The organism is Pseudactinotalea sp. Z1739, from assembly GCF_049725055.1.
Lineage (GTDB): Bacteria > Actinomycetota > Actinomycetes > Actinomycetales > Beutenbergiaceae > CALKWS01.
In genome coordinates this window covers 171750-285277 of sequence record NZ_JBMPQA010000002.1, presented here as the reverse complement: position 1 = coordinate 285277, position 113528 = coordinate 171750, and the positions used below count along the sequence as shown (strand labels likewise).

General features: G+C 69.4%; 107 protein-coding genes, 4 tRNA genes and 3 riboswitches (2 of these 114 cut by a window edge). Of the genes, 62 read left to right on the top strand and 49 right to left on the bottom strand.

Features of this window, described 5'->3' with window-relative positions:
* Positions 1-1088, top strand: the 3' portion of a protein-coding gene (locus tag ACO0LV_RS03770; protein WP_424786529.1) for a GNAT family N-acetyltransferase. Its footprint begins 79 nt before the window's first position; the window shows 1088 of its 1167 coding nt (coding positions 80-1167); the start codon falls outside the window, past its left edge; the stop codon is at positions 1086-1088.
* A 207-nt stretch (positions 1089-1295) separates the two neighbouring features.
* The gene (locus ACO0LV_RS03765) at positions 1296-4793 is read left to right on the top strand and encodes a glycoside hydrolase family 3 N-terminal domain-containing protein (protein WP_424786528.1); all 3498 of its coding nucleotides are present in this window, start codon (positions 1296-1298) and stop codon (positions 4791-4793) included.
* A 120-nt stretch (positions 4794-4913) separates the two neighbouring features.
* Here the strand turns inward: ACO0LV_RS03765 and ACO0LV_RS03760 are convergent, their stop codons facing one another.
* Positions 4914-5405 (bottom strand): universal stress protein, encoded by a 492-nt coding sequence (locus ACO0LV_RS03760; RefSeq protein WP_424786527.1) that lies wholly within the window; start codon positions 5403-5405, stop codon positions 4914-4916.
* 77 nt (positions 5406-5482) lie between these two features.
* Positions 5483-5570, bottom strand: a tRNA-Ser gene (locus tag ACO0LV_RS03755).
* Between the two features lie 76 nt (positions 5571-5646).
* On the opposite strand from ACO0LV_RS03755, the gene ACO0LV_RS03750 reads away from it, so the two are divergent.
* The 3 genes from ACO0LV_RS03750 to ACO0LV_RS03740 all read left to right on the top strand — a co-directional run bounded on the left by ACO0LV_RS03750 (position 5647) and on the right by ACO0LV_RS03740 (position 7337).
* Positions 5647-6636: an NAD(P)H-quinone oxidoreductase gene (locus ACO0LV_RS03750; protein ID WP_424786526.1), complete on the top strand. Its 990-nt coding sequence runs from the start codon at positions 5647-5649 to the stop codon at positions 6634-6636.
* Positions 6637-6731: 95 nt separating this feature from the next.
* Positions 6732-6820, top strand: a tRNA-Ser gene (locus ACO0LV_RS03745).
* Positions 6821-6872: 52 nt separating this feature from the next.
* Positions 6873-7337: an NUDIX domain-containing protein gene (locus ACO0LV_RS03740; protein WP_424786525.1), complete on the top strand. Its 465-nt coding sequence runs from the start codon at positions 6873-6875 to the stop codon at positions 7335-7337.
* On the opposite strand, the gene ACO0LV_RS03735 is transcribed toward ACO0LV_RS03740, so the two are convergent.
* Positions 7316-8593 (bottom strand): MFS transporter, encoded by a 1278-nt coding sequence (locus ACO0LV_RS03735; RefSeq protein WP_424786524.1) that lies wholly within the window; start codon positions 8591-8593, stop codon positions 7316-7318. The two genes, ACO0LV_RS03740 and ACO0LV_RS03735, sit on opposite strands and share 22 nt — an antisense overlap.
* Before the next feature lie 209 nt (positions 8594-8802).
* Here ACO0LV_RS03735 and ACO0LV_RS03730 point away from each other — a divergent pair, with 209 nt between their 5' ends.
* Together ACO0LV_RS03730 and ACO0LV_RS03725 are read left to right on the top strand one after the other, a co-directional pair.
* The gene (locus tag ACO0LV_RS03730) at positions 8803-9774 is read left to right on the top strand and encodes a bile acid:sodium symporter family protein (RefSeq protein ID WP_424786523.1); all 972 of its coding nucleotides are present in this window, start codon (positions 8803-8805) and stop codon (positions 9772-9774) included.
* A gap of 86 nt (positions 9775-9860) precedes the next feature.
* Positions 9861-9933, top strand: a tRNA-Arg gene (locus ACO0LV_RS03725).
* Positions 9934-10051: 118 nt separating this feature from the next.
* On the opposite strand, the gene ACO0LV_RS03720 is transcribed toward ACO0LV_RS03725, so the two are convergent.
* Both ACO0LV_RS03720 and ACO0LV_RS03715 read right to left on the bottom strand, forming a co-directional pair.
* Positions 10052-10216 carry a hypothetical protein gene (locus tag ACO0LV_RS03720; protein WP_424786522.1) on the bottom strand — a complete coding sequence of 55 codons (165 nt, stop codon included), beginning with the start codon at positions 10214-10216 and terminating at the stop codon, positions 10052-10054.
* Positions 10217-10744: 528 nt separating this feature from the next.
* Entirely contained in the window at positions 10745-11248 is a 504-nt protein-coding gene (locus ACO0LV_RS03715) for a MarR family winged helix-turn-helix transcriptional regulator (RefSeq protein WP_424786521.1), read from the bottom strand.
* Between the two features lie 115 nt (positions 11249-11363).
* Here ACO0LV_RS03715 and ACO0LV_RS03710 point away from each other — a divergent pair, with 115 nt between their 5' ends.
* From ACO0LV_RS03710 to ACO0LV_RS03695, 4 genes are all read left to right on the top strand, one after another.
* A complete protein-coding gene (locus ACO0LV_RS03710; RefSeq protein WP_424786520.1) occupies positions 11364-12566 on the top strand; it encodes an FAD-dependent monooxygenase in 1203 nt (400 codons plus the stop codon).
* Complete coding sequence (locus ACO0LV_RS03705) at positions 12559-14118, top strand: multicopper oxidase family protein (protein WP_424786519.1); 1560 nt, start codon at positions 12559-12561, stop codon at positions 14116-14118. The genes ACO0LV_RS03710 and ACO0LV_RS03705 overlap by 8 nt, the downstream gene beginning before the upstream one ends.
* A 179-nt stretch (positions 14119-14297) precedes the next feature.
* A complete protein-coding gene (locus ACO0LV_RS03700; RefSeq protein ID WP_424786518.1) occupies positions 14298-14678 on the top strand; it encodes a VOC family protein in 381 nt (126 codons plus the stop codon).
* A 596-nt stretch (positions 14679-15274) separates the two neighbouring features.
* A complete protein-coding gene (locus ACO0LV_RS03695; protein ID WP_424786517.1) occupies positions 15275-15721 on the top strand; it encodes a DUF3267 domain-containing protein in 447 nt (148 codons plus the stop codon).
* A 94-nt stretch (positions 15722-15815) separates the two neighbouring features.
* On the opposite strand, the gene ACO0LV_RS03690 is transcribed toward ACO0LV_RS03695, so the two are convergent.
* The 3 genes from ACO0LV_RS03690 to ACO0LV_RS03680 form a co-directional block, all read right to left on the bottom strand.
* A complete protein-coding gene (locus ACO0LV_RS03690; RefSeq protein WP_424786516.1) occupies positions 15816-16184 on the bottom strand; it encodes a hypothetical protein in 369 nt (122 codons plus the stop codon).
* Positions 16184-17368: a TFIIB-type zinc ribbon-containing protein gene (locus ACO0LV_RS03685; RefSeq protein ID WP_424786515.1), complete on the bottom strand. Its 1185-nt coding sequence runs from the start codon at positions 17366-17368 to the stop codon at positions 16184-16186. Before ACO0LV_RS03685 ends, ACO0LV_RS03690 begins: the two co-directional genes overlap by 1 nt.
* Positions 17369-17545: 177 nt before the next feature.
* Positions 17546-18814 (bottom strand): SPFH domain-containing protein, encoded by a 1269-nt coding sequence (locus ACO0LV_RS03680; RefSeq protein ID WP_424786514.1) that lies wholly within the window; start codon positions 18812-18814, stop codon positions 17546-17548.
* A 217-nt stretch (positions 18815-19031) separates the two neighbouring features.
* On the opposite strand from ACO0LV_RS03680, the gene ACO0LV_RS03675 reads away from it, so the two are divergent.
* Positions 19032-19970, top strand: a complete 939-nt coding sequence (locus tag ACO0LV_RS03675; protein ID WP_424786513.1) for an ornithine cyclodeaminase family protein — start codon at positions 19032-19034, stop codon at positions 19968-19970.
* Here ACO0LV_RS03675 and ACO0LV_RS03670 read toward each other — a convergent pair whose 3' ends face one another.
* The 3 genes from ACO0LV_RS03670 to ACO0LV_RS03660 all read right to left on the bottom strand — a co-directional run bounded on the left by ACO0LV_RS03670 (position 19971) and on the right by ACO0LV_RS03660 (position 23000).
* The gene (locus tag ACO0LV_RS03670) at positions 19971-20759 is read right to left on the bottom strand and encodes an MOSC domain-containing protein (protein ID WP_424786512.1); all 789 of its coding nucleotides are present in this window, start codon (positions 20757-20759) and stop codon (positions 19971-19973) included.
* A gap of 38 nt (positions 20760-20797) precedes the next feature.
* Positions 20798-21637 (bottom strand): urea carboxylase-associated family protein, encoded by an 840-nt coding sequence (locus ACO0LV_RS03665; protein WP_424786511.1) that lies wholly within the window; start codon positions 21635-21637, stop codon positions 20798-20800.
* A gap of 160 nt (positions 21638-21797) precedes the next feature.
* On the bottom strand, positions 21798-23000 hold the full coding sequence (locus ACO0LV_RS03660; RefSeq protein WP_424786510.1) for an MFS transporter: 1203 nt from the start codon (positions 22998-23000) through the stop codon (positions 21798-21800).
* 101 nt (positions 23001-23101) lie between these two features.
* On the opposite strand from ACO0LV_RS03660, the gene ACO0LV_RS03655 reads away from it, so the two are divergent.
* A complete protein-coding gene (locus ACO0LV_RS03655; RefSeq protein WP_424786509.1) occupies positions 23102-23341 on the top strand; it encodes a CopG family transcriptional regulator in 240 nt (79 codons plus the stop codon).
* A complete protein-coding gene (locus tag ACO0LV_RS03650) occupies positions 23338-23766 on the top strand; it encodes a TA system VapC family ribonuclease toxin (RefSeq protein WP_424786508.1) in 429 nt (142 codons plus the stop codon). Before ACO0LV_RS03655 ends, ACO0LV_RS03650 begins: the two co-directional genes overlap by 4 nt.
* An 80-nt stretch (positions 23767-23846) precedes the next feature.
* Here ACO0LV_RS03650 and ACO0LV_RS03645 read toward each other — a convergent pair whose 3' ends face one another.
* The 4 genes from ACO0LV_RS03645 to ACO0LV_RS03630 are packed head-to-tail and all read right to left on the bottom strand — an operon-like array spanning position 23847 to position 30472.
* Positions 23847-25022, bottom strand: coding sequence for a Wadjet anti-phage system protein JetD domain-containing protein (locus ACO0LV_RS03645; RefSeq protein WP_424786507.1), 1176 nt, complete (start codon positions 25020-25022; stop codon positions 23847-23849).
* Positions 25019-28414: an ATP-binding protein gene (locus tag ACO0LV_RS03640; RefSeq protein ID WP_424786506.1), complete on the bottom strand. Its 3396-nt coding sequence runs from the start codon at positions 28412-28414 to the stop codon at positions 25019-25021. Before ACO0LV_RS03640 ends, ACO0LV_RS03645 begins: the two co-directional genes overlap by 4 nt.
* Positions 28404-29048, bottom strand: a complete 645-nt coding sequence (locus ACO0LV_RS03635) for a DUF4194 domain-containing protein (RefSeq protein ID WP_424786505.1) — start codon at positions 29046-29048, stop codon at positions 28404-28406. The genes ACO0LV_RS03640 and ACO0LV_RS03635 overlap by 11 nt, the downstream gene beginning before the upstream one ends.
* Positions 29045-30472: a DUF3375 domain-containing protein gene (locus ACO0LV_RS03630; RefSeq protein WP_424786504.1), complete on the bottom strand. Its 1428-nt coding sequence runs from the start codon at positions 30470-30472 to the stop codon at positions 29045-29047. Before ACO0LV_RS03630 ends, ACO0LV_RS03635 begins: the two co-directional genes overlap by 4 nt.
* A gap of 220 nt (positions 30473-30692) precedes the next feature.
* On the opposite strand from ACO0LV_RS03630, the gene ACO0LV_RS03625 reads away from it, so the two are divergent.
* The 3 genes from ACO0LV_RS03625 to ACO0LV_RS03615 all read left to right on the top strand — a co-directional run bounded on the left by ACO0LV_RS03625 (position 30693) and on the right by ACO0LV_RS03615 (position 33196).
* A complete protein-coding gene (locus tag ACO0LV_RS03625) occupies positions 30693-31472 on the top strand; it encodes a ThuA domain-containing protein (RefSeq protein WP_424786503.1) in 780 nt (259 codons plus the stop codon).
* Positions 31469-32602, top strand: a complete 1134-nt coding sequence (locus tag ACO0LV_RS03620; RefSeq protein WP_424786502.1) for a Gfo/Idh/MocA family protein — start codon at positions 31469-31471, stop codon at positions 32600-32602. The genes ACO0LV_RS03625 and ACO0LV_RS03620 overlap by 4 nt, the downstream gene beginning before the upstream one ends.
* 69 nt (positions 32603-32671) lie before the next feature.
* A complete protein-coding gene (locus tag ACO0LV_RS03615; protein ID WP_424786501.1) occupies positions 32672-33196 on the top strand; it encodes a hypothetical protein in 525 nt (174 codons plus the stop codon).
* Between the two features lie 74 nt (positions 33197-33270).
* Here ACO0LV_RS03615 and ACO0LV_RS03610 read toward each other — a convergent pair whose 3' ends face one another.
* The gene (locus ACO0LV_RS03610) at positions 33271-34011 is read right to left on the bottom strand and encodes a glycerophosphodiester phosphodiesterase (RefSeq protein WP_424786500.1); all 741 of its coding nucleotides are present in this window, start codon (positions 34009-34011) and stop codon (positions 33271-33273) included.
* A 228-nt stretch (positions 34012-34239) separates the two neighbouring features.
* Here ACO0LV_RS03610 and ACO0LV_RS03605 point away from each other — a divergent pair, with 228 nt between their 5' ends.
* From ACO0LV_RS03605 to ACO0LV_RS03595, 3 genes are read left to right on the top strand one after another with little or no spacing between them, the layout of a single operon-like run.
* On the top strand, positions 34240-34560 hold the full coding sequence (locus ACO0LV_RS03605; protein ID WP_424786499.1) for a hypothetical protein: 321 nt from the start codon (positions 34240-34242) through the stop codon (positions 34558-34560).
* Positions 34557-36164, top strand: coding sequence for an alpha/beta hydrolase (locus tag ACO0LV_RS03600; protein WP_424786498.1), 1608 nt, complete (start codon positions 34557-34559; stop codon positions 36162-36164). Before ACO0LV_RS03605 ends, ACO0LV_RS03600 begins: the two co-directional genes overlap by 4 nt.
* Positions 36158-36655: an LppA family lipoprotein gene (locus ACO0LV_RS03595; RefSeq protein WP_424786497.1), complete on the top strand. Its 498-nt coding sequence runs from the start codon at positions 36158-36160 to the stop codon at positions 36653-36655. Before ACO0LV_RS03600 ends, ACO0LV_RS03595 begins: the two co-directional genes overlap by 7 nt.
* A gap of 17 nt (positions 36656-36672) precedes the next feature.
* Here ACO0LV_RS03595 and ACO0LV_RS03590 read toward each other — a convergent pair whose 3' ends face one another.
* A complete protein-coding gene (locus ACO0LV_RS03590) occupies positions 36673-36999 on the bottom strand; it encodes a histone-like nucleoid-structuring protein Lsr2 (protein WP_424786496.1) in 327 nt (108 codons plus the stop codon).
* A 79-nt stretch (positions 37000-37078) separates the two neighbouring features.
* On the opposite strand from ACO0LV_RS03590, the gene ACO0LV_RS03585 reads away from it, so the two are divergent.
* Genes ACO0LV_RS03585 through ACO0LV_RS03575 form a run of 3 tightly spaced genes read left to right on the top strand, consistent with a single transcriptional unit; the run spans position 37079 to position 38858 of the window.
* Positions 37079-37756, top strand: a complete 678-nt coding sequence (locus ACO0LV_RS03585) for a hypothetical protein (protein ID WP_424786495.1) — start codon at positions 37079-37081, stop codon at positions 37754-37756.
* A complete protein-coding gene (locus ACO0LV_RS03580; protein ID WP_424786494.1) occupies positions 37753-38316 on the top strand; it encodes a hypothetical protein in 564 nt (187 codons plus the stop codon). The genes ACO0LV_RS03585 and ACO0LV_RS03580 overlap by 4 nt, the downstream gene beginning before the upstream one ends.
* Before the next feature lie 38 nt (positions 38317-38354).
* On the top strand, positions 38355-38858 hold the full coding sequence (locus ACO0LV_RS03575) for a hypothetical protein (RefSeq protein ID WP_424786493.1): 504 nt from the start codon (positions 38355-38357) through the stop codon (positions 38856-38858).
* On the opposite strand, the gene ACO0LV_RS03570 is transcribed toward ACO0LV_RS03575, so the two are convergent.
* Positions 38855-40315 (bottom strand): hypothetical protein, encoded by a 1461-nt coding sequence (locus tag ACO0LV_RS03570; RefSeq protein WP_424786492.1) that lies wholly within the window; start codon positions 40313-40315, stop codon positions 38855-38857. The genes ACO0LV_RS03575 and ACO0LV_RS03570 overlap by 4 nt on opposite strands.
* A gap of 68 nt (positions 40316-40383) precedes the next feature.
* The gene (locus tag ACO0LV_RS03565) at positions 40384-41418 is read right to left on the bottom strand and encodes an alpha/beta hydrolase (RefSeq protein WP_424786491.1); all 1035 of its coding nucleotides are present in this window, start codon (positions 41416-41418) and stop codon (positions 40384-40386) included.
* Between the two features lie 118 nt (positions 41419-41536).
* Between ACO0LV_RS03565 and ACO0LV_RS03560 the strand changes: the two genes are divergently transcribed.
* Positions 41537-42598 carry an NAD(P)H-dependent glycerol-3-phosphate dehydrogenase gene (locus ACO0LV_RS03560; protein ID WP_424786490.1) on the top strand — a complete coding sequence of 354 codons (1062 nt, stop codon included), beginning with the start codon at positions 41537-41539 and terminating at the stop codon, positions 42596-42598.
* Positions 42599-42766: 168 nt separating this feature from the next.
* Positions 42767-42857: riboswitch (SAM riboswitch) on the top strand.
* Between the two features lie 5 nt (positions 42858-42862).
* Entirely contained in the window at positions 42863-44095 is a 1233-nt protein-coding gene (locus ACO0LV_RS03555) for an O-succinylhomoserine sulfhydrylase (RefSeq protein ID WP_424786489.1), read from the top strand.
* Positions 44096-44110: 15 nt separating this feature from the next.
* Here ACO0LV_RS03555 and ACO0LV_RS03550 read toward each other — a convergent pair whose 3' ends face one another.
* A complete protein-coding gene (locus tag ACO0LV_RS03550) occupies positions 44111-44749 on the bottom strand; it encodes a M23 family metallopeptidase (protein ID WP_424786488.1) in 639 nt (212 codons plus the stop codon).
* Between the two features lie 286 nt (positions 44750-45035).
* Complete coding sequence (upp, locus tag ACO0LV_RS03545) at positions 45036-45671, bottom strand: uracil phosphoribosyltransferase (RefSeq protein WP_424786487.1); 636 nt, start codon at positions 45669-45671, stop codon at positions 45036-45038.
* A gap of 35 nt (positions 45672-45706) precedes the next feature.
* Between upp and ACO0LV_RS03540 the strand changes: the two genes are divergently transcribed.
* Positions 45707-46312 (top strand): nucleoside deaminase, encoded by a 606-nt coding sequence (locus ACO0LV_RS03540; RefSeq protein ID WP_424786486.1) that lies wholly within the window; start codon positions 45707-45709, stop codon positions 46310-46312.
* A 44-nt stretch (positions 46313-46356) separates the two neighbouring features.
* Here ACO0LV_RS03540 and ACO0LV_RS03535 read toward each other — a convergent pair whose 3' ends face one another.
* The gene (locus ACO0LV_RS03535) at positions 46357-47115 is read right to left on the bottom strand and encodes a Sir2 family NAD-dependent protein deacetylase (RefSeq protein WP_424786657.1); all 759 of its coding nucleotides are present in this window, start codon (positions 47113-47115) and stop codon (positions 46357-46359) included.
* 170 nt (positions 47116-47285) lie between these two features.
* Here ACO0LV_RS03535 and ACO0LV_RS03530 point away from each other — a divergent pair, with 170 nt between their 5' ends.
* The 3 genes from ACO0LV_RS03530 (at position 47286) to ACO0LV_RS03520 (ending at position 50571) form a co-directional block, all read left to right on the top strand.
* A complete protein-coding gene (locus tag ACO0LV_RS03530; RefSeq protein ID WP_424786485.1) occupies positions 47286-48638 on the top strand; it encodes an ABC transporter substrate-binding protein in 1353 nt (450 codons plus the stop codon).
* 143 nt (positions 48639-48781) lie between these two features.
* Complete coding sequence (locus ACO0LV_RS03525; protein ID WP_424786656.1) at positions 48782-49657, top strand: carbohydrate ABC transporter permease; 876 nt, start codon at positions 48782-48784, stop codon at positions 49655-49657.
* Complete coding sequence (locus tag ACO0LV_RS03520) at positions 49657-50571, top strand: carbohydrate ABC transporter permease (RefSeq protein ID WP_424786484.1); 915 nt, start codon at positions 49657-49659, stop codon at positions 50569-50571. The genes ACO0LV_RS03525 and ACO0LV_RS03520 overlap by 1 nt, the downstream gene beginning before the upstream one ends.
* Positions 50572-50607: 36 nt before the next feature.
* Here ACO0LV_RS03520 and ACO0LV_RS03515 read toward each other — a convergent pair whose 3' ends face one another.
* The 12 genes from ACO0LV_RS03515 to ACO0LV_RS03460 form a co-directional block, all read right to left on the bottom strand.
* A complete protein-coding gene (locus ACO0LV_RS03515; protein WP_424786483.1) occupies positions 50608-51102 on the bottom strand; it encodes a hypothetical protein in 495 nt (164 codons plus the stop codon).
* A 137-nt stretch (positions 51103-51239) separates the two neighbouring features.
* Complete coding sequence (locus tag ACO0LV_RS03510; protein ID WP_424786482.1) at positions 51240-52589, bottom strand: YihY/virulence factor BrkB family protein; 1350 nt, start codon at positions 52587-52589, stop codon at positions 51240-51242.
* 113 nt (positions 52590-52702) lie between these two features.
* The gene (locus tag ACO0LV_RS03505; RefSeq protein WP_424786481.1) at positions 52703-53896 is read right to left on the bottom strand and encodes an amidohydrolase family protein; all 1194 of its coding nucleotides are present in this window, start codon (positions 53894-53896) and stop codon (positions 52703-52705) included.
* Complete coding sequence (locus tag ACO0LV_RS03500) at positions 53893-55596, bottom strand: DUF885 domain-containing protein (protein WP_424786480.1); 1704 nt, start codon at positions 55594-55596, stop codon at positions 53893-53895. The genes ACO0LV_RS03505 and ACO0LV_RS03500 overlap by 4 nt, the downstream gene beginning before the upstream one ends.
* Positions 55593-56513, bottom strand: coding sequence for an ATP-binding cassette domain-containing protein (locus tag ACO0LV_RS03495; protein ID WP_424786479.1), 921 nt, complete (start codon positions 56511-56513; stop codon positions 55593-55595). The genes ACO0LV_RS03500 and ACO0LV_RS03495 overlap by 4 nt, the downstream gene beginning before the upstream one ends.
* Positions 56513-57355: an ABC transporter ATP-binding protein gene (locus ACO0LV_RS03490; RefSeq protein WP_424786478.1), complete on the bottom strand. Its 843-nt coding sequence runs from the start codon at positions 57353-57355 to the stop codon at positions 56513-56515. The genes ACO0LV_RS03495 and ACO0LV_RS03490 overlap by 1 nt, the downstream gene beginning before the upstream one ends.
* Entirely contained in the window at positions 57352-58347 is a 996-nt protein-coding gene (locus ACO0LV_RS03485; protein WP_424786477.1) for an ABC transporter permease, read from the bottom strand. The genes ACO0LV_RS03490 and ACO0LV_RS03485 overlap by 4 nt, the downstream gene beginning before the upstream one ends.
* The gene (locus ACO0LV_RS03480; RefSeq protein ID WP_424786476.1) at positions 58347-59300 is read right to left on the bottom strand and encodes an ABC transporter permease; all 954 of its coding nucleotides are present in this window, start codon (positions 59298-59300) and stop codon (positions 58347-58349) included. Before ACO0LV_RS03480 ends, ACO0LV_RS03485 begins: the two co-directional genes overlap by 1 nt.
* A 7-nt stretch (positions 59301-59307) precedes the next feature.
* Complete coding sequence (locus tag ACO0LV_RS03475; protein ID WP_424786475.1) at positions 59308-61086, bottom strand: ABC transporter substrate-binding protein; 1779 nt, start codon at positions 61084-61086, stop codon at positions 59308-59310.
* 188 nt (positions 61087-61274) lie between these two features.
* Positions 61275-61655 (bottom strand): VOC family protein, encoded by a 381-nt coding sequence (locus ACO0LV_RS03470; protein WP_424786474.1) that lies wholly within the window; start codon positions 61653-61655, stop codon positions 61275-61277.
* Positions 61656-61724: 69 nt separating this feature from the next.
* Complete coding sequence (locus ACO0LV_RS03465; protein WP_424786473.1) at positions 61725-62801, bottom strand: NAD(P)/FAD-dependent oxidoreductase; 1077 nt, start codon at positions 62799-62801, stop codon at positions 61725-61727.
* A 75-nt stretch (positions 62802-62876) separates the two neighbouring features.
* Positions 62877-63323 (bottom strand): GNAT family N-acetyltransferase, encoded by a 447-nt coding sequence (locus ACO0LV_RS03460; RefSeq protein ID WP_424786472.1) that lies wholly within the window; start codon positions 63321-63323, stop codon positions 62877-62879.
* 83 nt (positions 63324-63406) lie between these two features.
* Between ACO0LV_RS03460 and ACO0LV_RS03455 the strand changes: the two genes are divergently transcribed.
* A complete protein-coding gene (locus ACO0LV_RS03455; RefSeq protein ID WP_424786471.1) occupies positions 63407-64114 on the top strand; it encodes a YczE/YyaS/YitT family protein in 708 nt (235 codons plus the stop codon).
* A gap of 69 nt (positions 64115-64183) precedes the next feature.
* Here the strand turns inward: ACO0LV_RS03455 and ACO0LV_RS03450 are convergent, their stop codons facing one another.
* Positions 64184-65578 carry an NAD-dependent succinate-semialdehyde dehydrogenase gene (locus ACO0LV_RS03450; RefSeq protein WP_424786470.1) on the bottom strand — a complete coding sequence of 465 codons (1395 nt, stop codon included), beginning with the start codon at positions 65576-65578 and terminating at the stop codon, positions 64184-64186.
* A 163-nt stretch (positions 65579-65741) separates the two neighbouring features.
* Here ACO0LV_RS03450 and ACO0LV_RS03445 point away from each other — a divergent pair, with 163 nt between their 5' ends.
* The gene (locus tag ACO0LV_RS03445; protein WP_424786469.1) at positions 65742-67184 is read left to right on the top strand and encodes an NAD(P)/FAD-dependent oxidoreductase; all 1443 of its coding nucleotides are present in this window, start codon (positions 65742-65744) and stop codon (positions 67182-67184) included.
* A 46-nt stretch (positions 67185-67230) separates the two neighbouring features.
* On the opposite strand, the gene ACO0LV_RS03440 is transcribed toward ACO0LV_RS03445, so the two are convergent.
* A complete protein-coding gene (locus ACO0LV_RS03440) occupies positions 67231-68214 on the bottom strand; it encodes an SIS domain-containing protein (RefSeq protein WP_424786468.1) in 984 nt (327 codons plus the stop codon).
* 7 nt (positions 68215-68221) lie between these two features.
* A complete protein-coding gene (locus ACO0LV_RS03435) occupies positions 68222-69499 on the bottom strand; it encodes a hypothetical protein (RefSeq protein ID WP_424786467.1) in 1278 nt (425 codons plus the stop codon).
* A 128-nt stretch (positions 69500-69627) separates the two neighbouring features.
* On the opposite strand from ACO0LV_RS03435, the gene ACO0LV_RS03430 reads away from it, so the two are divergent.
* Together ACO0LV_RS03430 and ACO0LV_RS03425 are read left to right on the top strand one after the other, a co-directional pair.
* Complete coding sequence (locus ACO0LV_RS03430) at positions 69628-70941, top strand: nucleotide disphospho-sugar-binding domain-containing protein (protein ID WP_424786466.1); 1314 nt, start codon at positions 69628-69630, stop codon at positions 70939-70941.
* Between the two features lie 45 nt (positions 70942-70986).
* On the top strand, positions 70987-72441 hold the full coding sequence (locus tag ACO0LV_RS03425) for an aminobutyraldehyde dehydrogenase (protein WP_424786465.1): 1455 nt from the start codon (positions 70987-70989) through the stop codon (positions 72439-72441).
* A 4-nt stretch (positions 72442-72445) separates the two neighbouring features.
* Here the strand turns inward: ACO0LV_RS03425 and thiD are convergent, their stop codons facing one another.
* From thiD to thiM, 3 genes are all read right to left on the bottom strand, one after another.
* Positions 72446-73276, bottom strand: coding sequence for a bifunctional hydroxymethylpyrimidine kinase/phosphomethylpyrimidine kinase (gene thiD, locus ACO0LV_RS03420; protein ID WP_424786464.1), 831 nt, complete (start codon positions 73274-73276; stop codon positions 72446-72448).
* Positions 73273-73941: a thiamine phosphate synthase gene (gene thiE / locus ACO0LV_RS03415; protein WP_424786463.1), complete on the bottom strand. Its 669-nt coding sequence runs from the start codon at positions 73939-73941 to the stop codon at positions 73273-73275. The genes thiD and thiE overlap by 4 nt, the downstream gene beginning before the upstream one ends.
* On the bottom strand, positions 73942-74826 hold the full coding sequence (gene thiM, locus ACO0LV_RS03410) for a hydroxyethylthiazole kinase (protein ID WP_424786462.1): 885 nt from the start codon (positions 74824-74826) through the stop codon (positions 73942-73944).
* A riboswitch (TPP riboswitch) is annotated at positions 74815-74912 on the bottom strand. It overlaps the preceding gene by 12 nt.
* A gap of 365 nt (positions 74913-75277) precedes the next feature.
* Between thiM and ACO0LV_RS03405 the strand changes: the two genes are divergently transcribed.
* The 8 genes from ACO0LV_RS03405 (at position 75278) to ACO0LV_RS03370 (ending at position 82451) form a co-directional block, all read left to right on the top strand.
* Positions 75278-76477: an LLM class flavin-dependent oxidoreductase gene (locus ACO0LV_RS03405; RefSeq protein ID WP_424786461.1), complete on the top strand. Its 1200-nt coding sequence runs from the start codon at positions 75278-75280 to the stop codon at positions 76475-76477.
* A gap of 18 nt (positions 76478-76495) precedes the next feature.
* Positions 76496-77113, top strand: coding sequence for an FMN reductase (locus ACO0LV_RS03400; protein WP_424786460.1), 618 nt, complete (start codon positions 76496-76498; stop codon positions 77111-77113).
* A 125-nt stretch (positions 77114-77238) separates the two neighbouring features.
* A complete protein-coding gene (locus ACO0LV_RS03395) occupies positions 77239-78432 on the top strand; it encodes a LolA family protein (protein WP_424786459.1) in 1194 nt (397 codons plus the stop codon).
* Positions 78429-79439: an ABC transporter ATP-binding protein gene (locus tag ACO0LV_RS03390; RefSeq protein WP_424786458.1), complete on the top strand. Its 1011-nt coding sequence runs from the start codon at positions 78429-78431 to the stop codon at positions 79437-79439. The genes ACO0LV_RS03395 and ACO0LV_RS03390 overlap by 4 nt, the downstream gene beginning before the upstream one ends.
* 4 nt (positions 79440-79443) lie before the next feature.
* Positions 79444-80337 (top strand): ABC transporter permease, encoded by an 894-nt coding sequence (locus ACO0LV_RS03385; RefSeq protein ID WP_424786457.1) that lies wholly within the window; start codon positions 79444-79446, stop codon positions 80335-80337.
* A 131-nt stretch (positions 80338-80468) separates the two neighbouring features.
* Positions 80469-80774, top strand: a complete 306-nt coding sequence (locus ACO0LV_RS03380; RefSeq protein ID WP_424786456.1) for a hypothetical protein — start codon at positions 80469-80471, stop codon at positions 80772-80774.
* A gap of 153 nt (positions 80775-80927) precedes the next feature.
* The gene (locus tag ACO0LV_RS03375; RefSeq protein ID WP_424786455.1) at positions 80928-81341 is read left to right on the top strand and encodes a substrate-binding domain-containing protein; all 414 of its coding nucleotides are present in this window, start codon (positions 80928-80930) and stop codon (positions 81339-81341) included.
* A gap of 99 nt (positions 81342-81440) precedes the next feature.
* Positions 81441-82451, top strand: coding sequence for a macrolide 2'-phosphotransferase (locus ACO0LV_RS03370; protein ID WP_424786454.1), 1011 nt, complete (start codon positions 81441-81443; stop codon positions 82449-82451).
* A gap of 78 nt (positions 82452-82529) precedes the next feature.
* Here the strand turns inward: ACO0LV_RS03370 and ACO0LV_RS03365 are convergent.
* Positions 82530-82602, bottom strand: a tRNA-Lys gene (locus ACO0LV_RS03365).
* Positions 82603-82750: 148 nt separating this feature from the next.
* Entirely contained in the window at positions 82751-83584 is an 834-nt protein-coding gene (locus ACO0LV_RS03360; protein ID WP_424786453.1) for a transglutaminase-like domain-containing protein, read from the bottom strand.
* Between the two features lie 146 nt (positions 83585-83730).
* Between ACO0LV_RS03360 and ACO0LV_RS03355 the strand changes: the two genes are divergently transcribed.
* The 8 genes from ACO0LV_RS03355 to pstB all read left to right on the top strand — a co-directional run bounded on the left by ACO0LV_RS03355 (position 83731) and on the right by pstB (position 92812).
* Positions 83731-84363, top strand: a complete 633-nt coding sequence (locus tag ACO0LV_RS03355) for a hypothetical protein (protein WP_424786452.1) — start codon at positions 83731-83733, stop codon at positions 84361-84363.
* Positions 84364-84371: 8 nt separating this feature from the next.
* On the top strand, positions 84372-85322 hold the full coding sequence (gene mshD, locus ACO0LV_RS03350; RefSeq protein WP_424786451.1) for a mycothiol synthase: 951 nt from the start codon (positions 84372-84374) through the stop codon (positions 85320-85322).
* On the top strand, positions 85319-87565 hold the full coding sequence (locus ACO0LV_RS03345) for an RNA degradosome polyphosphate kinase (RefSeq protein ID WP_424786450.1): 2247 nt from the start codon (positions 85319-85321) through the stop codon (positions 87563-87565). Before mshD ends, ACO0LV_RS03345 begins: the two co-directional genes overlap by 4 nt.
* A 4-nt stretch (positions 87566-87569) precedes the next feature.
* Positions 87570-88547: an NUDIX hydrolase gene (locus ACO0LV_RS03340; RefSeq protein WP_424786449.1), complete on the top strand. Its 978-nt coding sequence runs from the start codon at positions 87570-87572 to the stop codon at positions 88545-88547.
* A 217-nt stretch (positions 88548-88764) separates the two neighbouring features.
* On the top strand, positions 88765-89835 hold the full coding sequence (pstS, locus tag ACO0LV_RS03335) for a phosphate ABC transporter substrate-binding protein PstS (protein ID WP_424786448.1): 1071 nt from the start codon (positions 88765-88767) through the stop codon (positions 89833-89835).
* 102 nt (positions 89836-89937) lie between these two features.
* Positions 89938-90927, top strand: a complete 990-nt coding sequence (pstC, locus tag ACO0LV_RS03330; protein ID WP_424786447.1) for a phosphate ABC transporter permease subunit PstC — start codon at positions 89938-89940, stop codon at positions 90925-90927.
* A 2-nt stretch (positions 90928-90929) separates the two neighbouring features.
* Positions 90930-91982 carry a phosphate ABC transporter permease PstA gene (gene pstA / locus ACO0LV_RS03325; RefSeq protein WP_424786446.1) on the top strand — a complete coding sequence of 351 codons (1053 nt, stop codon included), beginning with the start codon at positions 90930-90932 and terminating at the stop codon, positions 91980-91982.
* Between the two features lie 50 nt (positions 91983-92032).
* Positions 92033-92812 (top strand): phosphate ABC transporter ATP-binding protein PstB, encoded by a 780-nt coding sequence (pstB, locus tag ACO0LV_RS03320; RefSeq protein WP_424786445.1) that lies wholly within the window; start codon positions 92033-92035, stop codon positions 92810-92812.
* Between the two features lie 44 nt (positions 92813-92856).
* Here the strand turns inward: pstB and ACO0LV_RS03315 are convergent, their stop codons facing one another.
* Together ACO0LV_RS03315 and ACO0LV_RS03310 are read right to left on the bottom strand one after the other, a co-directional pair.
* Entirely contained in the window at positions 92857-93291 is a 435-nt protein-coding gene (locus ACO0LV_RS03315) for a septum formation family protein (protein WP_424786444.1), read from the bottom strand.
* Positions 93291-93926 (bottom strand): DUF47 domain-containing protein, encoded by a 636-nt coding sequence (locus ACO0LV_RS03310; protein WP_424786443.1) that lies wholly within the window; start codon positions 93924-93926, stop codon positions 93291-93293. Before ACO0LV_RS03310 ends, ACO0LV_RS03315 begins: the two co-directional genes overlap by 1 nt.
* A gap of 319 nt (positions 93927-94245) precedes the next feature.
* Between ACO0LV_RS03310 and ACO0LV_RS03305 the strand changes: the two genes are divergently transcribed.
* From ACO0LV_RS03305 to ACO0LV_RS03255, 11 genes are all read left to right on the top strand, one after another.
* Positions 94246-95025, top strand: coding sequence for a hypothetical protein (locus ACO0LV_RS03305; RefSeq protein WP_424786442.1), 780 nt, complete (start codon positions 94246-94248; stop codon positions 95023-95025).
* Positions 95026-95046: 21 nt separating this feature from the next.
* A complete protein-coding gene (locus ACO0LV_RS03300) occupies positions 95047-95634 on the top strand; it encodes an FABP family protein (protein WP_424786441.1) in 588 nt (195 codons plus the stop codon).
* 11 nt (positions 95635-95645) lie between these two features.
* Entirely contained in the window at positions 95646-96746 is a 1101-nt protein-coding gene (locus tag ACO0LV_RS03295) for a YgfZ/GcvT domain-containing protein (protein WP_424786440.1), read from the top strand.
* 74 nt (positions 96747-96820) lie between these two features.
* Positions 96821-97933 (top strand): FUSC family protein, encoded by a 1113-nt coding sequence (locus tag ACO0LV_RS03290; protein ID WP_424786439.1) that lies wholly within the window; start codon positions 96821-96823, stop codon positions 97931-97933.
* Between the two features lie 57 nt (positions 97934-97990).
* Positions 97991-98245 (top strand): type II toxin-antitoxin system Phd/YefM family antitoxin, encoded by a 255-nt coding sequence (locus ACO0LV_RS03285; protein ID WP_424786438.1) that lies wholly within the window; start codon positions 97991-97993, stop codon positions 98243-98245.
* Positions 98242-98667: a type II toxin-antitoxin system VapC family toxin gene (locus ACO0LV_RS03280; protein WP_424786437.1), complete on the top strand. Its 426-nt coding sequence runs from the start codon at positions 98242-98244 to the stop codon at positions 98665-98667. Before ACO0LV_RS03285 ends, ACO0LV_RS03280 begins: the two co-directional genes overlap by 4 nt.
* Positions 98668-98737: 70 nt before the next feature.
* The gene (locus ACO0LV_RS03275) at positions 98738-99067 is read left to right on the top strand and encodes a DUF2516 family protein (RefSeq protein WP_424786436.1); all 330 of its coding nucleotides are present in this window, start codon (positions 98738-98740) and stop codon (positions 99065-99067) included.
* Positions 99064-100086 (top strand): asparaginase, encoded by a 1023-nt coding sequence (locus ACO0LV_RS03270; protein WP_424786435.1) that lies wholly within the window; start codon positions 99064-99066, stop codon positions 100084-100086. The genes ACO0LV_RS03275 and ACO0LV_RS03270 overlap by 4 nt, the downstream gene beginning before the upstream one ends.
* A gap of 3 nt (positions 100087-100089) precedes the next feature.
* Positions 100090-100515, top strand: coding sequence for a D-aminoacyl-tRNA deacylase (gene dtd, locus ACO0LV_RS03265; RefSeq protein WP_424786434.1), 426 nt, complete (start codon positions 100090-100092; stop codon positions 100513-100515).
* Positions 100516-100647: 132 nt separating this feature from the next.
* Positions 100648-103203 carry an ATP-dependent Clp protease ATP-binding subunit gene (locus ACO0LV_RS03260; RefSeq protein ID WP_424786433.1) on the top strand — a complete coding sequence of 852 codons (2556 nt, stop codon included), beginning with the start codon at positions 100648-100650 and terminating at the stop codon, positions 103201-103203.
* Positions 103204-103540: 337 nt separating this feature from the next.
* The gene (locus tag ACO0LV_RS03255; protein WP_424786432.1) at positions 103541-105709 is read left to right on the top strand and encodes an FAD/NAD(P)-binding protein; all 2169 of its coding nucleotides are present in this window, start codon (positions 103541-103543) and stop codon (positions 105707-105709) included.
* Positions 105710-105727: 18 nt separating this feature from the next.
* Here ACO0LV_RS03255 and ACO0LV_RS03250 read toward each other — a convergent pair whose 3' ends face one another.
* From ACO0LV_RS03250 to ACO0LV_RS03240, 3 genes are all read right to left on the bottom strand, one after another.
* Positions 105728-106720: a DMT family transporter gene (locus ACO0LV_RS03250; protein WP_424786431.1), complete on the bottom strand. Its 993-nt coding sequence runs from the start codon at positions 106718-106720 to the stop codon at positions 105728-105730.
* 135 nt (positions 106721-106855) lie between these two features.
* A riboswitch (glycine riboswitch) is annotated at positions 106856-106943 on the bottom strand.
* A gap of 219 nt (positions 106944-107162) precedes the next feature.
* Complete coding sequence (locus ACO0LV_RS03245) at positions 107163-108455, bottom strand: BNR-4 repeat-containing protein (protein ID WP_424786430.1); 1293 nt, start codon at positions 108453-108455, stop codon at positions 107163-107165.
* Between the two features lie 145 nt (positions 108456-108600).
* A complete protein-coding gene (locus tag ACO0LV_RS03240) occupies positions 108601-109251 on the bottom strand; it encodes a uridine kinase family protein (protein WP_424786429.1) in 651 nt (216 codons plus the stop codon).
* A 126-nt stretch (positions 109252-109377) separates the two neighbouring features.
* On the opposite strand from ACO0LV_RS03240, the gene ACO0LV_RS03235 reads away from it, so the two are divergent.
* On the top strand, positions 109378-110634 hold the full coding sequence (locus tag ACO0LV_RS03235; RefSeq protein WP_424786428.1) for an alpha-hydroxy acid oxidase: 1257 nt from the start codon (positions 109378-109380) through the stop codon (positions 110632-110634).
* 138 nt (positions 110635-110772) lie between these two features.
* On the opposite strand, the gene ACO0LV_RS03230 is transcribed toward ACO0LV_RS03235, so the two are convergent.
* Together ACO0LV_RS03230 and ACO0LV_RS03225 are read right to left on the bottom strand one after the other, a co-directional pair.
* Positions 110773-111429 carry a DUF1961 family protein gene (locus ACO0LV_RS03230; RefSeq protein ID WP_424786427.1) on the bottom strand — a complete coding sequence of 219 codons (657 nt, stop codon included), beginning with the start codon at positions 111427-111429 and terminating at the stop codon, positions 110773-110775.
* A 17-nt stretch (positions 111430-111446) separates the two neighbouring features.
* On the bottom strand, positions 111447-112631 hold the full coding sequence (locus tag ACO0LV_RS03225; protein WP_424786426.1) for a DUF993 family protein: 1185 nt from the start codon (positions 112629-112631) through the stop codon (positions 111447-111449).
* A 206-nt stretch (positions 112632-112837) separates the two neighbouring features.
* Between ACO0LV_RS03225 and ACO0LV_RS03220 the strand changes: the two genes are divergently transcribed.
* Positions 112838-113528, top strand: the 5' portion of a protein-coding gene (locus ACO0LV_RS03220; RefSeq protein ID WP_424786425.1) for a LacI family DNA-binding transcriptional regulator. Its footprint extends 323 nt past the window's final position; the window shows 691 of its 1014 coding nt (coding positions 1-691); the start codon lies at positions 112838-112840; its stop codon lies off the right edge, out of view.

Sequence of the window (113528 nt, the reverse complement as noted above, 5' to 3'; positions counted from 1 at the left end):
GGGCACAGGATCGCGAGCACCTGACCTTCGATGAGCCGGTCAAGGCGTTCGTGGGCCCGAGCCTGCCCGGCACGGATGCGGACGGATACGCCGCGTGGCTGGCGCTGCAGGACCAGGAGTGGGCGGATCGGCGTGCGCTGTCCTGGTGTATCGCCGAGGCAGGGACCGGCCTCCCGCTCGGTTGGATCTGCCTGCTCGGCATCAACCAGCCCTATCAGCACGGCTCGGCCGAGGTGGCCTACTGGGTGCTCCCGGAATCGCGCGGCAAGGGCGCACTCGGCCAGGCGCTGCGACTGGTGCGCGACTACGCCTTCGGGGCGGCGGAGTTGGGCCTGCACCGGTTGTGGGCGATGACCGACCATCGCAACCTCGCCTCCCAGGCGGTGCTGCGCAAGGCCGGGTACGTATGGTGCGGCACCGAGCGGCGCGCGATGGTGTACGAGCCCGGTGGCGGGCAGTACGACATGGTCCGTTTCGAGCTGCTCGCCGACGGCGCCGGCGTCCCGTTACAGGGCAGGCCCTACCGGCACGTGCCCACGCTGGCCGGGAGCGGGATCCGGCTGCGTCCCTGGCGTCACGCCGACGCCGGGCGAGTGGTGGAGGCGTGCACCGATCCCGAGACCCAGTTCTGGCTCCCGCTGCCCGACCCCTACACGGTGGTCGACGCCGAGACCTACATCAGCGACTGCCAGCAAGCCGAACCGGACACTCGCTGGGCCTTCTGCGTCGCCGATGCCGATGGTGATGAGTGCATCGGAGCACTGGATGTGCGGATGGAGACCCATGCCGACACGGTCCGCACCGGCGCGGTCGGGTACTGGATGCACCCGCGGGCGCGGGGGCGAGGTGCGATGACGGCGGCACTGCGGCTGGTGATCCGGTACGCCTTCACCCCCACCCGGGACGGTGGAGGGGGACTGGACCGGCTCAGCCTGCTGGCCGCCGATCCCAATGCCGCCTCACGCCGGGTGGCGACCAACGCCGGGATGCGGGAGGTGGGCCGGGACCGCTCCGTGGTGCGGCTGCGTGATGACCGGGTGGTGGACCACGTCCGGTACGACCTGCTCGCCCACGAAGTACGCAGGTAACCGAACCGATCCTGACCGGAGAACCGGGGTGCTCCACCTTGGTAACTCACTTACCTAGCCTGGGTCCACAGTTGGAAACCATTGACCAATCGGACAATCGGCGGCAGAGTGTAGGCCCACACGGACCGATGCGAGCGCACCGCTGCGCTCCCCGAACGAAGGGCAACGATGCCAGGGCGTCATGGACAGCGAAGAAGATTGACTGCGGTGGGGGCCGGTGCCGTTACCGCGTTGGTCCTGGGATCGGCGGTGGCGATGGCCCAGCCGAACCAGGACGAGACAGACATCGACGCGATCATCGAGGGCATGACCCTGGAGCAGAAGGTCGGTCAGATGTTCGTGCCCTTCGTCTACGGCGAGGAGATCGACCAGGCCCACTCCGGCAACGAGGGTATGGCCGGTGAGGGTGTGGACACCATCGAGAAGATCATCGAGGAGTTCCACCCCGGCGGCATCATCTACTTCGGCTGGTCGGGCAACCTCAACTCGCCCGGGCAGATCGCCCAGCTCTCCCACGACATCCAGCAGACCGCCCTGGATGCCGGCGCGCCCCCACTGAGCCTGTCCATCGATCAGGAGGAGGGCGTCGTCATCCGGCTGCCCGAGCCGTCGGCCCAGATGCCCGGCTCGATGGCCCTGGGGGCGACCGGCAGCGCCGAGTACGCCCGTGAGGCGGCGGGGATCACCGCGACCGAACTGAGCGCGCTGGGGATCAACCAGAACTACGCACCGATCGCGGACGTGAACTCCAACGCGTTGAACCCGGTGATCGGGGTGCGCGCCTTCGGAGGCGACACCGAACTGGTCTCCGCCCTGAGCACCGCCCAGGTGCACGGCTTCCAGGACGACGGCGGGATCTCGGCCTCGGTGAAACACTTCCCGGGGCATGGCGACACCGACGTGGACTCCCACTACGGGGTGCCCATCATCGAGAAGTCCGAGGCGGACTTCCGTGCCGAGGACCTGCCGCCGTTCCAGGCGGCGATCGAGGCGGGCGTGGACTCGATGATGACCGCCCACATCGTGATCCCGGCTCTGGACGACTCCGGCCGCCCGGCCACACTGTCCCAGCCGATCCTGACCGGTCTGCTGCGCGACGAGATGGGCTATGACGGAGTCATCGTCACCGACTCCCTGGCCATGGACGGCGTGCAGGAGGAGTTCGGCGACGACCGGGTCCCGGTGGAGGCCATTCTGGCCGGTGCCGACCAGATGCTGATGCCCCCGGATCTGCGAGTCGCCTATGACGGCGTCATGGACGCGGTGGCCGACGGCGAGATCACCGAGGAGCGCATCGATGAGTCGGTGCGGCGCATCCTGGAGCAGAAGGAGCGCCGCGGCGTCCTGGCTGACCCGCTGCCCGATCTGGATGCCGTCGATGAGGTGATGAACGACGTCGAGCATCGTGAGCGCGCCCAGGCGATTGCCGATGATTCCATCACCCTGCTGAGCAACGACGGCGTGCTGCCACTGGATGATGGGTCGAACGTGCTGGTCACCGGCTGGGGGGACAGCGGGCGGCTGAACGTCATCGCCGATCAACTGATCCGCGACGGACACACGGTCCGGATGCTGCGCGCGAATAATCCGACGCAGGCTGTGATCGACATCATCGTCGGCGACGCCACCGATCGTGATGCCGTCGTGGTGCTGACACAGTCCACCGCGTTCGAAACCCCGCAGAACCAGCAGAATCTGGTCGCGGCCCTGTCCGAACTGGAGACCGAGGTCATCGAGGTCGCCGTACGCAACCCCTATGACAGCACCTTCACCGCGCCGACCGAGGCCGCGATGGTCTCCTACGGATACGCCCCGGTCTCGCTGCAGGCCATCGCCGATGTGGTCTCGGGCAACATCAACCCCCGTGGTGAGTTGCCCGTAGTGGTGCCGCAGGACGATGGCACCGGTGAGGTCTACCCGCTGGGCCACGGCCTGGACTACGGGACCACCGTGGTACCGCAGGAGCCGGTCTTCGAGGCCGACTCGATGACGATCCCGGAGGTGGAGGGAGTCACCTACCTGGTGAACGGTGACGTGGTCGAGCCCGGGGAGCACGCCGGTTCCGGCACAGTGACCGTGGTGGCCCAGGCTGCGGACGGCTACTTCATCGAGGGCCGCACGCAGTCCTCCTGGCAGCACGCGTTCGACGATGCCGCGCCGGTGTTCCCCCCGCCCGGGCCGGCTCCCGGGCACGCAGCCACCGTGGAACTGGGTATCGAACGGTTGCTGAACTCACCCGAGGAGACCGCGCTGCTGGAAGGTAAGCGCGTGGGGTTGATCACGAACCCCACCGGTGTGGACTCGGACCTGACCCACTCGATGGACCTGCTGATCGCCGGGCAGGAGGCAGGTGGGTACGAACTCACGGCGCTGTACGCCCCCGAACACGGCATCCTCGGTGGCGCGCCGGCCGGCGCGGACGTGGAGAGTTACGTCGACCCCCGGACCGGGTTGACGGTGTGGTCGCTGTACGGCCAGACCCAGCGCCCCACCGCGGAGATGCTCGAGGACGTCGACGTGCTGTTGTTCGACATCCAGGACATCGGGGCCCGGTTCTACACCTACATCTGGACGATGTACTACGCGATGGACGCCGCCGCGGAGTTCGACAAGGAGTTCATCGTGCTGGACCGGCCCAACCCGCTGGGCGACCGGATCGATGGCCCGGTGCTGGATCCGGCGCTGTCCTCCTTCGTGGGGCTACGGGAGATCCCGATGCAGCACGGGCTGACCGTGGGCGAACTCGCCAGCCTGTTCAACGGTGAGTTCCTCGACGACCCGGTGCAGAACCTGCACGTGGTGGAGTTGGAGGGTTATGACCCGTCCGACTTCGTCGACGGGTACAACCTGCCCTGGGTGCTGCCCTCACCGAACATCCCCACCATCGAGACCGCGTGGGTCTACGCCGGTATGGGGCTGATCGAGTCGCTGAACGCCTCCGAGGGTCGCGGCACCACCAAGCCGTTCCTGTGGGCCGGCCATGGTGACATCGACGAGGTCGGCGCCTACGCCCTGGCCGAGGACCTGAACAGCCGGGAGCTGTCGGGCGTGCACTTCCGTCCGATGTTCGCCAACCCGACCGCCAGTAAGGAGCAGGGACGGCTCTCCGGCGGGGTGGAGGTCCACGTCACCGACCCCTCCACCTTCGTCCCGGTGCGCACCGGGTTGCACGTGCTGGAGGCGTTGTACAACACCGATGGCATCGACTGGCGCGAGGGCACCGTCTACCCCGACCAGCAGTGCAGCACCCCCAGTGACATCTGCTGGATCGATCGCCTGACCGGAACCCGGGACGTGCGGATGCAATTGGAGGACGGCGTCGACCCCGATGAGATCATCGCCGGTTGGTCCGGTGAGATCGCGGCCTTCGACGCGCTGGCCGGCGACTACCGCCTCTATGCCCAGGACGGGGGTGGCGAGGACCCGGGTGACGGTGACGCGAAGGAGGCTGCGGCCGCGCTGGGCGCTTCCCTGGCCGAGTACGTCGACGCCGGGGACGTGGACGGTCCGATCGTCAATCGCCTCACCAACGCGGTGGAGCAGGCGCAGGGGCACCTGGAATCCGGCCGCACCGCACCGGCGGTGGCCGCGCTCAACCGGTTCGTGCACCACCTGGAGAACCCGAACCGGCCGGACACCGTCTCCGACTCGGCCCGAGCCGACCTGGTCGGCCAAGCCGGGACGATCCTGGAGTTGCTGGAGTAACCGGGCAGGCGAGTCGGCCCTGCCGCCGGATTCGACGCAGCCCGCCACGAGCGGGCCGCGTGACCCCGATGGGGTGGTGATCCGGTGGCGGGGCCACTCGGCTGGGATGGGCGGGTGCCCTCAGCGGACGACGACGACGGGCACCGGTGCCTGGCGGATGCAGGCCGCCGCGGTCGAACCGATGAGGAAGTTCCCGATCCTGGAGAGCCCCCGGGAGCCGACCACGAGGACGTCGGCGCCGGCGGAGGCGCCGATGAGCGCCTGGTCACCGCGGCCGTAGACGGTGTGGGCGTGGATCTGCAGGTCGGGATGATCGGCACCGGCGTCAGTGGCTCGCCCGAGGGTCTGTGCTTTCGTGGCCTCCTGGAACTCGAGGATCGAGGGAGTCACGCCGAACGGGAGGTCGGGTGGGCGCACCGCCGTCGGGATGGTCCACGCCCGCAGCACGTGGAGGTCTGTTCCCCTGCGCGCAGCCTCCTCGACGGCGTATTCGACAGCGCGCACTGCCGCGTCCGAGCCATCATCACCGACGAGCACGCCGCCCTTGATCTCGGCCGACGTGTGGACCCCCCTCATCGTCCAGTTCGTGCCCGGTTCGCTTGAGTCCGTCATGGTCTGATCCTATGTCGCCGGCGGTCCTTTTCGCCGCCGGCCGGAGTCCGGTCGTTCCCGCAGGAACGCTGCCTCCTTGGCGGAGGGTGTGGGATTCGAACCCACGGTGAGTCTCCCCACAACGGTTTTCAAGACCGTCACATTCGGCCGCTCTGTCAACCCTCCAACGTGCGCCCACCATTGTGGCCCATCGGGGCCCGCCAGGTCGAAACCGGGCCCGGGCCGCCCTAGTGTGGGGCTTATGCGAGCAGTGGTGATCACCGAGCGCGGCGGACCGGAGGTACTGCGCGTACAGGAGGTGGCCGACCCGCAGCCGGACCCGGGCACCGTCGTCATCGACATCGCCGCCGCAGCACTGAACCGGGCCGACCTGCTGCAGACCCGGGGCATGCACCCCCCACCACCCGGGGCTCCACCATGGCCCGGCCTGGAAGCCTCCGGCATCATCACCGCCGTGGGCCAGGGTGTGGCCGACTGGCACGTCGGCCAGCGGGTCTGTGCCCTGCTCGACGGCGGGGGATACGCCGAGCAGGTCGTGGTGCCCGTGCGCGGGCTGCTCCCGGTGCCGGACGGCGTGGACTTGGTGCAGGCGGCCGCGCTGCCGGAGGGTCTGTGCACCGTGTGGTCCAACGTGACCGGTCCGGGCGGGATGAGCGCGGCGGACCTGCAGGGCCAATGGGTGCTGGTGCACGGGGGATCAGGAGGCATCGGTTCCCTGGCGATCCAGATCCTGGCCGGGTTCGGAGCGCGGGTGATCACCACCGCAGGCGGCCCGCAGCGGGCGGCCCGGTGCGGAGAACTCGGTGCGGAGGTGGTGGTGGACCACCATGCACAGGACTTCGCCGACGTGGTGCGCGAGCACACCGAGGACCGCGGGGTGCCGTTGGTCCTGGACGTCGTCGGGGCTGAGTACCTGGAGCGCAATGTGCAGGTGCTGGCCAGGCACGGTCAACTGGTGATCATCGGGTTGATGGCCGGTGGTGGCACCGCACAGATCGACCTGGCGGCACTCATGCGGTGGAAGAGCGTGCACGGAACGCTGTTGCGGGCCCGGCCACCGCAGGAGAAGGAGGCGATCGTGACGCAGGTGCGCCGCGAGGTGTGGCCTCTGGTGGAGCAGGGGCGGATCCGCCCCGTGGTGCACGCCAAGTACCCCCTCGATGAGGCGGTCCAAGCGCAGGACGCCATGGCAGCCGGTGGCGTGTTCGGCAAGATCCTGTTGGTGCCCTGACCTGGTTCCTTCCGATGCGCAGTAGGTGGACGGCGTGCCCTGAGCCACAGGTTTTGGCTCCTGTGCCGCAGGGCAGGTACGCTTGCCGTTGATCTGGAGACGTCGCATAGTCTGGCCTAGTGCGCGGCCCTGCTAAGGCCGTGAAGGAGCAATCCTTCCGTGGGTTCAAATCCCACCGTCTCCGCCCATTGGGAATCTCGGCGCATTCCGCCGCTCTGCCACTACGGTGGCGAGCGATGCCTGCTTCCTTCGCGCTGATTCCGGCCTCTTACCTCTACCTGAGCTGCGGTGAGGAGGTCCTGCTGCAGCGACGAGCCAACACCGGATACATGGACGGGCACTGGGTGGCCGGGGCTGCCGGGCACCTCGAACCCGGCGAGACCGCAGTGGCCGCAGCGGTGCGCGAGGCCGAGGAGGAGATCGGCGTCCGGATCCGTCCCGAGGATCTGCGGCTGATCACCGTCATGCACCGCACCGACGGAACCGACGTCCCGATCGAGCAGCGCATCGAATGGTTCTGGACGGCCGAGTCGTGGGACGGTGTGCCCGTCATCCGGGAGCCGGCCAAATGCGCCGATCTTGCCTGGTTCCCACTGACGGACCTGCCCGAACCGATACCCGGGTACGAGCGGATGGTGGTGGCCAGCCTCAGTGGCCCGCCGCTGCCGAGTGCGCTCAGTTACGGATTCCCGGAGTCCTGAAGGGGGTGCCCACGCCGCTGCCGCCCGGTGGTGAGCAAGGCGAGACCGGTCAGGCCGATGACGACGGAGGCCAGCGCCCCGAGGCCGAACCCGCCCTCCGAGCCCACACCGGCCGCCAGTGCGCCACCGGCGGCCGATCCGATCGCCACCCCGATCGTGACCCCGGACTGCATCGAGGTCATCGAGACGGCGATCCCGCCGGCAGGACTGCGCCGCTCGGCGATCGAGAACGCCGTGACCAGAGCGGGGCCGAGGAAGGCACCGGTGGCCAGCAGCGCGACGGCGGTGGCGCCCAGCGAGCCGGCGAATGCCGCGATCGTGATGAAAACCGCCATCCCTGCACCGCCGAACAACACCCGGGTGGGCAGTCGAACCGACGCCGGCACCATCACCACCAGGAGCGCTGTGGCCGCGGAGGTCAGCCCCATCAGCGCATAGACCAGCCCGGCCTGCCCGGGCACCTCCAGGACCACCGCCCGCTCGGTGGTCCCGGCCTGCACCGCACCGAAGAACACCCCGATGCACAGCATCACCAGCACAGCCGGCGCCACCGCCCACATGATCGCCGGGATCGAGGCCACCCGCTCGGGTGCGGTGCGCCCGCCCGCTGTACCGTCGTCGTCGGGCCTGCGCGGTGCGGGACTGGTGCCGGCCTTGCGCGGCGCGGTGAGCGCGAAGGGGATCCCGGCCAGGGCCACCAGCACAGCCGCCAGGGCGATCGGTGCGGCCGGGGTGGCCGCCGAAGCCGCGATCCCCACCAGCGCCGGGCCGAGCACGAAGGTCAACTCATCCACGGTGGACTCGTAGGAGAACGCCGCGGCCAGATCCCGTGGCCGAGTGGTCAACTGCACCCAGCGCGCCCGTGCGAAAGCGCCGACCGGGATCGCGGTGGCGCCCACCCCCACGCCCGCCGCCCACAGTGCCGGCCCGTCCCAGGCCCACAGCGCCGCCAGGAGCAAAGCGCCCAGTGCCAGCGCGTTGATCGGAGTGAGCAGGGTGAGCACGAATCGCTGCCCGGCCCGGTCGGCCCACCGCCCGATCAGTGGGCCCGCCACCGCGGTGGCGATCGCGACCAGGCCGGTCGCCAACCCGCCCGAGGCCACCGACCCGGTCGAGGCGGTGATCGCGGTCATGGTGCCCAGCGGGACCATCGCATAGGGGGCGCGGGCCGCTACCGCCAGAGCCATCGCGGGCCCGGAGGAGATGGCGGGCAGGATCTTGAAGTGGGCCAGGGCGCCGAAGGGGGAAGAGTGCACGAGGTGTGTTCCGGCTCGAAAGTCCCGCGCCGAACCCTGCCTCGATCGGCACCGGTGTCCCCGCGCGGGGGCGCGGGCGGTCATGTGCCCGAGCAGCACCACCATAGACCGTGTAGGCGCGGGCCGCGGCGGCGATAGTAGGTTGGTCCGGTGGCCGCCACCCGCTCTCTTCCCACCGCTCGTGTGGGCCGATTCGCTGGGGCAGCCGCGTGAAGGCACTGCGCCGCTGGATCGACCCGTTCGTGCTGCTGCTCCTGGTCGCGTTGCTGGCGGGCCTGCTCATCCCGGTACCGGAGGCCGCCCGCGCCCCGGTGAACACGATCGCGCGCACCGGGATCATGGTGTTGTTCTTCACCTACGGCCTGCGCCTGCCCACCAAGGAGGTGCTGGCCGGACTGCGCAACGTCAGGCTGCAGGGGTCGATCCTGGGGGTCACGTTCGTGCTGTGGCCGCTGATCGGGATCGCCCTGGCGTGGGCGATGGCGCCGCTGATCGGCCCGGCTCTGGCCACCGGCGTGCTGTTCCTGTCCGTGCTGCCCTCCACGGTGCAGGGGTCGGTGGCGCTGACATCGATCGCTCGCGGCAACATCCCTGCGGCTATCTGCGCGGCCACGATCTCCAACGTGGTGGGCATGGTGGCCACGCCGCTGCTGGTGCTTGCCCTGATGGGGTCGGTGGCCACCACCGGCCTGAGCGGGATGCGCTCGGTGCTGCTGCAGTTGCTGTTGCCGTTCGTGCTGGGTCAGGTGTGCTCGCGCTGGCTGGGGGCCTGGATCCGCCGGCGCACATTGCTGACGATGCTGGTGGACCGGATCGCGATCACCGTGATGCTGTTCAACGCTGTCTCAGCCGCCACCGCTCAGGGCGTGTGGAGCCAGGTGCACTGGTCGATGCTGATCACGCTGGGGGCGTTCAGCCTGGCGCTGCTGGCCGGGATCTCGGGGCTGTTGTGGTTCGTGGGTCCGCGGATTGGCCTGGCGCTGCCTGAACGCATCGTGTTCCTGTTGGGCGGTTCGCAGAAGTCGCTGGCCACCGGGTTGCCGATGGGTGCGGTGTTGTTCCCGGCGGCCACCCTGGCCACGCTCGTGGTGCCGCTGATCATGTACCACCAGTTGCAGTTGATCCTCGGGGCGGTGTTGGCACGTCACCTGTCACGCCGGGCCGACGACGAGGCCTCCTAGGTCGAGGTGTGCAACCTCACCGCAGGGCGGATTTCCCCACCCGGGTGCTTGCAGGTATTGTGGGGCGTCGGCGGCACGCCGGCCCAGCGCCCGTAGCTTAATGGATAGAGCATCTGACTACGGATCAGAAGGTTGGGGGTTCGAGTCCCTCCGGGCGCGCATCGTTTGAGACAGCGGTCCAGAGCCCCCGTCAGGCCCAGCCTGGCGGGGGTTTTGCGTGCCTGACCGTGTGCAAACTTGCTCCGCCCATCAACGCCCTAGCGGCCAAGGGAGCGCTCTAGGAGCGGTCGTAGGTGAGGACGAGGTTGCCGTCGGCGAAGGTCTGCACGTCCGCGAGCGTGAGTTCGGCGGGGGCGAAGGGCGCGTCAGTGAGCATCGAGTAGCCTGCGCCTGCCACCACCAGGTAGAGCTTGACGATGAAGCGGTCAATCTCGGGGAGCACCATCCCGGCTAACCGCGCACCACCCGCGAGCTAGATGTCGATGGGAGAGTCCTCGCCCTTGAGCCGGCGGACGAGCGATGGGGTCGTCGCGGACGATGGTGACGCTCGGGTCGAGTTCCTCCTGCGTCGTCGAGACGACGTATTGACGCAGGTCCGCTGACCCATGACGACGGTGTCGAAGTGCTGGTTCGCGCGCCCCGCGAGACCCACGTGTTCGCGCACGTGTGTGGGGATCGTGTCCGGGTACTCCTCCAGCACCCGAACGCATGGGGGCTCCTCCTCGGGTACGGCGGCTGAGTGACATCGTGGCGCGTCGCGCGCGCACCCGGCAATTGGATATCACTGCAGACGACGGCACATGTCGCCCGCGGATGGCGTGCTGCAGCGGCGGTACTGGCGCCGACGGGTCAAGTATTAGCCGGTGGGTCAGGGTGTGCTTCCACTGACCGGCTGATCCGGGTAGCCCGCACCGGCCGAGGCCAGCCACCGGGCCGTGTCGGCAGTCAGAGGGGTGTCCTTCGTTCGGCGTCACGCCCCACCACGGAGGGAGGCGGCGTCGGTGGCCAGGGCTCGTGCCTCGGCCCCTTGGATCTCAGCGGCGCGACGTTGATAGTCCGCGACGACCGCTAGTTCTTCGGTGGAGTAGTTGCCGTTGAGTTCGGCGAGTCGGGACATCAGACCGTCGAAGAGCGCACCGATGCGTCGGGCGCCGGCGTCGGTACCGACGATGGAGACCTTGCGCCCATCGCTGGGGTGCGGCTCCCGTTGGATGAATGCCTTTTCTTCTAGCCGGTCGAGGATGTCGCTGAGGGAGTTCTTAGGCATGGCGGCGTGCTTGGCCAACTCGCCGACGGTTGCGTGCTGGTGTCTGTGGACGAGTTCGAGAACCTTCTCCTCCGTGGGTCCGAGACCGACGCGCCGAGACAGGTTCGTGTGGAACTGGATCATCGCTGTGCTGAGTTCACGGCCGGAAGCCGCCAGCACGGTGAGCACCTCATCACGGCTGGCTTCCTTCGATCTTGCCCGGTTCACGAAACCCATGCTACCTTCACGCTCGTTCGTTCGCACGAACGAACGAGGCGGAGTATGCGGACCTTACGCCCGTCCCCACTCTTCACTGACGCAAGAACCCAAACGAGGAGGGCCTATGAAGACCCTGATCATCGGTGGCGGCATCGCGGGATCGTCACTTGCCTTCGCTCTGCGTCGCGCGGGGCGTGAGGTCGTGGTCGCGGAAGCCCGTGGGAGTCAGCGCGACACCGGCGGGGCCTTCCTCTACCTCGCGCCGAACGGTGTGAACGCTTTGGCCGCGATCGGACTGGGGGACGTCCCTGCTGCGGCCGGGGGGTTCGAGGCGTACGGTCTGGACTTCCACAACGCCCGCGGACGCAAGATCGCCGAACTTGCCGGTGAACAGGACCTGGCCCGGTACGGAGCGCGTGGTGTGGTGCTGCGGCGGGCGCGGTTGCACGCCGAAGTCGCCGAACGAGCACAGGCCGCCGGGGCGACGTTCCTGTTCAACGCCCGGCTGGTTGAGTTGCGCACGGTGCCGCAAGGAGTCGAGGCAGTCTTCGCAGATGGACGCACGCTGATCGCCGACGCGGTGATCGGGGCGGACGGGATCTGGTCGACAGTGCGACGGCTCACCTGGCCCGAAGCCCCTCGACCCTCCTACACCGGAATCGTGGACTGCGGCAGTTGGACTGAGGTCGACTTGCCTGACACGGCCCGCCAGCAGATGTATTTCGGACATCGGGCGTTCTTCGGCTACACAGTCAACGACAAGGTCGCCTTCTGGTTCACCAATGTGCCTCGGCACTACGAACCGGGCCGGTACGAACTCACCGACCTCGACCAGGACGACTGGATGGCGAGCATCCGCCGACTTCACGAACTCGACCCCGCTCCGGTCCAAGCGATCCTCAATGCTGCGCGACACACGCTGGGTGCCTGGCCGCTCTACGACATGCCCAGCCTGGACAACTGGCACAACGAGCGGGTGTGCCTGATCGGTGACGCCGCCCACGCGGTCAGCCCGTCCACTGGACAGGGCGCCGGCCTCGCCATCGAAGACGCCGCGGTCCTCGCCCGCTGGATGCAGCACGAGACCCGCCCCGGCGCCGCGTTCGCCGGGTTCACCGAAGAACGGAAGGCGCGAACGGAGAAGATCGCGCGTTTCGGCCGTCAGATTGGCGACCGCAAGGTCTCCTCGGCGGCCGGCAACGTTTTCCGCGACCTCACCTTGCCGATGTTCCTGCGCATGGGCGCCAAGGCCACCGCAGAACAGTACGGCTATCGCGTTCCCAACCCGCCCGCTCACCGGGCCCCACGAGAGAAAGCTCATGAATAACTCTGCTGTTGCCAGCAAGAACGCTCGATCACCGACGAGGAGGGCACTGACGTGGATCGCCGGGATCGGGGTGGCCGGCCTCGTGGCCGCCGCTGCGGTTTTCGCTTGGTTTGCGATGTCCTACTTCAACATGGCCCTCGACACGGTCGGTGAGGTCGATTTCGATCGCGCTCTCCACGTTCCCCCGTTAGCGGAGTCTCGCGTCGAGGGCGGGGTGCGCACCTTCGATCTGACGATGCAGGCTGGGGAGACGGACTTGGGGCAGGGTTCGATGACGCCGACGTGGGGTATCAATGGCACCCATCTGGCCCCTACCCTGCGGGCCGAGCGGGGCGAGGATGTCCAGGTCCGGGTGAGTAATGGGCTGGATGAGGCCAGCACCTTGCATTGGCACGGGATGCACCTGCCCGCGCAGATGGATGGGGGGCCGCACCAGATGATCGACCCGGGGCAGACCTGGGCCCCGAACTGGCGGATCGATCAACCGGCGGCGAGCCTGTGGTACCACCCGCACCCGCACGGGCAGACCGCCAGGCATGTCTATCAGGGCCTCGCGGGGATGTTCATCATCGACGACCAGGACGAGGCGGGCCTCGACCTGCCTCGCGATTACGGTGTCGATGACCTCCCGCTGATCGTCCAGGACAAGAAGTTCCACGACGACGCCACCCTGGATTCCTCCACCTCGTTCATGCAGTCGGCCGGGATCACCGGGGACACGGTGCTGGTCAACGGCACCCCCGGGCCCTACTTCGACGTCACCACGCACACGGTCCGGTTACGGATCCTGAACGGTTCCAACACCCGCCCCTACAACTTCGCCTTCGAGGACGACCGGGCCTTCGCCCTGATCAGCACCGACGGCGGGCTACTGGATGCGCCAGTGGACCTGCACGAGGTTCAACTCTCTGCCGGTGAACGCGCCGAGATCGTCGTGGCGTTCGAACCCGGCGAACAGGTCCGCCTCCAATCCGGGCCCAGCGACACCGGGGATCGCCTCGCCGGGGGCGCCGACCACCTCGACATCCTCCAGTTCCGCGCCGGGGACCACCTCGGCGGAGTCCAGGATGTCCCCAGGGAGTTGGTCGAGATGCCCCGCATCGATGAATCCACTGCAGCCAGGACACGAGACTTCGAATTGTCGGGGGTTTCCATCAACGGCCAGGAGATGGATATGGCACGCATCGATGAGATCATCACCCTGGGAGACACCGAAATCTGGAACGTGACCAACCTCGATGGCCAGACGCACAACTTCCACATTCACGACGTCCAGTTCCAGATCCTCGACATCGACGGCAGGGAGCCGCAGCCGCATCTGCGCGGCTGGAAAGACACCGTGTGGCTACCCGAAGGCCAACACATCCGGCTCATCATGACCTTCACCGACTACCCCAGCACCCAGTGGCCCTACATGTACCACTGCCACACCCTCAGACACGAGGACCAGGGAATGATGGGCCAATTCCTCATCGTCGAACCCGGACACAGCACCCAGCCCAACGACTACCACCTCCAACCAGACCGCGAACACGGGGAACATGATCATTGACGGCTCTCCGCGATTCGTGAAGAAGACAACCCAGATCAGAGAGGTGGCTGAGGCATGCCTCTCCCTGAGGGAGCTGCAAGTGTGAATGATCGGCGACGAGTTCCGTCCGTGCGAGATCCTGGCCCCTTGGGCTTCTGTGGGGTCGTATGCCGCGGGTCGATGAGGAGGAGGGTGGATTCGTGACTAGTCGGATCGGGGAGATGGTGATCAAGGCCCGGAATCCGGAGCGTCTGGGCCGATTCTGGTGCGCGGTACTCGGTTACAGGATCACGGGGAGGGACGAGACAGGGGTCGCAATCTCCGGGGCTCCGAACGCCCCGACGATCCTGTTTGTGCGTACCGGCGACGACGTGCCCGGAGCGGGAACGCTGCACTTCGATCTTTGTCCGACAGACAGCGGCCAGAGGGAAGAGTTGGAACGTCTCCTGGCGTTGGGGGCGACGCCGACTGACGTGGTCCCGTCGGGAAGTTGGCACGTGCTCGCGGACCCGGAGGGCAACAAGTTCTGTCTCATGGCCAAACGCATTGCTCCGGAGCCGGAGGACTTCCACGACGCATAACTCAGCGAGACCTCCTCTCGTGCTTTCTGTGCTGGTGGGGTCGTGGGTAGTGGTGGTGGCCATGTTGCTCCCCGCCGGCCGGGACAGGATCCGGATCACCAACGATGAGGTGCACATCCGGCGATCGAGGGGCGCCGCCGTCACCCCCGCGCTGGGATCGCCACGGTGCTGCACGCACGCAAACGCACCGGTGGGCTGCGGCGCACCGGCTACGTGGCATTGCTCGACTATGCGGATCAACCGTTGTGGGGATTCGCCGTCCCACATCTGGCCACCGGACACCATCCGTGCCCTGAAGCGCACCGGTCGGGAACTGACCATCGGGACGCTCTCCCGGAAGCAACCTGACCCGTGAGGCGCGGCGTGGCGCCGGGCCCACGCGTGCCACCTACGCAGGCCCTGGGGGCGTTCATGCCGATGCTGCTGACCGCCGTCGTCAAGCAGAACGTCAATGGGGTGACGGTGGTGGGCATAGGGCCGGCACCCGAGGGACCGACCTTCCCGACAACTATCGTCTGCACTCGACCCTCGACCTCAAGAAGGATGCACGGGCCGCCACCACCATCAAGGTCTCGTTCGCCCTGATTGTCGCCGCCATGATCGTTCTGGCCCTCGTCCTGGACCTGCCGTTCGAGAGTGCCTTCAACGCCGGCGTGCTCACAGCGATCACCGTGGCCGCGTGCCTGGCCTACATGGTCGCGCACGAACTGACCCACGCCGTCCTGCTCTGGTGGCTGACGCGGGAACCCCCGACCGTCGCCGTCCGTTTTCCCTACCTCGTCACCGGGAGCCAGGCGGTCCTCACCCGGAGCACGGCCGTCGTCGTCGCCCTGACGCCCCTTGTGCTCTACACCATGGTCCTGCTTGACCTACTCAGGACCCTGCCGACCAGTTTCTTCCTCACGGTCTACGTTGTCCTGGTGCTCAATGTCGCCGGTTCCGTCGGGGACGTGCTGCAGGCTCATGCCTTCGTTAAACTCCCGCCCGCGGCGCTCATCCGTGACGACGGAGAGGAGACCTCGGTGTTCCTGCCGATGGCCTGACCCGGCGTCCCCCCGGACCTCGCGACCAACCAGCGTGCGTCGTCGATGCGATGCCTGGTCCGGTCGGGGCTCAGTTGTCAGTGGGGCACAGGGGTCAGCGTCTGTCGAAGGCGTTCAGGATGTTGCGAACTGAGTGCCCGGAGGTGCTGTTGAGGAGCCCGGCGGCCAAACCGCCGTTCTGGGCGCCCTCGACGTGTCGTTCGTTCGCACCGGCGATGCGCCGGTTGCGCTGCCGGGTGCGCCGGCCGACGAAGTCGTCGGCGGCGCGGACGTTGTCGATCTCGGCCTCGGTCTCGCGGGCGTGCATGTGACGCTTGTCGACGTTGCGATACCGCAGGTACATCAACCCGTAGAAGAGGAACCCGGAGAGGAAGAACAGCAGCCCGATCGAACTGCCGTCTCCGTTGGACCCGATCGCCAGGAAGGGCCCGCCGCTCGCAGCGGCCATCATGGAGGTGGACATCAGAGCACCACCATGAGGATGGTGCCGATGATCATCCCGACCACCTGCACGGCCGCCGCCACCGCAAGGAGTTTCGGCTGGTTGACCGGGACACTGCCCATCGTCTTGCCGGTCCGGGCGTTGACCGCGACGTAGTGCAGGAACGACCTCCCGTTCGAGCGCTGCTGGTGGTAGCTGTAGAGCCAGACGGGTAGGTACGCTGCCGCCCAGCGCTGCCCACGGATGTCGACCTGCTGGTCCTCCCAGCGCACGCCACGGTCGTAGAAGCCCAAGGTCTCCTCCGCCACTTTGTGGCGGGCGATGTCCCCAGCCTGACGCTGCACGAGCGGGGCGACCTGATCGATGTTGGTGTCGCGCCGCTCGGAGGTGAAACCGGCGATGTAGTTGGAGTCGTACCCGACCGAGTTCTCGACGTCGAACGGCATGACCGCGTTGATGATGTTGTTGGTGTTGCGACTCGCGTCCTGATCCCGGCGTTCGGACGAGGACTCGACCGTGAGGTCGTTGATGTAGACATCGAGTTCGCGTCGCACCGAGTAGACGTCGGCGTCATGGACCTGACGTTTGTTGTCACCGCTGCCGATCGTGTAGGTCCGGGTGCGGTGCTCGCCTTCACCGGCGAACCGGGCGTGAGCGTTGATGTCGACCACCATGTAGGGCAGGTAGACCCCCATGACGTTCTCCGGAGCGAACTCCTTGAGGAAGCGGGGATGTGCGAAACCCCGCCGCTTCTTCACGAACGCCCGGATCTTCTCGACCGCCTCCTCCTTCTTCATGGTGAACGGAAGGACGATGTCCGGAACGGCGCCGTTGGGAATCTGCTGGTTCATCGACAGCTTGTTCCGGCACCAGTGGCAGCGCGCCTGCGTGCTCTCGGCGGTGTTGATGACCACCTCGGCTCCGCACGCGCTGCACTTGAAGGTCAGCACATCCTCGGTGGAGGCGACGATGTCCTGCGATCCGGAGCCCAGGACCATGCCGGTCAGGGACCGGATGTCCTGGTTGATGAACAGGTCGTCCGCGGCGGCCTGGCCGGTCCACTCATGCCGGCAGAATCCGCACCGGAGCAGGCCGCTGGAGGTGTTGAGGGCGATCTCGGTGGCACCGCAGCGCGGGCACTTGACCAGGCCGTCCTTCGCGGAGGAGTCCGTGGCGATGATCTGAGGGCCATCGGGAGGCGCCACCGGCGGCGGGGCCGCTGCCTGAGGTGCCCCCTGCGCAGGGCCGGGTGGTGGCGGTGGTGCGGCCGGGGAGGCCCCGGCTTGTTCGCCGATGACGCCGTATCCTCCCGGGGCGGGCGGTGGCGGCACACCCGGCCCCGGGCCGCCCGGCCCGGGGTTCGGGTTCTGCGGCACAGTCATTTAGAGCCCGAGCACTTTCGCCTTGGCGGCGTCGTAGTCGGCCTGGGTGATCAGGTCCTGGTCCAGCATCGCCTTGAGTTGGCCGAGCTTGGCCACCGGGTCCTCCTGGGCCGGGGCGGGCGGCTCGGGTGCGGACGGAGCCTGGGGCGGCTGCCCGTACCCCTGTTGGGGCGGCTGCCCGTACCCCTGTTGGGGCGGCACCTGCTGGTAGGCCTGCTGATGGCCCGGGGCGACCGGCTGCTGCAAGCCGGAGGCAGCGCCGCCGGCCGCGTTCATGCCCATCCCGAGGAAGGCCATCCCCGCGCCGCCACCGCCGCCGCTCTCACCTGCGGCCTGGAACCCGCGGGCAGCGGCCTGCTGCATGAAGGCGTTGCCGCGGGCGCCCCCGAGCGCGTCCGCCTTCTTGACGTCACTGAGCAGTTTGCGGGTGTCCTCGTCGTACTCGATCGACTGGATCGCGACCTTGACGATCGCCAGACCGCGGTCGGAGGTCCACTGGTAACCCTGCTCGACCGCAACGCTCAGCGACTGGGCGAAGCCCACCGAGTCCGACTGGATCCGGCTGATCCGGTTCCCCTGGCTGGGATCGTTGGTATAGATCGAGAAGGCTTGCGCGAGCGAGCCGACCACTTCGTTGAAGAGTTGACTGGCTGCGTCGTTGTCGAGGTCGGAGAAGTCGAACACACGCGGGGAGGCGCCCAGGTAGGTCTGCGGCACGAACTGCTTGATCAGCAGGATCGGGTCCACGATCCGCATCGTGTAGGAGCCACGGGTGATCGCCCCCACCTGCGCGCCCAGATAGGCGTCGTCCCAGTAGATCTCCGACTGGGTGCCGAACCTGTTGTTCGGGATCTCCTTGAGGTTGACGTAGAACGCGAGTTGCTGTGCGCCGGGCTGACCGCCGAACTTGAACCGCTCCCAGGAGGTGGTCACGGTGGGGCTGACGATCCCGTCCCCGGCGAAGACCGACTTCGAGTTCTGATCATCGGAGGAGTAGATGAACCCACCGGGCTCGGCCACGAAACCGGTGATCTGACCGTCCTGGAGCGTGACCAGCCCGAAACCCTCCGGCACCACGATCTTGCTGCCGTTGCTGATGATGTGTTCAGACGCCTTGGTGTTCGAACCGCGCCCGGCGTTCTGCCCTTGGGCGACCGCGGGGAAGATTGCGGCCGTGGGGGCCAGGCTGCGCGGCGGAACGAGGAAGTCCTTCCACTGGTCAGCCATGGTGCCACCGAGCGCACCAGTGAAAGCCTTGATGAAGCCCATCCGATTCCTCCATGAATTGCCGCGATTGTCCCCGCCTTTGGGGCTCTTGAGATTACCAGCGCAGGGTCGGCGCCGGGGGGCGTTCCGGGCACGGGACGGGGGCAATCCGGCTGCCACGAGTGCCACCGGGACGGGGTGGTGGCGCCGCGAGCGGGCCTGTGCCCGATCTGTGCGCGGTGATATGGTACAGAGTCCTCGTGACGAAAGGCTCATTACTGTGTCTCTCCCTTACTTCGACAAGGCGCAGGTCCGGGCGGCACTGCCCTTCGACGCCGCGATCGCCGGCATGGAGCGTGCCCTGCGCAGCGGCGTGGATCCCGAGAACGACAGCCCGCGGCTGTTCAGCCCGGCACCCGGTGGTGAGTTCCTGCTGATGCCCACCAGCGCCACCCCGCGCTCGGGCCTGAAGGTGGTCACGATCGCCCCGGACAACCCGGCCAAGGGGCTGGAAAAGATCCAGGGCCTGTACATGCTCTTCGACTCCGACTCGCTCTCCCCGATCGCGCTGATGGATGGCACCGAGCTCACGGCCGTGCGCACCCCGGCGGCCACCCTCACGGCCGTGAAGCACCTGACCGCAGCCGACCCGGACTTCCCGGCTGCGCCGAAGGTGCTGGTCTTCGGGGCCGGTATCCAGGCGGTCAACCACATCCTGGCGGCCCGCAGCGTCTATCCCGACGCCACCTTCTCGGTGGTGGGCCGCACCCCCGCACGCGTGGATGACCTGATCGAGTCACTCGCCGTGCAGGACGGCGAGGTGTCCCGCGCGAGGGCCGAAGATGCGGACCGGCACGACATCATCCTGTGCGTCACGTCCTCGCCCACGCCGGTCTTCGACGGTTCCCTGCCTCCCGACCACGCCGTGATCGCCTCGGTGGGCCAGCACGGCCTCGAGGCCCGCGAGGTCGATGCCACGCTGGTGCTGCGTGCCGACGTGTTCGTGGAGGGCCGGGAGTCCTCCTGGCGCGAATCGGGCAACCTGGCCCAGGTGCGCAGTGAGAGCGAATGGCGCGAGATCGCTCCGGCCAACATCCGCGAACTGGTGACCGGGGAGTTCACGCGCGAACTCGGCCGCCCGGCCCTGTACACCGGTGTGGGTATGTCCTGGGAGGATCTGGCCCTTGCCACGCTCGTGTATGACAGCGCGAGCGCGTGATCAGCCGGTCGTCACCGGATCGCCCACATTGATCGTGCCGCCGCCGGCCACCGGAAGCAGGAGCACCCCGAGCGTCGGTTCGCTCTGACCGACGTCGGTGACCAGCGTGGTCAGGACCTCGGCATCGCGCTGCCCGGTGTCGGGGTTGGCGTGGGTAGCCAGACAGCGCCCGATCGGCCCGGACACCTCGAACCGCACGGCGCCGATCCGGACCCGGCCGGTCCACTGCAGTTCCTCCCAGGCCCGTGTCCCGGAGATCACGATGTTGGAGCGGAACCGGCGATCATCCCCGCCACTGGGCAGCACCTGCCCCAGGGCCCGGGTGCTGGCGGCGCCGTGTGCGGTGACGTAGCCGCGTGGACGGTCCTGGAACCGTGACGTGCCGCCGTCTCCGACCAGGACTAGCGGAAGCGCGCCCCGCCGGCGCAGCCGCCGTGCGTCCGGAAACTGCTGCAGCCAATCGGTGATCCGCTCGCTGATCAGGGCCCGGCCCGACCGGTCCAGGCCGGCGCTCACGAGTGACTCGCCGCCGTCGTGGATGCGCAGCGTCTGCCCGTCGAAGGCCAGCCGCAGCCGTGCCAGGCTCGGGAAGTTGACCAGAGCCAGACCCTGCTGCTTGGGCCAGTACTCCAGCCCGTCGGCGTCCTCGGGTTCGGCGGCATCGGCGAACCGGAAGGCGAGCACCCGGTCTCCGGTGACCCGCCCGTCCGGCTGGATCGTGAGTTGCTCCCGGGCCTCGGGAGTGAATCCCTTGACCGGGTAGCGGTACAGCGCGGCAACGTGTGGCACCGGCACAGTCTGCCACGGGCCGGTTGCCGGGTTGGAGGTTACGACCACGGCCGGGCGGTCAGCCCGTGACCGCCCCCGTAGCCGGCCCGCTGCGGCGGCTCCCACCCCTGCAGGGCCCCGTCGGGAACCTTGTGCACCTCGATCCCCAACGGTCGGCACACCGATTCGGCGTCGCCGGCGCCGGGCCCGAACATCGGGACGGACAGATCGCCACCGGGGCAGGTGGACACGGCCGCGAGCAGATCGATCTCGGCGAAGAACTCGAAGTAGTCCCCCCTCCGGGCGGGGGATGTCTTCATGAAGTACTCGTCGTCGTCGTTCAGTCCGGTGCACTGGAAGACGTTGAGCACGTCGTGCACATCGAACTCGGTCAGGTGCCAGGGCCTGATCGCTCGGGTGAGGTTGGAGTGGCAGTGGTAGTCGAACCCGACGTCGTTCAGCATCTGGTTCACATAGGGGTCGCACCTGGTGCCGAGCAGGTCGTGCACCCGCCCGCCCTCGGCGTCGACGCCATACCCGGCCAGGGAGTCGCCGGTGATGGTGACCATCGGTCGAAGGAACGGCAGGGTGGACCACAACCGGTCGAACAGGGACACGTGTGCGGCCTGGAGTTGGCGGGTGCGCGAGGCCCACAGCCGCTCCCTCGGGTCGTGGACGTTCCACAGGTTCAGGTCCGCTACCTGGGGGCCCTCGATGGTCACGATGCGGCACACGTGACCGGCGGGCACCCGCCAGGCTCGGCCGGAGCGGATCGGGATGACGAAGGAGTCCACGAGTTCGCGCCCGTCCCGCTCCTCGCCGATGCGCCGGTACAGGTCCCGGTCCACAGCCAACGGGCCTCCGGGATCGGACTGGTAGGCCGCCTGCGTCAACCTCATCTAGGCTCCCTGCGTCGGGGTCGGGTGCTCCCAACCTAGGCCCAGCGAAGTCGCCATGGCCCCCGGGCTCGCGGATTCGCGCCCCGCGGCCGCCAACGCCCGGGTGCGGGCACAAGCAGATCGACCCCCACGGGGCGGACCGAAGGGAAGCCGCGCCCTCTCACGTCCCGCTGCGCATCCCCCGGTCCTTGCCGGCCACGATCGCGACCAGTGTCTGGGCGGTGGCCAACGCCGCCAGGAGGAGCAGCGGGGCCTGCCACCCGCCGGTGCGCTCGGCCAGCAGACCCGCCGTCACCGGGCCCACCGAGGCCACCAGGTAACCCACCGACTGCGCCATCCCGGACAGTTGCGTGGTCTCGGCCTGGGTGCGCCCGCGCAGGCTGATCAGACTCAGCGCCACCACCAGTGAGGCGCCGGTGCCCGCCCCCACCACCAGAGCCCACAGCCCGCTCAGGCCCGGCGCGATCAGCAGCCCGAGCGTGCCGAAGATCACCGGTGCGCTCGCGGTGACGGCGGCCGCGACCTGGCTGTCCGGTCGGCGCATCAGACGCGGGATGAGGACTCCGGCCACGATCCCGGTCATCTGCAGGCCGAACACGTGCAAGCCGCTGCGTTCGGCGGTGTAACCGGCGGCGGTGGTGATCGTCGGTAGCCAGGTGATCAGGATGTAGAAGCACGTGGACTGCAGGCCCATGAACGCCGTGACCAACCACGCTCCCGGCTGCGTCCAGACGCTCACCTGCGGCGTGGCCGCGGTGGGAACCGGGTCGACGGCGTGGGCCGGACGTCGTAGCCGGAGTATCCACAGCAGTGCGACCAGGGCGGCCGGGACCGCCCAGATCGCCAGGGAGGTGGGCCAGTCCGAGGCGTTGGCCACCGGAACCGCCATCGCCGCAGCCACGGCGGCGACCGTGCCCATGCAGGCCGAGAAGATCCCGGTCGCCACCGAGATCCGCCCCGGGTAGTCGCGCTTGATCAATACCGGCACGAGCACGTTGCCCACCGCGATCGCGCAGCCCAGCGCCATAGTGCCCAGCCACAGCCCCGGGGTGGCGCCGTAGGAACGCACCAGGATCCCGGCGGCCAGCAGCACCAGCGCGATCCCGAGCAGCCGGTCCGCGCCGAGTCGGCCGGAGGCGTGGTGCACCAGCGGGGAGATCAGGGCGAAGGCCACCAGGGGCATCGCGCCCAGGAGGCCTGCCATCGGCTCGCTCAGACCGTGGTCGGCGCTGATCTGGGGGAGCAAGGGGCCCACCGAGGTGATCGGCGCCCGCAGGTTCATCGCGACCAGGAAGATCAACGCCACCAACAACGGCGCCCACCGGCCGGCGTCGCCCGCCTGCGCACCCCACTGCCTGCCCACGTACCACCTCAGTTCAACTTGCCCGGTCCCTGACGCTAGCAGCGAGACCGTGCTGAATCACTGATTCAGATACTCTACATCTCTGATGTTAGGATCGTGGCATGAGGACGACAGTACGACTTGACCCGGAGGTCGCGGCTGCCGCCGAACGCCTACGTCAGGAACGTCACATCGGTCTCGGCGAGGCCGTCAACGAACTCGCCCGCCTGGGACTTGCGCGCACGGAGAAAACCGCGCCCTTTCAGCAACGAACCGCGAGCGTCGGGCTGAAGATCGACGTCACCGACGTCGCTGGCGCACTCGAATTGCTCGATCAGGCAGACGACGAGGACCCTGGGTGATCGTTGACGCCAATATCCTGCTCTACGCCGTCGACAACCAGTCGCACTTCCACACGACGGCACGGACCTGGCTGGATTCGGCTATGAACGGCGTCGAACGCGTTGGGTTGCCGTGGGTGTCGCTGATGGCGTTCCAGCGCATCATCACCCACCCTCGCGTCACGGCGCACCCCCTGGCCCCGGCGGACGCGTGGAGCCACATCACCGATTGGCTCGACGCCGACCAGGCATGGGTGCCGACACCCGGTGCCCGCCACCGAGAGGTTCTCGGCCAACTTCTCATTGAGGGCAACCTTCAGGGGAACCTCGTCACAGACGCCCATCTCGCAGCGCTCGCCATCGAGCACGGAACCGGCATCTGCTCGTTCGACAGCGACTTCGCTCGGTTCAAAGGCGTCCACTGGGTGAACCCCGACCGCGTGTGACACTGCCGGAAACTGGGCGAGAGCACACCATTTCGCGCCCGCGACCCTTCATTCCTGACACACCGGGTAGCGTTCAGCCTCTATATGGCCCTGGATTGCGGGGTACCCGGCCCGTAGGGCAACCGCTCGCGCGCCCAGTCCCAGTCGATTCGTTCCTGCTCCAGCCGGACACGCTCACCGTGGTGATCCTGCAGCAAGGCGGTGTAGACGGCGGACTCGGTAGCGGTGAGTTGTCCCAGGCTGGCGCTGGCGGGGCTGGGCTCGGGAACCCAACGATCCCGGTGTGCAAGTAGCGTCTGCTCATCCATCAGAAACGAACGGGTCTGCGGCAAGAAGGAGCGCACCTGGTGCAGGATCGCGAATCCGCTGGTGTCCAGGTCGCCCCAGTAGAGGACCTCGGCATCGGCGAGGAAAGGCAGAGTAGCCAGCCGGTTGTCAACGAACCCCTTACCCCACAGCACGATCCCCTGCGGGGGTACCGGGAGGGTCAGGTAGGTGATCTCGTTCTCGACCACGACGACGGTGCGCACGTCCAGATCCAGAGCCGCGATCTCCTCCACCTTCCCGGTGACCTCAGTCAACCCGGCGGGCAGCCCCTGGAGTGCGTCGAACCGGAAACGAACCATCGCTGGTTTGGTGCGCAGCCCCAGATCGGTGAGGAACTGTTGGGCATTCGCTGAGACACCCAGCATCGGGGCCAGTACCGAGCGATGGGACTCGACGAACTTGGTGTCCACCCCCGGAGCACTGATCTGGCGCAGGAACGCCCCCGACCCGCGTGCGGAGTCCAACCAGTCCAACGCAGCGAGGACAGCCGGCCACCGCTCGCCCAGCTCGATCGCCTTCAGCGGATACCTGATCACCCAGGTGCGTGCCTGCTCCACCTGCCCGGTCAGGGCCAGGATGTGGTCGAACCGGCGCACCTGGGCACCGGCGCCCAGCAGTGACCAGGCCTGGTCATAGGTGGAAACGATCGCCCGGGACGGGATCTCGTTGCGGCCGATCAGACGCCCACCCACAGCGACGTAGGAAAGCGCGTAGCGCTGCTGGTCCCGGTGCCCCTGCTCCAGGGCGGCGATCCAGTCCTGAACCGCGGCAAGGTCATCACCGATCTGGGAGGCTTTGGGCCCCCGCAACGGCACCTCGATCGTGGGAAATGGTTCCCCGGCGGCGTAGGCGCGTAAGAGCGTGCCGTCCTGCCAGCGTCGCTGGACCCTGCCGCGGATCTGCTCCGGCGTTGTCCAGGGCGTGCTCACAACTGGGTTCCTGACTTCAATTCGTGGTACTCCTCGATCGTCAGCGTCTGCAACCGGGAGGAGTTGCCCTCGGGATTGTCGACGAAGCCGATCGCGTTGACGTACGGGGCGATCACGTGCACCTTCTGCAACGGGGTGACGATAAGCAGTTGCAGGCCCAACTTCGCGAATAGGTCCAGCGCGTACCGGGTGGAGGCATCCGAGCCGCGTCCGAAGGCCTCGTCGATGACGGCGAAGCGGAAGTCGCGCGACCGCTGCGCACCCCACTCCAGGCCGAACTGATACGCCAGCGACGCCGCCAGGATGGTGTAGGCGAGTTTCTCCTTCTGTCCCCCGGACTTGCCGTCGGAGTCACGGTAGTGCTCCCACTCGGCGTCGCTGTCCCGGTCGCGCTCGGAGGCGGTGAAGGTGAACCAGTTGCGCACGTCCGTGACCCGCCGGGTCCAGGCCCGGTCCGCCTCGGCGTGCCCCTCGCGGCCCTGGAACCGCTCGATGATGCGTTTGACGTCACCGAAGCGTTGCTCGGAGTAATGGTCGTCGGGGCTGAGGGTGTCATCGGTGACTGTTCGAAGGTCGGAGCGGAACTGACGCACCTCCTGGTTCACGGTGCGCTCGGGCACCAGAGCGATGTAGCGGCCCGGGTTGTAATCGATCGCGCCCAGCGCCTCGTTGATCACACCCACCCGGGAGTGGATCTCATCGGCCTGGCGCCGCAGCCACCCGTTGAACCCGGCGAGTTCGCGGATGGTGTTGGTGTTGAGTTGGCGCTTGAACTCCTCCTCGAACCGGGGCAGGTCGTCCTGCGCCACCCGCTCGTGGAAGGCGGCGAAATCCGCACGAGCGGCGATATTGGCGTCGAACTCGGTGGTCTCCTCGGGCCAGCGTGTGCTGACCTCGTGCATGTACTGCAGCAGGCTGCGGTGGTAACCGCCCACCTCGTTGTTGATCCGTTGGATGGCGCTCTCGAGTTCGTCGGTGAGTGCGTCGGCCCTGCTCTGGCACTGCGAAGAGACGGTGGGGCGGTCCGCGCCGAGCCGGGCGGACAGTTGCTCATACGCGCCCCGGGCCGCCTCAAGGGTCTGGGCAGGGACCTGCGCGACGTACCGGTCGTCGTCGTCGGCGGTGGTACTTTCCCGCCGGATCTGCTCGGTGAGCGTGGCCACCTGGCCGTCCACCTGGCTGATCTGGGCCTCGAGGTGGGTGGCGGCCTCATCGTTGGCGGACAGCCGTTCGGTGATCTCGGACAGCGCCGAAGATCCCTCAAGCAGGCGCCGGCGTTCGTCCTCGGCTGCCTCGCTGCGCCGACGGGCCTCAGCCCAGTCCAACTCTGCCCACGAGGTGTAGGCGTCCAGGCCTTTCAGCGCGGTCAGGGTCTCGCCCGCTTTCCGGCTGGTCTCCTTGAGTCTCTCAATCCTGGCGTCCAGTTCCAGCAGCGTCTGCTGCTGGGTGCGCATCTGCTCGGTGAGGGCGCCGATCTTGGCTTCGTTCGCCCAGCCCAGCACCCACCCGCGGGCATCATCGACCCGCCGGCGATCGTCCTTCTCGTGACGGTCACCCGAGCGCACCTGCCCCTGCCGGGTAACGGCGCGACGCTGGCTACGGAACTCCTCGATGGTGTCCACGCACCGGTAGTCGGCCCGGTGCAGGATCTGGGAGTGCAGGTAGTCGTGGAAGCCGCCTGCGGCCACGGCGATGGTCTCGGACAGCATCAACGCACCCGCGCCGGTGGGCTGCAGTGGGATACGCCGATCGGGGACGCGCTCATACACCAGCCGGGTGCCCGCGGTGCTGCCGTCGCTGCGCCGGTAGGTGAGCCGGTTCTGGTTGACCCACGCGGCTACGGCGTCGTAGTGATGTTGCGGCACCAGCAGTGACAGCGCGAACCCGCGCAGCACCCGCTCGGCCGCACCCCGCCAGTCGGAGTGCTCGTCGTGGACGTCCAGGAGTTCCCCGGCGAAAGGCAACTCGGCCTGGTCCAGGTCCAGTTCGGCGCACAATTGCTCGCGCACCGTCAACTGAGCGCTGGGGAGGTTGGATCGCCGTGAGGCCAGGCTGGTCAGTTCCGCGCGGGTCTCATCACCCTGTCGGCGAAGTGCACCACGTTCAACCAGCAGGCCCTCGCGCTGATTCTCGGTGGTCTCGTGCTCGGACCGGAGCCGGCTCTGCACGCGCTGGACGTGGGCGCTGAGCGCGGCGAAGCCCCCCGCGTCGATGACCGGTTCCAACCCTGCCACCGCGAGCAGATCATCGAAATGGCGCCGACGGTCCTGGCGCCGATCGGCCTGCTCCGCGGCCGCGTGGGCCTCCCGCTCCAACTCCGCCACCCGGTCTCCACCGGCGCGGGCCCGGGCATCGATCAGTTCGTCGCGTTCGGCGCTGAGTTCGGTGCGTCGTCGCCGGAACTCTTCGAGTTCGGCGGTGCGATGCGCCAAGGCTGACTCTGCCTGGGCGATCTCTCCGCGCAGCAACTCCGAGCGCAACTCGGCGAAGAACAACCGCACCGCCTCGCGCTGACGGGTGTGTTCGGCGAGCCGGGCTTCGGCGTCGTCCAGCCGCCCGCTGGTCTCCACCAAGGGCCCCAGCACCTCCAGTTGCTCACGAGCCCGCCGCACCGCGTCGTGCGCCTTGGTGAGGTCCTCGAAATGGGCCACGATGCCTTTGACCCGCTCGCCGGCGTCGGCAGGTTCGAGCATGTGGTTGCGTACGAACTCGTTGAGGTTTCCCACCGACTTCATCGAGACCGTCTGGTGCAGCAACTCCATCGCCTGCTCGGACTTGATGCCGAGCAGGCGGCGGGTGTGGCGGGCATAGTCCGGAAATCCCTTATGGATCTCAGCGCCGGTGCGGCGTAACCGTCGCCTGAGGTCGTTCAGGTCGGAGCCGAAGTCGGTGAAGTCCTCGGCGATGCTCAGCGGCGCGGTGGAGGTGACGAAGAAGCGGTCGGGCTGGCCGGACTTGTCCTTCTGGTGGAACACCTGGGCGAGGGTAACGACTTCGTCGAACCCCTCGTTGACGAATGTGCCCAGCAGCACCGAGAACGAGCGGTGATCTCGCAGCGCCACCGGCCGGGAGGCACCGGTCGCCTCGATTCGCTCGGACTTGTAGTGCCCTTCGACGTACGAGCGTAGGGTCCGCTCGCGCGACTCGGCCCCGGCGGCCTTGTTGTAGGCGATCCGGTGCGAGGGCAGCAACAACGTGGTCATCGCATCCACCAGGGTGGACTTGCCGCTGCCGATGTCTCCGGTGAGCAATGTGGTGTTGCCCTCCAGATTCACCCGCCAGATTCGTTTGTCGAAGGTGCCCCAGTTGTAGACCTCCAGGTGGCGCAACCGGTACCCGGAGCGTGTATCGGTGGTGAGTTCCACCGAGGAGAACAGGCCCTCAGCCGCCATGGTGACCCTCGTCGTCGGATGCGCTGCCAGCGCTGGCACCGCCGCCTTCGCCGTTGCCGCCCCCGGCGGCGGTGGCGTACTCGGCGAGTTTGCCGGCGAAGTCCGCCAGCGTCTGGGCGTCCACGTAGGCCTTCAGGATGCGGCGCACCTCCCAGTGGTCAGGCTGGCCGCGCAACTGCCGCAAGAAATCCAACTCCGCGGCGCGCCGGATGGTGGTGTCGACCTGGTCGACCACCTTCGCCTCATTCGTGGAATCTGCCAGGAACAACTGGAGCATCTCGACCATCTGCTCGCGGGTCAGCACCAGTTTGCCCTCTGCGCCGGTTGCCTCGAACTCCACCATCCGTTTGCGCAGCAGCACCAGGAGCAGGCTGACGTTGTAAGTCAGGCTGCGCCGCCGCACCAGACGTGGCAGCGGCTGCTCGTCCTCGGGTTCCTCGCGGGTGGCCAGGTAGGCGTACCCCTCGGTATCACTGACGATCACGTTCACCCCGATGGTGGTGAAGTGGTCCCGGACGGCAGCCCCTCGCCGCTCCAGGGTGGTCCACGCCTCCTCATCGGTTTCGCGATAGACCACCCCGCGCATCAGGCGGATGATCGTGGCGGCGACGGCGTGTTCTTCGGGCGTTCTCATGTACGCCTCACCGTGACCTGTGGCAGCCGGGCTCGCCGCGGCTGGCCGTCCTCGTCGAAGTGGATCACGGTCTCGCCGTCCTCATCGATGCCGATGTCCAGATCTTCCTCGGTCAGGGACAGGTAGCCGACGATCTCCGCTGCGCCCTGCTCGATCGGATACATGCCCACGATGTCCTCCAGCAATGCCGAGCCCCGGGGCGGCACCACGCTGCGGATGTGCTCGGCCAGCCGGGCCTGATCGATGAAAGCCTGGCTGAGCAGGGCGGTGGTGTCGATGTCCGCATCAGTGACCGGCTCCAGCAGACTCTCCACGCGCGTGTCCGGTCGGGCATCGTGCAGCGGCCGCTCCAGTGGCAGGGTGATCGCCACCCCGGGCTGGTCCACGTCCAGCCCCTGGGGAGGGGGATCCTTGCGCAGTGTCAGGGCACTGGCTTCGATGGACCGCAACAGGTCCAGCACCCGCCGGTTCTCCAGCCAGATCTGATCGTCCAGGAACCGGCGCAGTTGCTCGGAGATCTGCCGAACCGTCTGTTGGGTACGTTCGGCGGCCTCACCCCAGTCGTGGTGGATCGTGCTCAGGCGGCGGTCAGCCTGGAGTTGGTGCACGGCGGAGACGCGCCGCAGCAGCCCGGACAGTTCCTCCTGGCGGGCCTCGGAGAGCAGCAGGTCATAGAAGGACTGGAAACTGCGGCCCTGGTCGGAGCCGTCGATGTCTGAGCGAGACCCGACCAGGTCCGCCAGCAGATCGCCCTTACTCTCCTCCCACCCCGCGATCTTCTCCCGGGCGGCGCGGTCCAAGGACCGGAAGTTTTCCTCCACCTCGCGAAAGTCCGAGAGCAACTCCCGGGCGGTGCTGGCGAACTGCTGGTAGCGATCACGCAGGGCGGTGGTGTCGATGACGTCGAACTGATCAGCCTCCACCTGGGCGATGTCACGGTCGATCTCATCGCGCCGGCGGTGCAGTTCGGCCAGGCGCACCTCCGGATCGGTCTCGATTCCGAAGACCATCTGACGGAGCAGTTCGATGATTGTCTGTAGTCGTGATTCGGTGCCCACGAACGGGCGCACTCGCAGACCCTCCACCCACGCATAGGCCTTCTCCAATGCCGGCGTTGCGTCGTAATGGATCTCATCGGAACCGGTCGGGTAGAACCGTCGCAGCCAGCCTGTCTCGACGCCGGCCCAGTCCTCCAGGTAGTCCTCGGCCGGCCGGGGGAAGCGAGATTCGTCAGGGGTGGCGGCGTTGAGGGTGAACAACTCATCTTCCAGCGCGCCGGCCAGCACGCTGGCGGAGGTGGCCCCGTTGTTGTCCTCCACGAAGTGGCCCCCGAGGAAGGCCAGCACCAGCGGCGCGTGATCCCGGCGCAGCAGTCGCCACGCCGGATGCCGCTCGCGCAGGCTGGAGATCTCGTCGTAGTCCACCCGGTTGTCCTCTGATTGGTCCTGCGGGCCACCGTAGACGCTGATGCTGACATCGCACGACAACCCCAGGAGGACGATACGACGTAGAACGCAGGGCGTGACTCCCGAGGCGCGGTCGGGGATTGTAGATCGCGGCGCGCTTTGACCGCCGGGTCGACCAAGTAGTCACACCGCGGCTGTTTGAATGGCGAATGAACCCATGAGTGATGAAGGACGTGGCATGACAGAGAAGAACGAACCGATCCGAGCCATCGTGTGGGGGGAGAACAGGCACGAGCAGGTCGAGGAGAAAGTCCGCGCGATCTACCCCGACGGCATGCACAACACCATCAAGGACGGCCTGACCGAACTGCTCGGCGACGCGGTGAGCGTCTCGACAGCCACCCTGGACGAACCCGAGCACGGTCTCACCGATGAGCGCCTGCAGGACACCGATGTGCTGCTCTGGTGGGGGCACGCCGCCCACGGCGAGGTCAGCGACGAGGTGGTGCAACGGGTGCACCAGCACGTGCTGGCCGGGATGGGTCTGATCGTGCTGCACTCGGGCCACTGGTCGAAGATCTTCACCACGCTGATGGGCACCACCTGCACCTTGCGCTGGCGCAGCGCCGCGGACCGTGAACTCGTGTGGACACTCGCTCCGGACCACCCGATCGCCCAGGGTGTGCCGCACCCGTTCATCATTCCGGAGCAGGAGATGTACGGGGAGTTCTTCGACGTCCCCACCCCGGACGAACTGATCTTCCTCTCCACCTTCACCGGCGGGGAGGTGTTCCGCAGCGGGATGACCTACCGGCGCGGGCGCGGCAAGATCTTCTTCTTCAGCCCCGGTGACCAGGACTACCCGGTCTACTTCAACGAGCACGTGCGGCGGGTGCTCGCCAACGGTGTGCAGTGGGCCGCCGCCGACCTACCCCAGCGGGAACTGCCCGTGCTGCTGCGTTACGACGCCGAGGACTTCTACACCGGCCACGGCTACCGGGGACCGATGCAGCGATGAACGCCACCGATCCGGCGCGGATCGTGCTGGTCGGTGCCGGTGGGATGGGCGGTGCCTGGCTGCGGGTGCTGTCCGCCCACCCGCAGGTGCAGGTGGTCGGCGTGGTGGACCTGGACCTGGATCGAGCACGCGACCTGGCGCGCTCGGCCGGCACCGGCGCGCCCGTGGCACGGACGATCCCGGAGTTCGACGGCGGAGCGGACGCGATCGTCAATGCCACCGTTCCGCAGGCGCACTTGGAGGTCTCGGTGGCCGCGCTGGAGCGCGGCATGGCGGTGCTCTGCGAGAAGCCCGCGGCACCGACCATCGCCGAGGCGATCCGGATGGCGGCCGCCGCCCAGGTCCACGGCCGGCTGCTCATGGTCTCCCAGTCCCGGCGCTACGGCCCGGGCGTGGCAGCCTTCGCCGAGGCGATCCGCGCCCACCAGGGCGGCAGCCCCGGGCTGTTGGTGAGTGAGTTCTTCCGCGCGCCGCGCTTCGGTGGGTTCCGGGAGCGGATGCGGCACGTGTTGCTGGTGGACATGGCCATCCACGCCTTCGACACCGCGCGCCTGCTCACCGGCGCGGACCCGGTGGCGGTGTACTGCGATGAGTCGAACCAGGACTGGAGCTGGTTCGACCACGATGCCAGTGCCAGCGCCATCTTCGAGTTCCCCGGCTCAGCGCGCTACCTGTACACAGGGAGCTGGATCGCCGAGGGCGCCGAGACCTCCTGGAACGCCCGGTGGCGCTCCGTCGGTGCAGGCTCCACGATCCGTTGGGACGGGGAGGCTCAGGTCACCGTGCACACCGGGGCAGGGGAGGGCACCGACGAGGGCGAGGCCGTCCCGGTTCCCCCTGCCGCCGAGGGGATCGAGGGGGCCCTGGAAGTCTTCCTCAGCGCGCTGGCGTCCGGGCAGACGCCGCTGGGTGAGGTCAGGGAGAACATCGCCTCCCTGGCCATGGTCGAAGCGGCCGTGCGCTCGGCCAGGACCCGGCAACGGGTCGAGATCGCCGACGTCCTCACCGACGGACTGGCCGTGGCCCTGCGCACCGAGGACGACGAGGCGCGGGCCGCGGTGCTGGCGGCCTGGTCCACCGATGATGGCGCCCCCGTGTTCGGTACCCGCACCATTGCCGGCCAGCGGTAGGGCAGGCTGTATTGGGCGGTCCTTGCCCCACACCCGGTCCAGATTCACGGGAACATCAAGAAGGTGTGCATGGTTGACCAAGACATGAGCAACTCTGCGCAGCAGCGCACCGCCCATGTCCCACCGCATCGCACCGATGACGACGTGCTTGGTCTGGCCGAGGACCTGAGCCAACTCGGCAAGGTTGGTGACCTCGTCGTGGAGTACCTGGAGCGCCACCTCGGGCTCAGCCACCGTGACCTGCATGTGCTGGCCCGGCTCGCGGAGGCCCCTGCCGCCGATCACGGGCCCTGCCCGGCCGAGGCTGCAGCCGACAATGACCCCCTAGATGCCGGTAGGGGCACGCCAGGTGACCTGGAACAGGGGGTGCCGGCGAATCTGCAGCAGCGTGGGCTGGTGACCCGCGGGGACGACGGGCAGGGCTTCGTGGTCACCGAGCACGGGTTGGTGATCCTCGACCAGGTCTATGCCATGCGGATCCGGATCGCCGACCATCTGGTGAGCAAACTCGGCCCGGACCGCACCCAGTCGCTGCGCTCGCTCCTGCAGCAGATGGTGGACGCAATCCCGAGCCCGGTGCGCTCGGTCGTCTGAGCCGCCTGCGCACGCGGGGAGCGGACCACCTGCGTGCGCGGTCTCGCCTGGTGTGGTGCAGGTGCGTCGAACTTTCAGCCGCGTCCGGCGAGAAACCCGCGCAAGCGATCCGGCCGGTCGGTGATGATGCCATCGGCACCCAGTTGCACCAGCCCGTCCCAGTGCTGGGGTTCGTTCGCGGTCCAGACCATGGCCTGCATCCCGCGTTCGCGGATCTGGGCGAGAGCCTGTGGTGTCTCGAACAGGATCTGGCCCGAAGGGTTGCACTGGGCGACCTTCAACTGTGCGCAGGTGGTGAAGGTGGAGTCCTGCAGCGCATCGATCAGCAGTCCACGCGGCAGGTCCGGTGCCACATCCGCGAGTGCTCTCACGGTGTCCACCGCGAAACTCTGCGCCACGACGCGTCCGGTGATCCGCTCCTGCTCGATCTGATCGACCACCGTGCTGACCGGCGCGGGATCCCACTCACCCTTGAACTCCAGCAGCAGCCCGATCTGCGGACGCTCGGCCAGCCAGGCCAGCACATCGGCCAGCAGCGGCAGGCGCTGCCCCGCGAAGGCCGGGGAGAACCAGGATCCGGCATCGATCCGGCCCAATTCGTCGGCGGTGCGGACCGAGACCGGACCGGTGGCGTCGGTGGTCTCATCGAGGGTGTCGTTGTGGATCACCACCGCCTGCCCGTCCGAGGACAGGTGGATGTCGAGTTCGACCATGTCGGCACCGGCACGCCAGGCCGCCTCGAAAGCGGCCAGGGTGTTCTCCGGCGCCACCGAACTATTGCCGCGGTGGGCGATGACCAGGGGTGCGGTACTCACACCAACACGTTATCGGCTCCCTCGGCCGCGCGCAGTACTGCTGCCGAGTGACGTGGTGCCACGGCGCCCGAGCCCGCGGCCGTCCGGGACCGAAAAGTCACCCATGGGTAGTTCTACCCATTCCCTCTCCGGGACGTGTTCCATAGTCTCAGGGCAAGTTGATCCTGGGCGTCCCCCCGACCGCCCAGGATCACTTTTTTCCCCAGGCGGCTATCAGGGAGGCTGGTCGTGACCGAGGTGCAGGTGGACGCCGGCGAGGTCCGCAGCACCGCCGGCGAGGTGGACGACGTCGCCCAGTTGGTGACGACCACCCGCGTGCACGACGATCTCTGCGCCATCCCGCCGGCCCTGCCCGGCAGCCGCTCCGCCGACGCTGCCGTGGCCCTGGCCACCACGTGGGAGGATGCGACCTCCCGGTGGGTCGAGGCCGCTACCACCCACAACCAGGCCCTGACCGATGCCGCCGGTGACTACGACGACGTGGACCAGGCCAGCGCGCAGGCCCAGCAGCACCTGACCGCCCGACCCGTTGGTCCGATGGCGCAGTGAGCCTGACCCTGGCCCAGGTACGCAACTGGCAGGCTGATGCCCTCGCCGGCGTTGCTGATGGGGTGACCGCTCGCCGTCGGACGTTGCTCGGCGGCCTGGATGACCTTGCCGCCGCAGCACCGCCGTCGTCCTGGACCGGGCAGGCCGCGGCCGCGGCCACCACCGCCCACCGGGAACTGGAGAACGCGCTGGAGCAGATGGTCCAGGAACTCTCCGGCCTCATCGCCGCCCTGGATGCCGCCGCCGATGAGGTCGGTGCGGTGCTGGGCGAGTTGTCCGACACGCTCGACTACGCCACCGGGCACGGGTGCCGGGTGGACCTGGTCACGGGGATGGTGCACCCGCACACCGATGAGGCACCGGTGCAGCAGGTCGCGGACAGGTTGACCCAGGTGCTCACCAGCGCCGCGGAGGCCGATGCGGCTTTGGCCCGGGCGCTGCACGCCGCGGCCGCCACGCTCGGGACCTCCGGCCCGGACGCGGACGAGCCGCAGGTCGCACCGCCACCGGCAGGGGCCGGTGAGCAGGAGGTGGCCCGGTGGTGGAACGAAATGGACCCGGCTGCCCAGCAGCACGTCCTGGCCGAACACCCGGAGTGGGTCGGCAACCTCGACGGGATCCCGGGCTGGGCCCGCGACGAGGCCAACCGGACGCTGCTGCCGCGCTACCGCACCGAACTCGCCGCCTCCTACGACCGGCTCCTGGACCTGGCCCTGGACAACCCTTCCAGCCCCACCTTCTTCATCGAGGCGGCCCGGGTGCAGAAGATGCTCGACGGACTGGACTCGATCGAATCCGTCCTGGCCCGGGACGGACGCCAATTGCTCACCCTGGACATCACCGGTGACCATGAACTGCGCGCGGCGGTGGCCGTGGGCGATGTGGACACCGCCGACTCCGTGGGGGTCTTCACCCCCGGGTTCACCTCCAGCGTGCGCGACTCCCTGGCCGGCTACGACTCCTCGATGGCCTCCCTGGCCGAGGTCGCGGCCACCGAGTCGCTGCGCCAGGGCAACGTGAACTCCATCGCCACCGTCACCTGGCTGGGTTATGAGGCACCCCAGGCGGACCTGGGGTTGCTGTTGCCCTCCCGCAGCGTTGTCTCCGCCGGCCCGGCGCAGTCCGGTGCGGAGGACCTGGCCTCCTTCATGCGAGGTGTGCAGGCTTCCCGGGAGGTTCCGGCGCACCTGGTGCCGATGGGCTACTCCTACGGGTCGGTGGTCACCGGGTACGCGCTGCAGGAGGTGACCGGCGCCGACGCTGCCGTGATGTTCGGCTCCCCGGGTGTCGGCACCTCCGATGTGGGGGACCTGAACGTGCCGGAGGGCTCCACCTACATGATCGAGGCCCGCCGCGACGTGGTCGCCGACACCGGCTGGTTCGGTCGAGACCCCTCCCACATGGACGGGGTGACCGGGCTGTCCGCACTGGAGGAGGAGATCGGTGGAACCACCTATTCGGAGTCGGTGGGCCACAACGCCTACCTCGCCGAGGGCTCCACCAGCCAGTACAACCTCGCCCAGATCCTGGCCGGGCAACCCGAGCACGCCGTGCAGCATCACGGCCGCGGCATCGGTGACTGGTTCAGTAGGCCGTTGTGGTGAGGGCGACGGATCACGAGCAGACGGACGCAGGGAGGACACCGGCGGTGAATGCGCATTCGATGGAGCAGGTCCTCACCCACCTGAGCCGGTTCCGGGCCGCGACCCTGCGGGAGCTGGCGCGGTGGTACGGCCCGAGGGACTGGCAGGTGGCACCGAACGTGCCCGCCTTCGGCCGGGCAGCGGTCGACGACGACGACCGCCCCGATGCCGAGACGGTCTCCCTGGGCACGGTCTACTTCGACGGCGCCTACCCGGCCTCGCTACGGCGCTCGGCCGCAGACACGGTGGCCCGGACCGGGGAGAGTTTCGGTTTCACCGAACTGGTGATCCAGCAGGACTCCACCGACGGGATCGCCTTCGCCGGACGCCATCCGGACGGGCACACCTACCGGTTCGGCATCGGGGCGACCACCGTGCTGTCGGTGCGCAGCGGCCCGGCCGAGTGGGCCGGTGAGCCCTACACCGACCCTCCGGAGGAGCCCCGGCGCTGAGCGTGCGTGCGTGCCTCTCAGTACCCGGCGGCGCGGAACTGCTCGATGATCTCCTGGGGGATACGGGCCCTGGAGGGGATCTCGATCCCGCGCGAGCGTGCCCATTGGCGCACCGCCTGCGGATCCACCTGCGTCTCGATGCGCACCAGGTCGGGTTCGGCGACGCCGTCGCGGACCTTGCGCGCCGAGGCGATGTAGGGGTCCAGGAAGGACCTCAGCGCAGCCAGGTTCTTCTCGGACAGGTCGATCTCATAGACCTGATCCTGCAGCCCGAACCTCACGGTCGCGTGGGCATGGCTGCCATCGAGATCGTCGATGAACTCGACGACGGTTTTTCGGCTCAACGTTCCTCGTCCCAGATCGTGCTGCGTGTGCCCATCATAGAACTCTGCGCACCGCCGACGATCCTCTACCCTGCATTGTGTGTCGGGTCAGGATCTGGCCGCCATCGATGGGGACATCTCGGTGCGCCAACTCATCGGGTGGCTGGTGGCCACGTGGCCCCGGCGTGTGCTGATCGGGATGCTCGTGGTGGTTCCCCTGGTGGTTGGTCTGGTGGGCGGGTTCGCCCCCGCCCCGGTGCGCGACCTTCCCGACCTCCCGGCCGGCGAGCCGATCGCGGTGGGGCCCTATGACCTGGCGCTGGAGACCTACTTCGTCTCCGACCAGGTGCACACCCGATACCTACCGGAGGGTGCCGAGGCGTGGTTGGGACTGGTGCTCACCGCGCGCGGCACCCACACCGAGGCGGTGTCGATGAACCGCCAGGTCACCACCTTCCCCGAGGGCCTGGGCATCATCACCCTCGATGAGGACGTGGCCCACCCCAACCACAGCGAGGTGGTGCGCATCGACGACGGCCGCCTGGCCGCCAGGTTCGCACCCGGGCTGGAGGTGCAGGTGGTGAGCCTGATCGCGGTGTCCGATGCAGAGGCGATCCCGGATGAGATCACGGTGCAGATCACCGACCTGGAACCAGCCTGGAGTTTCCTGCTGGAGTCCGAGACCTGGTACGAGCGCGAACGGATCGGTCAGGTGCACCTGAATCGCACCGGCACGGTACCCCCGGCGCTGGTGGAGGAGGAAGAGCAGGAGTGGTGAAACGCGTACTGCTCACCGCCCTGCTCGCGATCGCGGTGGTGGCCGCCGGGATGGGCGTGAACGAGTGGCAGGAGGGCCGGGCGGCCACCGCCCAGATCCCGACGACGGTGGAGTTCGGCGAGGACTCCCGGGTGCACCCGGTCACGGTGCACCTGCACGGGGCCCGCCCGGTGGGCGCCCTGGCCGGCTCCGGGGGAGAGACGCTCGATACCGCAGGGCTGTGGGTGGTGCTGGACCTGTCCTACGCCACCGATGAGCGGGAGACCTTCGTCAGCTCGATGCTGCTGGTGGATGACCAGGGCCGCCAGTTCGAGGTGTCCGGACGAACCCCCACCGGCTTGTGGCTGGCCGAACCTGGCCTGTGGCAGCGCGGTGAGATCGCCTTCGAGGTGCCCACCGACGCCCTGGGGGAGATGACATTGGAGATCTACATCGAGTCGCGCTGGCTGCAGGCACCGGTCCGGTTCGGCCGCGCGCAGGTGTACCTGGACCCCGGCGACGTCGAGCCCGGTCCGGTGGAGCTGGCGCGCGCCGAACTGCTGCCGGGGGGCCGGCGATGAGGGCCGGCCGGGTGTGGTCGCGCCGGGCGGTGGGCATCATGGGCGCTCTGCTGGTGATCGTCGCCCTGGTCGCCGCGTGGCAGACCAGCACGCACTTCCGGGCCGCCTGGGACTCCCGGCCGCGCGTCGCGGTGGTGCCCGACGAGCACGGTGTCGCCGAAGCCAACGGGCTGCGCGCCTCGGTGGCCGAGGTGGCACTGCTGGAGTCGGTGCAGACCTGGTCCGAACAGGTCAGCCCGATGGACGGGCACCACTACTGGCACATCGCGCTGCGACTGGACATCGAGCACAGCGAGGTGGCCAACTGCCGGGTATACGTGGAGGACACGCGGGGCCGGCTCTACGAGATCGGCCGGCACGTGCCGACCGGGGTGGAGGGCTACACCTCCGTGCCGACCTGTCAGGACGAGGACGGCACGAGTGAAGTCGGGGACGTGCAGCGGTTCATGGTCCTGATCCCCGATGACGCCCAGCCCCGGTACATCCGGGTGCAGAGCCAGTTCCACCTCAACCCCGACTACTTGGAGTTACCAGCGGGCTAGCCCGGGGACGGCGCCGATGTGTCCGGTGGTGGGATTTCCGGGCGCGCCGGCTCCGAGGGTGGGGGTGGTGGCACCGGCCGCGGTGGACCGCCGGAAAGGAGTTCGGCCGGTTCGGGCCGCGGAAGCCGGGCCAGGTCGGTGGCCCCTGCGGGGGACCGCGGCGGCAACCGCAGCCAGGAGGGCGCCCCGAATTTGGTCAGCAACGCATCGGCGCTCGCGGCCAGCAGCGCGGTGGACAGGATCAGTACCAGCGTGTCGTTGAGCATGGCGATCGGTGCGGACAGCGAGCGCCACTGGGCACCGTCGAGGGTGGGAGCAACTCGTCCGGCCACACCCCACACCAGGTAGTGCAGTTGAGAGATACTCACGTAGGCCAGGCAGAACGTCAGCACCGGCGTCCATCCGGCCTTGAGGATCATTGCGGCGGCACCGATCAGGGCGGTGAACCGTCCATCCGCGGCCCCGAGAAGTCTCCAGGCCCGCACGATCGGCGCCATCCCCACCCGGGCAGCCACCCTCGCGAAGGCGGCGCTGGTCCGGCGCAGCCGGATGAGGTCCTGGACGCCGACCACATCGGTGGCCTGGACCCCGTAGACGATCACCCCGATCGCCAGCCACGACACCGGCACCAGGATGGCGGTGACGGCCCCGGCGAGGGCCAGCTGGGTCCACTCCAGGGCCGCGGGAGCCACCAGACCGAACGCCGGCCAGAAGCCCTCGATCCAGCCCCCGATGTCGCGCAGCCACTGCGCCGCCTGCCGCCCGCTCCACCAAGCCCGGAACTCCGAGGCCAGGTACGTCACCACGTAGGCACCCAGCACGATCCAGACGATCTCGGCGTAGCCCACCACCACCTGCAGGCCCATCCGGCGCCGGTCCTTGTTGCTGCGCCACAGGGTGCGGGTCCGCACCAGGCGGATCCCCGCCACCCGCACCAGCACGGCGGTGAAGACCACCAGCAGCACCGTCACCGACTCCGCCACCGGGAGACGGCTGACGGTGTCCAGATCGGCGAAGTCCTCGGTGCGGCCCACATCGTCGTCGAAGCCCCTGCTTACGTAGGCGCGCATGTCGTCCTCCAGGCCGCCACCGCTCTGGTAGACCACCAGGAACGGCACCAGCACAGCGGCCACCGCTGCCATCAGATCCGCCAGGGGGGAGGCGTGCCCGGCCCGGCGGCGCAGCACCAGCAACATGCCCACCACCGCCAGCATCGGCAGGAACGGCACCAGCGAGAGCGCCAGCAGTCCCGGCACCGCACCGGTGCGGGCGATCAGGATGACCAGGTCCATCAGGTAGTGCTGGCCCAGGTGCGCCGCGAGGGCGATCAGCGTCAGCGGCAGCCAGTGGTAGCGCAGCAGGGCGCCGGTATTGCGCAGCAGGCCGAGCCCGAGCAGCACCGTGGCGCGGGTGTCCGGCGCCGCGGCGTCCGTGCCGGGGTCGGCGTGCTGTGCCATGGAGATGACTCTAGCGACGCTCGGGGCCCGCCACCGTCACGCACCGGCTGGTGCGGCGGTGAGCGGGCTCAGCGTGGGAGGTCGAACTGGGCGTCGGCCCAGTCCAGGACGGCCTGGGTGTACTCGGTCCGCACGGGTTCGACGGACAACGCCAGATCGTGCCGGCCTCCCCCGAACTGGTGCACCCGCACGTGCGTGCCCAGGCGTGCGGCGCAGTGGGTCATGTCCTCCACCGCCAGCACCGCATCGGTACCGGCCAGGTCTTCCACGCTCGGACGCGTGGGATGACCGGAGGCACCGCTGGTGCACACCAGCACCGGAGCGGTGATGTCCAGACCGTGCCGGACCCGGCGCTGGGCCCGGACCACCGAGGCAAGCCAACCGGCACGCACCGGAAAGGCCGCCAGCGGTTTCCAGTCGAGGTTGTAGTCGAACTCGCCATCCGCCTCGGCGTGCACGCTACGCCCGTAGGACTCGCCCAGGGTGCTGACCACCAGATCCGGGGCGACCTGGCCCAGCGTGGCCACCAGCGGCCGCAGCAGACGGCGCACCGGCGCCGGACGGTTGAGGTCGAACCACGGGCTGTTCAGCACCACCGCATCGATCAGGGCAGGATTGCGGTCGGCGTACAGCGCGGCCATCAGTCCGCCGGTGGAATGGCCCATCAGCACCACCTGACGCACCCCGGTGGCGCGGATGATGCGCATGGCGGCGGTGATCTCTTCGGCGTGCACCCCGATCCCGCTGGACCAGCCGGGCCGGCGCCCGTCTCGGATGGAGCGGCCGTGGTCCCGCAGGTCCAGGGCGTAGAAGTGATAACCACGCCCCGCCCACGCCGCGCCGTGCCCGGCCTGGAAGAAGTAGTCGGCGAACCCGTGCAGATACAGCACCGCCGTCGTGGGTTGACGGCGGCCCGTTTGCCTCGCTCGGTGGCGCACCAGGGTGGCAACCGGCGTTCCGTGGCGGTCGGGGCGCAGGCGCAGCGTGCGCGCCCGCCAGGGTTCCCCGAGGACGTCGGGCCGCCAGGTGCCTTCGTTACGGGAGGCGCCGTCGTCGTCGTCGTCGGCCCCAATCGGGTGGGTGTGGGCGGGAGAGGTACTCACCCTCCCATCCTCACACCGGAGCCGCCGGCGAGTGGTGAGTACGCTGGTTCCAGTCGGGGTCACATCGGCACGCGGGCCGGTGCCGAGCGCCGCAGCAAACCCGAGGAGGACACAACGCATGAGTGCTGTCGCGATCCTGGGGGCCGGCATCATGGCCTCCGCCCTGACCGTGCCGCTGACCCGCAACGGACATCGGGTCCACCTGGTGGGCACCCACCTGGACACCGAGATCATCGACGCCATCCAGCGCACCGGAGTGCACCCGCACCTGGGGATCGCGTTGCCGGAGGGGGTCACCGCCTTCCAGCTCGAGCAGGCCCGGGAGGCGTTCGCGGGGGCTGAGGTGGCCATCAGCGGGGTGAACTCCTTCGGGGTGACCTGGGCCGGGCAGCAACTGAGCGCACTGCTGCGGCCCGGGATGCGGGTGCTCTCGATCACCAAGGGCATGGACGCCGATGGGGCCGGGGACCTGCGCATCCTTCCCGAGGTGCTGATGGAACAGGTGGGCGCCGGACTGGCCGGGCAGGTGACGTGGTCGGCGATCGTGGGGCCCTCCATCGCCGGGGAGGTCGCGGTGGAGCACGACACCGCCGTGGTGTTCACCGGCACCGACCAGGAATCCCTGGACGCCCTGGCGCACATGTTCCGCACCGATGCTTACCACGTGTGGACGTCCACCGACTTCCTCGGGCACGAGATCGGGGCCGCCACCAAGAACGTCTACGCCTTCGCGGCCGGGTTCATGGAGGGGCTGCTCGACGCTGCCGGCGAGGGCACCGGGCAATACCGCCGGTACAACTACGGAGCCGCGGTGTTCGCCCAGGGCACCCGGGAGATGCTGCGGTTCATCGAACTGCTCGGTGGGGACCGGGAGACCACCACCGGTCTGGCCGGTGTGGGGGACTTGTTCGTCACCTCCATGGGTGGGCGCAACGTGCGGGCCGGCCGTTACGTGGGGTCGGGGGTGCCGTTCTCGGAGGTGCGCGACCAGCACATGAAAGGCGTCACCTTGGAGGGGGTTGCGGCGATCGAGGTGATCGGGGCGGCGATCGAGAAACTCACTGAGCGAGAGGTGATCGAGGCCGAGGAGTTCCCGCTGCTGCGGCACCTGTACGGGATCATCGCCCACGATGAGCCCCTGGAGATGCCGTTCAGGGACTTCTTCGGCGGGATGCGCTGATGCGGGGCTGACGTGCCGGGGCTGGCGCCCGGCCGTCGTCGTGCACTGCCGTCGTCGTGCACTGCCGTCGTCGTGCACTGCCGTCGTCGTGCACTGTGGGCGTCTTGCAGTGTGGGACGGCCCGGAGTCCATGTTGGCCCGCCCGGTGCTGGGACGTAACGTGGCGCCCGACCATCCAGAGCAGCCGAGAGATCTGGCTCGACGACGCTGCAGCAACCACCGCGGGCGCGGAAGGTGCTACCGCCAGGAGCGATGGAGGCAGCCATGAGCGATCCACAACCTCGATGTTCCCTGCCCGAGGGTGTGGGAGCGGCCACCGTGGGCGTGCGCGGGGGCCAGCAGCGCACCGAGTTCGGCGAGATCGCCGAGCCGATGTTCCTCACCCAGGGCTACGCCTACGAACGGGCCGCCGACGCCGAGGCGGCCTTCGCCGGCGAACTCGACATCTTCACCTACTCCCGCTACTCCAACCCCACCGTTGCCGCGTTCGAGGAACGGATGCGCCTGCTGGAGGGTGCGCAGGCGTGCTACGCCACCGCCAGCGGTATGTCCGCGCTGTTCGCCGCGATCGCCCCCCTGGTGAAACAGGGCGGGCGGATCGTGGCCGGCAAGGCGCTGTTCGGATCCACCTTCGTGGTGCTGGACCAGATCATGGGCCAGTGGGGGGTCCGCACCGACTACGTCGATGCCCATGACCTCGAGGACTGGGAGCGGGCCCTGGCCACCCCGGCGGATCTGGTGCTGTTCGAGACCCCCTCGAACCCGATGATGGACCTGGTCGACATCGCTGCGGTCTCGCGGCTGGCCCACCGCGCCGGTGCGCTGGTGATCGTGGACAACGTGTTCGCCACCCCGGTGCTGCAGCGACCCTTGGAGTTCGGCGCCGATATCATCGTGTACTCGGCCACCAAGCACATCGACGGGCAGGGCCGGGTGATGGGCGGGGCGGTGCTTGGCCCGCGCGAGATCATCTGTGGCCCGGTGCAGGACTTCATCCGCAACACCGGTCCAACCCTGAGCCCGTTCAACGCCTGGGTACTCCTGAAGGGGCTGGAAACGCTCGCGCTGCGGGTGCGGGCCCAGAGCGCGGCAGCGTGGGAACTGGCCACCTGGCTGGAGGGGCATCCCGGGGTGGCATCGGTGCGGTACCCACTACTGGATTCTCACCCTCAGCAGGTGCTCGCCAAGGAACAGATGAGCGGTGGGGGAACCGTGGTCACTTTCGATGTGGCCGCTGATGGCGCCGGTGGGGCCGGGCAGGTCAAGGAGCGCACGTTCGCGGTTCTGGACGCCCTGCGGATCGTGGACCTGTCCAACAACCTGGGCGATGTGAAGTCGATGGTCACCCACCCGGCCACGACGACGCACCGCAAGTTGGGTGCGGCCGGTCAGGCCGCGATCGGGGTCACCCCCGCCACCGTGCGCCTGTCGGTGGGCCTGGAGGACGTGCCGGACCTGCGCGCCGATCTCGACCAGGCTCTGGGCCGGCTTCGCTGACGCGTGCTGGGTCGGTCAGGGCGCGTCCACGATGCTGCCGTTGCGGGGCAGCCCCTGGGGGAAGGTGATCGACACCGCCTCGGTGCTGGCCGCTTCGAGGGACGTCATGGCTTGCAGGTGCAGGTGGGGCTCGGTGCTGTTGCCGGAGTTACCGCACTCACCCACCTGTTCCCCGGCGAGGACCGGATCGCCTGCGTGTAGTGCGATGCTGCCCAGCCGCAGATGGCACAGCGCCACGAACGGGCCACCGGCTGCCGGCTGGATGATCAGGTGGTTACCGGCCAGGCCGGGGAAGCCCCGCGCGGCCCGCCGGGGCTGGGTCAACGCGTAACCGATCGAGGGCAGCCCACGAACGCTCATGTGGTCCGGCTCCCCGTCATGCACTGCGGCGATCCTGCCGGACAACGGGGCCAGCACGGCCCGGCCGAACCCGTGGAACCGCTCCGGTTGCTCCGGGCGCAGCAGGGAGGTGAGGGTGAACGGCGCCGAGCGCCCGCGTTCGTCGACGGGCACGAAGTCGATCGAGTAGGCGGTGCCGAACCGTGTGGTGCCATGGCTGGGCACCCGGTTGGCAGGGCTGTTCCGGACCGACCATCGGCCCCGGAACGGGTAGCGCAGTTCGAGGACGTCACCCCCGTCAGTGCTGGTGTGCATCGATCCGAGCATAGGCCGCAGGAGCCCGGGCCGGTGTTGGTGCCGGGGCCAGCCCCCCGCAGGGTGTTCCTCGGTGGTATCGGCTGCCCTACCTGCGTTGCTGCCCCTACCTGCGTTGACTTCGCGGCAAACGTCCTGACGTCGCGCCTGGGGCATCGCGCTCTCACGATAGATGCCGCGAAGTCGACACCTGGCCCGATTGGTTGGGGGGTTGGCTGGGCTAGGTGGGGGTTGGCTGGTCCGGTGGCGGCGGGTTGGTCAGGTGGCGAGGTGGCGGCCGGCCGGGTCAGACGACGCCGTAGAGGCGGTCGCCGGCGTCGCCCAGGCCGGGCACGATGTAGGCCTTCTCGTTCAGGCCCTCGTCCACCGCGGCGGTCACGATCGTCACGTCCGCGCGGTCTCCCACAGCCTCCTCCACCGCGCCGAGCCCTTCGGGTGCGGCGAGCAGACAGATTGCGGTCACGTCGCGGGCACCGCGTTCGAACAGGTACTCGATCGAGGCCACCAGGGTGCCGCCGGTCGCCAGCATCGGGTCCAGTACGAAGCACTGCCGGCCGGTCAGATCATCGGGCAGCCGGTTGGCGTAGGTGATCGCCTCCAACGTGTCTTCATCACGCTGTAATCCCAGGAACCCGACCTCCGCCGTGGGCAGCAGCCGGGTCATCCCCTCCAGCATGCCCAGGCCGGCGCGCAGGATCGGCACCACGATCGGCTGTGGATCGGCGATCCTGGTGCCGATCGTGGAGGTGACCGGGGTGGAGATGCGCACCGGCTCGGTGCCCACCTCCCGGGTGGCCTCATAGGCCAGGAGGGTGACCAGTTCCTCGGTGAGTTGACGGAACGTGGGAGATGGCGTGCGCTCATCCCGCAGGACCGTGAGTTTGTGGGCGATCAGTGGGTGCTCGACTACGTGCAGGCGCATGACGCCCAACCTACCGACCAGGCACACTGGCCACCATGACAACCGGTGCACAGGAATCAGATTCGGATCACACCGGCACCGCTCCGACCGCGGGTGCAGGCGCCGACCGCAGTCGTGGGGGTGCGGGCGTCAGCCGAAGCCCGCGCGCCGATCCCACTGCCGACCCCGCCGCCGATCCATCCATTCCCCGGCCCGGCGATGCGGCCGCGATGCGCCTGGCCCTGCGCGAGGCAGCCACGGCCGGCGCCGCCGGTGACGTGCCGATCGGGGCGGTGGTGCTCGACCCCGAGGGTGAGGTGATCGCCGTCGGGCACAACGCCAGGGAGGCCAGTGCCGACCCGACGGCACACGCCGAGATCCTCGCCCTGCGCGCGGCCGGGAGGGCGATGGGCAGCTGGCGCCTGACCGGGTGCACGCTGGTGGTGACGCTCGAGCCGTGCGCGATGTGCGCCGGGGCGGCGGTGCTGGCCCGGGTGGCCCGGGTGGTGCTGGGGGCCTGGGACCCCAAGGCGGGCGCGTGCGGATCCACCCGTGACATCGTTCGCGACTCCAGATTGCCGCACCGAACGGAGGTGACCGGTGACGTGCTCGGCCCCGAGTGCGCCCAACTGCTGCGGGACTTCTTCGCCGAGCGACGCTGAGCGGCCCGCTTTCCAGAGGCGCCCAGGGGAGCCGGTCCGGTCCGCTACAAGGGTGCTGGTAACGCCGCCACCAGCGCCGTGAGTGTCTCGGAGGTGCCGGCGTGCACCAGCACGTCGGCGAGCGCGTCGCCCCGGGTGCTGCCGCGGTTCACGATCGCCACCGGTTGGTCGTTCTTGGCGGCGTGCCGCACGAACCGCAGACCGGACATCACGGCCAGGGAGGAGCCGAGCACCACCAATGCCTCGCCCTCCTCAACCATGGCGTAGGCGCGGGCGACCCGGTCCTTGGGGACGTTCTCACCGAAGTAGACGATGTCGGGCTTGAGGATCCCCCCGCACACCGGGCAGGGCAGGATGCGGAAGCCCTCGGTGGCTTCGATCACCGCGTCGGCGTCCGGGGCGATCTCCACGTCGGCGACGCTGACCTCATCGGCGAAACCGGGGTTGAGTTCCTCCAGTTCGCGGTGCAGTTCGGTGCGCGCCATCCGATGGCCGCAGGTGAGGCAGATGACGGCGTCGTAGTGACCGTGCAGGTCGATCACCCGCCTCGAGCCGGCCGCCTGATGCAGCAGGTCCACGTTCTGGGTGATCACGCCGTTGACCAGGCCGGTGCCCTCCATGGCTGCCAGCGCCCGGTGGCCCCGGTTCGGTTCGGTGGTGCGCATGTGCCGCCAGCCCACGTGGTTCCGGGCCCAGTAGTGGCGGCGGAAGCCGTGGTTGGACACGAACTGCTGGTAGGTCATCGGGGTACGCGGCGGGGAGTCCGGCCCCCGGTAGTCGGGGATTCCGGAGTCGGTTGACATCCCCGCGCCGGTCAGTGCGGTCCACTGCCTGCCGCGCAGCAGGTCCACCAGTTCGTCCAACGCGTCACTCACGCCATGAGCCTACGGCCGCGGGGCGGTGAGTGAGGTGCCGGGTGCTCGTCGTGCGCAGCGAAGGGGTCGGCGATATCGTGCAGCCAGGCGGCCATGGCATGAAGGCGACGGAGGCGGTCATGATCTCCCGGGACATCTCTCGACGAAACCTTCTCGGACTGGGTCTGGGGCTGGGGGCCGGTGCGGCCCTGGCCGGGTGTGCGCCCGCCACGTCCAACCCGAACGCGGGCCCGACACTGCCCCCGGCGGACGGTCCGGTGCGGCTCACGTACTGGTCCTGGCTGAAGGACCTGCAGGTGGTCTGCGACATCTGGAACGAGGCCAACCCGGACGTACAGGTGGAGGCGGTGTGGATCCAGGGCGGCAACGCCGGCGGATACCAGAAACTCTTCTCCGCCCTCGCCTCCGGCGGCGGGCCGGACATCGGCCAGGTGGAGTTCCGCCAGATCCCTGCCTTCCTCCTCGTCAACGGCCTGGTGGAGATCGGCCGGTACGGCATGGGCGAGGTCACCGACCGGTACGACGAGGCCCTGATCAACCAGATCACCTTCAACGACGGAATGTTCGGGGTGCCCCAGGACTCGGGCCCGGTGGGCTTCTACTACCGCCACGACCTGTTCGACTCCATCGGCGCGCAACCACCGGGCACCTGGGAGGAGTGGTTGGAACTGGCCCGCGAGGTCCGCACCACCGGGGCGTACCTGGAGGCCTTCGACGTCGGGGACACCTCTCCGTTCGCCGCCTACGCCACCCAGGCGGGAGCGAATTGGTGGCAGATCGACGGCGATTCCTGGGTGGTGAACATGACCGATGAGGCCACCCTGGAGGTCGCGGACTTCTTCGACCGTGCCGTGGACGAGGACCTGCTGCACACCGGCTTCGGCCCCTACTCCCCGGGATGGTTCGCCGCCGCCGGCAACGATCAGATCTTCGCGGCCACCGGCGCCTCGTGGGCCGATGCCCTGATCCAGGGGGTGGCCGCCACCGAGGGGCTGTGGCACGTGGCCCCGATGCCGGCCTGGGCGCAGGGCTTCGGGTCGACCTACCTCGGTGGGTCCACCGCGGCGGTGATGGCCAATACGCGCTACCCGGCCGAGGCGCTGGACTTCTGCATCTGGATGACCACATCCGAGGAGGGGATCGACGCGATGATCGAGCACTGCGGCATCGGCTGGTCGCCGTCTCCGGACTTCATCGGTTCCTCCCGGAGGGAGCCGTCGGAGTTCTTCGGCGGGCAGAACTACAACGAGGAGGTCTTCGTGCCGGCCGCCGATCAGCAGAACCTGGAGTGGACCTGGGCACCGACGACGCAGCGCGTCTTCGACATCCTCGGTGACGGGTTCCGGCGCAAACTGACCGCGGGGCAGAGTTTCGTGACGTCGATGCACGAGGCCGAGGAAGCCACCGTGAAGGTCCTCGCCGATACCGGCCTGAATGTGAGGTCGGCATGAAGCGCGCCGAACCGGGGCGTACCGGGCCGGGCGGATCGGGCACGGCGACCGGGGACCGCCCGAGCAGGCGCGAGGACGCGGCCGGCGAGCGGAGCGCAGGAGCGCGCCCGGCCCGTGGTGGCAGAACCCACCGCAACGCCCAGATGCGGCGCGCGCCGTGGTTGTTGCTGACCCCGTTCGTGGTGGTGTTCTTCTTCGCGTTCCTGCTCCCGATCGCCTACGCGGTCGTGCAGAGCTTCGTTCGGGTGGAGCGCCAGGGCCTGTTCGGGGAGGAGGGCATCACCTCCACCTTCGCCGGGGTGGGCAACTACGCGGCGGCCCTGGAGAACGCCGAGTTCGTCGCCTCGATCGGGCGGGTGCTGCTGTTCGGCGCGGTGCAGGTGCCGGTGATGATCGTGTTCGCCACGGTGCTGGCGCTACTGCTGGAGACCGCCTCGGCGAGATGGCCGGCCTTCTTCCGGGCCACGTACTTCATGCCCTACGGGGTGCCGGGGGTGATCGCCACCATCCTGTGGTCCTTCCTGTACCTGCCGGGTCTGAGCCCGGTCGTGGACGTGGCCGAGGCGGTGGGGATCTCCATCGACTTCCTGGGCCCCGGAGTGGTGTTGTGGTCGATCGCGAACATCGTGACCTGGACCTACACCGGCTACAACATGCTCATCATCGTCGCCCAGCTCAAATCCATCCCGGGCGATATCTACGAGGCGGCGCGCATGGACGGCGCCGGTACCTTGCGGATCGCCGGGTCCATCCAGCTGCCGCTGATCCGGCCGGCGCTGATGCTCGCCACCGTCTTCTCCATCATCGGCACCCTGCAACTCTTCGCCGAACCTCAGGTGTTGCAGAGCGTCTCCCCGGCGATCAACAACGACTACACCCCGAACCTGTCGGCGTACAACTCCGCGTTCAACTACAACGACTACGGGGTGGCGGCGGCCCAGTCAGTCCTCATCGCGCTGGCGGCATTCGTGCTGTCCTTCACCTTCCTACGTCTGGTGAACCGGAAGGAGAAGCTCTGATGACCGCGCTCGCCCCGACCTCCGCGCGCACCGCCCGGCGCCAGGACCGCGCCAAGAACAAGGCCAAGCCCGGCGGCACCCCGCAGTCGCGCATCATCGTTACCGGCCTGCTCGTGGTGGCGGCACTGTACTTCCTGGTCCCGGTCTACTGGGTGGTCGTGGCGGCCACGAAGAGCACCGAGGACCTGTTCGCTACCAACGGGTTCTGGTTCGCCGAGAACTTCAACCTGCTGTCCAACATCACCCAGGTGCTCACCTATGACGGCGGCATCTTCGTGCGCTGGTTCGCGAACTCGGTCTTCTACTCCGGTGTCGGTGGTCTGATCGCCACCTACTTCGCCGCCGCCGGCGGGTATGCCCTGGGCAAGTACGTCTTCCCGGGCCGGGAGTTGGTGTTCGGGATCGTGCTCGGTGGGGTGCTGGTGCCGGCGACGGCCACCGCGCTTCCACTGTTCCTGCTGTTCAGCCAACTGGGGATGGCCAACACCTACGCGAGTGTGCTCATCCCCTCCCTGGTCTCTCCGTTCGGGCTGTTCCTGTGCCGGATCTACTCCACGGCCACGGTGCCGGACTCCCTGATGGAGGCCGCCCGGATGGACGGTGCGGGGGAACTGCGGATCTTCCACGTGATCGGGCTGCGGGCGATGGTGCCGGCACTGGTCACCGTGTTCCTGTTCCAACTCGTGGGGATCTGGAACAACTACTTCCTGCCGCTGGTGATGCTGGCGGATCAGAACCTCTACCCGATCACGCTGGGCCTGAACAACTGGCTCTCCCAGGTGGACCGGCTGCCGGAGTTCTACGAACTCACCACCGGCGGGGTGCTGGTCTCGGTGGTCCCGCTGGCGATCGCGATGATCGTGCTGCAACGGTTCTGGCGCGGCGGGCTGACAGCGGGTGCGGTGAAGGAGTAGCCACCCGCGGTCACCTCCGGCTGGACGACGGCGGCGTCACCCCGGCAGGGAACCCCACCCGGTGAGGAATCCCACCCCGGCCAGGCCGCCGGCAACCAGACCGCCCCAGACGATGGCGGCGATGATCTGCCAGACCAACACGCGGGTGCGGGCGTAGCCCACGCTCACCATGATGAAGGTGGTCACGGAGATCGCCATGACGGTCGGCGCCAGCAGGGAGGCCAGCGGTACCCCGTACCTGTCGGTGCGGGCCACGACCCGGGCCCGGCGGGAGTCGGAGGCGGCAGGCTTGTCGTGCCGCCGGTTCGCTACGGCGCCGCCGGCGAGGCTCGCGATGAGCACCGCGCCGGCGTTCCCCACCACCGCCGCACCGTAGGCCAGCAGCAGCGGTACGCCGGCCACACTGCCGATCGCCGTGCCCAGGTAGGACTCCACGAACGGCACCACGCCCAGCAGCGCGACGGCCAGCACCGAGACCACCGGTGGCAGGTCGGCGACGAAGACTTGAATGTCATTGACGATCTGGTCCATGTCTGGCTCCTAGGGGCTCGGACCACCGGTGGCGGTATCTGCTGGGATATCTCCAGCATTCCCGCCGAACCTCTCCGTCAGTAGTGCACCGGTTCAGGGATCGCCGTGCATCTGACCCGGGCCGGCCGTGACAGCCGTCATGTGCGGGCCACGTCCGGGGCGGGGTTGTCCCGCTCTCCGGCGTCTTCGGGGGCCTCCCGCTCGCCGGGGTCCTCGGTGGCGTCCCGCTCGGTGGCGTCCCGCTCGGCGGCGTCCCGGCCGGTCTTGTGCTGCAGTTCGGCGTTCAGCACCCCTCCGGTGAGCAGGGCGATGGAACTCAGCCACATCCACAGCACCCCGGCGAGCACCAAGCCGACGGTCTGCGCAGCGGCCTGGACCGCTGAGTCCTGTACCGGCTCCCCTTCCAGTACCGAGGTGCCCGTGTAGGCCAGGTACTGGCCGAAACCGAGGGAGATCCCGATCAGCAGGATGGTGCCCAGCACTGCCCCGGGCAGGCACCGGGTCCATACGGTGTCCACGTTCGGGCCGTACCGGTACAGCATGGTCAGGTAGAGCGCGACCACGGCCGCGACCGCCGGCCAGCGCAGCACGCCCCACGCGATCTCGAAGAAGGCACCGAGCCCGAACTGGTCGGCGATCTCCCGGCCACCGCCCAGCAACGGTCCCACCACCACCATCGCCACCAGTGCCAGCAGTGTGATGACCGCACCGAAAGCCAGCACCAGCCCGAGCGCCTGCAGGCTCAGGAATGCGCGGCGCTCCTGCACCGCGTAGGCATCGTCGAGTGCGCGGATCGCCGCGCGGAACATTCTGCTGGCCAGCCACAACGCCGCCAGGACCGATCCGATCGCCACCCCGGCCCGCTCCTGCGCGAGCAGCCCCTCGATCAGCGGCACCAGCACCTCATCGGTGACGTCGGAGGCGAAGACCGTTGCCACGGCCTCGATGAGGCTCTGTTCGATCTGCCCAACCTGCTCCGGGCCGAGGATCCGTTCCAGAAAGCCCAGGCTCGAGCCCAACGCCAGGCCCAGCGGCACCAGGGAGATCAGCCCGTAGTAGGTCATCTCCGCGGCCAGACCGGTGACTCGCACCTCTTGGACCCGGCGTACCGAGCGGAATGTCAAGGAGACCAGGTTGATCCGGCGCTCCCGGTCCTCCCGGCCCTCCACCCGGTGCTGGATGCGCGTCATCAGGTCCTGGTCGGGGGCGCGTGCGGCCCGGTACCGGCGCAGTGGGTCGAGCCCGAAGTGATTGATCGCCGCGCCCAGATGGGAGAGCAGCAGACCCGCGGCAGCGGCCCCGCCCAGGCTGATCACCGGGCGCCACGGCGCGTGCGTCACTTCCATCAGGCTCAGCCCGGAGGTGAAGGAGCCGAAGACCGACAGGATGGTGGTGGCGGCCGGACTGAGCCAGGTGCGCATCGGGGAGTACCGGCGAAAGGTGGCCGCCACGACGAAGCCCGTCAGCACTACGGCCACGAACAACACGACGACTCCCCGCTTCAACGCGCACTGGTGTGCTCAGGATGGCACGATCATCGGGCCGCGAGGAGCGGACATACCCGCCGGCGCCAAACTGAACGGCGAAGAGGTCCGGGGACTCAGCCCACCACGGTGCCCGCTCGGATCACGGTGCGGGTGCGGGACTCGTCCCACAGCGCCGCAGCATCGGTGCGTGGATCGGCATCGAGAACGATCATGTCCGCCACGGCGCCAGGTGCGATCCGGCCCAGGTCCTCACGTCCCAGGATGTCCGCATTCACCCGGGTGGCCGACCGGAGCACGTTGTCCACGCCGTCGGCCTCGATCTGCAGGCGCAACCCGAGGAGTTGGTCGTCCTCCAGGTCACCCATCAGGTCGGTGCCGAACCCGATCGCGACCCCGGCGGCGCGAGCGGTCGTGATCGCCTCCTGGCCGGCGTGGAAGACCTGCCGGTTCTTCTCCTGACCGTCCTCGGAGAGCCCCACCGCGGCGCCCCGGCGGTTCATCGCGTCGTACGCGACCAGCGTCGGAACCAGGAAGGCACCGTGCGTGGCCATCTCCTGTGCGGCTGCAGCATCGAGCAGGTTGCCGTGCTCGATCGTGCGAACACCGGCTCGCACGGCGTGCACGATCGACTCGGGTGAGTAGGCGTGTGCGGCCACGTAACTGTGCCGTCGGGCGGCCTCGGTGCAGATCGCCTCCAGTTCCTGCTCAGAGTACTGCGGCAGCCGGATCGGGTCGGTGGGGGAGACGACACCGCCGGATGCCATCACCTTGATGCAGTGTGCCCCGGTGCGGAGCCGGTCCCGGACGGCAGTGCGCACCGCGTCCACGCCGTCGACCACCTCGGTGATGTGCCCGGACAACGCGCACGAACCCACATCCGCCGGACGAGGATCGCCATGCCCCCCGGTCTGGCTCAGGGCCGCGCCGGAGTAGAAGTACCGCGGCGCGGCGATCAACCCGGCCTCGATCGCCCGAGCCAGACCGATGTCCCCACCGGCCACGTCACGCACGGTGGTGAATCCCCGGCCCAGAGCCCGGCGCAGGCGCTGACCTGCGGCCAGCGCGACATAGCTCATCGGTGTCTGGTCGATCCCGAAGGCGTCCAGACCGATGCCGTAGGCGTGGAAGTGGGCGTCGATCAGCCCGGGGATCACTGTGCGACCGTGTGCGTCCACCACTGTGTCGCCGTCCTGGGGGTCCACCGCGCCGACTGCCTCGATGCGTCCATCGACCACTCTGATCGAAGCGGCCGAGACCCGTCCGTCGTCAAGGATGGCGGCATCGGTGATCGTCAGTGCCCCGCTCACCGTGCACCGCCGTTGTGCACGCGGGTGGCCCGTGCGGCCACAGCCCGCTGCACCTCGGTCCGCAACACCTCCAGTGGCACGCTGCCCAGGGCGAGGATCACGTCGTGGAAGTGCCGTAGGTCGAAGTGCTCACCGAGGGTGCGTTCGGCGTGCCTGCGCAGTTCCAGGATCGCCAGTTGCCCCAAATAGTAGGAGGCGGCCTGGCCGGGCCAGGTGATATAGCGGTCCACCTCGGTGCTGATCTCGTGCTCGGACAACGCGGTGTTCCGCCGCAGGAAGTCCTGGGCCCGCTCCCGGCTCCAGCCCAGGGCGTGGATCCCGGGGTCGATCACCAGCCGGGCGGCCCGCCACATCTGGTAACTGAGCATCCCCATCATCTCGAACGGGGTGCGGTAGATGCCCATCTCCACTCCCAGGCGCTCGCAGTACAGCGCCCAGCCCTCACCGTAGGCGGAGATGTAGACCTCCCGCCGGTAGTCGGGGTTCTGCTCGGCCTCGGCGGCGAAGGCGCTCTGGAACGCGTGCCCCGGGGCCGCCTCGTGCAGAGTCAGCGCCGGCAGCGCGTACAGCGGCCGGGCGGGCAGGTTGTAGGTGTTCAGCGTGTACCGGTCCCGACCGCCGCGGCCGGCGGTGTAGTAGGGCGCCAGGTCCGGTGGCGGTTCGATGATGCCGAACCGGCCGCGCGGGACCAACCCGAAGAACTGATGGACGACGGCGTCGAACAGTTTGCACTGCCAGGCCGCCTCCTTGAGGAGCTGGGCGGGGGTGTCCACGTAGAACTGGGGGTCGGTGCGCATGAACTCCCGCATCGCCGCGGCGTCGTCGAAGCCGGCTTCCTCGGCCACCTGGGCCATCTCGGCCTGGATCGAAGCGACCTCGGCCAGCCCGATACGGTGGATCTCCTGCGGGTCCAGGTCCGTGGTGGTGTACTCGCGCAACTGGGCGCGGTAGAACTCGGTGCCGCCGGGGGTGGCGGCCACCGAGACGTCCTCGGGTAGGCCGGGCAGATACTCGGTGACGAGGAAGTCCAGCAGGGCGGCGTAGGCGGGGATCACCGTCTGCTCGATCACGGCGGTAGCAGCCGAGATCAGGTCCCGGCGCCGTTCGGCGCCGACCGTGGCGGGCAGGTCGGTGAACGGACGCAGGTAGGCGACCTGGTCGGCGCTGGTGGCCTCGGCCACACTGCGGGCGGTGCCCTCCCGCCCGGCCATGGCCACCCTCGGTGGGGCGAACCCGCGGCGCAGGCCGGTGCGCATGTTCTCGATGTGCTGGTCGAACCAACGCGGCAACTGGCGCAACTGCTCCAGGAACGCCTGGGCCTGCGCATAGGTCATCGAGACCCGGGCCAGGCCCTGATGGTCGGTCCAGAACGCGGTGTCGGAGTTCATCGGGCGCTCAAACACCCGGTGGTCCACGTGGGCGATCAAGGCCTCGATCTGGGTGAGGTAGACCGCCAGGTCCACCCGGGCCCGCGCCGAAAGCGCCGCGGTATCCAGGCCGGCCAGTTCCTCCTTGACCGAGCGCCAGTGCTCGCCGCGGGCCTGCCAGGCCGGCGCGGAGGCGTCCGGCAGGCGCGCATCGACCTCCTGTCCCCAGTAGAACTGGCTGCCGAGTTCCTGGAGTCGCCAGGTCCACTCGGCCTCGGAGATACGCCGGAACTCGGTTTCGGCGGGGCTGCTGGCTCCGGCGGAGGTGCTCATCGGTGCTGGTCGTCCTTTCGTCGCTGACTGGTGGCCGCGTCGTCTGCCTCGTCTGCCGCGGCTGCCTCGTCTGTCTCGTCTGTCTGGTCTGCCGAGGCTGCCTCGGCGCGGATCCTGGCGGCATCCCATTCGGTGGGGATGCGCGGTACGGCAGCGAGCAGTTCCTGGGTGTAGGCCTGGCCGGGTGCGTCGAAGATCTGCGCGCACGGGCCCTCCTCGACCACCTTGCCCTTGTGCATCACGGCCACCCGGTCGGCGATCTCGCGCACCACGGCCAGGTCATGGGCGATGAAGAGGTAACTCAGGCCCAGCTCGCGTTTGAGGTCCTGGAGCAGATCGATCACCTGGGCCTGCACCGACACGTCCAGGGCGGAGACCGCCTCGTCGCAGATCACGACCTTGGGGTTGACCGCCAGCGCCCGAGCGATCCCGATTCGCTGGGCCTGCCCGCCGGAGAACTGGTGCGGGTAGCGGGTGGAGTGATCGGGGTCCAGGCCCACCCGGGCCATCAGGTCCTTCACCCGGGTGCGGTAGGAGACCTTGGTGCGGATGCCTTGGTAGCGCAGGGGTGCCGACACGATCCGCTCCACGTCGTGGCGGGGATTGAGCGAGGAGTAGGGATCCTGGAACACCAGTTGCACGTTGCGGCGGAAGGTGCGCAGATGGCTGTCGGTGGCCTGGGTGACGTCGGTGCCCTCGAGGTAGACCGACCCAGCCGTGGCGGGGATGAGCAGGGAGAGCAGCCGGGCGCTGGTGGACTTGCCCGATCCCGACTCCCCCACCACCGCCAACGTCTGGGCCTGGTGCACCCGCAGGCTCACGTCATCGACCGCCAGTAACGTCTCGGGCCGGCGGCCCTTGGCCCTGGTGGTGTAACTCTTGACCAGGTTGCGGCCCTCGAGCAGTACCTCACCCATCAGTGCACCTGCCCATCGATGCGTGGCGTGGCATGCAGCAACTGGGTGGTGTAGGCGTGCTGCGGGGCGGAGAAGATGCGCTCGGCGGGGCCCGCCTCGACCTGCTTGCCGTGGCGCATCACGAGAATGTCATCGGCCATCTGGGAGACCACCGCCAGGTCGTGGGTGATGAAGATCATCGCGATACCGGTCTGCTCCTGCAGTCCGCTGAGCAGTTCCAGGATCCGTGCCTGCACCGTCACGTCCAGTGCGGTGGTGGGCTCATCGGCAATGAGCAGGTCCGGCTCGCACACCAGCGCCATGGCGATCATGATGCGCTGGCGCATGCCGCCGGAGAACTGGTGCGGGTAGTGGTCGTACCGGTCCGCCGGGGAGGGGATGCGCACCTGCTCCATCGCCTCCACCGCCACCGCGCGTGCCTGTTTGCGGGAGGCGTTGCGGTGCGCCCGGTAGGCCTCGGCGATCTGGAAGCCCACGGAGTAGTACGGGTTCAGGGAGGACAGCGGGTCCTGGAACACCATCGAGATCCGGTTCCCGCGCAGCCGGCGCATCTGCGCATCGGTGCGGCCCAGCAGCGCCTCACCGTCGAAGACGACGCTGCCGCTAGCCTGCGCCCCCACCGGGAGCAGGCCCATCAGGGCCAAGGAGGTCATCGACTTGCCGGACCCGGATTCACCCACCACACCCAGGGTGCGGCCACGCTGCACATGTAACGAGACCCCGTCCACCACGGCGGTGGCCCGGCGCGTTTCGCCGAACTCCACGGTCAGGTCCCGCACTTCCAGCAGCGGCGCGGTGGTGGGGGCAGTACCAGCCTCGGCGGTCGTACGGCGCGGGCTCATGAGACGGCCGTCCGCACGCGCGGGTCCAGCACCGGGTAGAGCAGGTCCACCACGATGTTCATCAACACCACGGCCACACCCGCCACGATCGTCACACCCATGATCACCGGTTGGTCGTTGGTGCTGATCGCGTCGTAGGCGAGCTTGCCCACCCCGTTCAGGCCGAACACGGTCTCGGTGATCAGGGCCCCACCGAGCAGGGCCGCGAAGTCCATCCCGAACAGCGTGGACACCGGGGTCAGTGAGGGCCGCAGGGCGTGCCTGGTCAGCAACGGGCCGCGGGACAGACCCTTCGCCCGGGCGGTGCGCATGAAATTCTCCGAGAGGGTCTCCAGCACGTTGGCCCGGGTCAGCCGGGTGTACATCGCGGCATACATGAGCGAGAGCACCACCCAGGGCATCAGGTAGGCCTGGAACCATCGCACCGGGTCATCGCTGAAGGGCACGGCAGAGGGGAAGGGCAGGATGCCCAGTTGTACCACCAGCAGGTACTGCAGGATCAGGGCCACGAAGTAGTTCGGCAGCGCGATCCCGGCCAGGGCGGTGCCCATCGCCGCACGGTCCCACCAGCTGCCGGCCTTGACCGCGCTGACCAGGCCGGCGCTCACCCCGGCGAACAGCCACAGCACCGCCGCGCCGATCGCCACGGTCGCGGTGACCGGGAACCGGTCGGCGATCATGGTCAGCACCGACTGGCGGGTCTGGAAGCTGTACCCCAGGCATGGGGCGTCGCAGAACACCGCGGAGGCACCGGTGCCGTAGGAGCGGCCCACGAAGATTCCGGACAGGAAGGTCCAGAACTGGGTCAGGAAGGGGTCCTGCAGTCCCAGCCGGGTGCGGATGTCGTGGATACGTTCGGCCGAACAGGTCTGCCCGCAGATGCTCGCTGCCGGGTCCGGGGTGAGCCAGAAGAAGATGATGAAGGTGAACAGCACCACCGCGAACAACACCACGGCGGCCGCGAACAGCCGCCGGATCAGGTAGGTCAGCATCAGCCTTGCGCCCCCCTCGCCAGACCCTTCTGCAGGGCGTCTCCGAGCACCATGAACGACAGCACCGTCAAGGTCAGGAAGATGCCGGGGAAGATGAAGAACAGTGGGTGGGAGGCGTACCAGGGCACGGCCGCCGCCACCATCTGCCCCCAGGACGCCGTGGGCGGCTGCACCCCCACACCGAGGAAGGACAGGCCCGCCTCGGTGGCGATGAAGTTCGGGATCGACAGGGTCGCCAGCACGATGATCGAGGCCACCAGGTTCGGCAGCACCTCCTGGAAGACGATCCGGAGCCTGCTGGCCCCAGCCGCTCGGGCCGCTTCGACGAACTCCCGTTCTGTCACCGACATCGCCTGGCCGCGCACGACTCGGGCGATCGCCGGCCAACCGAAGATGGCCAGCACGAGCACCAGCATCAGGGGCCGGTTCCCGCCCGGGATCGCCGAGAGGATCGCGATCATGAAGATCAGCGCGGGGAAGGCCATCAAGAAGTCCATGACCCGGGAAATCACCTGATCGACCACCCCGCGCAGAAACCCGGCGAGCACCCCCAGGGTGACGCCCAGGGCGGTGGTCAGGGCGGCCGCGGCCACCGCGATCGTCAGGGAGATCCGCGCGCCGTAGACGATCCGGGCGAAGATGTCGCGCCCGTTCAGCGGCTCCACACCGAACCAGTGGTCGGCGGAGATGCCGCCGTAGCGCCCCTCCGGGAGGCCCCCGCGGGCCGGGTCCAACTGGTCCTGGTGGAACTCCAGTGGACCCGAGCCGCTGATCGAGGTGAGCACCGGCGCGAGGATCGCCATCAGGGCCACGATCCCCAGGAAACTCAGCGCCAGCACCGCGGAGGGGCGGAGCAGGGCCCGGCGCATCGCGCTGCTGCGCTTGCCGGGTTGCTCCGCGTCCTCCTCGGGGCCGAGATGTTCCTCCGCCGTGAGCTGGGTGCTCAGGGTCATCGAAGACTCAGCCCTCTGGGTCGATCAGACCAACAGAGGCGTAGTCGATGTACCCGGTGCGGGCGGCGTGGGCGTAGGCGTCGCCGACGTTCTCCCCCACCATCTGCAAGGGGGTCTCCCGTACCAGCGGCACCACCGGGGCGTGTTCCATGATCTCCCGGTTCAACTCGGCGTAGGCAGCGTTCTGCTCGTCGATGTCGGTGATCATCTCGATCTCGCGGAACCGGTCGTTGATCTCGGGTTCGTCGAACTGGGACATGTTGGTGTTGCCCGATTCGGAGATCCGGGTGCCGTCGAACAGCGGCGTCAGCAGCGGGGTACCGGAGAGCCAACTACCGCACCAGCCGTAGATGGCCATGTCGTTCTGCTGGGCCGGGGTGCCGATCGCCTCGTAGTAGGTTGCGCCGTCGATGACGTTCAGTTCCACGCTGATCCCGGCAGCCTGCAGGGACTGCTGGACGGCCTCGGCCTGTGCCTGCCATTTCGGAATGCCGCGCACGTCCATGACGAAGGACAACTCGTCCACGTCGTAGCCGGCCTCCTCGATCATGCTGCGGGCGAGTTCGGGGTCACCCTCGGAGTTGTCGGTCGGGTACAGGTCGAACTCTTCCCGGCCCGGCACGGTTGGCAGCAGCATCTCGGTAGCGACCTCGGCGACTGCCGGGCCGCCGGTGGCGGTGATCACGCTCTGCCGGTCGATCGCGTAGTTGAGGGCCTGCCGCACGGTCAGGTCCGACATCACGTCCTTGGTGGTGTTCAGGGTCAGGAACGTGGTGCAGGTGGGCAGGATCTGGATGGTGCGCTCCCGTAGCGTCTCATCATCGAGCACCCGGCCCAGGCTGGCCGGTAGCAGCGGGTTGGTGCTCGAGATGACCGCGTTGCGGTCATCTCCCTGTCCGGTCAGCGCGCGCTGGTCGATGGTGTTGGGATCCAGGCCGAAGACGAACTCGAACGCATCGGGCTGCGCCGCGCGGATCGGGTCGGTCTCCGGGTCCCACTCCTCGTTGCGCACCAGGGAGACGTGCGAGCCGCGCTCGTAGGACTCCACCCGGTAGGGACCGGAGGCGATGGGTTGGACGTCGATCTGCTCCACGTCCACCTCGCCGTCGGGGAAGGGGGTGAACGGTGGGTTGGCCGCCACGGCGTTGAAGTCGGCCAACGGCCGCTCCAGGGTGAACTCGATCGTGCGGTCATCGGGCGTGCTGATCGAGTCCAGGCCCTCCGGGGCGTCGTAGATGCCCGCGTACTCGCGGGCACCGTCGATCACCATGTGCAGGTCCGAACCGATCGCCAGGCCGGGGTCCATGGACCGTTCCAGCGCGTACTTCAGATCGTGGGAGGTGATCGGGGTGCCGTCCTCGTACCGCAGGCCCTCCCGCAGGGTGAAGGTCCACACCGTAGCGTCCTCGTTCGAGGTGCCCAGGTCCTCGGCGAGGTCCCCGACCAGCGTCATCTCCTCGGTCTCGGGGTCGTAGACGTAGTTGGTCAGGTGGCGGTAGATCAGGTGGTAGAAGTTGTTGACGTTGCCGTCGTTACCCATCGTCGGGTCCAGGTGGGAGAAGTCCACCGCGCCGAGGACGGTGACGGTCCCGCCGGGGCTGGCCGCGGGGGTGCGCAGGGCGAAACCGGCTTCGGTCAGCGTCACCTCCGACTCGCCGCCGGAGTCGTCCCCCGATCCGGTCGAACCGTTGCCGTTGCCGTCGCCGGCTCCGTTCGAACAGGCCCCGAGCGCCAGTGCGCCGGCGATGAGCAGCGCCCCCAGGGCCTTGCTGCGAGTTGACTTCATAGTCCTGAACTCCGTCTTTGGATGAGTGGTATGTCACATAGTGGGGCAGCCTCCGGGCATGGTCAAGGGCGTCGTGCAAGCGTTACCTGTCCGTGATCGTGGTTTACCGGTGGGCGGGAAGCTGTGGGCCTCGGTGCGCCCGGGCGCACCCAGCCGCGCCCGGCCGGCACGCGCGTCATCGTGTCGGCTCAGGTGAACAGGCAGAAGGGGTGGCCGGCGGGGTCGATCAGGACGCGCACCTGCGGCTGGGGTTGGACCTCGGCCTCGACGGCCCCGCACCGGAGCGCCCATCGCACCGCCGCGTCCAGGTCCTGCACCCAGATGTCCAGGTGCTGGGTGGCCACCTGTGCACCGGGGCGGGCGGGCCAGACCGGGCGGGTGTGGTGACGTTCGAACTCGAAGTTCAGCGTAGGCCCGGACCCCTCGGGGGCGCGGATCTGGGCCCAGCCGCCGTCGGGCTCCTCACTGGTGACCTGCAGTCCGAGCAGGTCGGCGTAGAAGGCGGCCAGCGCCGCCGGCTCCGGGGCACCGATCGTGATCGAGGTGAGTCTCATCGACGGTCGTTCCATGATGCTCCTCCGTTCTCATGAGCGGTGACCACGCAGCGACCACCCGGTGGCGGTACGGCCCGCCGGTGGCTAGTGGGGTGGCCCCCCGAACCGGGCCGCCGGCGCCAGGTCGGCGGGCAGATCCTCGCCCAGGGCAGCCTGGGCCAACGCCTGCCCGAGGGCGGGAGCCTGCTTGAACAGGTTGTGCCCGACGACGGCGCTCACCCCGGGTCCCTGCCACACGCCGACGCCGTCGGAGCCCCAGGGCAGTTCGGTGACCCAGCAGTGCACGTGCCCCACCGGGTCCGGGTCCAGTCCGGGCAGGGCCGTGGCGACGTAGGCCCGGGCCTGCTCGGCCAGGTCGGCCAGGCGCTGCGCGCCTCCGGGGGCGGTGAGGTCGGTGGTGCTGCTCAGGCCCAGGGAGTAGCGGGTGTTGCCGGTGTGGGCTGCGGCGTAGACCCCGGTTGCGCCGAACGCCCCGCTGGAGTCCTGCAGCGTCGCCAGTCGCTCCCGAGCTCCCCCGGTCACCGCGAACGTCAGACGGACATGGGCGCTGAGACGCACCGGGATAGCCATGTCGGGCACCAGTTCGGCCGTGCGGGCGCCGGCGCAGACCAGCACATGATCATGCCGGCGCCGACCGGTCAGGGTGCGCACCTCCACCCGGGAACCAGCCGGACCGATGGTGATGACCTGCTCTCCGACGAGGCCTTGGTGCAGCGCCCCGGTCAGTGCCGCGATGGCGGCCTCGGTGCGGATCGAGCCGCCGCCGGTATCGAGAACGGCCGGGCCGTCGTAGGGCGCCAGGATCGGGAGGGCTCGAGCGACCTGATCCGGATCAACCCGGGCAGCTTCGACGCCCTCGATGCCGGCCAGGATGCGGAGTTTGTCGAGGGCACCATCACCTAGCGACAGTGCGCCGTCAGCGGAGAGCAGTTCGGTGCCGAAGTCGCGTTCCCACTGGCACCAGATGTGGCGGCTGCGCACCGCCCAGGTCACCATGCGCGGATCGTCGTGGGCGTGGCGGAAGATCCGCGAGCACCCAGCGGACTGCCCGCTGCCCGGCGCGGCCGGTTCGTACACAGTGACATCGGCCCCGCGCTGCCGCGCGGCGTAGGCGGCGGCCAGGCCCACGATGCCGGCACCGACGACGGCGACATCGGCCATAGTGCCTCCTGGGGTACGCGGATACCGGCCTAGGCGTTCATCGTCGGGGCGACCGGGGGAGTCGTCAACCGCTGGCTACCTCAGGTCCTTGCACAGTTCCTCGTTGGTCTCGGTGGCGCGGCGGCGCGTGCCGTCGTCAGCGACGTCGGCGTAACTGACGGTTTCGGTGCGTCCGGTGGCGACGTAACCCAGGCGCAAGTACAGGGCGCGGGCCCGGTGGTTGCCCAGTTCCACCCCCAAGGTGGCGTGGTCGTGACCTTGTTCGCGAAGCAGGTCCTCGGCGGCTGCGATCAAGGCGGTGCCCACCCCGCGCCCCCGGGCGCGGGAGTCAACCTGCAGGTGCCGTAACTCGCCGCGGGCCACCAGTACACCACCGATCACCTCATCGGCCTCGCGGGCCACCAGGTAGGTCGCCTCCCCGGCGCGCCGGCGCGCGTCGTCCCCGACGGCGGCCGCGGCGCCGGGAGGTTCGCGGCGGGGCGCGGCGGTGACATCGGCCGGCACCGCCACACGCACGATCATGATCGGCCAGGGTACTGGCTGTGCTGCTGCCCCTCACCGCGCCGCCGGCCCGGTGAGACGCCCCGGCAACAGGGAGGCGGGGTGTGGCAGCATGTCCGATCGTGCGTCGTTCCTTGGAGGATCTGGGTCTGCGGCGGATGACCCCGGCCCAGCAGTTGCGGGCCGGACGGTTGCCGCTGCGTTTGGGGACGCTCTTTCTGGGGCTGACCCTGTTCGGTGTCTCCCTCGCGGTGATGATCCAGGCGGGCCTGGGCATGATGCCCTGGGACGTGCTCCACTACGGCCTGTCCCGGCACCTGCCGCTGAGTATCGGCACGATCCTCATCGGCCTGTCGTTGCTGTTGCTGTTGCTGTGGATCCCGCTCCGGGAGATGCCGGGCGTGGGCACGATCGCCAACGCGATCTGGGTCGGGATCGTGCTGGACCTGGCGCTGATGGTGGTGCCGGCGGTAGAGCCCCTGGGCGCACGGATCCCGATGATGGTCGGAGGCATCGTCCTGAACGGCATTGCCACCGCGATGTACATCGGCGCCCAGCTGGGGCCGGGACCGCGCGATGGCCTGAGCACGGCGCTGGCCCGGCTGCTACCGGTGAGCCTGCGCGTGGTGCGCACCGGGATCGAGGTGATCGTGGTGCTCACCGGGTGGATGCTCGGGGGCGTGGTCGGGGTCGGCACGGTGCTGTTCGCCCTGGCGATCGGCCCGCTGACCCAGACCTTCCTGCCCTTCCTGGCGGTGCGTTTGCCCCCGGTGCACCCGGGCCAGGGTTCGCGCGCACCCACCGGCGCCTGACACCCGCGCCTGATCACGCGCCGCGCACCCACCCGCGCCTGCGGCCCGAACCGCAACCTCTCGCAGTGGTCAGGATTGGGCGGACTCGACGTAGAACAGGCGCTTGTTCACGAACTCATCCATGCCCAGCGGCCCCAGCTCGCGTCCGTAGCCGGAGCGTTTGACCCCACCGAAGGGCATGTCCGCGGTCTCGGGTGCCGGGGCGTTCGCCCCGGCCATCCCCACCTGCATCTGCTCGGCGAAGGCCTCTGCCCGGCCCGGCTCGGTGGCGAACACGGTGCCGCTGAGGCCGTAGGGGGAGTCATTGGCCAACCGCAGCGCCTCCTCTTCCGAGGCCACTTTGTACACCGCGGCGACCGGTCCGAACAGTTCCTCACGGTAGGCGCGGGCGCCGGCGGGAATGTCGGTCAGCACCGCCGGGGCCACGTAGTTGCCCGGCCGGTCCAGGTGGGTCCCGCCCACGTGCAGCGTGGCGCCGTGGTCGACCGCGTCGCGCACCTGCTCCAGCAACAACGCAGCGGCCGACGGCGAGGACAGCGGCCCGTAGGTGCCCTCGGCGCCCGTAGCCGGATCGGCCGGGGTCAACGCCGCTACCTGGGTGCGCAGTTCGTCCACGAACTCCTCGTACACATCGGCCAGGACGATCATGCGTTTGTTGGAGTTGCACGCCTGCCCGGTGTTCTCCATCCGCACCGCCAGCGCCTCGCGTGCCGCCGCCCGCGGGTCCGAGCTGGACAGCACCACATAGGGGTCGGACCCACCGAGTTCGAGCACCACCTTCTTCAGGTGCCGCCCGGCCTGCTCGGCCACGGCCGCTCCGGCCCGCTCAGAGCCGGTCAGGGAGATCCCCTGGATCCGCGGGTCGGCGATGATGGTGGAGACCTGCTCGTGGGTGGCGAACAGGTTCTGGTACACCCCCGCCGGCACCCCGGCGTCATGGAACAGGCGCTGTACCGCCAGGGCCGAGGCCGGGCAGATCTCGGCATGCTTGAGGATGATCGTGTTTCCCAGCATCAGGTTCGGCGCCACGAACCGGGCCACCTGGTAGTAGGGGTAGTTCCACGGCATGATCCCCAGCAACGGGCCCAGTGCGCGGCGCTGGATCACGGCGCGCGCACCGTCGGCCTCGGTGAGCACCCGGTCGGCGGCCAGGCCCGGCCCCTGGGCGGCGTAATAGGCGAAGATGTCCCGGCAGAACTCCACCTCCTCGTGGGACTCGGCGATCGGCTTGCCCATCTCGGTGGTGATGGTGGTCGCCAACTCATCCGCGCGCTCGGTGAACAACTCACCGATCCGGGCCACGATCGCGGCCCGTTCCTCGATCGGTCTCGCGGCGAACTCGCCGAATGCCTGCGCCGAGGCCGCCAGCGCCTCCGCGATCTGGTCATCGGTGGCGAAATCGTAGGTAGCCAGCACCTCCCCGGTGGCCGGGTTCTGGGTGCGGTAGGCAGGGGACGTCGTCATGGGATGCTCCTGGGATCAGACCGATGATGCCGGCGGAACGCCGGCCCGGCGGGGTCGGTATGCACCGACCGCACCGTCGGTGCCATCCTGACCAGGGCGGTAGGTAAAGTAAAGATGACGCGGCTGCCTCAGTGAGCACCGCACGGTCGGCGGAGGTGGCGCAGTGAGTACGTCAACGCCGCGTGGTTATGGCCACGATCTGCAACACGACGCCGCGTGGCTGCAGAGCAAGATCACCGGCGCCAGCCCCACCCCGTTCTGGCTGGACTCCCCGGCGCGGCCGGCTCCGCGCCCGGCCCTGAGCGGTGACGCCCGCGCGGACCTGGTGGTGGTCGGTGCCGGATACTGCGGCTTGTGGGCGGCCTTGATCGCCAAGGAACGTGACCCCGGCCGGTCGGTGATCGTGCTGGAGGCGCGCCAGGCGGGCTGGGCGGCCAGCGGCCGCAACGGGGGCTTCTGTGAGATGAGCCTGACCCATGGCGAGGTCAACGGCGCCCGCCACTTCGCCGAGGAGCTGCCCGCGATCGAGCAGGTGGCCCGGGCGAACTTCCGCGGCCTGGAGCGGTCCATCGAGCGGTACGGCATCGATGCCGAGTACGAGAACACCGGCATCCTGGTGGTGGCCACCGAGGAACATCAGGTGGACCCGCTGCGCGCCGCAGCTCAGGCCTCGCCGGACCCGGACTCGCGATTCTTCGACCGCGACCAGGTGCGCGAGCAGGTCGACTCACCGCTGTACCTGGCCGGCCGGTTCAAGAAGGATGGGTACTCCTTCGTCCATCCGGCCAAACTGGCCTGGGGGTTGCGCCGGGCCTGTCTGGACCTGGGCGTGCAGATCTATGAGCACACCCCCGTGCGGGGCCTGGTCCGGTCCAGCCGCGACGTTCAGGTGCGTACCGACGGCGGGACCATCCGGGCGCGGAAGGTGGCGCTGGCCACCAACGGCTTCCCAGCGCTGTTGGCCCGGAACGAGTGGTTCTCGGTGCCGATCTACGACTACGCGTTGATGACCCAGCCGCTCACCGACGCCCAACTGGAGGCGATCGGCTGGACCGGCCGGCACGGGATCACCGACTCCTCCCGCGAGTTCCACTACTACCGCAAGAGCGCCGACAACCGGATCCTCTTCGGCGGCTACGACGCGATCTACCACCGCGGCGGCAAGGTGCGCGGCGCGCAGGAGCAACGACCCGAGACCTTCCTGCGCCTGGCCGATCACTTCCTCAGCACCTTCCCGCAACTGCAGGACATCACCTTCACCCACGCCTGGGGCGGGATGATCGACATGTCCACGAACCTGGTGGCATTCCACGGCACCGCCATGGGCGGGGATGTGGCCTACAGCGCCGGCTTCACCGGGCTGGGCGTGGGGGCCACCCGGTTCGGTGCCGAGACCATGCTCGACCTGCTCGAGGGCGATGAGACCCCGCGGACCCGGCTGGCCATGGTGGGCTCCAAACCGATGCCGGTGCCACCGGAGCCGCTGGCCTATCCGCTGATCCAGCTGATGCGCCGGGCGGTGGCCAAGTCCGACGCCCGCCACGACGGCCGGGACACCTTCCTGCTGCGCCTGGCCGACCGCTTCGGCGTGGGATTCGATTCCTGACCCACCTCGCCGGCAGGGCCAACCCGTAGCGGTCAGCGCTCTTCAGCTACCGGCCGCTCCACGTGAAGTCCGGGTCCGCCTCGTGCCACCGTGCCGCCACGAGTTCGGCCACCAGCACCTCGCTGAGCACCGCCACCAGCGGGTCCTCATCCCCGGCGTAGCGCACCACGTGCGCGGCGCCGGGCAGGTCCGCTCCCACGGAGACGAACGTGGCACCGCGGTGCTCCAACCAGTCCAGGGCCTGGCCATCCCAGCGGGAACCGGCGAACAGCAGCACCCGGTAGTCCAGGGTGCGGGCCAGGTACAGGTCCACGTGTGCCCAGTCGCCGGTCTCACTGGCCCACGCCGGCCGACGTGGTACCTCCCGCATCATCAACGCGCCCTGCTGGGCACTGGCCAGCCGCTCCAGCGGGGCCAGCAGGAACGTGCCGTGGGGTCCCAGCAGCGTGCTGCTCACCTGCGGCAGCCAGGCCGGGGCCCCCTCGAGCAACTCGGCGTTGGCGCCGGCTGCCCGGCGAGCGCTCACCGCCGGCGCCACGGTCGGGGTGAACCCGTAGGTTCGCAACACCTCCGACAGCACCACGACCGTGTGCCGGAAGGTGCGGCAGGCCACGCCGGAGGCCTCCACCCCCGCGGTCAGGGGGACGAGGACGTCCGCCACCTCGGCGAGAGGGGAGTCGGTCTTGTTGGTCACCGCCACGAGCCGGCCGGTCCCGGCGTAACGGGTGACGGCGTGCAGTACCTCGGCGCTGCCGCCGGTGGCCGAGACTGCGATCACCACCAGGTCCGGCGCCGGGGGTGGGAGCAGCTCGGCGCTGGCCAGCGATACCTCCACCGCGACCCCCTGCGCGCGGGCGGCCTGAGCCACCACCCCGGCCGCGTAGGCGCTAGATCCCATCCCCAGCACCAGGACCCGGCTGGCCGCCGGAAGCAGGTCCACACCGGGCAGGCCCGCCTCGAGTGCCCCGGCAAGTGATTCCAGATGGTGCGGGACGAGGGCAAGGTCTTCGTGAAAGCGGGTGACGTCCATGGCCCCATCATCCCCCGTAGCGGAAGGTCAGCGCGGCGTCGGCGGCGTACTGCCAGCGGGGCAGGTACGTGGCGGCATAGGTCAGTTCGCGCAACAGTTGCGCCACGATCAGCCCTTCCAGCGCTGCGGCGTCGAGGAGTCCGCAGGACTGTCTCGCCGCCAACTCGGCCCGGTAGGCGGCCAACACCTGTGCACGCCCGGCGCCGGCCCAGGTGCGCAGGGTCTGCTCCGCGCCGTCGCGTCGTCGCGCACACACTGAGGCCACCAGCTCCACCGAGGTGAGCAGATGGGCCACGTCCCGCGCCGCCAGGTCGCGACGGTGCTGCTGAGCCGCGGGCTGTTGCGGGTCACCGTCGAAGTCGATCACCCAGTAGCGCTCGTTCGCACGCAGCACCTGTCCAACGTGCAGGTCGCCGTGCAGGTGGATGGTGGGCGCGGTCAGGTCATCGGGGATGGTGTCCAGCAGCTGCTCCAGGACGCCGCGGCGATCGCGCAGGCGCCGTCCGGCGTCGCCGCCGGTGACCGCCAAGGCCTCGGTGAGCGCGTCGTGTGCACCGGCGCGCACTCGTCTGCCATGGGCCGGTGGCCCCTGACCCATCCGGGCCAGGTCGGTATGCAGCCGGGCCGCGAGCGCTCCCAACTGTCGTGGCCAGGTGGGTTCGGGTCCGCCGTCCAGGTGGGCCAGCACGTCATCGACCGCCCAGGTCCACCCGTCGGTGGCGCCGGGAATGAGTTCGGTGACCATCGCCACGGTGGCCCGGCCCCGCGGGTGCACCCAGTCCAGCCGGCCCCGCAGCGCCGGTGTGACGCCCGAGCCGATCGAGGCCAGGTGGTCCAGGATCACCCCGGCCCGGTCGGCGCTGCCCCAGGCGTGGATCACCTTGACCACGGATTGCCCCACGGCGACCGACCAGTTGGTCATGTCCACCCCGAAATCGCGTTCGTCCGCGCCGGTGAGAGGTCGTGACCGGCCGGCGGACGACGGCGCAGGACCGGCGACGGACGGTCCGGTCGCGTACCGGCCGGGCCGGGTGATCTCCACATGTCCCTGGGTGGCCGGCAGACCGGCCGCGCGGGCCTGGTCGGGCGGGGTGGGTGCTACGGAGGCGGCGCCTGCAGACGGCGCGGGTGCGTCGTCGTCGGCCGGCCCTGCCGTGATGGCATTCACCAGGTCCGCAGCCAGTCCGTCGCCGGCACGGGCCGACACACCACGGGCGCTGAGCGCCTGCACCCGCCCGTCCTCGTCCAGCGCCAGGCGCCCGTGCCGGGTCCTCACCACGTCCATGGGCCACAGCCTCTCAGGTCCCGCCCGCTGTCGGACGCGAGCAGGCGTTGACACGCGTGGGGGCAGCGGCGATGTTCAAGCTCGGGCTAGGCTTGCGCAGCCAGGCGCACATCGATGAGGAGACGTCCGTGACAAGAGAATCCCTGACCTTCCTGTTCCTACCGGAGAGTGCCTACGGGCCGACGAACAACTGCATCGGGGTCGGTAAGGAACTGGTGCGCCGCGGGCACCGGGTGGTCTTCGCGTCGGAATCCTCCTGGGCCGGCCAACTCAGTCCGCACGGGTTCGTCGAGGACCTGGTGGACCTGGAGCCACCAGCGCAGGACGAGGCCGAGCAGGACGCGGGGGCATTCTGGAAGAACTACATCCAGGAGATCTCCCCGGAGTTCCTCAAGAGCACCCAGGAGCAACTGACCACCGTGAGTCGCCCGATCCTGGAGGCGCTGATCGAGGGGGTGAAGTACTCCGCACCGGCGCTGCGAGAGGTGGTCGAGCGTAACCAGCCCGACGTGACGATCCTGGACAACGTGCTCACCTTCCCCGCCCTGATGACCTCCCCGGCGAAGTACGTGCGGGTGGTCTCCTGCAACCCGCTGGAGGTTCCCGGGGAGAACATCGCCCCGGTGTTCTCCGGGTTGGGGCAGGACGACCGGGAAGGCTGGGCCACCTTCCGCGAGGCCTACGAGCGCTCCCACCGGGAGGTGTGGGAGGACTTCAACGCCTGGGTGCAGGAACAAGGTGCTCCGCCGCTGCCCTACCTGGAGTTCAGCCACGCCGGCGACCGCAACCTGTACCTGTACCCCGCCGAGATCGACTACACCGACGCCCGTCCGCTGGATTCGACCTGGTACCGGATCGACTCGGCGGTGCGCGAGACCGAGGCCGAGGCGGACATCCCCGCGCACTTCCTGGACGGATCCAAACCGCTGATCTACTTCAGCCTCGGCTCCCTCGGTGGCGCCGACGTGGGGCTGATGCGCAGCGTGATCGCCGCCCTGGCCGAGACCGACTACCACATCATCGTCTCCAAGGGCCCGCTGCACGCCGAGATCGAACTCGCCGACAACATGTGGGGCGCGGAGTTCCTCCCGCAGACCACGATCATCCCGAAGGTGGACCTGGTGATCACCCACGGCGGCAACAACACCGTCACCGAGTCGCTGCACTTCGGGAAGCCGATGGTGCTGATGCCGCTGTTCTGGGACCAGTACGACAACGCCCAACGCGTGCACGAGAAGGGCCTGGGACGGCGCGTGGACACCTACCGGGTGAGTGCCACGGAACTGCGCCAAGCGGTGGCCGACCTGCTGGCCGACACCGGGATGCGAGCCGAGGCCGAGCGCATCGGGGAGCGGATCCGGGCCCGGCGCGGCTTGCACAGGGCGGCGGACCTGCTGGTCGAGATCGGGCGGCAGGGTGTGGCGGAGCGAGCCGGCTCATGACGTGCGCGAACCCACGAGCCACCGGGCTCGTGAGAGGCTCGGCCCATGACTGACTCCGTCTCCACCGAACGGCCCTCGGCCGCCGCGGGCACACCTCTGGACCTGATCAACCCCGCCACGGGGGAGGTCGCCCGCACCGTGCACCTGTCCACGATCGACGACGTCGATGCCGCCGTGGCGAGCGCGGGTGCGGCGGCGCCGGCCTGGGCCGGGCGGACCCCCTCCGAACGCGCGCGGGTACTGTTGCGGCTCGCCGATGCGCTGGAGGCGCACACCGATGAACTGGCGGCGTTGGAAGTGGCCGAGACCGGTAAGCCGTGGACGGTGGTGGCCGAGGGGGAGATTCCCTTCGCCGCGGACAACCTACGCTTTTTCGCCGGGGCGGCCCGTTCCACCGACGGCACCGGGGCCGGGGTGTTCTCCGACGGGTACACCTCGATGATGGTGCGCCGCCCGGTGGGGGTGGTGGCCAGTATCGCCCCGTGGAACTTCCCGCTGGTGATGGCGGTGTGGAAGATCGGACCCGCACTGGCTGCGGGCAACTCCGTGGTGATCAAACCGGCTCCGTTGACGCCGAGCAGCACCCTTCGGATCGCCGAACTGGCCGCTGAGTGCGGGCTGCCCGAGGGGGCGCTCGGGGTGGTCACCGGCGACGGTGATGTGGGCGCGGCGCTGGCCGGGCACGCCGGGGTGGACATGGTCAGCGTGACCGGGTCCACCCAGACCGGCAAGGCCGTGATGCGCGGGGCGGTCGAGGGCGTCAAACGGGTGCACCTGGAACTGGGCGGCAAGGCCCCGGCGGTGGTCTTCTCCGACGCCGACATCACCCAGATGGCCCACGCCGTAGCGATGGGCGCCACCTACTCCACCGGTCAGGACTGCACCGCCGCGACCCGGGTCTACCTGCAGCGGGAGATCTTCGATCAGGGGGTCGATGCCCTGCGGGCCGTCATGGAAACCGTGGTGGCCGGGGACCCCCACGACCCAGCGACCCACATCGGTCCACTGATCTCCGCCGCCCACCGGGAGCGGGTGCACGGCTTCGTCACTCGCGCGGTGAGCCAGGGGGGCGAGGTCCTCACCGGCGGGGAGCCGCTGGAAGGGCCGGGGTTCTTCTACCCGCCCACCCTGGTGGTCGGTGCGGCGCAGGACTCCGAACTCGTCCAGGGGGAGGTGTTCGGACCGGTGCTGGTGGCGCTGCCCTTCGACGATGAGGAGCAGGCGGTGGCTCTGGCCAATGACAGTGCCTACGGGCTGGCCTCCTCGGTGTGGACCTCCGATGTGGCCCGGGCGATCCGGGTCAGCCACCGGTTGGAGGTGGGGGTGACCTGGATCAACGACCACCTGCCGCTCGCTTCGGAGGCCCCGCACGGGGGTGTGAAGGGGTCGGGCTTCGGCAAGGACATGAGCATCGAGCCGTTGCTGGACTACTCGGTGATGCGGCACGTGATGATCCGGCACCAGGTGCCCCCGGAGACCACCGGGTTCCGGCCCGCCTGAGGTTTCACGGGCGCCGGGCGCGGCGACCGGCCCCGGGTGAGCCCGCGAAGTGGTGCAGGGGGCCGTGGCCGGAGCCGACCTGGAGGTCATCGGCAGCGGCCAGGGCGGTGGTGAGCCAGGCCTTGGCGACGCGCACGGCGGACTCCCAGTCGCCCTCGCGCTCGACCACCCGGGTAGCGATCGCAGAGGAGAGCGAGCAACCGGTGCCGTGGGTGTTGGGAGTGTCGATCCACGCCGAGGACACCTGGGTGACACTGCCACCGGGCCAGACCAGCAGATCGGTGGCCCGTTCCCCGGGCAGGTGCCCGCCCTTGGCCAGCACGCTCACCCCGTACTTCCTGGCCACCTGGCGCGCCTGCGCCGTTGCCTCCTCCCAGTCCCCAGCGGTCTCGGTTTCGGCGAGCACAGCCAGTTCGGGGATGTTCGGGGTGATCAACCCGGCCCGTGCGATGAGGCCGGACAGCGCCTCGGAGGTATCGGCGTCCAGCAGTCGGTCTCCGCTGGTGGCCACCATCACCGGATCGAGCACCACGTAGGCTGCCGTGCTGCGCTCCAGCCACGCGGTGACCACCTCGATGGTGGCCGTGTTTGCCAGCATCCCGATCTTGACCGCATCGACCTGGATGTCCTCGCTGATCGCCTCGAGTTGGTCGACCAGGAACTGCGGCGGGGGGATGTGCACACCCCGGACCCCGCGGGTGTTCTGTGCGGTCAGCGCAGTGACCGCCGCCATGCCGTATCCGCCGTTGGCCGCGATCGACTTGATGTCCGCCTGGACCCCCGCGCCGCCGGAGGGGTCGGATCCGGCGATGGACAAGACGCGCGGAATGCTCATGCGCCGGCCTTGCCCGGGCCGGATCCTGCGGCGTCCCAGTCGGTACGCAGCCCCCGGGCCACCGTCTCGGGATCCGGCGCCGCACACAACGCCGAGACCACTGCCACCCCGCCGGCCCCGGCCCGCCGCAGCGGCCCGGCGTCCTCGGGCCGCACGCCGCCGATCGCCACGCACGGCAGCGGCGTCCGGGCGGCGAACCGGCCGAACCCCTCGATACCGAGCGCGTCCGGGTGGTCGGTCTTCGTCGTCGTCGGCCGGATCACCCCCACTCCCAGGTAGTCGACGGTGCCCCCGGGTAGGGCGGCGACGGCTTCTAGGTGCGCGACTGTATTGGCAGTGAGACCGACGATCGCCTCCGGTCCCAGTTCCGCACGGGCCGCCACCGCTGCGTCATCGAGTTGCCCCAGGTGCACCCCGTGCACCGGCAGGCCGCGGCTGCGTGCGGCGACGACGACGTCGAGTCGGTCGTTGACGATCAGGCGCGCCCGGCCATCGATCACCTCGGCGAGGTACGTCAACTGACGCAGGTGATCGTCCAGGTCGGCCTCCTTGTCCCGCAGTTGCACGGTGTGCACCCCGCCGGCCACCGCGGCTGCCACCGTGGCGGGCACGCCGCGCGGTGCGCACAACTCGCGGTCGGTGACCAGGTAGATGCCCGGCTGCATTCAGGCCTCCTGCGGGTCCGGCGCAGGTGCCGCCAGCACCTCGACCCGAGCCTGCTCGATCACCTGCTCCGGGGTGATGCCGGCCAGTGCGTCCAGGAACGCGGGCAGGAACGTGCCCGGGCCGTGAGCGTCGGTGGCCGCCTGTTCGGCGGCGATGCCGTAGACCACGTGCGCGGCGGACACCGCGGTCAGCGCGCTGGTGGTCCCACGGGCACCGAGCATCGCGGCGATGATCGAGCCGAGTGCGCAGCCGGCGCCGGTGATCCGGGTGAGCAGCGGGTGGCCGTTATCGACCCTGATGGCCGCTGACCCGTCGGTGATGAGGTCACGCGCACCGGAGACCGCCACCACCATCGAGGTCTCGCGGGCCAGGGCTGCGGCGACCGGGGCGGCTGTGTCGGTGTCGTCTGCGGAATCCACCCCGCGCCCACCGGCCCCGGCGCCTGCCAGTGCGATGATCTCCGAGGCGTTGCCGCGCACTGCCGTGGGCCCGGCGGCGAGCAGTTCGGCGGCGAAACCGGTGCGCAACGGCAGGGCTCCGATCGCCACCGGGTCAAGCACCCACGGGGTGCCGGCTTCGCTCGCGGCGCTCACCGCCGCCCGGCCGGCGTCGCGCTGCTGATGGGACAACGTGCCCAGGTTGATCAGCAGTCCGGAAGCCATCGGGGCGAACACCCCCGCCTCCTCGGCCGTGTCCACCATGGCCGGTGCCGCCCCGATCGCCAGTAACGCGTTGGCGGAGAAGTTCGTAGCCACGTGGTTGGTGATGTTGTGCACCAACGGGCTGTGCTTCCGCAGGACTCGCAGCAGGTGTGCGGCCTGCTCTGTCACGTCGACCGCCTCCGGAAGGCCGGCCGATTCGGTGTGACCGGAGACATCAGTCATGGACATTCCCTTCGCTAGTACGAACTAGTGCAGGTTCGACGGGTGTCATCTCAGCCGCGCGGTGGGCGGCACCCCGTGTCGTGACCTCCGAGTCTAACAACCCCACCCCGCAGAAGGTCGGGTCACCCCACACCGGCCGTCCCCCCACGCCCTCCCCCACGCCCGCCCCCGCCACACCTGCCGCCCCCACACGCGACCCCGCCCCACGCCACCACCCCCACGCCACCACCCCCGCCGCCACCGCGCCCGCCGCCACCGCGCCCGCCGCCACCGCGCCCGCCGCCACCCCCGCCGAGGGCGACCCTGGCGGTCGAGGGCGATTGGTAGGAACGTCGCCGTCGACCACAACGCTCGTTCTCGAGGGCGGCAGCGTGCCGGAATAGATCCGGTGGCGGTGATGTTTGTAGGGGTGTATATGCAAATGCATCGAGTTTCTTGAGAGGCCTGCACCATGCAGTTCGGAATCTTCAGCGTCAGTGACGTCACCACTGACCCCACCACCGGTCACACGCCGAACGACACCGAGCGGGTACGGGCGATGATGACCATCGCCCAGCACGCCGACCAGGCGGGGTTGGACGTCTTCGCCACCGGTGAGCACCACAACCCGCCGTTCGTGGCCTCCTCGCCCACCACGATGCTGGGCTACCTGGCCGGGACCACCAAGCACATCACGCTGTCCACCGCGACCACCCTGATCACCACGAACGACCCGGTGAAGATCGCCGAGGACTACGCCATGCTGCAGGTGCTCGCAGACGGCCGGATGGACCTGATGATGGGCCGCGGTAACACCGGCCCGGTCTACCCCTGGTTCGGCCAGGACATCCGCCAGGGCGTGAACCTCGCGATCGAGAACTACGCCCTGCTGCGCCGCCTGTGGACCGAGGACGTGGTGGACTGGGACGGGAAGTTCCGCACTCCGCTGCAGGGCTTCACCGCCACCCCCCGCCCGCTGGACGGGGTGCCCCCGTTCGTGTGGCACGGCTCCATCCGTACCCCCGAGATCGCCGAGCAGGCCGCCTTCTACGGCGACGGGTTCCTGCACAACAACATCTTCTGGCCGATCGACCACACCAAGAAGATGGTCAGTTTCTACCGGAAGCGCTTCGAGTATTACGGCCATGGCAAGGCGGACCAGGCGATCGTGGGCCTGGGCGGACAGTTCTTCGCCCGGAAGAATTCCCAGGACGCGTGGAACGAGTTCCGGCCCTACTTCGACAACGCCCCGGTCTACGGTCACGGACCCTCGATGGAGGACTTCACCCGCGAGACCCCCCTGACCGTGGGTTCACCGCAGCAGATCATCGACCGCTACGCCACGATGCGCGAGCACGTGGGCGACTATCAGCGGCAGTTGTTCCTCGTCGATCACGCCGGGTTGCCGTTGAAGACGGTGCTGGAGCAGATCGACATCCTGGCCGAGGAGATCGTGCCGGCGCTGCGCGAGATCAACGAGGCAGCCCGTCCGGCGCATGTCCCCTCGAACCCGCCCAGCCACGCCGACCGGGTGGCCCAGGTCGCCGAGGCCGGCACGTCCCAGGGCCAGCACGTGGCCGGCGAGGACCGCTGGACCGGCCGCCGAGCCGAGGACGACGTCGCTACCGCCGCCGCCGGCGCCGCTCAGCGTGGCGCCGCGTTCGGACTCTGAAGAAAGGACTCACCCCTGATGACTACCCGCACGATCGTCGCCATCTCCGGTGGCCTGAACAAGCCCTCCTCGACCCGGCTGCTCACCGACCGGCTGGTCGAGGCCGCCGTGAGTGAACTCAAGGCCCGCGGCGTCCAGGCGCAGGTGGAGGTCGTGGAACTGCGCGACCACGCCCACGACACCGTCAACGCGATGCTGTCCGGGTTCCCCTCCGGAGACCTCAAGGGAGTGCTGGAGCGCCTAGCCGCCGCCGACGGCGTCATCGCCGTCAGCCCGATCTACACCACCGGAGCGTCGGGGTTGTTCAAGTCCTTCGTGGACATCATCGAGAAGGACGCCCTGACCGGGATGCCGGTACTGCTGGGGGCCACCGGCGGTACCGCGCGGCACTCCCTGGCGCTGGAGTACGCGATCCGGCCGATGTTCACCTACCTGCGGACCGACGTGGTCACCACCGCGGTGTTCGCCGCCACAGACGACTGGTCCGGTCAGGCCGACGACGTCAATCCGCTCCCGGCCCGGATCAGCCGGGCGGGTCGCGAATTCGCCGAACTCGTGGCGGCCCGGGACGAGGCCCGCCCGGGCGACCTGTACGACGACGTCCCCTCCTTCGAGGCGATGTTCTCCAAACTCTGAGCACCGCCAACGCTCAGCCGAGGTCCGTACCCGCCGAGGGCGCCTCATCGCACCGGGAATGGTGAGTACTGGTCGGCGGCCACGGCGGGGCGTATGGTCGAACCAGCACTCTCAAGGAGGTCACGATGACCCGCAGATGGCACCGCTGGCTACCGGCCGCAGTGGTCGGCGTCGTGATCGCGGGCGGGGTCGGGCTCACGGCGCAGGCCGGTTCGGCCGACCTGCCCGAGAAGTCACCCGAGGACGTCCTGACCATGGTGGCCGAGCACTCGGTGGAGGCATTCTCCGGGGAGTTCCAGACGAGCACCGAACTCGGACTGCCCGATCTGTCCGGCCTGGATGGTGCCTTCGGCCACGGGAACCGCGGCGGCATGCCGGCACCGGATCTCGCTGAGGATGCCGCACCGGAGCCGACCCAGGGCGCCGGTGATGAGAACGCCGGGCAGCGCGGCGACTCCGGAGTGGGCGAGGTCCTGGAGTTGCTGACCGGCGAGCACACCGCACGGGTCTACGTCGACGGGCAGCAGGGGCGCATCCAGGTGCTGGACGATCTGGCCGAACGGAACGTGATCCGCACCGAGGAGGAGGTGTGGTTCTACGACTCCCGTGAGAATGCCGCCACCCACCTGGCGTTGCCGGCACCCGGCGACGAGGTGTGCCGCCCCGGCCAGGGGCCGCACGGTTCCTGGTTCGACCACGGCGGCCAGCCGCCTGGCCCCGGGCCGGTCCCCACACCGGATGAGGTCGCCGCCGACGTTCTGCAGGCCCTGGAGACCGATACCGACGTCACCGTCGGCGCGGACGAACGCGTGGCCGGGCGTTCGGCCTACACCCTGGTCCTGGCGCCCGGCAGCGGACACTCCCTGGTGGAGCAGGTGGCCTTGGCCGTCGACGCAGAGACGGGCTTCCCGCTGGGCGTCACCGTGCACGCCCGCGGCCAGGACGAACCGGCGGTTCGGGCCCAGTACAGCGCGATCACGTTCGAGACCCCCGATGCCACGCTCTTCGACTTCACCCCGCCCGCCGGGGCGAGCGTGGAGGAGGTGGAACTCCCGCCGTGCCCGGAGGGGGCCGGGACCGGGGCACCCGAGAAGCCGGACGGCCACGAGGTGATCGGGCAGGGTTGGGACGCGGTCCTGGTGCTGCCGGTGGACGAATCCGGCGCACTGGATGATCCACTCGTCCGCGAACTCACCCAGGACACCGGCGCCGGGCGTCTGCTGTCCACGAACCTGCTGTCCGTGCTGGTAACCGACGACGGGCAGGCCCTGATCGGTGCCGTCACCCCGGAGTACCTGCAGTCCCTCGCCGGGTCGTGACCGAACTCGCCGTCCGCACCGAGGGCCTGACCAAGACGTTCGGTACGCACAAGGCCGTCGACGACCTCGACCTCGTGGTCCCGCGCGGAAGTGTGTTCGGGTTCCTCGGGCCCAACGGCTCGGGCAAGACCACCACGATCCGACTGCTGCTCGGGCTGGCCTCGGCCACGGCCGGCACCGCGCACGTGCTCGGGCACCACATTCCACAGGGCCTGGGTGAGGTCCTGCCACGAGTCGGCGCCCTCGTGGAAGGACCCGCGCACTATCCCTACTTGTCCGGTGCGGCGAACCTGCGGCGCCTGGATGCGGCCAACCCTGCCGCCCCGCCCCGCACCCGGGAGACCCGCGTGGCGGCGGCACTGGAGAAGGTCGGTCTGAGTCACGCCGGAACCAAGCGGGTGCGCGCCTACTCCCTGGGCATGAAGCAGCGACTCGGGATCGCCGGCGCCCTCCTGACGCCACGGGAACTGCTCGTGCTCGACGAACCGACGAACGGGCTGGACCCGCAGGGCACCCGGGAGGTGCGGACGCTGGTGCGGTCCCTCACCGGGGAGGGGGCGACCGTGCTGGTCTCCAGCCACCTGCTGGCCGAGGTGGAGCAGACCTGCAGCCATGTCGGAGTGATGAGCCGAGGCCGGTTGGTCGCCCAGGGCAGCCTGGCCGAACTGCAGGATCTGGGGCAGGCGCGGGTGCGGGTGGTCACGCCCGACCCGCAGTGCGCCCGCGCGGTGCTGTCCCGGATCGGACTGCGCACCTCCGACGACGAGGGACCGGGGACGGGGAACGCTGCGGACGCGGCGACCGACCTTGCGACGACTCCGGCCTCCTCGACGCCGGAACGCGTCGCCGTCGTCACCGCGGTTCTGCAGGAGCGACACCTACCGGAGACCATCGCGGCCGAACTCGTCGCCGGCGGGGTACGGCTCCGGGGCTTCGGCGTCGTGCGCGAAACGCTCGAGGAGCGGTTCGTCGCGCTGACCGGGGAGGGGTTCGACGTTGCCGGGTGAGGCGATGGACGGGCGGAGCACGCCGACCACCGCGAAGGCCGAGGACGCCGGGCGTACCGGTCCCGCGGCCGGAGCGGGCGGGAGCGGTTGGTCGATGTGGGCATCGGAACTGACGCTGCTGCTGCGGCGGCGCCGCACCTGGGCGATGCTCGTGGCGCTCGCCGCGATCCCGGTGCTCATCGCTGTGGTGGTCAGGGTCTCTGCCGACCCGGTGCAGCCCGGCCAGGGGCCGCCGTTCCTGGACCGGGTCACCCAGAACGGGCTGTTCGTCTCGATCACCGCGCTGGTCGTGACGATCCCTCTGTTCCTGCCGCTGACCGTCGGGGTGGTCGCCGGGGATGCGGTCGCCGGTGAAGCCGGGCTGGGCACCTTGCGGTACCTGCTGCTCGCGCCGGTGCGGCGGGGCCGGCTGCTCCTGATCAAGTTCGCGGGCATTGCGATGTTCTGCGTGCTCGCCACGGCGGTGATCGTCACGGCTGGGTCGGTGATCGGGGCACTGCTCTTCCCGGTCGGCCCGGTGCCGCTGCTGTCCGGGGACACCATCGGCGCCTGGGAGGCGCTCGGGCGAGCACTTCTCGTCGGCGCATTCGTGAGTGTGTCGATGCTGGGGCTGGGCGCGGTCGGACTGTTCATCTCCACCCTGACCGTGGTGCCGGTGGGAGCGATGGCGGCCACGGTCGTGGTGGCGATCGTGATGCAGGTGCTCGGGGCGCTCGACCAGTTGGCATGGCTGCACCCGTGGCTGCTGAACTACTACTGGATGGACTTCGCCGACCTCCTGCGCCAACCGATCGCCTGGGGCTCCTTCGTCGACAGTGCACTGCTGCAGACGGGTTACGTGGCGGTGTTCGGCGCCCTGGCCTACGGACGGTTCGCCACCAAGGACGTGTTGTCCTGACCCAGCGCGCAATCGACCACACCCGCGGGCGCGACCCCGGCTTGATCAGGACGTCGAGTTCCACAGCAGGGGCCCGGAGAAGCCGATATTCCTGATGGACTGCGCCGAGCGCGCGGCGCTAGATTCGAGGAATGCAACGGGACAACGTCAGGTCCTTCATCTCCGGGGTGCTCTGCGCGAACAGCCTGCCTCATCTGGCCACCGCCGCCGCCGGACACCAGCACATGAGTCCGCTGGGCGGGCGAACGTCGGGCCGGTGGGCGAACCTGGTGTGGGGCGCCGCGAATCTCGCCGGCGGGCTGGCCCTGGTTTCGCGGCCGCCAGGCCGGGGTCGCCGCTGGGGGCCGCGGTATCGGGCATTCGGCTACGGGGTCGCGGCGTTCTCCCTGTGGAGCGCGGTGGCCGAGAACATCTTCGCGATGAACGTCGACCCGTGACCTGACACCTGGGGGCACACGTGGCGGTGCTCGACCGGCTGGCCTGCCCGTGCCACGAGCCGCGGTGCGACCTGGCCGTCGCCGCCGTGCGCGGTGGGCCCGCACCGCAGGCGCTGCCGCCGATCGCCGTCGCGGTGGTGGCCGAGCAGGTAGTTGCCGCGCACCGGCGCGACGCCGTCGACCACCAGCGGCACCTGCAGCACGCGCAGATCCTCCTCGTCGGGCACTCAGTCCGCCAACAGCCTGGACTCGGGCGCCCGAGCGATGGCCGAGTTGCTGGATCGGGTGCCCGACCTGGACGCGGTCCTCGCCGCCTCGGACCTGATGGCGGCGGGCGCATTGACGACCTTGCGAAAAGACGGGCTGAACGTCCCGGGTGATGCCGGCGTCGCCGGCTTCGACGACACCGGCCCGGCAGCCCGGCTCGACCCTCCCCTGACGACGATGCATCAGCCGTTCGACCGGATCGGTGCCGAGATGATCGACCTGCTCCTCCAGGTGATGGACGGCGGGGACCAGGCGTCGTTGACGCTTCCGGCCGACCTGGTGGTGCGGCGGAGCACCTGACTCCCGGGTGCCCGCACACGCCGGCGCCGCGGCCACGGGCGTGAGGACCGCCTCACCGCAATACTGTGTACGTACCACACTGTGTATGTCACACTCTGTATGTTCACCGCTCCCTCTCCAACGAACGACCAGCAGCACACCTGCTCGAGGAGGAGCGCAACAGACCTCGACACAGCATTCACGAGAAGGAGGGTCAACATGGCACCTGATGAGCAACCGGGCGTTCTGCAACTCACCGCCGGGTACGGAATCGAGATCAGGCCCGAGTCGCTGGAGCGCAATAGTTCGGGCCTGGATCTCGAGGTGTTCTTCGCGCAGGACGCCGTCGGAGACCAGTGGGTTCTCCGGGTTCCACGACGAGACGACGTGCTGCCCCGCGCGATGGCCGAGCAGCGGGCGCTGTCCTTCATCCGCGAGTTCGTCTCATTCGAAACGCCTCACTGGCGGGTGCGCGAAGCGGACCTCATCGCCTACAAATCGCTCGGTGGCACGCCTGCAGGACGATTCACCGCCGAGGTCCAGGACTATGTGTGGGGGAACAGCGGTACCGGCGTACCTGAACCGTTCACGGCGTCGCTGGCCGAGGTGCTGGCCCAACTCCACCAACTCCCGGGACATCGCGCGGCACGCGCTGGTCTGCCGCTCACGGAGGCGGAGGGCCTACGGGCCTCGATGGACGAGAGGATGCACCGGGTGCGTGCCGCTTTCGGTGTTGAGGAAACGCTGTGGAGTCGATGGCAAACCTGGATTGCACGCGAGGAGATGTGGCCGCGCGAAACGGGCCTCATCCATGGCGACCTCCATCCGGGGCACCTGCTCGTCGACTCTGAGGCTGTGGTGACCGGAGTCCTCGATTGGACCGAAGCGAAGGTGGCGGACATCTCGAACGACTTCGTCTATCACTACATGGCATTCGGTGAAGAGGAACTGGCTTCACTCGTCGCCCGCTACGACGAGTCGGGGGGTAGGACGTGGCCACTCATGACGGAGCATGTGATCGAACTCGCGGCCGCGTTCCCCATCCAGATCGCCGAGTTCGCGCTCGCCACCCAGACAGAGGAGATGGAGAGCATGGCAAGAGGACTGCTGGGCACCTCGCCGAGCGGTTGAGCACAGCGGGAGGGCCCTGCTGCACCCGGTGCCAGCCCAGGGGTCAGGGCGTTGATGCAGGTCAGAGGGGGTGTTGGGTGGGCCCCCCGGGGCTCGAACCCGGAACCCACGGATTAAAAGTCCGTTGCTCTACCCATTGAGCTAGAGGCCCGCGCAGGCGATGCTCCCACCGTGCGTGGGACCCAGGGTATCGCCGTCGGTGCACCGGTCGTAACACGGCCCGCCGGATGCGGCGTCGGGGGCGTCGGCAACGGCACAGGTGGGCACCGTGCCCGCTACGCCCCCGATACCACTGCGCGTCAGGGCAACCGCTCCGCGGCGGCGTGATCATCGATCGGCAGTTCCCCCTCCAGGGTGGCCATCACCGACTGGGGGCCGAGCCGCACCCCGGCGCCGTAGGAGGACATGAACGCGGTATCGGCCGCGTCGCGCCCGGTAGCGATCCGCACCAGCGACTGCCGGGGGGCGAGCCGGGTGGCGTCGACCACCTGCCAGTGCCCCTCCACCCACGCCTCGGCCACGGCGTGGAAGTCCATCGGGGACAGCCCCGGGGCGTACACGGCCGCACACCGGGCCGGCACATCCAGGCCACGCAGCAATGCCACCACCAGGTGGGCGTAGTCCCGGCACACCCCGCGCCGGGCCAGCAGGGTGTCCACGGCTCCGTCGGTGAAGTGGGAGGATCCGCGCACGTAGGAGAGGCGCTCGTGGACGAACGCGGCGACGGCGTCCAGCAACTCCGGACCCTGCAGACCGTTGAACTCCTGGCGTGCGGTGGGCAGCAGCCGGTCGGACTCGGCGTAACGGCTGGGGCGCACGTAGGTGAGCAACTCGGTGGCTGAGGGCTCCTCCGCCTGCTCCGCACCCGCCCGGGGATCCCCGGTCACCTCGGCGCGGTAAGCCACCTCCACTTTGCCCGGAGCGTCCGCGCCGGCGTCGACGTCGAGCAGGTGGATGCGTCCGTGGTGGGGGGCTGGCGCCTCGGTCACCTCGACCGGGCTGCCGTCCATGCTCACCGTGAAGTCATCGCTGACCTGCAGCCCGGGCACCTTGGCCACGGCCACCATGAAGGCCACCCTGGTGTGACCGGTGGACATGGTGAAGGCGATGTCGGCGCGGATCGTCCGGTGCACGCGAGGTACCTCTCGAGCTAGGGGCCGCGGCCAGCGTAGGCCGTGCCGTCACCGTAAGCCACCGCAGGGTACCGGGCTGCGCCCTCATCACGCTGCGGCGTATCGTGACGTCCAGACCAATCACACCGTGACCCAGGGAGGGTTCCGTGGAGCAGCATCGGTTCCGCCGCCCGGCGATGCTCACCCCCGAGCAGGCCGAGGCGATCGTCGGGGAGGAGGATCCGGCCGCGCGCTCCGAGATCGCCCACACCACTGCCCAAGCGATGGTCTCCGGTGGTCGGGAGGGCGCCGAGGACCCCGAACTGGTGGAGCGCCTGATCGCCCTGGTCGACACCGAGGGCCTGGAGGCGGTGGCCGAGATCTGGTCCCAGAGCCCCCCGGACACACTGCCCGGGGCACTCTGGCGGCTGTACCTGCTGCGGGAGTGGGGCCGGCGGGACCCGGACACGATCGCGGAGCGGTTCCGGCTCGGTGCCAACCGCGCCGAGGTGGCCGGCGTGGTCGCCGGTGTGGCCGATCCGGTGGGACCCGAGGAGATCCGGCGCATGCTCGACGCCGTGCTGTCCGGGGTCTACCGCGGCGACCTCGGTGTGGCGCTGGAGCGGGCCGGGTCCTTCCTGCGGGTGCTGGCCACAGGTTCGGCCCTGGATGCGGACTGGGTGGAGACCCACGACGCCGACACCGCCCAGATCCTCACCCGTCGCGCCGGGTCGCTGCTGGACACGGCGGCGGAACTGGAGGAGGCCGCATCGCTGCACCGAGCCGGACGGCTCACCTGATGGAGCCGGTGCGCACGCAGGAGTTGAGTCCTGCCCAGGTGGAGGCGGTGCGGAACCTTGCCCGAGACGTCGAGACCGACGACGGCGTGGCCGCCTTCGACGAGGACACCCTGCTCACCCTGACTCGCCCGGGCAGGCCCCGGTACCTCATTCCCGGCGGTGACGGCGCCGCACAGGGCCGCGACGGCGACACTGACGACGCGGACGACGTACTGGCCGGCTTCGCCCAGGTGGGTCAGGACTCGGCCGAGATCGCCGTGCATCCGCAGTTTCGCCGTCGGGGCCTTGGGAGCGCGCTGGTGCGCACGGTCCTAGCCGACTACCCCATGGTGCGTCTCTGGGCCCACGGGAACCTCCCGGGTGCCAGGGCGACCGCGGCCGCGCACGACCTAGTGGTGGTGCGCGAGCTCTGGCGGATGGGCCGTCCGTCGCCGCAGCGGGCGCAGATCGAGCCCGTGGTGGTGCCTGAGGACCTCCGGATCCGCACCTTCGAGGTCGGCGCCGATGAGGACGCCTGGCTGCAGGTGAACGCCCGAGCGTTCGCCGACCACCCCGAACAGGGCCGCCTGGACCACGCCGACCTGCGGGCCCGGCAGCAGCAGGACTGGTTCGACCCGACCACCTTCTGGCTCGCCGAGGACACCGGCAGCGGGGAACTGCTGGGCAGCATGTGGGTCAAGATCACCGACGACGACGGCGGTGCGCGCACCGGGGAAATCTACGCCCTCGGCGTCGATCCGGCCGCGCAGGGCCGCGGGGTGGGGACCGTGCTGACTGCGGTGGCCATGGACCACTTCGCCCGGACGGGCCCGGACCGACTCGAGTTGTACGTCGAGGGTGACAATGCCGCCGCGATCAGTACCTACCGGCGCGTGGGGTTCGAGCGGGACGCCATTCACGTGCAATACACCGCGACGACCTCCCCAGACCGCGAGCGACCTGCCACGATAGGGCCATGAGCGAGTCCGTAGGCAGCCGTGAGGGTGCGGTGATCACCACCCTGGCACAAGCGCCGGAGGTGCCGGAGGTGCCGGTGTCGACCGACGGTGCCCCGGAGCGCGCCGGCGAGGCTGAAGTCGAACTGCCCCCGGACCGGTTCGCCGACCGGGAACTGAGTTGGCTGCAGTTCAACGAGCGGGTGCTGGAACTGGCAGAGGACCCGGACATCCCGCTGCTGGAGCGGGTGCGGTTCCTGGCGATCTTCGCCTCCAACCTCGATGAGTTCTTCATGGTGCGGGTGGCTGGACTGAAACGGCGGATGGCCACCGGGATGGCCGTCACCGCCGCCTCCGGTCTGCTCCCGAGGCAGGTGCTGGAGATGATCTCGGCCAGGGCCCATGAGCTCACCGCCCGCCATGCCGCCCTGTTCGCCGACGTCCTGCGCCCGGCGCTGGATGAGCATGGCATCACCTCGGTGCGTTTCGAGGAACTGCACGAGGCCGAGCAGGAGCGGCTGCACAAGTACTTCCGCAAGAACATCTTCCCGGTGCTGACCCCCCTGGCGGTGGACCCGGCCCATCCCTTCCCCTACATCTCCGGGCTGTCGCTGAACCTGGCCGTGATCGTGCGCAACCCGGCCACCGGCAAGGAACACTTCGCCCGCGTCAAGGTGCCACCCTTGCTGCCCCGCTTCATCGCAGTCGACCACCGGGGTCGCCCGCACCGGGTGCAGGATGCCCCGGACGATCACGGCGTGACCTCGCTGGTCCCGATCGAAGAGGTGATCTCCTCCTTCCTCTACTACCTCTTCCCCGGGATGGACGTGGTGGAGCACCACGCCTTCCGGGTCACCCGCAACGAGGACCTGGAGGTGGAGGAGGACGACGCGGAGAACCTCCTCAAGGCGCTGGAGAAGGAGTTGTTGCGTCGCCGCTTCGGTCCACCGGTGCGGCTTGAACTGGCCGCCGGGTTCGCCCCGCGGTTGCGGGAGATGCTGATCCGGGAGTTGTCGGTCTCGGAGTCCGACGTCTATGACGTTCCCGCCCCGCTGGACCTGACCGGGATGAACCTGGTGGCGGACCTGGACCGGCCCGAACTGAGTTACCCCAAGCATGTGGCCACCACCGCCCGTGGTCTGGCCGAGGTGGAGTCGGCCAACCCGACCGACTTCTTCGAGGCGATCCGCAACCGCGACATCCTGCTGCACCACCCCTACGACTCCTTCTCCACCTCGGTGCAGCAGTTCCTGTCCCAGGCCGCCGCCGACCCGGACGTCCTGGCCATCAAGCAGACCCTGTACCGCACCTCCGGGGACTCCCCGATCGTGGACTCCCTCATCGACGCCGCAGAGGCGGGCAAGCAGGTGCTGGCGATCGTGGAGATCAAGGCCCGGTTCGATGAGCAGGCCAATATCTCCTGGGCGCGCAAGTTGGAGCAGGCCGGGGTGCACGTGGTGTACGGCATCGTGGGCCTGAAGACGCACTGCAAACTTTCCCTGGTGGTTCGCCAGGAGGCCGACGGCCTGCGCCGGTACTGCCACGTGGGCACCGGCAACTACAACCCCAAGACCGCCCGGCACTATGAGGACCACGGGCTGCTCACCTGCAGCAGCGACGTGGGCCAGGACCTGACGCGGTTGTTCAACCAACTGTCCGGGTACGCACCCAAGTCCAAGTTCCACCGGCTGCTGGTGGCCCCCCGCTCCATCCGCGCCGGCCTGCTGGAGCGGATCGAACGGGAGATCGCCAACAAGAAGGCCGGCAAGCCGGCCTGGATCCGGTTCAAGATGAACTCCATCGTGGACGAGGCCTCCATCGATGCGCTCTACCGGGCCTCGGCCGCCGGGGTGCCGGTGGACCTGGTGGTGCGCGGCATCTGCGGGCTCAAGGCCGGGGTGCCGGGGATGAGCGAGAACATCCGGGTCCGGTCCATCCTGGGCCGCTTCCTGGAACACTCCCGTATCTACGCTTTCGCCAATGACGGTGACCCCGAGGTCTACATCGGCAGTGCCGATCTGATGCACCGCAACCTGGACCGACGGGTGGAGGTGTTGGTCCGGGTGGTCGATCCCGGTCAGGTCAACGACCTGGTCTCGTTGCTGGACCTCTCCGTCGACGACGGCACCGCCTCATGGTGGCTGGCGACCGGCGATCAGGGCGAGCCGCACTGGCGGCGGGTCCACCAGGACGAGCACGGCGAACCGTTGCTGGACCTGCAGGAGCATCTCATGGCGATCCGCCGTCGCACCGGTTCGGACCGCTGATCAGGTGGGCAAGAAGCGCGAGCGCGTCTACGCCGGCGGTGCCCTGGTGTGGCGGGTGAAGAAGCGCAGCCTGCAGGTGCTGCTGATCCATCGGCCCCGGTATGACGACTGGTCCTGGCCCAAGGGCAAGGTGGACGTGGGGGAGTGCCTGCCCGCGTGCGCGGCCCGGGAGGTGGCGGAGGAGACCGGGTACCACGTGGAACTCGGGTTGCCTCTGCCGGTGGTGCAGTACCCGTTGAACTCCACCAAGACCAAGGTGTGCGTGTACTGGGCGGCCCGGGTGATCGACGGCGATCGTGGGTCCGTGCGGGCGCGCGGCCGGATCGAGCCCGCCGAGGGTGAGGTGGACGAGGCCCGCTGGGTTGACGCCGGCAAGGCCTGGAAGATGCTCACCCGCAAGGCCGACCGGGAGCCGTTGGGTGCGCTGATCGATCTGCATGAGGATGGCTTCCTGGATACCTGGACGGTGTTGATCGCCCGGCACGGACGCGCCAAGAAGCGCTCGGCCTGGCAGAAGGGTGAGGACACCAGGCCGTTGACCAGACCCGGACATGCCCAGGCGCGGGCGCTGGTGCCGTTGCTGGCCGCCTACGGCGCCGAGGAGATCATCACCAGCCCGTGGGCACGCTGCCACGACACCGTGGTGCCGTACTCGCAGGCCTCCGGCATCGAGTTGTTCATGGCGCCGCAGATCACCGAGCACGCCGCGAAGGAGGACCCACGCAGCGTCCGTGAACTGGTGGCGGAGTTGCTCGGCCGCAGGGATGCCCCGGTGCTGATCTGCACTCACCGCCCGGTGATGCCGGCGATTCTGGACGCGGTGGAACGCAAGAGTCCGCACCGGGTGCTGCGGGTGCTGCCCGAGGCCGATCCCTATCTGCGCACCGGGGAGGTTCTGGTGCTGCATCTGGCCAGGCCGGGCAAGCGCAAGGTCCGGGTGGTCTCGATGGAAATGCACCGCCCCGCCAGCGCCAACGCCTGACCGGTCTCCGCCCGGCCGAGGCCATGTGCTCTTCCTCACACGCATTGTGACGGTGCGTTCATCCTGCGTTCACCTCCGCGGCCCCGGTCCGTCACCCGGGCTGCCTAGCGTCAAGTCTGTACCGCGCGGAGAACCGTGCGGAGACCTCGATCAGAACGGGACCAACGTGAAGGCTGGATTGAGCCGCCGAGTGGCGGGCGTCGCCTCGATCGGTGCGATGGCACTGGTACTCGCTGCCTGTGGGGGCGACAACGGCACGGACGACAACGGCACCGACACCGGCGCCGGAAACGACGTGGAACTGTCCGGCAGTATTGCCGGCGCCGGCGCGAGTTCGCAGGAGAACGCGATGGTGGGTTGGCAGGCCGGTTTCACCGAACGCACCGGAGTGGACGTCAACTACGACTCGGTGGGGTCGGGCACGGGGCGGGAGCAGTTCCTGAACGGAGCCACCCTGTTCGCCGGTTCCGACGCGATGTTCTCCCAGGAGGAGATCGACGCCGGTGCGGAACGCTGTTTCGGTGGTGACGTGATCGAACTGCCGCTGTACATCAGCCCGATCGCGGTCATCTATAACCTGCCCGGCGTGGAAACCGAGCACCTCAACCTCGACGCGGACACCATCGCCGGGCTCTTCAACGGCGATATCACCAACTGGTCCGACCCGGCCATCGCTGAGGCCAACCCCGATGTGGACCTGCCCGACCTGGACGTCATCCCGGTGAACCGCTCGGACGACTCCGGCACCACGGACAACTTCACCGACTATCTGTCCAAGGCTGCCCCGGACGTCTGGCAGCACGAGCCGGACGGTGTCTGGCCCATCGACGGCACCCAGTCCGGTGCCCAGACCCAGGGTGTGATCGACGTGGTCAGCGGAGCCGAGGGCGCGATCGGCTACGCCGACGCCTCGCGTGCCGGTGACCTGGGCACCGTGGCCGTGGGTGTGGGCGATGAGTACGTGCCGTTCTCCCCGGAGGCCGCTGCCCAGGTGGTCGCTAACTCTCCGGCGGCCGAGACCGCCAGCGAGTGGCGCTTGACCGTGGACCTGGCGCGCGACACCGATGAGTCCGGTTCCTACCCGATCGTCCAGATCGCCTACTCCAGCCTGTGCTCGGTGTACGACGACGAGCAGGACGCGGCGAACGTGGCCGAGTTCTTCCGGTATGTAGCCAGCGAGGACGGCCAGAACCGGGCCTCCGATCCCGGCGTGGCCGGCTCGGCTCCGATCTCTCCGGAAATGCGTGAGCGGGTCGAGGAGATCCTCGACCAGATCTCGGTAGCCTGATCATTTGCCCAGGTTGACAGCGCACAGGTTGGTGCCGCAGGTTTGCTGCGGCACCAACCTGCCTGCGCGTGGTGGCATCCCGGTGTGCCGTAAGGAGCGTTCGTGAGCACCCTCACCAAGCCGCGACGGACGGGCACCCACGACCGCGAGCTCGCGGTACGACCGGGCAGGGCCCCGGGCAGGCTCGGCAACCGGATCTTCGCCGGGATCTCCACCGGCGCCGGCGTCGCGATCCTGGTGATCCTCGCGGCCGTCGCGGCGTTCCTCCTCTGGCGGTCCTGGCCGGCGCTGATTGCCAGCCAGGCGGACTACGACACCGTCAACATCATGCGCGGGCGCAGCCTCGCCGGCTATGTCGCACCGTTGCTGTTCGGCACCGTCCTGTCATCGGTGATCGCGCTGCTGATCGCGGTGCCGCTGAGCATCGGCATCGCCCTGTTCATCTCCCACTACGCCCCCCGCCGCCTCGCCCAGGGCCTGGGGTACCTGGTGGACCTGCTGGCCGCGGTGCCGTCGATCATCTTCGGGCTCTGGGGTATCCAGTTCCTGCAGCCGGTGCTGCATCCACTGTTCGACTGGCTCACGAACAACCTGGGCTGGATCCCGCTGTTCGCCGACTATCAGGCACCGGCGCGCAACATCATGACCGGCGGCATCGTGCTGGCGGTGATGATCCTGCCGATCATCACCGCGACCATCCGGGAGGTCTTCCTGCAGACACCCCGGTTGCACGAGGAGGCCTCTCTCGCCCTGGGTGCCACCCGTTGGGAGATGATCCGTCAGGCGGTGCTGCCGTTCGGGCGCTCGGGCATCATCTCTGCCGCCATGCTCGGGCTGGGCCGGGCCTTGGGCGAGACGATGGCCATCCTGATGGTCATCTCACCAGGTTTCATGATCAACTTCTATCTGCTGCAGCCGGGTCAGCACCAGTCGATCGCCGCGAACATCGCCAGCCAATTCCCCGAAGCCTCCGGGCTGGGTGTGGACGTGCTGATCGCATCCGGTCTGATGCTCTTCGTCCTCACCTTCGGGGTGAACATGGCGGCCCGCGCCGTGATCGCCCGCCGCGCCGAGTTCTCCGGAGCGAACTGATCATGACCACGACTGCACAGGCGACCGGCGCCGTGGGCTCCCGCAGGCTCCCTGGATGGGCGCCCTGGGCCGTGCTGGGGGCCAGCCTGGTGGCCTCCCTCGGTCTGGGGATGCTCGGCGAGACCGGCCCGAGTGTCGCCGGGGTACTGCTGGTCGGGACCCTGATCTTCGTCGTCGCCCTCACCGCGACCTCCCTGATCGTGGAAGGTGAGCGGTACGCCAAGGACCGCCTGGCCACCACGTTGGTGACCGTGGCCTTCCTGCTCGCGCTGGTTCCGCTGGTCTCGGTGGTGTGGACGGTGCTGGCCAACGGCGTCGGCGCGCTGTCGGCGGAGTTCTTCACCACCGACATGGTCGGGGTCTTCGGTCAAGACAGCGGCGGCGGCATCTACCACGCCATGATCGGCACCCTGTACGTCACCGGCATCGCCGCGGCCATCTCGATCCCGTTGGGAATCTTCACCGCGATCTACCTGGTCGAGTACGGCGGTGGGCGGATCAAGCGCGCCATCACCTTGCTGGTGGACGTCATGACCGGAATCCCCTCGATCGTGGCGGGTTTGTTCGCCTACTCCCTGTTCCTGCTGATCTTCGGGCCCGCCTACCGCTCGGCGCTGATCGGCGGGATCGCGCTGGCGGTGCTGATGACCCCGGTGGTGGTGCGTTCGGTGGAGGAGATGCTGCGGTTGGTGCCCAACGAACTGCGCGAGGCCGCCTACGCGCTCGGGGTGCCGAAGTGGCTCACCATCGTCAAGGTCGTGCTGCGCACCGCGGTGGCCGGGATCACGACCGGTGTGATGATCGCGATAGCCCGGGTCACCGGGGAGACCGCCCCGCTGCTGATCACCGTCGGACTGGCCAACAACGTCAATTACGACGCGTTCGACGGACGGATCGCCACCCTCCCGGTGTATGTCTACCGCCAGTACGCCCAGGGCGGGGCCAGCGTGGACCGTGCCTGGGGCGCGGCGCTGACGCTGATCGCCATCGTGATGCTGCTGAACCTGATCGCCAGGCTGGTCAGCCGCTACTTCTCCCCGAAGGGCATCTCATGACCCGCCCCGTTCCCACTCGCGCACGCGTGTTCCAGCAGGAGGTATGAGCTGTGTCCAAGCGCATCGATGTCACTGACCTGAACGTCTTCTACGGTGACTTCAAGGCCGTGGAGGACGTCACGATGGTGATCGAGGCCCGATCGGTGACCGCACTGATCGGGCCCTCCGGCTGCGGCAAGTCCACCTTCCTCCGCACCATGAACCGGATGCACGAGGTGATTCCCGGGGCCTACGTCACCGGGAGGGCCGTCATGGACGGCCAGGACCTGTACGCACCGGGGATAGACCCGGTGGTGGTTCGTCGCCAGGTCGGCATGGTGTTCCAGCGGCCCAACCCCTTCCCTACGATGTCCATCTACGACAACGTGCTGGCCGGGGTGAAACTGAACAACCGGCGGATGAAGAAGTCCGACGCCGACGACCTTGCCGAGTCGGCGCTGACCGGGGCGAACCTGTGGAGCGAGGTCAAGGACCGTCTCGACCGGCCCGGGTCATCCCTGTCCGGTGGCCAGCAGCAGCGCCTGTGCATCGCCCGGGCGATCGCCGTACAACCGGAGGTGCTCCTGATGGATGAGCCGTGCTCGGCGCTGGACCCGATCTCCACCCTGGCCATTGAGGACCTGATCCACGAGTTGAAGAACGACTACACGATCGTGATCGTGACCCACAACATGCAGCAGGCCGCCCGGGTCTCGGACCGCACCGGCTTCTTCAACATCGCCGGAACCGGCAAGCCGGGCCGGCTGATCGAGATGGATGACACCGCCACGATGTTCTCCGCCCCCTCGGTCCAGGCCACCGAGGACTACATCTCCGGTCGGTTCGGCTGAGCACGACCCCTCCTGTGCCCACCGTCGGTCCTCGCCCGGGGAACCTACCGCCCGCTGTCCTGGAAGCCGCCGGTGGTGGTGCCTTCGGGGAGGTAGGCCACGCACCAGACGTCCCGCCCGCCGGTGTTCTGCCAGCTCTCCTGCGTCGGCCGGAACCAGTCCAGGCGCAACTGTGAGTCGGCGTAGTCGATCCCGACGAACTCGGTGAAGGCCTCCAGGCACCCGGGTTCGGCGACGTCGTCGATCGCCTCCTGGCCGGGGAAGGTCTCGAAGTCCACCTCGAAGGTTCCCACGAACTGGGCGCTGTGCTCCTGCTCGCAGTCCACCACCTCCACGCTCGCACGCGGGGCCTCCTGGAGCTGGTCCCATTGGGCGCATGCGCCCACCTGCACCGATTCGGTGCTGCAACCGGCCAGCGCTCCCGCCAGCATGGCCACCGTCGCGAGGGCCGCCAGCAGTGGCGCGCGGCGGGCGCGCATCAGGACTCCTTGAGGTAGATCGACTCCACGATGTTGGCCACCTTCTCGAAGTGGTCGGCAGCGGCTTCCAGTGAGTCGATCACCGTACGGATCTTGATCAGGTGCACCACCCCGGCCGGGCTGTCCAGGTACTGCGGGTCGGTGAACAGGTCCGCGGTGAGCCCGCGGTAGATCCGGTCGGCTTGGTTCTCCAGCCTGTTCACCTCGATCCAGTACGCCTCCAGTCCGTTCATCTTCCGCAACTGGGGCATCGCCGCAGCGGTCAGTTCCGCGGCCCGCTGCAGCGTGGCGACCTGATCGGTCACCGCGTCGGGCAGCTCGCCGATGCGGTAGAGCACCACTGCGTCGGTGGCCTCCTCCATGGAGTCCATGCAGTCGTCCATCGAGGAGGTGAGGTCATACAGGTCGTCCCGGTCGAACGGGGTGGCCGAGGAGCGGTTCAGGTGCCGGATGATGGCGTGGGTGGACTCATCCGCCAGGTGCTCCACGTCGCGCATCCGGTTGGCCAGTGCCGGACGCTCAGCCGGTTCGGAGCCGATCAACTGGGCGAGGATGTCCGCACCGGTGACCAGGTGGTCGCCCAACTCGGTGAGCAGGTCGAAGTAGACCCTGCGGGGGGTCAGGGTGAGTCGCACTCAACTTTTCCGATCTGTACAGGTCTTTGCCCAGCAGCGTAGGCCAGAGATGCACATCCCAGGCAGGGGGCGTACCCGGAGGTGAGGTTGATGACACCGGGCCGCCCAGCGCCTGACGGCGCGAAGGCCGCTCGTAGCGGCTGATGTTGGAGCCCGGGGCTAGCGCGACCCGGCGTCGCATCCAGTGTAAAGGCACCTGCCGGGTGCGCACGACGGCGGAATCCGAGCCGGTGTGCGCCGCACCTGACATCGGGTCATGCCGGGCACGCGTTTTCACCCCCTCCGGGGTATGCCGGTAGCGTTCGCCCCAGGAGCCGCCGTGTCCTGCCCGGCAGCAGCCGCACCGGAGAGAGGGGGTCGAGCGCACGTGCTGAGCAAGTCCTTCCGCGCGGTGGTCACCGCCACCGCCTCGGCCGGGGTGGGGCTGACGGCATTCGGGGACCGGCCGCTGCTGATCACCACGGTGGCCGGGATGGGCGGCATATTCGCACTCGGCTGGCCGGGACTGCTCGGACTGCCGGCCCGTCAGGGCACCTCGGTGCTGTTGCTGGCCACGATAGCCGCAGGGGTGTCGCTGCAGTGGCTCACCGGTGACCTGGCCTATGCCGCACTCGGGTTCGGGATCGTCGTCGTGGCCGCCTTCGTCCTGCAACTGCTGCGCCGCGACGGCCGCCCCCGGTTGGTGGAGTCCGTCGCCGGGGCGGTCACGGGTGCGGCCGTGCTGACCTCCGGCGTGGGGTGGCTGGCGGTGGGCACCGGTCCGACGTCGGTTGGGCTGCTGCTGGTGGGGGCGGTGACCCTGGCGGCTGCGGCGATCGTCACCGCGATCCCGCTGCCCGCCACCTGGGGGTGGCTGGTCACCACCGCGGTCGCGGCAGGTGTGGGCCTGGGGGTGGGAACCGTGATCATCGCGGTGGGCCCGGTCACCGGGGTGCTGGTCGGGCTCGTGGCCGGCGTCCTCAGTGCGGCCGTGCATCACCTGCTGGGTCAGTTCCCCGCCTCGGTGCGGGCGTGGCCGGCGTTATCGGCGGCCGTACTCCCGGTGTTGGTCTGCGGTGCGCCGGTGTACGTGCTGGGCCGCATCCTGCTCCTGCTGTGATGGCGCGATAACATCGCAGGTGTGGCATTCCAACTTCCTGACGACCTGGCCCCGGAGGCGTACCCGCTCGCCTGGCTGATCGGCCGCTGGCGCGGTCCCGGCTTCGTGGCCTACCCCGACATCCCCCAGCGCGGGGTTCTCGTCGACGTGGAGTTCGGTCACGACGGCGGCCCGTACCTGACCTACAGGTGCACCACCCACCTGCTGGAGAGCCCGCTGGAGTCCCTGGAGGGGGACATCGACGTCGCGGCGCTGCAGGCCGGGCAGGTCTGGAGCGCCGAATCCGGCTACTGGCGGGTCGCCCCGACCGACGCAGGCACCGACGGCGGAGGGAACGGAACGCCCGACGGCGGCGTCCCGGCGCACGCGCTGGAGGTGCTGCTGGCCGAACCCAGCGGGCACGTGAACGTCTACCTGGGCCAGGTCCAGGGCCCCCGGGTGGAACTGAGCACCGACCTGATCGCCCGCACCTCGACCGGCGCCGACATCGCGGCCGCGGCCCGGATGTACGGCCTGGTGCGGGGGGAACTGATGTGGGCGACCGACCTGGCCGCGTTCGGCCACGAGTTGCAGTCCTACTCCTCGGGCCGGCTGCAGCGACACGAGTGAAGGAGAGCGCGATGAGTGCCAGTGCGTTGATGACCAGGCAGGGTGCCGTAGCCGCTGCGGACCCGGATGAGGGTGTAGCCGCGCACTACGGCGAGCCCATGCACGAACAGCGCGCCCTCGAGCAGGGCCGGGCGGTAGTGGACCTGTCCCACCGGGGCGTGGTCACCGTGGCCGGTGCCGACCGGCTTACCTGGCTGCACTCGATCACCTCCCAGCACCTCAACGCCCTGGAGCCGGGGATGAGCACCGAGATGCTGGTGCTGGACCCCCACGGCCGGGTCGAGCACGCCGCCGCCGTCATCGACGACGGCGCCACGACGTGGCTGATCACCGAGTCCGGGACCGCAGCAGGACTGGTGGCGTACCTGGAGTCGATGAAGTTCGCGATGCGGGTGGAGGTCGGTGCTCGCACCGACCTGGCCGTGCTCGGCACCAGCGCGCACGGGCCAACGATCGACGGTGCGCTGATCCAGTGGCGCGACCCGTGGCCGGTGACCGCCCCGGGTTCGACCCGCTACGGGCCGGACGATCACGAGCACCCCGGCGCCCAGTGGCAGGGGGCGTTGTGGCTGGTGCAGCGCGACGATCTGCCGGCCGCCGTGAGCCAGGCCGAGGGAGCTGGTGCGCGCCTGGCCGGGGTGTGGGCCTGGGAGGCATTGCGGGTGGCCACCTGGCGGCCACGGCACGCCCGGGAGTGCGATGAGCGCACGATCCCGCACGAGTTGGACTGGCTCCGCACCGCCGTGCACCTGGAGAAGGGGTGTTACCGGGGCCAGGAGACGATCGCCCGGGTGTTCACCATGGGCCGGCCCCCGCGCCGGCTGACGATGCTGCACCTGGATGGCTCCGAGCACATCACCCCCGAACCGGGTGCCACGGTCGTGCACGGTGAACGCGAGGTCGGCAGGGTCACGAGCGTGGTCCGCCACCACGAGCTGGGTCCGGTGGCCCTGGCGGTGCTGAAGCGGTCGGTGGATCCCGAGGCCACGCTGAGCGTGGAGGGCCTCGCCGCCGGGCAGGAGACGATTGTGACCCCGGAAGGTTTCGGCACCGGGAGACCACCTCCCCAGGACAGGCCGCGACCGAACCCGGCGCTGCGTCGTCGTCCCTGATCGAGTGGGCCGTGAAGCGACGGGCGTGGGGCCGGTCCGAACCGGACCCCGGGGGGACACCCCCGGTTCCCTCGGTGGAACGTCCCACATTGCGCCAGGTCCGGGTTTCGGCACTGGCGCGGGCCCGTCGGGGGCTGCGCCGCACCCGTAGCGACCTGTGGCCGATCCTGACCGCAGCGGCAGCCGCCGGTGTCGCCTATGCGATCGCGTTGTACGGTCTGGGGCACCGCTACCCGCTCTTCGCCGCCATCGCGGCGTGGATCAGCCTGGGGTTCAGCCACGACCGCCGCCCCCGCAAGGTCGCTGAACTGGCCTTCGGCGTGGCGATCGGGGTGTTCTTCGGGGAGGCCTTCTCCGCCCTGTTCGGGTCCGGCCCGATCCAGGTCGGTGTGGTGCTGGTCCTGGCCGTGCTCGCGGCGCGGCTGATCGATGCCGGGCAGATGCTGGCGATCCAGGCCGGGGTGCAGTCGGTGGTGGTGGTGGCCCTTCCGGGATACCTGTTCGGCGTCACCGGGGCCATGGACCGGTGGTTGGACGCGGTGATCGGTGGGGTGGTGGCCCTGGCGGTGGCGGCGCTGCTGCCGATCGATGTGCGCAAGCAGGTGCGCTCGCTGGCCCGCGCGGCGCTGCAGGAGGTTTCCCGGACACTGGGTGGGGTGGCCCGGGGCCTGGCCGCCCAGGATCCCACCGCGGTGGGTGATGCCCTCGTGCAGGCCAGGGGTTCCCAGGCGGTGCTGGATGAGTGGCATGAGGTGGTACGCGGATCCTTGGCCGCCACCCGGTTCACCCCGCCGTGGCTGCGGCACGACGACGAGATGACGCGGCTGGACCGGGCCGCGATGCTGTGTGACCGGGCGATGCGCAACACCCGGGTGCTGACCAGGCGGGCCAGCGCCGTCGCGATGGATCCCGACGACGGTGCGCTGCTGGCCGATCTACTGGAACAGACCTCCGCGGCCGCCGAGGCGTTGGGCACCGAACTGGGCAACAACGACGACCCCGCGAAGGTACGCCCGCAGCTGGTGCGGATCGCCGGACAGTTGGACCCGCAGGCCTTCTCCGGCTGGCGGGCCCAGACCGAGGTGGCGCTGCTGCGCTCCCTGCTGGTGGATCTGCTGGGGATCACCGGCTGGACCGGGGAGGAGTCGCGGGCGGCACTGGCCGAGCCCGGTTCACTCGGGGAGTGAGGCCACCTGCCCGGATATCGGTACCGCGGCCGGTACGCCGCGGCTAGGGTGTACAGCATGGACGTCCCCGTCAGTACATTCCGGTCCCAACTCAAGCACTGGATCGAGCGCGTGGGGGCGGGCGAAGAACTCATCATCACCGAACGAGGGGTGCCGGTGGCCCGGCTCACCGGTGTCGACGGAGCAGACCTGATCGCCTCCCTGGAACGGGATGGCCTGTTGTCCGCCCCCGAGGCGGACCGGCCCAGCGCACCCGCGGTGGAGGGCAGGCACTCCTCCGTCTCGGAGCTGGTTCGCCGGTTGCGACGATGAGCCTGGTCTACTTCGACTCCAGTGCGCTGCTGGCGCTGGTGCACCACGAGAGCACCTCGGCGCTGGTGCGCGCTCTGTGGGACCGGGCCGACGCGGTGTTCGCCTCCCGGCTGGCCGACGCCGAGGTGCGTGCGGTGCTGCGCGCCGGGGAGCGCAGTGGCAGGGTGAGTAAGGAAGTAGCGGGGCAGGCGCTGGAGCGCTGGCACCGGATGTGGCCCGCGCTGCGCAAGGTCGAGGTCACCGCGGCGATCGCCGAACGGGCGGCGGACCTGGCCGAGGAGCACGGGCTTCGTGCCGGGGACGGAATTCAGATGGCCTCGGTGGAGTTGCTCGCCCCGGCCAACCCGATCGTGGCCCTCACCGACGCCCGCCTCGCGGGCGTGGCCACCGCCTTGGGCCTGCGCGTGCTCCCGCAGCAGTAACCCTCGACGGACGTGCGCCCGGCTCCGCCTGCGCGTGGGCTGATCGCGTGGGCTGAACTAGAGTCATGGGGTGATCGTCGTCGGCACCATTCAGAACTATCTGTTCCTCGCGCTGTCCCTGGTGGTGGTGGGCATGTGCGCAATCGCGCTGTTCGATGCGCTGCGACGCCCCGGGGAGGCATTCAGTTACGCGGAGAAGCGCACCAAAGGCTTCTGGGCCGGCATCCTGGCTCTCGCCCTGCTGTTGGCCTTCCTCGGCATCCCGCCGCCACTGGGCCGTTCGGGCCTGATCATCTTCCTGGTACTGGCTGCGGTGCCGGCCGGGATCTATCTGGCCGATGTGCGCCCGGCGGTTCGTCACTACCGGGACAACCGTGGCGGTGGAGGATCGCCTTGGTGAATCCGGGTCAGCCCCACACCGTCGTTCCCGCCCCGTCCGTGCCGCACCCGATCAACCCGGGCGCGCCCCTGGCCTGGGTGGTGCGCGGCGACCTCACCGAATCGGTGCACACCGGCCATCTGAGCATTCTGCACGCCGACGGCAGCACCGGGCTGAGCGTGGGCGCGCCGGCGCAGACCATGTTCCCGCGCTCGTCGGTGAAGCCGGTGCAGGCGCTCGTGGCGCTGCGCACCGGGGTGGTGCTGGAACCGGAACAGATCGCCCTGGCATGCGCCTCCCACAGCGGGGAGGCGGCACACCTGGAGGTGGTCCGAGCGATCCTGGCCCGCGCCGGGTTGAGCGAGGCCGACCTGGGCAACACCCCAGATCCGCCGTTGTCGGCCCAGGCCGCGCGCGCCTGGCGCGACGCGGGCCATGAGCCCTCCTCGCTCACCCAGAACTGCTCGGGCAAGCACGCGGTGATGCTGGCGACCTGCGTGCACAACGGCTGGCCCACCGACACCTACCTCGACCCGGCGCACCCGCTACAGCAGGCGGTCGTGGCCACGATCGCCGAGCTGACCGGCGTCGTGGTGGGCCACCTGGCCGTCGACGGGTGCGGAGCGCCATTGCCCTCGACCACCACCGAGGGGCTCGCCCGGGCCTTCGCGACCCTGGCCACCGCGCCACCGGAGTCACCGGAGGGTCGCGTCGCCGCCGCCATGCGGGCGCACCCGCATCTGGTCGGGGGACAGGGCCGGGACCTCACCGAGGCGATGCGGCAGGTGCCCGGTCTGATCGCCAAGGACGGCGCCGAGGGCGTCTACGCCGCCGCCCTGCCCGATGGGCGCGCCCTGGCCTTCAAGATCGCTGACGGCGGCTCCCGGCCCCGCCCTGCGGTGCTCGCGGCGGCGCTGGGTGTTCTGGGCGAGCACACGCCCGCCGAGGGGTGGAGCTGGGCGCAGGTGGCGGTGCTGGGCCACGGCCGGCCCGTGGGGCAGGTGGTCCCCGCCTTCGGGTCCACCGGCGGGGGGAACTGAGCGGTGCGAGCCGTCCTGCAACGAGTCAGCTCCGCTTCGGTGGAGGTGGAGGGGCAGGTGGTCGGGAAGATCGGTACCGGCCTGCTCGCCCTGATCGGGGTGACCCACACCGACACCGCGGCGGACGCGCAGTTCATCGCCCGCAAGATCGCCGACCTGCGGATTCTGCGCGGTGAGACCTCCCTGACCGAGAACCCCGACGCCGGGGTGCTGGTGATCAGCCAGTTCACGCTGTACGGGCAGGCCCGCAAGGGCCGCCGTCCCACCTGGTCCGAGGCGGCGCCGGGTGAGGTGGCAGAGCCCTTGGTGGGCGCCGTGATCGAGGACCTGCGCGGGCGCGGCCTGACCACCCAGACCGGGGTGTTCGGCGCGGACATGGCCGTGTCGCTGGTCAACGACGGTCCGGTCACGCTGGTGCTGGAGAGCTGACCGGCCCGGTCCGGGCCGACCCGCCGATCACGCCGCTGGCGAACACGGGCAGGAAACCCCTGTGCCCACGGTTAGCATCAATGTATCTGCCACGACCAGTCTTGCCCTGGTCCCGGCCCTTGGGAGCTGTACATGTTCGAAAGATTCACCGACCGAGCCCGTCGCGTCGTCGTCCTCGCCCAAGAAGAGGCGCGGATGCTGAACCACAACTACATCGGTACCGAGCACATCCTGCTCGGTCTCATCCACGAGGGTGAGGGTGTCGCCGCCAAGGCCCTGGAGTCGCTGAGCATCTCCCTGGAGGCCGTGCGTCAGCAGGTGCAGGAGATCATCGGGGAGGGCCAGCAGGCTCCCTCGGGGCACATCCCCTTCACCCCGCGCGCCAAGAAGGTGCTGGAGCTCTCCCTGCGTGAGGCCCTGCAACTCGGACACAACTACATCGGCACCGAGCACATCCTGCTCGGCCTCATCCGTGAGGGCGAGGGCGTGGCCGCCCAGGTGCTGACCAAACTCGGCGCGGACCTGAACCGGGTCCGGCAGCAGGTGATCCAGTTGCTCTCGGGATACCAGGGCAAGGAAGCCGTCTCCACCGGTGGGCCCAGCGAGGGTACCCCGTCCGGTTCGGCCGTGCTGGACCAGTTCGGCCGGAACCTCACCCAGGCCGCCCGCGACTCCAAACTCGACCCGGTGATCGGGCGGGGCAAGGAGATCGAGCGGGTGATGCAGGTGCTCTCTCGCCGCACCAAGAACAACCCGGTGCTGATCGGTGAGCCCGGCGTCGGAAAGACCGCCGTGGTGGAGGGCCTGGCCCAGGACATCGTGCGCGGCGACGTGCCCGAGACCCTGAAGGACAAGCAGCTCTACACCCTTGACCTGGGTGCGCTGGTGGCCGGCAGCCGTTACCGCGGGGACTTCGAGGAACGCCTGAAGAAGGTGCTCAAGGAGATCCGTACCCGCGGCGACATCATCCTGTTCATCGACGAGATCCACACCCTGGTCGGCGCCGGTGCGGCGGAGGGCGCGATCGACGCAGCCTCCATCCTCAAACCGATGCTGGCCCGCGGTGAACTGCAGACCATCGGGGCCACCACCCTGGAGGAGTACCGCAAGCACATCGAGAAGGACGCCGCGCTGGAGCGCCGTTTCCAGCCGATCCAGGTCGACGAGCCCACCTTGGCGCACGCGATCGAGATCCTCAAGGGTCTGCGCGACCGGTACGAGGCACACCACCGGGTCACCATCACCGACCCGGCCCTGGTCTCTGCCGTGCAGCTGGCCGACCGGTACGTCAACGACCGGTTCCTGCCGGACAAGGCGATCGATCTGATCGATGAGGCCGGCGCCCGGTTGCGGATCCGCCGGATGACCGCCCCGCCGGAACTGAAGGAACTCGACGACCAGATCTCCGAGGCCCGCCGCAGCAAGGAATCGGCGATCGACGATCAGGACTTCGAGCGTGCCGCCCGGCTGCGCGATGAGGAGAAGAACCTCACCGCCACCCGCGCCGAGAAGGAGAAGGCCTGGAAGTCCGGCGACCTGGACACCGTGGCCGAGGTGGATGAGGAACTCATCGCCGAGGTGCTGGCGATGTCCACCGGTATCCCGGTGTTCAAGTTGACCGAGGAGGAGTCCTCGCGCCTGCTGAACATGGAGACCGAACTGCACAAGCGGATCGTGGGCCAGGACGCCGCCGTGAAGGCGCTGTCCCAGGCGATCCGGCGCACCCGAGCCGGGCTGAAGGACCCCAAGCGTCCCGGTGGTTCGTTCATCTTCGCCGGCCCCACCGGCGTGGGGAAGACCGAACTGGCCAAGGCGCTCGCGGAGTTCCTGTTCGGTGACGACGACGCGCTCATCCAGTTGGACATGAGTGAGTTCTCCGAGAAGCACACCGTCTCGCGCCTGTTCGGATCCCCGCCGGGGTACGTCGGTTACGAAGAGGGGGGACAACTGACCGAGAAGGTGCGGCGCAAGCCGTTCTCGGTGGTCCTCTTCGACGAGGTGGAGAAGGCCCACGCGGACATCTTCAACTCGTTGCTGCAGATCCTGGAGGACGGCCGGTTGACCGACTCCCAGGGCCGCATGGTGGACTTCAAGAACACCGTGATCATCATGACCACCAACCTGGGTACCCGTGACATCGCCAAGGGCCTGCTCACCGGCTTCCAGGCCGGGGGGGATCTGTCCACCAACTACGAGCGGATGAAGATCAAGGTCAACGACGAACTCAAGCAGCACTTCCGTCCTGAGTTCCTCAACCGTGTCGACGACGTGATCGTCTTCCCCCAGCTCTCCCGCGAGGAGATCCACCAGATCGTGGACCACATGGTCGGTGCGCTGGCCACTCGCTTGGCGGACAAGGACATGACGATCGAACTCAGCCCCGCTGCCAAGGAACTGCTGGCCGATCGTGGCTACGACCCGGTGCTCGGTGCCCGGCCGCTGCGCCGCGCGGTGCAGCGTGAGATCGAGGACCAACTCTCCGAGAAGATCCTCTACGGCGAACTCACCGCGGGCCAGAAGGTCTACGTGGACGCCACCGGAGAGGGTCTGCTGGCCGAGTTCACGTTCACCGGGGTGGACAGCGACGAGCCCGCCAAGGAACTCGAGGCCGCAGAGCCGGTCGCTGCGGCGGTCGGCGCAGGTTCGCCCAACAGCACTGCTGAGGACGCCCCCGCCGACGAGGACTGAGCTCCGCCCGCCCCTGGGCCCAACCGTCGAACGCCCCGTGCACCCCGTGCACGGGGCGTTCGCGTTCCCCACCCCCGGCCCCCCGGCCCCCCTGGCCCACACCCCGCACGCCCGCACCCCCCAATCCCGCTGAGACCGGTCGGGGGCGCTGAGACCGGTCACGCGATCGACAGGTCTCACGGACGATCGACCGGCCTCACGGGCGACCGACCGGTCTCATCTGCGCCGCAGCCGCCTTCCCGTGGTACCGAGCGCCGGTCCGGCGGCCGCCGGCCGGATGGTGAGATGGCCGCGCAGCCGCTGGAACGATGCCGATGGGCTGGTTAGCGTGCCTGATGTGAGGGATTCGCACGGCGCTGCCACCTCGGCTGCCCCCGGGTTGCCGGTCGAGGTCGACCCGTCGACCCCTGAGGTCGACCTGGTGATCGTGGGGGGAGGGCCGCGGGCCGTGGCCACCGTGGCCCGCCTGGCCGCGCGGTTGCGCCCGGAGGAGCCGTTCGGCGCTCCCGCGCCCTCCGGTGATCCGGCGCTGCGGGTCGCGATCATCGACGCGGTCCAGGTGGGCGCCGGCGCCACCTGGCGGACCGACCAGCACCCGCTGCTGCTGAACAACACCTACAGCGCCCAGACCACCGCGCACGCCGACGCCAGCACCGACCAGGACGGCCCGTTGGTGCCGGGGCCGGACCTGGTGCAGTGGGCGACCGCCTGCTCGCACGCCCCGACACAGCGCTACCTCGGTATCGGCCCGGAGCGGCCGGCATGGCTCGGCGCCGAACTCGCCGCATTGCGCCCGGAGTCCTACCCGACCCGGCGGCTGCAGGGGGTCTACTACCGCGACCAGCTCGCTGAGGCCGCCCGCCGCGGGGGAATCGAGGTGTGGCACATCGAGGGCACCGCGACCGACATCGCCGTGGCCGGCACCGAGCCGGCCACCCGCGCCCACGAAACACCTGGCCGCACCGGCACCAGCACAGTGGATGGGCGCCGCCTCGTCCGGCTCACCGGCGCCCACCGGGTAGCCGTCGACGGACCCCGCGGACACCGCACCCATCACCCCGAGCCGGTCGCCGCGATCAGCGCCCCCTTGGTGGTCCTGGCCCAGGGCATGATCCAGGCCGAGCCGTCGGATCAGACCCGCGCCCGCACCGACCGGGCGCGCAGGCAGCGACTGCTCTATGTGCCCCCGGGGATGCCATCGGAGCGGGACTGGACCCAGGTGCCCGGCCACGGCCAGGACGTGCTGGTGGCGGGGATGGGGGCGAACTTCTTCGACGTGATCGGCATCCTCACCGCCGGTCGCGGGGGCCGCTTCACGCTGGCGGACACCGGCGCACAGGCTGATGCCGCCGGGTTCGCCGCCCTCGACGGCGGTGCAGGTGGCCCGGCTGCCGGCGCGCCGCTGCACTACGAACCCTCCGGCGCGGAGCCGCGGCTGCTGGTGGGATCCCGGCGCGGTCTGCCCTACCGCGGCAAGGGCGCCTATCCCACCGGAATGCCCCCGCCGTGGCGACCCCGGATCGCCACCGCCGGAGCCCTCGCGGACGCCTGCCGTGGCGGTGTCCGGGATCTGCGCACCCAGGTCTGGCCGCTGTTGGCCGCCGAGTTCGCGGCCGCGCACCTGATCACCTTGGCTGCCCACCACCGCCACGCCGTGGTCGACGGGGTGGATGAGGCCGCGATCATCGCCGCGCTCAGCCGCGGCACCGATCCCGCCGCCGTCGTCGCCGATCTGGTCACCGCACCCGGTTACGCCCTGGACGTGGACCGGCTGGACCGGCCCGCGCCCGTGGCGGACCCGCAGCAGTGGGACGACTGGGTGCGCACGTGGTTGGACCAGGAACAGGCCTCGATCGCGAACCCGCTCACGTCCCCGCGCAACGCGGTGAACCGGGCGATGGCCACCCTGCGAGTCCTACTCGGGCGCCATGTGACCGCCGGGGCACTGGACGGGCGCGCCCGGCTGGTCCAGTACGAGGACTGGTTCGTGCCGTTGGGCCTGACCCTGGCCTCCGGCCCGCCGCCGCGGCGTACCGCCCAGTTGCTGGCGCTGGTGCGCGCCGGAGTGGTGCAACTCCTGGGGGAGAGCCTGGTCATCGAGCCCGACGACGACGGCTTCCGCGCCCGCACGCGCGTTCACCCCGGGGGGGTGGTCACCCGGGCGCTGCTGGAGACCCGGATGTCCCGGGGCCAGGTGCCGGGCACGTCCGACCCGCTGCTGTCCACGTTGATGGGCAGCGGCCGCGCCCGGCTGCACCGGGTCCCGGACACCACCAGGGCCGGTGGGTGGGCGGCGACCACCACCGTGGATGTCACCCCTGACGAGTTCGCGCTGATCGATGCTGCGGGCCGGACGGATCCGGACGTGCTGGTGCTGGGGATCCCGGCCGAGACGGTCCAGCCGGGCTCGGCGATCGGGGCGACCCCCGGGGTCCCCTCGCCGCTCCTGGCGGGCGCGGACCGGGTGGCCGCCCAGGCGCTGGAGCGGATCGCCGTCCCGGTTTGAGGGGGCGGAAAGGTGGGCTCAGCGCACTCCCCGGCGCACGCGCAGCAGCGGCAGCCCGGCGGCAGCGACGATGATCGCCACACCTGCCCAGTTCAACGCCGAGATGGTCTCGCCGAACAGTGCCGCGCCCAGCAGCAGGGCCACCACCACCTCCCAGTAGGAGGTCCTGGACAACTCGGCGGTGCGCAGGTGCTTACCGGCCAGCACCAGCAGGCCCAGGGCCAGCAGGCCGCAGACCGCGAAGAACGTCAGGGCCCAGGCCCAGTTGGCCGGGGTCATCGCGCTCAGGTCCGGGCGGGTGAGGGCCACCATGGCCCCGGTGGCCAGGGTGCCGAAGGTGAAGTTCCAGAAGCTCCGCACGTCGGCGGGCATGTCCGCGCGGAACCGGTAGCACAGCAGCGCGGCTCCGTACAGCACCCCTGAGGCAACCCCGAGCAGCACCCCGAGCAGGTGGTTCTCCGAGGCGGTGGTCGGCCCCTCGATCAGCCCGGCCACCAGCATCATGCCGGTGAATGCGGCTGCCAGCGAAAACGTCTCGGCGCGGGTGGGGGACTCCTTCAGGACCACCCGCGCCAGGATGGTTGCCAGCACCGGGCCGAGATAGAGCAGCGCCACGGCCAGGGCCAGGTCGGTCAGCACGGTGGCCGAGAGCATCAGCGCGAAGGACAGGCCGAGGAAGACCCCGCCCAGTACGACAGCGGGCGACAACCTGGTCTGCCGCAGCAGGTGCCGGCGCCCGGTGATGGTGAGCAGGACGAGGATGCCCAAGGCCCCCACCAGCATCCGGCCCATGGTCAGTGCCTCACCCATCACCTCACCCGGAGGGCTGGACAGCCGCCCGAAAACCCCGGCCGTGCCCATCGCGGTGGTCGAGGCGAAGATCGCGATCAGGCCCAGCGCACGGTTGGGACGACGCGAGGAAGCGGGCGGGCGTGGAGCCGGTGTGGCAGGCGCCGCAGAAGTCGCTGCAGCCGGAACGGTAGGGGCCGGTGTATCGGTGAACGTTGCCAAGGATCTCCTCGGGACGGGCGCAGGCACGCCAAGCGGTCAGGTGGTTCCCCGCTCTGTCATCGGACCTGAGAGATTTCGCGGGCACGCCCGCCTGCACCATCGGTGAACCCCGCAGGGTTACTTTTCAGAGGAGCCTGGCCGTCGGCGGTCTGGGTGCCTGAGAGATTCCCGGGGAGGTTGCTCCGTCGGCGCCCGCTCGTGCGGGCTCTCCCGCCACGGCTGAAGTGGCATGTTCAGTTCTGCCTCGATTATGCCATCCGCTGCGTCTTTCCGATGTGGCCCGCCTCACTCCTGCTGCACGGAACCGCACCGACGCGGCCGGCGGTGACGCGGCCGGCGGTGACGCGGCCTGCGGTGGCGCGGGTGCCTGCCCTACCGGGGGATCGCCGCGAAACTGTGCCGCGACGCGGTTCCCGCGCGACGAGTGCTCAGGTGGACACGCTCAGCGGCGGGGGAGTACGTGCGCGGCAATCTCGCAGGCATAGTGTTGCGAGGTGGTCATCTCGCCACGGAACCACAGCAGCACCAGGGTGCCGGGATCGCCGGGAGCCACGATCGGGCGCAGGTTGTCCACCGGGGAATCCCGCGTCACCGGGGTCCAGGCCCAGGTAGCGCCACCGTCGGCGGTACGGCCGTGGAAGATCTCGTGGTGGGCCAACTCGGACCCGTCGCGCGGGTCGATGTGGGTCGAGGCGTAGACCGAGTCCGCGTCGTAGGGGTCGATCGCGATCAGGCCGGTGTAGTCCTCCTCGCGCGGGAACAGCGCACGCCCGGCCTTGGCGACCTGGTACACGCCCCAGGTTCCGTCGTCGTTGGTGCGGCCGTAGAAGAAGCGGTGGTCGGCGAAGTTGGAGTTCTCCGGTTCGTCGTTGGCGCGGGCGGTGAAGGTGGCCACCACGGTGCCCTCGATGCGGCGGATGTCGGTGGTCCATCCCCGCGTCATCCGCTCCCCGTCCCAGACCGAGCCGGCGGCGAAGACGGTGGTCAGTTCCGCCTGGTCCGGCGCCTGGCCGGACAGCGCGTGGGGGTCGACGACGGTGCCATCGGAGGCGTGCAGCGCCCCTGCGCTCAGGTACCCGTGGTAGATCGAGTTGTTGTAGTCGCGCGGGTGGTGGTCGGTGGTGAGTACGTCGATCCGGTCGGTGCCGGCGTAGCGGCAGTATCCGTTGACGTAACCGACCTTGGGCCGGTCGAAGAGCTTGCCGGCGAAGGTCCAGGTGTCGCCCTCGTCATCCGAGACCAGGGCACAGGCGTCGTCGTTGATCGCCCGGGCGAAGCAGTACAAGCGCCCGTCCAGTTCGTGCAGGTTCGAGTAGGTGACGCCCCGGCCCCCGGTCAACTCGGTCCAGTCGAAGACCTGCTCCGGGCCCCAGGTGGTGGGGTCCCCCGGCTCGCTGATGCGCCACCGGGTGTAGTTGTCGCTCTTGTGCTTGGCGTAGACCGCCAGCCAGCGACCGTCACGCCGGCGCCACAGGCCGGGGACGTTGTGGTCATCGGCCTCCAGGTTCTCGTGCAGCACCGCGATCGTGGACTCACCCGTGCCCAGGTCGGTGACGGTGAGTTCCACGTTCCCGGCTCGGGTCGCGCCATCCTCGCCCTCGGGCGCGGCCACCGAACCGACCACCAGAACATTGGACTCGGGATCCACCAGGGCACGTTCGTCCTGGTACCAGCACCAGGCGCCGTTGCGGTTCAGGACCCACGGGTCAGCGTCGAACACCGGATCAGCCGCCATCGGGCCACCACTCTCTCGAAAGCTTCGGGAATTTCTCCGATACGTGGTGACGGTAGAGCGGGCATCGGCCCAGGTCAAGTCGGTCCGGCCGGGCCGAACAAATGCGGCCACCCCGGCCCGGTCTGCCTCGGCGCTGCCGGACCCGCTAGCGTGCCGCAAGCCCTTGGATGAGGCTCTCCGCCTCGCCGACCGAGACCGCGCGGGCGCCCTTGCCGGTCCAGTGGCGGATCAGGGCAGGCTCGGCGCGGGTGTGCGCCAGCCCCCGGCGTACCAGAGTCGGCAGGGGTTTGCGGGCTTCGGCGATGTCGCGCAGCAAGCGCAGCCAGAAGGTCTGCACCCGCGGGCGCACCAGGCACAACGCCTCGGCGAGCAGATCGCGTGAGCGCAACTCGTCGATGAGCTCGGCGGCGAAGATGCCTTCGGCCAGGACTACCGGGTGATCGGATATCACCAGCCGGGTGGTGCCGGTGCGCCGGGAGGTGGGGATGTCATAGATCGGCAGTTCCGCCTCGCCGTTCAGGCACAACTCCTCCAGCGACTGCACTGCCGCGGCACCGTCCCAGGCCAGTGGGGAGTCCCAGTCCACGCCGCCGAAGCGTTGCGGGAGACCGGGGTGGTCGATGTCGCGGTAGAAGTCGTCCAGTTGCAGTGCGGGCAGGCCGAGCCGGCGCACCAGGGAACTCTTGCCCGACCCCGAGGCCCCGGTGATCAACACCACCCGGCGGGGTGCGCGCCGGCTGCCGCTGGGCAGATCGAACAGTGCCGGATCGGAATCGGCGCCATGGTCGAAGGGCATGGGTGCGATTATCGCCCCTGCCGGAGGTGCATCGGACCGCACCCGCACCGCCGGCGGCGTTAGGCTCATCCTCAACCAGCCGCGGGTACAGGAACCCCGGCCGGCGCCAACGTGAGGAGTGCTTCGATGGTCAAGCGGCGAGTTCCACGGGTTCGTGACCTGGCCCCCCTGCTGCGGTTCAAGCCGCCGGTACTGGACGGTCGCCGTCGCCGGCTGGAAGCAGCACAGACCGTCGCCGACCTACGCGCTGTCGCCCAGCGCCGCACCCCGCGCGCGGCCTTCGATTACACCGAGGGGGCGGCCGAGCAGGAACTGTCCCTGACCCGGGCCCGCCAAGCCTTCGAGGACGTGGAGTTCCACCCCTCGATCCTGCGCAACGTGGCCGAGGTGGACACCGCCAGGACGATCCTGGGCGGGCACTCGGCGCTGCCGTTCGGCATCGCCCCCACCGGGTTCACCCGGATGATGCAGACCGAGGGGGAGATCGCCGGGGCCGGTGCCGCCGGGGCGGCGGGGATCCCGTTCGCCCTGTCCACCATGGGCACTACCTCGATCGAGGACGTGGCACTGGCCAATCCCTCCGGGCGCAACTGGTTCCAGCTTTACATGTGGAAGGACCGGGAGCGTTCGATGGCCCTGGTGGACCGGGCCGCGGCGGCCGGGTTCGACACGTTGCTGGTCACGGTGGACGTACCGGTGGCCGGGAACCGCCTGCGGGACGTGCGCAACGGGCTGACCATCCCGCCCTCGCTGACCGCGCGCACCGTGGTCAACGCGATCCCGCGCCCGCAGTGGTGGTTCGATCTGCTCACCACCGAGCCGCTGGCGTTCGCCTCGCTGGACCGCTGGTCCGGCACCGTGGCCCAGCTCCTGGACACCATGTTCGACCCGACCGTCGACTTCGAGGACCTACGCTGGATCGCCCGGCAGTGGCCGGGCAAGACCGTGGTCAAGGGCGTGCAGACCCTGGCCGACGCCCACAAGGTGGTCGAGGCCGGCGCGGACGCGATCATGCTGTCCAACCATGGCGGGCGTCAACTCGACCGAGCCCCGGTGCCCTTCCACCTGTTGCCCCAGGTCGCTGCCGAACTGGGCCAGGACGCCGAGATCATCCTGGACACCGGGATCATGTCCGGGGCCGACATCGTGGCTTCGGTCGCCCTGGGTGCGGACTTCACGATGGTGGGCCGGGCCTACCTGTACGGGCTGATGGCCGGCGGTCGCGCGGGGGTGGACCGGATGATCCAGATCCTGCGCGCCGAGATCGAGCGCACCATGCGCCTGCTGGGGGCGGCCTCGCTGGCCGAGCTGGAACCGGGGCACGTCACCCAGCTCCAGCGCCTCACCCCCCGCCCGCGCGCCGGGGTGCATCAACAGGCCTGAGCCCGGCTGCCGGAGGTTCGCCCCAGGATGGGGCTGGCGGGGCGGGCGAGCAACGCCTGACCGCGGAGCCCGGCCCGGGGGAGCCGAGTCCGACGACGGAGCCGGGCCCGGGCCGAGCCGGCCCCTGGGCGGGGGTGCTCAGAGCGGCCGGACCGTCAGGTCGGCGTACTCGGCGATCATCGGGGCCATCTGCCGGAAACCCAGGTGCCCCCCGCGCAACGGGTCGCCCCCGGTGCCGCCGTCGTCGTGCCAGTCGAAGATCGGCAGATCGTCGATCGCGAAGCGGACCCGGTCACGACGGGTGCGGACCGAGATCCGGTACGGCGGATCGGCGTCGGCCAGCGGGGGGAGCGGATCGGCGCCCTGAGCCACCAGGTGGAAGCCGTGGGACTTGCGCAGGTTGGCGGTGTGGAAGCGCCGCTCGGTGTCCCACTTCCGGCGGAAGTAGGACACGTGGTAGGCGTCCAGATCCCCGTGGTGGTACTGCTGGTACGGGCCGGTGCGTGGCGCCAGGGCGGGGTCCAGCACGTTGCGACCGTCGTGACCGGTGGCGTGGAAGAACAGGATGCACAGGCCCTCATCGGCCAGCGGGTAGAAGTCGAAGGAGATCTCCACCTCGGCACCGAAGGGCTGCGGGCACCACAACACGATGTTGGCGTCCTGACCCTCGCCGGGATCGCGTAGGGACTCCAGGCGTAACCGGCCCCTGGGGAAGGACAGTGCGCCGTCTCCCTCGAGGACGAAACGGTCGAGGTCTGCGGCCGAGGCCAGCCGGTTGCGGTAGGTACTGGGCATGCGGGCACTTCCGTTGCTCACGGCCGGTAGCCGGCCACCTGCAGGAACGCTGCCATCCTTGCAGCCGCTACCGGTGGGTCCAGCAACAGGCCGGCCCGGTCCGCGAGACGGAACACCTCGATCAGGTGGGCTGCCGAGCGGGCCGAGTGCATGCCGTCCAGCATCTGAAAGCCCGGCTGGTGCCCGTTCAACCAGGACCAGAACGCCACCCCCGCCTTATAGGACTGGGTCGGAGCGGCGAAGATGTGCCGGCCCAGGGCGACGGTGTCCTCAAGGATCCGGCGAGCCCCGTCGTCGTCGGCCGCTTGCAAGGCCTGCAGGGCCGCGGAGGCGGCCGGATAGATCACCGCGAACACCCCGAGCAGGGCATCGGAGTGGTGCCGCCCGTCGCCGAGGATCAGCTCCGGGTAGTTCAGGTCGTCCCCGGTGTACAGGCGCACCCCGGGGGCCCGGCGCGCCAGTTCGGCGCGCAGGGCGATCTCGCGCCGTGCCTCCAGCAGCGAGACCTTGATGCCCTCGATCCGGTCTGCGCCCCTGGCGATGAGGTCGGCGACGGTCCGGTGTGCCTCGTCCAGGTCCTCGCTGCCCCAGTAGCCGGTCAGATCCGGATCGAACATCGGCCCGAGCCAGTGCAGGATCGCCGGCTGGTCCACATCGGCCAGCACCGACTCGTACACCCGGGCGTACTCGTCGGGGTGGGTGGCGGCAGCGGCCAGGTGACGTGAGGCCATCACGATCACCCGGGCACCGGCGTGCTGGATCACCTCGACCTGCTGGCGGTAGGCATCGATCACCTCGGTCAGGGTGGGTGTGGCATCGGCGGGTAGATGGTCGGTGTTGGCCCCGGCAGCGATCGTCCCGCCGGCGGCCCGAGCGTGGGCGGCGGAGCGTTCGATGAGTTCGGCTGCGCCGTCCCAGTCCAGCCCCGTTCCCCGCTGCGCGGTATCCATCGCCTCGGCCACGCCGAGCCCGGCGTCCCATATCCGCTGGCGCATGCCGAGGGTGGCATCCCAGTCGATCAGGGCCGGTGCGCCGGGGACGTTGTCGGCGTCGTGGCGGGGTGCGACCGGGACGGCGGCGTAGGCGGACCGGGCGGTCAGGGGCTCGGTGGGGGTGGGCCAGTGAGTGGGTTCGCGCAGTGTGAGCGGTTTCCAGTTGCCCTCGGGGCCGGGCAGGGGCAGGGTGATGTCCGTCGTCGTCATGGCTTGGCTCCTTTCGCGCTGACCGCACCGGTGCGGTCGGCCCGATTCTGCTGCGCCACGCACCTGCGCTGGTCCCGGCCACGGTAGGCCGCGGGGCGGGGGTGTGCCTGCCGAACCGTCCCGGCGCGGCGCGGAAGTGCGCTGCCCGCCGGGTGCCGAGCCGTAGAATCTGTGTCCTGATGCGTGCGACGTGGCGGGAGTAGGCGATGGTGGCAGGCGGGCGGACCCGGCCGGGGATGCTGGACGTCGCACGTCTGGCCGGGGTGTCGCACCAGACCGTTTCGCGGGTGCTGAACGAGCATCCGAACGTGCGCGAGAGCACCCGCATCAAGGTGGTGCAGGCGATCGAGGAGTTGGGCTACCGGCGCAACAGCGCAGCGCGGGCGCTGGTGACCCAGCGTTCGGGAACACTCGGGATCGTGACCACCGGATCGGAGCACTACGGCCCCTCCCGAACCCTGGCCGTGGTGGAGCGCGCAGCGCGGGAGGCCGGGTACTTCGTGGCCGTGGCCACCGCCGTACATCCGACGCCGGACATGGTCACCTCCATCTTCGACCGGTTCCTGGACCAGGCCGTGGAGGGCGCGGTGGTGATCGCCCCGACCGAGGAGATCGCGGCGGCCGCCCGCAACGCCTCTGCCGACCTGCCGGTGCTGATGATCGCGGCCACCCCGAAGTGGGAGCCCGGCCAGCACGCCCTCAGCGTGGACCAGGGCGCGGGGGCACGGATGGTGGCCGAGCACCTGATCGAGTTGGGCCACCGTGACGTGGTGCACGTGGCCGGGCCGGTCGATTGGTTCGACGCCCGGGCGCGTGCCCGCGGCTGGCACGCGAAGTTGGCCGAGGCCGGGATCCGCGCCCGCGCCGACCGGCAGGGGGACTGGACCGCCGCGTCGG

Bases quoted from the DNA above. Each gene is read 5' to 3' on its own strand.
- ACO0LV_RS03385 (WP_424786457.1), top strand. From the start codon at position 79,444: ATGGACGGGCGGAGCACGCCGACCACCGCGAAGGCCGAGGACGCCGGG.
- ACO0LV_RS03525 (WP_424786656.1), top strand. From the start codon at position 48,782: ATGCGGCGCGCGCCGTGGTTGTTGCTGACCCCGTTCGTGGTGGTGTTC.
- ACO0LV_RS03555 (WP_424786489.1), top strand. From the start codon at position 42,863: ATGAGCGATCCACAACCTCGATGTTCCCTGCCCGAGGGTGTGGGAGCG.
- ACO0LV_RS03570 (WP_424786492.1), bottom strand. From the start codon at position 40,315: ATGGCACAGCACGCCGACCCCGGCACGGACGCCGCGGCGCCGGACACC.
- ACO0LV_RS03280 (WP_424786437.1), top strand. From the start codon at position 98,242: ATGAGCCTGGTCTACTTCGACTCCAGTGCGCTGCTGGCGCTGGTGCAC.
- ACO0LV_RS03405 (WP_424786461.1), top strand. From the start codon at position 75,278: ATGCAGTTCGGAATCTTCAGCGTCAGTGACGTCACCACTGACCCCACC.
- ACO0LV_RS03540 (WP_424786486.1), top strand. From the start codon at position 45,707: ATGACAACCGGTGCACAGGAATCAGATTCGGATCACACCGGCACCGCT.
- ACO0LV_RS03620 (WP_424786502.1), top strand. From the start codon at position 31,469: ATGAACGCCACCGATCCGGCGCGGATCGTGCTGGTCGGTGCCGGTGGG.
- thiM (WP_424786462.1), bottom strand. From the start codon at position 74,826: ATGACTGATGTCTCCGGTCACACCGAATCGGCCGGCCTTCCGGAGGCG.
- ACO0LV_RS03750 (WP_424786526.1), top strand. From the start codon at position 5,647: ATGCGAGCAGTGGTGATCACCGAGCGCGGCGGACCGGAGGTACTGCGC.
- ACO0LV_RS03285 (WP_424786438.1), top strand. From the start codon at position 97,991: ATGGACGTCCCCGTCAGTACATTCCGGTCCCAACTCAAGCACTGGATC.
- ACO0LV_RS03515 (WP_424786483.1), bottom strand. From the start codon at position 51,102: ATGGACCAGATCGTCAATGACATTCAAGTCTTCGTCGCCGACCTGCCA.
- ACO0LV_RS03535 (WP_424786657.1), bottom strand. From the start codon at position 47,115: ATGTCAACCGACTCCGGAATCCCCGACTACCGGGGGCCGGACTCCCCG.
- ACO0LV_RS03640 (WP_424786506.1), bottom strand. From the start codon at position 28,414: ATGGCGGCTGAGGGCCTGTTCTCCTCGGTGGAACTCACCACCGATACA.
- ACO0LV_RS03575 (WP_424786493.1), top strand. From the start codon at position 38,355: ATGGGCGCTCTGCTGGTGATCGTCGCCCTGGTCGCCGCGTGGCAGACC.
- ACO0LV_RS03560 (WP_424786490.1), top strand. From the start codon at position 41,537: ATGAGTGCTGTCGCGATCCTGGGGGCCGGCATCATGGCCTCCGCCCTG.
- ACO0LV_RS03400 (WP_424786460.1), top strand. From the start codon at position 76,496: ATGACTACCCGCACGATCGTCGCCATCTCCGGTGGCCTGAACAAGCCC.
- ACO0LV_RS03500 (WP_424786480.1), bottom strand. From the start codon at position 55,596: ATGAGCACCTCCGCCGGAGCCAGCAGCCCCGCCGAAACCGAGTTCCGG.
- ACO0LV_RS03710 (WP_424786520.1), top strand. From the start codon at position 11,364: ATGAAGACCCTGATCATCGGTGGCGGCATCGCGGGATCGTCACTTGCC.
- ACO0LV_RS03470 (WP_424786474.1), bottom strand. From the start codon at position 61,655: ATGGAACGACCGTCGATGAGACTCACCTCGATCACGATCGGTGCCCCG.
- ACO0LV_RS03370 (WP_424786454.1), top strand. From the start codon at position 81,441: ATGTTCACCGCTCCCTCTCCAACGAACGACCAGCAGCACACCTGCTCG.
- ACO0LV_RS03665 (WP_424786511.1), bottom strand. From the start codon at position 21,637: ATGAGGTTGACGCAGGCGGCCTACCAGTCCGATCCCGGAGGCCCGTTG.
- ACO0LV_RS03520 (WP_424786484.1), top strand. From the start codon at position 49,657: ATGACCGCGCTCGCCCCGACCTCCGCGCGCACCGCCCGGCGCCAGGAC.
- ACO0LV_RS03615 (WP_424786501.1), top strand. From the start codon at position 32,672: ATGGTTGACCAAGACATGAGCAACTCTGCGCAGCAGCGCACCGCCCAT.
- ACO0LV_RS03480 (WP_424786476.1), bottom strand. From the start codon at position 59,300: ATGACCCTGAGCACCCAGCTCACGGCGGAGGAACATCTCGGCCCCGAG.
- thiE (WP_424786463.1), bottom strand. From the start codon at position 73,941: ATGCAGCCGGGCATCTACCTGGTCACCGACCGCGAGTTGTGCGCACCG.
- ACO0LV_RS03345 (WP_424786450.1), top strand. From the start codon at position 85,319: ATGAGCGAGTCCGTAGGCAGCCGTGAGGGTGCGGTGATCACCACCCTG.
- pstS (WP_424786448.1), top strand. From the start codon at position 88,765: ATGGCACTGGTACTCGCTGCCTGTGGGGGCGACAACGGCACGGACGAC.
- ACO0LV_RS03450 (WP_424786470.1), bottom strand. From the start codon at position 65,578: ATGACGACGTCCCCTGCCTACCGCACCCAGAACCCGGCCACCGGGGAG.
- ACO0LV_RS03460 (WP_424786472.1), bottom strand. From the start codon at position 63,323: ATGATCGTGCGTGTGGCGGTGCCGGCCGATGTCACCGCCGCGCCCCGC.
- ACO0LV_RS03465 (WP_424786473.1), bottom strand. From the start codon at position 62,801: ATGGCCGATGTCGCCGTCGTCGGTGCCGGCATCGTGGGCCTGGCCGCC.
- ACO0LV_RS03395 (WP_424786459.1), top strand. From the start codon at position 77,239: ATGACCCGCAGATGGCACCGCTGGCTACCGGCCGCAGTGGTCGGCGTC.
- ACO0LV_RS03625 (WP_424786503.1), top strand. From the start codon at position 30,693: ATGACAGAGAAGAACGAACCGATCCGAGCCATCGTGTGGGGGGAGAAC.
- ACO0LV_RS03740 (WP_424786525.1), top strand. From the start codon at position 6,873: ATGCCTGCTTCCTTCGCGCTGATTCCGGCCTCTTACCTCTACCTGAGC.
- ACO0LV_RS03760 (WP_424786527.1), bottom strand. From the start codon at position 5,405: ATGACGGACTCAAGCGAACCGGGCACGAACTGGACGATGAGGGGGGTC.
- ACO0LV_RS03550 (WP_424786488.1), bottom strand. From the start codon at position 44,749: ATGCACACCAGCACTGACGGGGGTGACGTCCTCGAACTGCGCTACCCG.
- pstA (WP_424786446.1), top strand. From the start codon at position 90,930: ATGACCACGACTGCACAGGCGACCGGCGCCGTGGGCTCCCGCAGGCTC.
- ACO0LV_RS03705 (WP_424786519.1), top strand. From the start codon at position 12,559: ATGAATAACTCTGCTGTTGCCAGCAAGAACGCTCGATCACCGACGAGG.
- ACO0LV_RS03235 (WP_424786428.1), top strand. From the start codon at position 109,378: ATGGTCAAGCGGCGAGTTCCACGGGTTCGTGACCTGGCCCCCCTGCTG.
- ACO0LV_RS03655 (WP_424786509.1), top strand. From the start codon at position 23,102: ATGAGGACGACAGTACGACTTGACCCGGAGGTCGCGGCTGCCGCCGAA.
- ACO0LV_RS03490 (WP_424786478.1), bottom strand. From the start codon at position 57,355: ATGAGCCCGCGCCGTACGACCGCCGAGGCTGGTACTGCCCCCACCACC.
- ACO0LV_RS03225 (WP_424786426.1), bottom strand. From the start codon at position 112,631: ATGACGACGACGGACATCACCCTGCCCCTGCCCGGCCCCGAGGGCAAC.
- ACO0LV_RS03440 (WP_424786468.1), bottom strand. From the start codon at position 68,214: ATGGACGTCACCCGCTTTCACGAAGACCTTGCCCTCGTCCCGCACCAT.
- ACO0LV_RS03245 (WP_424786430.1), bottom strand. From the start codon at position 108,455: ATGGCGGCTGATCCGGTGTTCGACGCTGACCCGTGGGTCCTGAACCGC.
- ACO0LV_RS03680 (WP_424786514.1), bottom strand. From the start codon at position 18,814: ATGGGCTTCATCAAGGCTTTCACTGGTGCGCTCGGTGGCACCATGGCT.
- ACO0LV_RS03260 (WP_424786433.1), top strand. From the start codon at position 100,648: ATGTTCGAAAGATTCACCGACCGAGCCCGTCGCGTCGTCGTCCTCGCC.
- ACO0LV_RS03530 (WP_424786485.1), top strand. From the start codon at position 47,286: ATGAAGGCGACGGAGGCGGTCATGATCTCCCGGGACATCTCTCGACGA.
- thiD (WP_424786464.1), bottom strand. From the start codon at position 73,276: ATGAGCATTCCGCGCGTCTTGTCCATCGCCGGATCCGACCCCTCCGGC.
- ACO0LV_RS03380 (WP_424786456.1), top strand. From the start codon at position 80,469: ATGCAACGGGACAACGTCAGGTCCTTCATCTCCGGGGTGCTCTGCGCG.
- ACO0LV_RS03295 (WP_424786440.1), top strand. From the start codon at position 95,646: ATGAGTGCCAGTGCGTTGATGACCAGGCAGGGTGCCGTAGCCGCTGCG.
- ACO0LV_RS03315 (WP_424786444.1), bottom strand. From the start codon at position 93,291: ATGCGCGCCCGCCGCGCGCCACTGCTGGCGGCCCTCGCGACGGTGGCC.
- ACO0LV_RS03695 (WP_424786517.1), top strand. From the start codon at position 15,275: ATGATCGTTCTGGCCCTCGTCCTGGACCTGCCGTTCGAGAGTGCCTTC.
- ACO0LV_RS03485 (WP_424786477.1), bottom strand. From the start codon at position 58,347: ATGCTGACCTACCTGATCCGGCGGCTGTTCGCGGCCGCCGTGGTGTTG.
- ACO0LV_RS03495 (WP_424786479.1), bottom strand. From the start codon at position 56,513: ATGGGTGAGGTACTGCTCGAGGGCCGCAACCTGGTCAAGAGTTACACC.
- ACO0LV_RS03240 (WP_424786429.1), bottom strand. From the start codon at position 109,251: ATGCCCTTCGACCATGGCGCCGATTCCGATCCGGCACTGTTCGATCTG.
- ACO0LV_RS03475 (WP_424786475.1), bottom strand. From the start codon at position 61,086: ATGAAGTCAACTCGCAGCAAGGCCCTGGGGGCGCTGCTCATCGCCGGC.
- ACO0LV_RS03635 (WP_424786505.1), bottom strand. From the start codon at position 29,048: ATGAGAACGCCCGAAGAACACGCCGTCGCCGCCACGATCATCCGCCTG.
- ACO0LV_RS03690 (WP_424786516.1), bottom strand. From the start codon at position 16,184: ATGTCCACCTCCATGATGGCCGCTGCGAGCGGCGGGCCCTTCCTGGCG.
- ACO0LV_RS03435 (WP_424786467.1), bottom strand. From the start codon at position 69,499: ATGGACGTGGTGAGGACCCGGCACGGGCGCCTGGCGCTGGACGAGGAC.
- ACO0LV_RS03425 (WP_424786465.1), top strand. From the start codon at position 70,987: ATGACTGACTCCGTCTCCACCGAACGGCCCTCGGCCGCCGCGGGCACA.
- ACO0LV_RS03230 (WP_424786427.1), bottom strand. From the start codon at position 111,429: ATGCCCAGTACCTACCGCAACCGGCTGGCCTCGGCCGCAGACCTCGAC.
- upp (WP_424786487.1), bottom strand. From the start codon at position 45,671: ATGCGCCTGCACGTAGTCGAGCACCCACTGATCGCCCACAAACTCACG.